General features: G+C 62.3%; 113 protein-coding genes, 1 tRNA gene, 1 other RNA gene, 3 pseudogenes and 1 riboswitch (2 of these 119 cut by a window edge). Of the genes and pseudogenes, 47 read left to right on the forward strand and 71 right to left on the reverse strand.

The window, feature by feature from the left end; genetic code table 11:
* The 3 genes in view from ATN00_RS18980 to ATN00_RS18990 are tightly spaced (at most 4 nt apart) and all read left to right on the forward strand, a layout consistent with a single transcriptional unit that may run on beyond the window.
* Positions 1 to 260 carry the final stretch of a phage portal protein gene (locus tag ATN00_RS18980; RefSeq protein WP_062067778.1) on the forward strand. 937 nt of this gene lie to the left of the window's left edge, so the window shows 260 of its 1197 coding nt (coding positions 938-1197); its start codon lies off the left edge, out of view; it ends in the stop codon at positions 258 to 260.
* Complete coding sequence (locus tag ATN00_RS18985; protein WP_062067781.1) at positions 253 to 519, forward strand: head-tail connector protein; 267 nt, start codon at positions 253 to 255, stop codon at positions 517 to 519. The genes ATN00_RS18980 and ATN00_RS18985 overlap by 8 nt, the downstream gene beginning before the upstream one ends.
* Before the next feature lie 4 nt (positions 520 to 523).
* Positions 524 to 838 carry a phage head closure protein gene (locus ATN00_RS18990; protein WP_082635265.1) on the forward strand — a complete coding sequence of 105 codons (315 nt, stop codon included), beginning with the start codon at positions 524 to 526 and terminating at the stop codon, positions 836 to 838.
* A 158-nt stretch (positions 839 to 996) separates the two neighbouring features.
* Here ATN00_RS18990 and ATN00_RS18995 read toward each other — a convergent pair.
* The 5 genes from ATN00_RS18995 to ATN00_RS19015 form a co-directional block, all read right to left on the reverse strand.
* A tRNA-Arg gene (locus tag ATN00_RS18995) sits at positions 997 to 1073 on the reverse strand.
* Between the two features lie 169 nt (positions 1074 to 1242).
* Complete coding sequence (locus ATN00_RS19000) at positions 1243 to 1719, reverse strand: DUF1178 family protein (protein WP_062067787.1); 477 nt, start codon at positions 1717 to 1719, stop codon at positions 1243 to 1245.
* Positions 1716 to 2546, reverse strand: a complete 831-nt coding sequence (locus tag ATN00_RS19005) for a carbon-nitrogen hydrolase family protein (protein ID WP_062067790.1) — start codon at positions 2544 to 2546, stop codon at positions 1716 to 1718. Before ATN00_RS19005 ends, ATN00_RS19000 begins: the two co-directional genes overlap by 4 nt.
* Positions 2547 to 2551: 5 nt before the next feature.
* Positions 2552 to 2809: a glutaredoxin 3 gene (grxC, locus tag ATN00_RS19010; protein WP_062067793.1), complete on the reverse strand. Its 258-nt coding sequence runs from the start codon at positions 2807 to 2809 to the stop codon at positions 2552 to 2554.
* A 52-nt stretch (positions 2810 to 2861) separates the two neighbouring features.
* Positions 2862 to 3608: a ComF family protein gene (locus ATN00_RS19015; RefSeq protein WP_062067796.1), complete on the reverse strand. Its 747-nt coding sequence runs from the start codon at positions 3606 to 3608 to the stop codon at positions 2862 to 2864.
* A gap of 41 nt (positions 3609 to 3649) precedes the next feature.
* Here ATN00_RS19015 and ATN00_RS19020 point away from each other — a divergent pair, with 41 nt between their 5' ends.
* Positions 3650 to 4501: a class I SAM-dependent methyltransferase gene (locus tag ATN00_RS19020; protein WP_062067798.1), complete on the forward strand. Its 852-nt coding sequence runs from the start codon at positions 3650 to 3652 to the stop codon at positions 4499 to 4501.
* A gap of 7 nt (positions 4502 to 4508) precedes the next feature.
* On the opposite strand, the gene ATN00_RS19025 is transcribed toward ATN00_RS19020, so the two are convergent.
* Entirely contained in the window at positions 4509 to 5387 is an 879-nt protein-coding gene (locus ATN00_RS19025; RefSeq protein WP_062067801.1) for a metallophosphoesterase family protein, read from the reverse strand.
* Positions 5388 to 5457: 70 nt separating this feature from the next.
* Between ATN00_RS19025 and ATN00_RS19030 the strand changes: the two genes are divergently transcribed.
* Positions 5458 to 6354, forward strand: a complete 897-nt coding sequence (locus tag ATN00_RS19030; RefSeq protein ID WP_062067804.1) for a diacylglycerol/lipid kinase family protein — start codon at positions 5458 to 5460, stop codon at positions 6352 to 6354.
* A gap of 286 nt (positions 6355 to 6640) precedes the next feature.
* Here ATN00_RS19030 and glmU read toward each other — a convergent pair whose 3' ends face one another.
* Positions 6641 to 7948 carry a bifunctional UDP-N-acetylglucosamine diphosphorylase/glucosamine-1-phosphate N-acetyltransferase GlmU gene (gene glmU, locus ATN00_RS19035; RefSeq protein WP_231746484.1) on the reverse strand — a complete coding sequence of 436 codons (1308 nt, stop codon included), beginning with the start codon at positions 7946 to 7948 and terminating at the stop codon, positions 6641 to 6643.
* Positions 7949 to 8097: 149 nt separating this feature from the next.
* Between glmU and ATN00_RS19040 the strand changes: the two genes are divergently transcribed.
* A complete protein-coding gene (locus tag ATN00_RS19040; protein ID WP_197413628.1) occupies positions 8098 to 8766 on the forward strand; it encodes an HAD family hydrolase in 669 nt (222 codons plus the stop codon).
* 84 nt (positions 8767 to 8850) lie between these two features.
* Here the strand turns inward: ATN00_RS19040 and lpdA are convergent, their stop codons facing one another.
* The 8 genes from lpdA to ATN00_RS19080 form a co-directional block, all read right to left on the reverse strand.
* Positions 8851 to 10251, reverse strand: coding sequence for a dihydrolipoyl dehydrogenase (gene lpdA / locus ATN00_RS19045; protein WP_062067813.1), 1401 nt, complete (start codon positions 10249 to 10251; stop codon positions 8851 to 8853).
* A gap of 26 nt (positions 10252 to 10277) precedes the next feature.
* Positions 10278 to 11528 (reverse strand): 2-oxoglutarate dehydrogenase complex dihydrolipoyllysine-residue succinyltransferase, encoded by a 1251-nt coding sequence (gene odhB / locus ATN00_RS19050; RefSeq protein ID WP_062067816.1) that lies wholly within the window; start codon positions 11526 to 11528, stop codon positions 10278 to 10280.
* Between the two features lie 8 nt (positions 11529 to 11536).
* Positions 11537 to 14332 (reverse strand): 2-oxoglutarate dehydrogenase E1 component, encoded by a 2796-nt coding sequence (locus tag ATN00_RS19055; protein ID WP_062067819.1) that lies wholly within the window; start codon positions 14330 to 14332, stop codon positions 11537 to 11539.
* Between the two features lie 79 nt (positions 14333 to 14411).
* Positions 14412 to 15296, reverse strand: coding sequence for a succinate--CoA ligase subunit alpha (gene sucD / locus ATN00_RS19060; RefSeq protein WP_062067822.1), 885 nt, complete (start codon positions 15294 to 15296; stop codon positions 14412 to 14414).
* Between the two features lie 99 nt (positions 15297 to 15395).
* Positions 15396 to 16358, reverse strand: coding sequence for a malate dehydrogenase (mdh, locus tag ATN00_RS19065; RefSeq protein ID WP_062067825.1), 963 nt, complete (start codon positions 16356 to 16358; stop codon positions 15396 to 15398).
* Between the two features lie 276 nt (positions 16359 to 16634).
* Complete coding sequence (gene zapE, locus ATN00_RS19070) at positions 16635 to 17747, reverse strand: cell division protein ZapE (protein ID WP_062067828.1); 1113 nt, start codon at positions 17745 to 17747, stop codon at positions 16635 to 16637.
* Entirely contained in the window at positions 17744 to 18208 is a 465-nt protein-coding gene (locus tag ATN00_RS19075) for a PaaI family thioesterase (RefSeq protein WP_062067831.1), read from the reverse strand. Before ATN00_RS19075 ends, zapE begins: the two co-directional genes overlap by 4 nt.
* Before the next feature lie 4 nt (positions 18209 to 18212).
* Positions 18213 to 19001: a succinate dehydrogenase iron-sulfur subunit gene (locus tag ATN00_RS19080; RefSeq protein ID WP_062067834.1), complete on the reverse strand. Its 789-nt coding sequence runs from the start codon at positions 18999 to 19001 to the stop codon at positions 18213 to 18215.
* A gap of 168 nt (positions 19002 to 19169) precedes the next feature.
* Here ATN00_RS19080 and ATN00_RS19085 point away from each other — a divergent pair, with 168 nt between their 5' ends.
* From ATN00_RS19085 to ATN00_RS19095, 3 genes are read left to right on the forward strand one after another with little or no spacing between them, the layout of a single operon-like run.
* A complete protein-coding gene (locus tag ATN00_RS19085) occupies positions 19170 to 20312 on the forward strand; it encodes a CDP-glycerol glycerophosphotransferase family protein (RefSeq protein ID WP_062067837.1) in 1143 nt (380 codons plus the stop codon).
* Positions 20309 to 21415: a CDP-alcohol phosphatidyltransferase family protein gene (locus ATN00_RS19090; RefSeq protein WP_062067840.1), complete on the forward strand. Its 1107-nt coding sequence runs from the start codon at positions 20309 to 20311 to the stop codon at positions 21413 to 21415. The genes ATN00_RS19085 and ATN00_RS19090 overlap by 4 nt, the downstream gene beginning before the upstream one ends.
* Positions 21412 to 21840 (forward strand): HIT family protein, encoded by a 429-nt coding sequence (locus ATN00_RS19095; protein WP_062067843.1) that lies wholly within the window; start codon positions 21412 to 21414, stop codon positions 21838 to 21840. The genes ATN00_RS19090 and ATN00_RS19095 overlap by 4 nt, the downstream gene beginning before the upstream one ends.
* A gap of 177 nt (positions 21841 to 22017) precedes the next feature.
* On the opposite strand, the gene ATN00_RS19100 is transcribed toward ATN00_RS19095, so the two are convergent.
* A complete protein-coding gene (locus tag ATN00_RS19100) occupies positions 22018 to 22782 on the reverse strand; it encodes a phosphocholine cytidylyltransferase family protein (RefSeq protein WP_062067845.1) in 765 nt (254 codons plus the stop codon).
* 138 nt (positions 22783 to 22920) lie between these two features.
* A complete protein-coding gene (locus ATN00_RS19105; protein ID WP_062067848.1) occupies positions 22921 to 24069 on the reverse strand; it encodes an oxidoreductase in 1149 nt (382 codons plus the stop codon).
* A gap of 80 nt (positions 24070 to 24149) precedes the next feature.
* On the opposite strand from ATN00_RS19105, the gene ATN00_RS19110 reads away from it, so the two are divergent.
* Together ATN00_RS19110 and ATN00_RS19115 are read left to right on the forward strand one after the other, a co-directional pair.
* Positions 24150 to 24545 (forward strand): winged helix-turn-helix transcriptional regulator, encoded by a 396-nt coding sequence (locus ATN00_RS19110; RefSeq protein WP_062067851.1) that lies wholly within the window; start codon positions 24150 to 24152, stop codon positions 24543 to 24545.
* Between the two features lie 126 nt (positions 24546 to 24671).
* Positions 24672 to 26012, forward strand: a complete 1341-nt coding sequence (locus tag ATN00_RS19115; RefSeq protein ID WP_373886207.1) for a lipopolysaccharide biosynthesis protein — start codon at positions 24672 to 24674, stop codon at positions 26010 to 26012.
* Between the two features lie 5 nt (positions 26013 to 26017).
* Here the strand turns inward: ATN00_RS19115 and ATN00_RS19120 are convergent, their stop codons facing one another.
* Both ATN00_RS19120 and ATN00_RS19125 read right to left on the reverse strand, forming a co-directional pair.
* Positions 26018 to 26815, reverse strand: a complete 798-nt coding sequence (locus ATN00_RS19120; RefSeq protein WP_062067857.1) for a nucleotidyltransferase family protein — start codon at positions 26813 to 26815, stop codon at positions 26018 to 26020.
* 41 nt (positions 26816 to 26856) lie between these two features.
* A complete protein-coding gene (locus ATN00_RS19125) occupies positions 26857 to 28392 on the reverse strand; it encodes a M23 family metallopeptidase (protein ID WP_062067859.1) in 1536 nt (511 codons plus the stop codon).
* Positions 28393 to 28630: 238 nt separating this feature from the next.
* Between ATN00_RS19125 and ATN00_RS19130 the strand changes: the two genes are divergently transcribed.
* The 4 genes from ATN00_RS19130 to ATN00_RS19145 all read left to right on the forward strand — a co-directional run bounded on the left by ATN00_RS19130 (position 28631) and on the right by ATN00_RS19145 (position 32788).
* Positions 28631 to 31315, forward strand: coding sequence for a helicase-related protein (locus tag ATN00_RS19130; RefSeq protein WP_197413629.1), 2685 nt, complete (start codon positions 28631 to 28633; stop codon positions 31313 to 31315).
* Positions 31308 to 31604, forward strand: a complete 297-nt coding sequence (locus tag ATN00_RS19135) for an RNA-binding S4 domain-containing protein (RefSeq protein WP_062067864.1) — start codon at positions 31308 to 31310, stop codon at positions 31602 to 31604. The genes ATN00_RS19130 and ATN00_RS19135 overlap by 8 nt, the downstream gene beginning before the upstream one ends.
* Positions 31605 to 31687: 83 nt before the next feature.
* Positions 31688 to 32026, forward strand: a complete 339-nt coding sequence (fdxA, locus tag ATN00_RS19140; protein WP_062067867.1) for a ferredoxin FdxA — start codon at positions 31688 to 31690, stop codon at positions 32024 to 32026.
* Between the two features lie 234 nt (positions 32027 to 32260).
* Positions 32261 to 32788, forward strand: coding sequence for a CarD family transcriptional regulator (locus tag ATN00_RS19145; RefSeq protein WP_062067870.1), 528 nt, complete (start codon positions 32261 to 32263; stop codon positions 32786 to 32788).
* Between the two features lie 418 nt (positions 32789 to 33206).
* On the opposite strand, the gene ATN00_RS19150 is transcribed toward ATN00_RS19145, so the two are convergent.
* Positions 33207 to 33449, reverse strand: a complete 243-nt coding sequence (locus ATN00_RS19150) for a hypothetical protein (RefSeq protein ID WP_062067873.1) — start codon at positions 33447 to 33449, stop codon at positions 33207 to 33209.
* Positions 33450 to 33550: 101 nt separating this feature from the next.
* Positions 33551 to 34969: an OprO/OprP family phosphate-selective porin gene (locus ATN00_RS19155; RefSeq protein WP_062067876.1), complete on the reverse strand. Its 1419-nt coding sequence runs from the start codon at positions 34967 to 34969 to the stop codon at positions 33551 to 33553.
* 161 nt (positions 34970 to 35130) lie between these two features.
* Between ATN00_RS19155 and ATN00_RS19160 the strand changes: the two genes are divergently transcribed.
* Both ATN00_RS19160 and ATN00_RS19165 read left to right on the forward strand, forming a co-directional pair.
* Complete coding sequence (locus ATN00_RS19160) at positions 35131 to 36636, forward strand: ABC transporter substrate-binding protein (RefSeq protein ID WP_062067879.1); 1506 nt, start codon at positions 35131 to 35133, stop codon at positions 36634 to 36636.
* 18 nt (positions 36637 to 36654) lie between these two features.
* Positions 36655 to 37077 carry a DUF4112 domain-containing protein gene (locus tag ATN00_RS19165; RefSeq protein ID WP_062067882.1) on the forward strand — a complete coding sequence of 141 codons (423 nt, stop codon included), beginning with the start codon at positions 36655 to 36657 and terminating at the stop codon, positions 37075 to 37077.
* Between the two features lie 2 nt (positions 37078 to 37079).
* On the opposite strand, the gene ATN00_RS19170 is transcribed toward ATN00_RS19165, so the two are convergent.
* From ATN00_RS19170 to ATN00_RS19200, 7 genes are all read right to left on the reverse strand, one after another.
* Positions 37080 to 37898: a ribonuclease T2 family protein gene (locus tag ATN00_RS19170; RefSeq protein ID WP_062067885.1), complete on the reverse strand. Its 819-nt coding sequence runs from the start codon at positions 37896 to 37898 to the stop codon at positions 37080 to 37082.
* On the reverse strand, positions 37891 to 38745 hold the full coding sequence (gene nadC / locus ATN00_RS19175) for a carboxylating nicotinate-nucleotide diphosphorylase (RefSeq protein WP_062067887.1): 855 nt from the start codon (positions 38743 to 38745) through the stop codon (positions 37891 to 37893). Before nadC ends, ATN00_RS19170 begins: the two co-directional genes overlap by 8 nt.
* The gene (locus tag ATN00_RS19180; protein WP_062067889.1) at positions 38742 to 40889 is read right to left on the reverse strand and encodes a prolyl oligopeptidase family serine peptidase; all 2148 of its coding nucleotides are present in this window, start codon (positions 40887 to 40889) and stop codon (positions 38742 to 38744) included. Before ATN00_RS19180 ends, nadC begins: the two co-directional genes overlap by 4 nt.
* A gap of 50 nt (positions 40890 to 40939) precedes the next feature.
* A complete protein-coding gene (cls, locus tag ATN00_RS19185; protein WP_062067891.1) occupies positions 40940 to 42355 on the reverse strand; it encodes a cardiolipin synthase in 1416 nt (471 codons plus the stop codon).
* Positions 42356 to 42375: 20 nt separating this feature from the next.
* On the reverse strand, positions 42376 to 43362 hold the full coding sequence (nadA, locus tag ATN00_RS19190; RefSeq protein WP_062067892.1) for a quinolinate synthase NadA: 987 nt from the start codon (positions 43360 to 43362) through the stop codon (positions 42376 to 42378).
* Positions 43363 to 43558: 196 nt separating this feature from the next.
* Positions 43559 to 44278 carry a DUF4230 domain-containing protein gene (locus ATN00_RS19195; protein ID WP_062067893.1) on the reverse strand — a complete coding sequence of 240 codons (720 nt, stop codon included), beginning with the start codon at positions 44276 to 44278 and terminating at the stop codon, positions 43559 to 43561.
* A complete protein-coding gene (locus tag ATN00_RS19200) occupies positions 44263 to 45141 on the reverse strand; it encodes an MBL fold metallo-hydrolase (protein WP_062067894.1) in 879 nt (292 codons plus the stop codon). Before ATN00_RS19200 ends, ATN00_RS19195 begins: the two co-directional genes overlap by 16 nt.
* An 86-nt stretch (positions 45142 to 45227) precedes the next feature.
* Here ATN00_RS19200 and ATN00_RS19205 point away from each other — a divergent pair, with 86 nt between their 5' ends.
* The gene (locus ATN00_RS19205) at positions 45228 to 46124 is read left to right on the forward strand and encodes a tyrosine recombinase XerC (protein ID WP_062067896.1); all 897 of its coding nucleotides are present in this window, start codon (positions 45228 to 45230) and stop codon (positions 46122 to 46124) included.
* 13 nt (positions 46125 to 46137) lie between these two features.
* Here the strand turns inward: ATN00_RS19205 and ATN00_RS19210 are convergent, their stop codons facing one another.
* From ATN00_RS19210 to rsmI, 4 genes are read right to left on the reverse strand one after another with little or no spacing between them, the layout of a single operon-like run.
* On the reverse strand, positions 46138 to 46737 hold the full coding sequence (locus tag ATN00_RS19210) for a DedA family protein (RefSeq protein ID WP_062067898.1): 600 nt from the start codon (positions 46735 to 46737) through the stop codon (positions 46138 to 46140).
* A 19-nt stretch (positions 46738 to 46756) separates the two neighbouring features.
* Positions 46757 to 47731, reverse strand: coding sequence for a glutathione synthase (gene gshB, locus ATN00_RS19215; protein WP_062067900.1), 975 nt, complete (start codon positions 47729 to 47731; stop codon positions 46757 to 46759).
* 37 nt (positions 47732 to 47768) lie between these two features.
* The gene (locus ATN00_RS19220; RefSeq protein WP_021244292.1) at positions 47769 to 48122 is read right to left on the reverse strand and encodes a YraN family protein; all 354 of its coding nucleotides are present in this window, start codon (positions 48120 to 48122) and stop codon (positions 47769 to 47771) included.
* A complete protein-coding gene (rsmI, locus tag ATN00_RS19225) occupies positions 48119 to 48952 on the reverse strand; it encodes a 16S rRNA (cytidine(1402)-2'-O)-methyltransferase (protein ID WP_062067902.1) in 834 nt (277 codons plus the stop codon). The genes ATN00_RS19220 and rsmI overlap by 4 nt, the downstream gene beginning before the upstream one ends.
* 11 nt (positions 48953 to 48963) lie before the next feature.
* Between rsmI and ATN00_RS19230 the strand changes: the two genes are divergently transcribed.
* The gene (locus ATN00_RS19230; RefSeq protein WP_062067904.1) at positions 48964 to 50163 is read left to right on the forward strand and encodes a penicillin-binding protein activator; all 1200 of its coding nucleotides are present in this window, start codon (positions 48964 to 48966) and stop codon (positions 50161 to 50163) included.
* 5 nt (positions 50164 to 50168) lie between these two features.
* Here ATN00_RS19230 and ATN00_RS19235 read toward each other — a convergent pair whose 3' ends face one another.
* Positions 50169 to 50942, reverse strand: coding sequence for an ABC transporter ATP-binding protein (locus ATN00_RS19235; RefSeq protein ID WP_062067907.1), 774 nt, complete (start codon positions 50940 to 50942; stop codon positions 50169 to 50171).
* Positions 50936 to 51934: a FecCD family ABC transporter permease gene (locus ATN00_RS19240; protein ID WP_062067909.1), complete on the reverse strand. Its 999-nt coding sequence runs from the start codon at positions 51932 to 51934 to the stop codon at positions 50936 to 50938. The genes ATN00_RS19235 and ATN00_RS19240 overlap by 7 nt, the downstream gene beginning before the upstream one ends.
* A gap of 38 nt (positions 51935 to 51972) precedes the next feature.
* Between ATN00_RS19240 and ATN00_RS19245 the strand changes: the two genes are divergently transcribed.
* Positions 51973 to 52791 carry an ABC transporter substrate-binding protein gene (locus ATN00_RS19245; RefSeq protein WP_062067911.1) on the forward strand — a complete coding sequence of 273 codons (819 nt, stop codon included), beginning with the start codon at positions 51973 to 51975 and terminating at the stop codon, positions 52789 to 52791.
* A gap of 36 nt (positions 52792 to 52827) precedes the next feature.
* Here ATN00_RS19245 and ATN00_RS19250 read toward each other — a convergent pair whose 3' ends face one another.
* The 6 genes from ATN00_RS19250 to dnaK form a co-directional block, all read right to left on the reverse strand.
* Positions 52828 to 54681: a TonB-dependent receptor plug domain-containing protein gene (locus ATN00_RS19250; protein ID WP_062067913.1), complete on the reverse strand. Its 1854-nt coding sequence runs from the start codon at positions 54679 to 54681 to the stop codon at positions 52828 to 52830.
* Between the two features lie 177 nt (positions 54682 to 54858).
* Positions 54859 to 55091: riboswitch (cobalamin riboswitch) on the reverse strand.
* A gap of 209 nt (positions 55092 to 55300) precedes the next feature.
* Complete coding sequence (locus ATN00_RS19255; RefSeq protein WP_062069010.1) at positions 55301 to 55819, reverse strand: tetratricopeptide repeat protein; 519 nt, start codon at positions 55817 to 55819, stop codon at positions 55301 to 55303.
* 77 nt (positions 55820 to 55896) lie between these two features.
* A complete protein-coding gene (locus tag ATN00_RS19260) occupies positions 55897 to 57072 on the reverse strand; it encodes an RsmB/NOP family class I SAM-dependent RNA methyltransferase (protein ID WP_062067915.1) in 1176 nt (391 codons plus the stop codon).
* 12 nt (positions 57073 to 57084) lie between these two features.
* Positions 57085 to 58542: an IMP dehydrogenase gene (guaB, locus tag ATN00_RS19265; RefSeq protein ID WP_062067917.1), complete on the reverse strand. Its 1458-nt coding sequence runs from the start codon at positions 58540 to 58542 to the stop codon at positions 57085 to 57087.
* Positions 58543 to 58920: 378 nt separating this feature from the next.
* Complete coding sequence (gene dnaJ / locus ATN00_RS19270; protein WP_062069012.1) at positions 58921 to 60060, reverse strand: molecular chaperone DnaJ; 1140 nt, start codon at positions 60058 to 60060, stop codon at positions 58921 to 58923.
* Between the two features lie 104 nt (positions 60061 to 60164).
* Entirely contained in the window at positions 60165 to 62066 is a 1902-nt protein-coding gene (gene dnaK, locus ATN00_RS19275) for a molecular chaperone DnaK (protein WP_062067919.1), read from the reverse strand.
* Positions 62067 to 62241: 175 nt separating this feature from the next.
* Between dnaK and ATN00_RS19280 the strand changes: the two genes are divergently transcribed.
* Both ATN00_RS19280 and ATN00_RS19285 read left to right on the forward strand, forming a co-directional pair.
* Entirely contained in the window at positions 62242 to 62712 is a 471-nt protein-coding gene (locus tag ATN00_RS19280; protein ID WP_062067921.1) for a copper chaperone PCu(A)C, read from the forward strand.
* The gene (locus ATN00_RS19285) at positions 62709 to 63173 is read left to right on the forward strand and encodes a hypothetical protein (RefSeq protein WP_062067923.1); all 465 of its coding nucleotides are present in this window, start codon (positions 62709 to 62711) and stop codon (positions 63171 to 63173) included. Before ATN00_RS19280 ends, ATN00_RS19285 begins: the two co-directional genes overlap by 4 nt.
* A gap of 127 nt (positions 63174 to 63300) precedes the next feature.
* Here the strand turns inward: ATN00_RS19285 and rplS are convergent, their stop codons facing one another.
* The 6 genes from rplS to ffh are packed head-to-tail and all read right to left on the reverse strand — an operon-like array spanning position 63301 to position 67171.
* Positions 63301 to 63669: a 50S ribosomal protein L19 gene (gene rplS, locus ATN00_RS19290; RefSeq protein ID WP_062067925.1), complete on the reverse strand. Its 369-nt coding sequence runs from the start codon at positions 63667 to 63669 to the stop codon at positions 63301 to 63303.
* Positions 63670 to 63674: 5 nt separating this feature from the next.
* Entirely contained in the window at positions 63675 to 64412 is a 738-nt protein-coding gene (gene trmD / locus ATN00_RS19295; RefSeq protein WP_062067927.1) for a tRNA (guanosine(37)-N1)-methyltransferase TrmD, read from the reverse strand.
* Positions 64409 to 64678, reverse strand: coding sequence for a hypothetical protein (locus ATN00_RS19300; protein WP_062067929.1), 270 nt, complete (start codon positions 64676 to 64678; stop codon positions 64409 to 64411). Before ATN00_RS19300 ends, trmD begins: the two co-directional genes overlap by 4 nt.
* An 11-nt stretch (positions 64679 to 64689) precedes the next feature.
* A complete protein-coding gene (gene rimM, locus ATN00_RS19305) occupies positions 64690 to 65169 on the reverse strand; it encodes a ribosome maturation factor RimM (RefSeq protein WP_062067931.1) in 480 nt (159 codons plus the stop codon).
* A gap of 5 nt (positions 65170 to 65174) precedes the next feature.
* Positions 65175 to 65648 carry a 30S ribosomal protein S16 gene (gene rpsP / locus ATN00_RS19310; protein WP_062067933.1) on the reverse strand — a complete coding sequence of 158 codons (474 nt, stop codon included), beginning with the start codon at positions 65646 to 65648 and terminating at the stop codon, positions 65175 to 65177.
* Positions 65649 to 65695: 47 nt separating this feature from the next.
* Positions 65696 to 67171, reverse strand: coding sequence for a signal recognition particle protein (gene ffh / locus ATN00_RS19315; protein ID WP_062067935.1), 1476 nt, complete (start codon positions 67169 to 67171; stop codon positions 65696 to 65698).
* A 298-nt stretch (positions 67172 to 67469) separates the two neighbouring features.
* On the opposite strand from ffh, the gene dapF reads away from it, so the two are divergent.
* The 4 genes from dapF to ispZ are packed head-to-tail and all read left to right on the forward strand — an operon-like array spanning position 67470 to position 71214.
* The gene (dapF, locus tag ATN00_RS19320) at positions 67470 to 68273 is read left to right on the forward strand and encodes a diaminopimelate epimerase (protein ID WP_197413757.1); all 804 of its coding nucleotides are present in this window, start codon (positions 67470 to 67472) and stop codon (positions 68271 to 68273) included.
* Positions 68274 to 69599, forward strand: a complete 1326-nt coding sequence (gene mtaB, locus ATN00_RS19325; RefSeq protein WP_062067939.1) for a tRNA (N(6)-L-threonylcarbamoyladenosine(37)-C(2))-methylthiotransferase MtaB — start codon at positions 68274 to 68276, stop codon at positions 69597 to 69599. It abuts the gene before it with no gap.
* Positions 69592 to 70530 carry a signal recognition particle-docking protein FtsY gene (gene ftsY, locus ATN00_RS19330; protein WP_062067941.1) on the forward strand — a complete coding sequence of 313 codons (939 nt, stop codon included), beginning with the start codon at positions 69592 to 69594 and terminating at the stop codon, positions 70528 to 70530. The genes mtaB and ftsY overlap by 8 nt, the downstream gene beginning before the upstream one ends.
* Before the next feature lie 24 nt (positions 70531 to 70554).
* A complete protein-coding gene (gene ispZ / locus ATN00_RS19335; RefSeq protein WP_062067943.1) occupies positions 70555 to 71214 on the forward strand; it encodes a septation protein IspZ in 660 nt (219 codons plus the stop codon).
* A gap of 33 nt (positions 71215 to 71247) precedes the next feature.
* On the opposite strand, the gene ATN00_RS19340 is transcribed toward ispZ, so the two are convergent.
* Positions 71248 to 71805 (reverse strand): urate hydroxylase PuuD, encoded by a 558-nt coding sequence (locus ATN00_RS19340; RefSeq protein ID WP_062067945.1) that lies wholly within the window; start codon positions 71803 to 71805, stop codon positions 71248 to 71250.
* 216 nt (positions 71806 to 72021) lie between these two features.
* Between ATN00_RS19340 and ATN00_RS19345 the strand changes: the two genes are divergently transcribed.
* Together ATN00_RS19345 and ATN00_RS19350 are read left to right on the forward strand one after the other, a co-directional pair.
* Positions 72022 to 72636, forward strand: coding sequence for a superoxide dismutase (locus ATN00_RS19345; protein ID WP_062067947.1), 615 nt, complete (start codon positions 72022 to 72024; stop codon positions 72634 to 72636).
* Between the two features lie 128 nt (positions 72637 to 72764).
* A complete protein-coding gene (locus tag ATN00_RS19350) occupies positions 72765 to 73205 on the forward strand; it encodes a hemerythrin domain-containing protein (protein WP_062067949.1) in 441 nt (146 codons plus the stop codon).
* Positions 73206 to 73209: 4 nt separating this feature from the next.
* Here ATN00_RS19350 and ATN00_RS19355 read toward each other — a convergent pair whose 3' ends face one another.
* The 11 genes from ATN00_RS19355 to mscL form a co-directional block, all read right to left on the reverse strand.
* A complete protein-coding gene (locus ATN00_RS19355; RefSeq protein WP_062067951.1) occupies positions 73210 to 73545 on the reverse strand; it encodes an NADH-quinone oxidoreductase subunit NuoE family protein in 336 nt (111 codons plus the stop codon).
* On the reverse strand, positions 73518 to 74066 hold the full coding sequence (locus tag ATN00_RS19360) for a J domain-containing protein (RefSeq protein WP_062067953.1): 549 nt from the start codon (positions 74064 to 74066) through the stop codon (positions 73518 to 73520). The genes ATN00_RS19355 and ATN00_RS19360 overlap by 28 nt, the downstream gene beginning before the upstream one ends.
* A gap of 50 nt (positions 74067 to 74116) precedes the next feature.
* Positions 74117 to 74515: RNase P RNA component class A (rnpB, locus tag ATN00_RS19365), an RNA gene on the reverse strand.
* A 29-nt stretch (positions 74516 to 74544) separates the two neighbouring features.
* Complete coding sequence (locus ATN00_RS19370) at positions 74545 to 75243, reverse strand: N-acetylmuramoyl-L-alanine amidase (RefSeq protein ID WP_062067955.1); 699 nt, start codon at positions 75241 to 75243, stop codon at positions 74545 to 74547.
* A 138-nt stretch (positions 75244 to 75381) separates the two neighbouring features.
* A complete protein-coding gene (locus tag ATN00_RS19375; RefSeq protein ID WP_062069014.1) occupies positions 75382 to 76233 on the reverse strand; it encodes a CheR family methyltransferase in 852 nt (283 codons plus the stop codon).
* Positions 76234 to 76259: 26 nt separating this feature from the next.
* On the reverse strand, positions 76260 to 77357 hold the full coding sequence (gene cheB / locus ATN00_RS19380; protein WP_062067957.1) for a chemotaxis-specific protein-glutamate methyltransferase CheB: 1098 nt from the start codon (positions 77355 to 77357) through the stop codon (positions 76260 to 76262).
* Between the two features lie 141 nt (positions 77358 to 77498).
* Complete coding sequence (locus ATN00_RS19385; protein WP_062067959.1) at positions 77499 to 77864, reverse strand: response regulator; 366 nt, start codon at positions 77862 to 77864, stop codon at positions 77499 to 77501.
* An 82-nt stretch (positions 77865 to 77946) separates the two neighbouring features.
* On the reverse strand, positions 77947 to 78384 hold the full coding sequence (locus tag ATN00_RS19390) for a chemotaxis protein CheW (protein ID WP_062067961.1): 438 nt from the start codon (positions 78382 to 78384) through the stop codon (positions 77947 to 77949).
* Positions 78384 to 80756, reverse strand: coding sequence for a chemotaxis protein CheA (locus ATN00_RS19395; protein ID WP_062067967.1), 2373 nt, complete (start codon positions 80754 to 80756; stop codon positions 78384 to 78386). The genes ATN00_RS19390 and ATN00_RS19395 overlap by 1 nt, the downstream gene beginning before the upstream one ends.
* A 128-nt stretch (positions 80757 to 80884) precedes the next feature.
* Positions 80885 to 81160: a hypothetical protein gene (locus ATN00_RS19400; RefSeq protein WP_062067969.1), complete on the reverse strand. Its 276-nt coding sequence runs from the start codon at positions 81158 to 81160 to the stop codon at positions 80885 to 80887.
* Between the two features lie 146 nt (positions 81161 to 81306).
* The gene (mscL, locus tag ATN00_RS19405; RefSeq protein ID WP_062067971.1) at positions 81307 to 81735 is read right to left on the reverse strand and encodes a large conductance mechanosensitive channel protein MscL; all 429 of its coding nucleotides are present in this window, start codon (positions 81733 to 81735) and stop codon (positions 81307 to 81309) included.
* Positions 81736 to 81837: 102 nt separating this feature from the next.
* Between mscL and ATN00_RS19410 the strand changes: the two genes are divergently transcribed.
* The 4 genes from ATN00_RS19410 to ATN00_RS19425 are packed head-to-tail and all read left to right on the forward strand — an operon-like array spanning position 81838 to position 84455.
* On the forward strand, positions 81838 to 82440 hold the full coding sequence (locus tag ATN00_RS19410) for a LemA family protein (RefSeq protein WP_062067973.1): 603 nt from the start codon (positions 81838 to 81840) through the stop codon (positions 82438 to 82440).
* A gap of 7 nt (positions 82441 to 82447) precedes the next feature.
* Complete coding sequence (locus ATN00_RS19415) at positions 82448 to 83239, forward strand: TPM domain-containing protein (protein ID WP_062067975.1); 792 nt, start codon at positions 82448 to 82450, stop codon at positions 83237 to 83239.
* The gene (locus tag ATN00_RS19420) at positions 83239 to 83916 is read left to right on the forward strand and encodes a TPM domain-containing protein (RefSeq protein ID WP_062069023.1); all 678 of its coding nucleotides are present in this window, start codon (positions 83239 to 83241) and stop codon (positions 83914 to 83916) included. Before ATN00_RS19415 ends, ATN00_RS19420 begins: the two co-directional genes overlap by 1 nt.
* Entirely contained in the window at positions 83913 to 84455 is a 543-nt protein-coding gene (locus tag ATN00_RS19425; protein ID WP_062067977.1) for an NUDIX hydrolase, read from the forward strand. The genes ATN00_RS19420 and ATN00_RS19425 overlap by 4 nt, the downstream gene beginning before the upstream one ends.
* Positions 84456 to 84485: 30 nt before the next feature.
* On the opposite strand, the gene ATN00_RS19430 is transcribed toward ATN00_RS19425, so the two are convergent.
* Positions 84486 to 84938, reverse strand: a complete 453-nt coding sequence (locus tag ATN00_RS19430; RefSeq protein ID WP_062067979.1) for a DUF6456 domain-containing protein — start codon at positions 84936 to 84938, stop codon at positions 84486 to 84488.
* 93 nt (positions 84939 to 85031) lie between these two features.
* Between ATN00_RS19430 and ATN00_RS19435 the strand changes: the two genes are divergently transcribed.
* The 3 genes from ATN00_RS19435 to modA are packed head-to-tail and all read left to right on the forward strand — an operon-like array spanning position 85032 to position 87658.
* Positions 85032 to 85595, forward strand: coding sequence for a helix-turn-helix domain-containing protein (locus ATN00_RS19435; RefSeq protein WP_062067981.1), 564 nt, complete (start codon positions 85032 to 85034; stop codon positions 85593 to 85595).
* Positions 85596 to 85654: 59 nt separating this feature from the next.
* Positions 85655 to 86839 (forward strand): glycosyltransferase, encoded by a 1185-nt coding sequence (locus ATN00_RS19440; RefSeq protein WP_062067983.1) that lies wholly within the window; start codon positions 85655 to 85657, stop codon positions 86837 to 86839.
* 39 nt (positions 86840 to 86878) lie between these two features.
* Positions 86879 to 87658 (forward strand): molybdate ABC transporter substrate-binding protein, encoded by a 780-nt coding sequence (modA, locus tag ATN00_RS19445; RefSeq protein ID WP_062067985.1) that lies wholly within the window; start codon positions 86879 to 86881, stop codon positions 87656 to 87658.
* A gap of 6 nt (positions 87659 to 87664) precedes the next feature.
* Here the strand turns inward: modA and ATN00_RS19450 are convergent, their stop codons facing one another.
* Positions 87665 to 88411 (reverse strand): HAD-IIB family hydrolase, encoded by a 747-nt coding sequence (locus ATN00_RS19450; protein ID WP_062067987.1) that lies wholly within the window; start codon positions 88409 to 88411, stop codon positions 87665 to 87667.
* 129 nt (positions 88412 to 88540) lie between these two features.
* Between ATN00_RS19450 and modB the strand changes: the two genes are divergently transcribed.
* Positions 88541 to 89248, forward strand: coding sequence for a molybdate ABC transporter permease subunit (gene modB, locus ATN00_RS19455; protein WP_062067989.1), 708 nt, complete (start codon positions 88541 to 88543; stop codon positions 89246 to 89248).
* Positions 89238 to 89849 carry an ATP-binding cassette domain-containing protein gene (locus ATN00_RS19460; protein WP_062067991.1) on the forward strand — a complete coding sequence of 204 codons (612 nt, stop codon included), beginning with the start codon at positions 89238 to 89240 and terminating at the stop codon, positions 89847 to 89849. The genes modB and ATN00_RS19460 overlap by 11 nt, the downstream gene beginning before the upstream one ends.
* 266 nt (positions 89850 to 90115) lie before the next feature.
* Here ATN00_RS19460 and ATN00_RS19465 read toward each other — a convergent pair.
* Positions 90116 to 90983 (reverse strand): annotated as a pseudogene (locus ATN00_RS19465) (IS701 family transposase); the annotation flags it as partial.
* 102 nt (positions 90984 to 91085) lie between these two features.
* Here ATN00_RS19465 and ATN00_RS19470 point away from each other — a divergent pair.
* The 5 genes and pseudogenes from ATN00_RS19470 to ATN00_RS19490 form a co-directional block, all read left to right on the forward strand.
* Positions 91086 to 91871, forward strand: a pseudogene (locus ATN00_RS19470) (IS5 family transposase); the annotation flags it as partial.
* Between the two features lie 797 nt (positions 91872 to 92668).
* The gene (locus tag ATN00_RS19475) at positions 92669 to 93331 is read left to right on the forward strand and encodes a PI-PLC domain-containing protein (RefSeq protein ID WP_062067993.1); all 663 of its coding nucleotides are present in this window, start codon (positions 92669 to 92671) and stop codon (positions 93329 to 93331) included.
* The gene (locus tag ATN00_RS19480; protein WP_062067994.1) at positions 93331 to 93957 is read left to right on the forward strand and encodes an HAD family hydrolase; all 627 of its coding nucleotides are present in this window, start codon (positions 93331 to 93333) and stop codon (positions 93955 to 93957) included. The genes ATN00_RS19475 and ATN00_RS19480 overlap by 1 nt, the downstream gene beginning before the upstream one ends.
* A 1-nt stretch (position 93958) precedes the next feature.
* On the forward strand, positions 93959 to 95488 hold the full coding sequence (locus ATN00_RS19485) for a glycosyltransferase family 2 protein (protein ID WP_062067995.1): 1530 nt from the start codon (positions 93959 to 93961) through the stop codon (positions 95486 to 95488).
* Between the two features lie 4 nt (positions 95489 to 95492).
* Entirely contained in the window at positions 95493 to 96185 is a 693-nt protein-coding gene (locus tag ATN00_RS19490) for a glycosyltransferase family protein (RefSeq protein ID WP_062067996.1), read from the forward strand.
* A 169-nt stretch (positions 96186 to 96354) separates the two neighbouring features.
* Here ATN00_RS19490 and ATN00_RS23030 read toward each other — a convergent pair.
* The 5 genes and pseudogenes from ATN00_RS23030 to tnpA all read right to left on the reverse strand — a co-directional run.
* A pseudogene (locus ATN00_RS23030) lies at positions 96355 to 96549 on the reverse strand (IS5/IS1182 family transposase); the annotation flags it as partial.
* 101 nt (positions 96550 to 96650) lie between these two features.
* Positions 96651 to 96869, reverse strand: coding sequence for a hypothetical protein (locus ATN00_RS19495; RefSeq protein WP_062067998.1), 219 nt, complete (start codon positions 96867 to 96869; stop codon positions 96651 to 96653).
* Entirely contained in the window at positions 96869 to 98512 is a 1644-nt protein-coding gene (gene tnpC, locus ATN00_RS19500; protein WP_062068000.1) for an IS66 family transposase, read from the reverse strand. Before tnpC ends, ATN00_RS19495 begins: the two co-directional genes overlap by 1 nt.
* 73 nt (positions 98513 to 98585) lie before the next feature.
* A complete protein-coding gene (tnpB, locus tag ATN00_RS19505) occupies positions 98586 to 98927 on the reverse strand; it encodes an IS66 family insertion sequence element accessory protein TnpB (RefSeq protein ID WP_062068002.1) in 342 nt (113 codons plus the stop codon).
* Positions 98924 to 99289 carry an IS66-like element accessory protein TnpA gene (gene tnpA, locus ATN00_RS19510; protein ID WP_062068004.1) on the reverse strand — a complete coding sequence of 122 codons (366 nt, stop codon included), beginning with the start codon at positions 99287 to 99289 and terminating at the stop codon, positions 98924 to 98926. The genes tnpB and tnpA overlap by 4 nt, the downstream gene beginning before the upstream one ends.
* 77 nt (positions 99290 to 99366) lie before the next feature.
* Here tnpA and ATN00_RS19520 point away from each other — a divergent pair.
* Positions 99367 to 100544 (forward strand): IS3 family transposase gene (locus ATN00_RS19520; protein ID WP_156415315.1). Its coding sequence is split into 2 segments (ribosomal slippage): positions 99367 to 99625 and positions 99625 to 100544, totalling 1179 coding nucleotides; the frame shifts between segments, so codons are not numbered across the junction.
* Between the two features lie 108 nt (positions 100545 to 100652).
* On the opposite strand, the gene ATN00_RS19525 is transcribed toward ATN00_RS19520, so the two are convergent.
* Together ATN00_RS19525 and ATN00_RS19530 are read right to left on the reverse strand one after the other, a co-directional pair.
* Positions 100653 to 101651 carry a WavE lipopolysaccharide synthesis family protein gene (locus ATN00_RS19525; protein WP_062068010.1) on the reverse strand — a complete coding sequence of 333 codons (999 nt, stop codon included), beginning with the start codon at positions 101649 to 101651 and terminating at the stop codon, positions 100653 to 100655.
* A complete protein-coding gene (locus ATN00_RS19530; protein WP_062068012.1) occupies positions 101648 to 103036 on the reverse strand; it encodes a glycosyltransferase in 1389 nt (462 codons plus the stop codon). The genes ATN00_RS19525 and ATN00_RS19530 overlap by 4 nt, the downstream gene beginning before the upstream one ends.
* A 237-nt stretch (positions 103037 to 103273) precedes the next feature.
* On the opposite strand from ATN00_RS19530, the gene ATN00_RS19535 reads away from it, so the two are divergent.
* From ATN00_RS19535 to ATN00_RS23490, 4 genes are read left to right on the forward strand one after another with little or no spacing between them, the layout of a single operon-like run.
* The gene (locus ATN00_RS19535) at positions 103274 to 104464 is read left to right on the forward strand and encodes a KpsE/RkpR family capsule polysaccharide export protein (protein ID WP_335338079.1); all 1191 of its coding nucleotides are present in this window, start codon (positions 103274 to 103276) and stop codon (positions 104462 to 104464) included.
* A gap of 7 nt (positions 104465 to 104471) precedes the next feature.
* On the forward strand, positions 104472 to 105272 hold the full coding sequence (locus ATN00_RS19540) for an ABC transporter permease (protein ID WP_062068013.1): 801 nt from the start codon (positions 104472 to 104474) through the stop codon (positions 105270 to 105272).
* Positions 105269 to 105931, forward strand: a complete 663-nt coding sequence (locus tag ATN00_RS23035) for an ABC transporter ATP-binding protein (protein ID WP_082635266.1) — start codon at positions 105269 to 105271, stop codon at positions 105929 to 105931. Before ATN00_RS19540 ends, ATN00_RS23035 begins: the two co-directional genes overlap by 4 nt.
* A 29-nt stretch (positions 105932 to 105960) precedes the next feature.
* Positions 105961 to 107970: a hypothetical protein gene (locus tag ATN00_RS23490; RefSeq protein WP_156415316.1), complete on the forward strand. Its 2010-nt coding sequence runs from the start codon at positions 105961 to 105963 to the stop codon at positions 107968 to 107970.
* Between the two features lie 167 nt (positions 107971 to 108137).
* On the opposite strand, the gene ATN00_RS19550 is transcribed toward ATN00_RS23490, so the two are convergent.
* The 3 genes from ATN00_RS19550 to ATN00_RS19565 form a co-directional block, all read right to left on the reverse strand.
* A protein-coding gene (locus ATN00_RS19550; RefSeq protein ID WP_156415317.1) for an IS3 family transposase occupies positions 108138 to 109309 on the reverse strand; the annotation gives its coding sequence in 2 pieces (ribosomal slippage) (positions 108138 to 109057 and positions 109057 to 109309; 1173 coding nt in all).
* 133 nt (positions 109310 to 109442) lie between these two features.
* The gene (locus ATN00_RS19560) at positions 109443 to 110696 is read right to left on the reverse strand and encodes a glycosyltransferase family 4 protein (RefSeq protein ID WP_197413630.1); all 1254 of its coding nucleotides are present in this window, start codon (positions 110694 to 110696) and stop codon (positions 109443 to 109445) included.
* 23 nt (positions 110697 to 110719) lie between these two features.
* On the reverse strand, positions 110720 to 110879 hold the 3' end of the coding sequence (locus tag ATN00_RS19565) for a polysaccharide biosynthesis/export family protein (RefSeq protein WP_082635267.1). 1046 nt of this gene lie beyond the right edge of the window; 160 of the gene's 1206 nt are visible here — the last part of the coding sequence; its start codon lies beyond the right edge, outside the window; the stop codon is at positions 110720 to 110722.

Genomic DNA, 110879 nt, shown 5'->3' on the forward strand with positions numbered 1-110879 from the left:
CATGGGCGCGGAAGATCGAGGCGGAGTTCGCCCGGTCTGTGTTCCCCAGCAATGGCCCCTATGAGCTGGAGCTGGATCTGTCAGGCTTCCTGCGGGGCGATCCGGCAACCCGCTGGCAGGCCCATGAAATCGCGCTGCGCAACAATGTGCTGGACGCCAACGAGGTCCGGCAGATTGAGGGCTGGAATCCTCGCAAGGCGGAACCTGCGGGCGTCCGTAGTCCTCCCCCTGCGAACCAGGGAGAACAGTCCCATGTCTGATCTTGTCACCCTTGCAGAAGCCAAGCTGCATCTGCGCGTGATCCACGACCATGAGGATACCGCTATCGGCATGATGATCGCCGCTGCCTCAGAGGCGGTGCGCGATATAGTTGGGGAGATCGACCCCAACGACATTCCCGTGCGCGTCAAGCTGGCCGTGCTGACCCGCGTGGCGGTCATGTATGACAACCGGGAAAGCATCGAGGCGGGCGCGGGTGAACTGCCGATGCTGACCCCGTTGCGGGCGCTGGAGGTATAGCCCCATGCGTCCCGGCACTATGGACCGCCGCATCACGCTGCAACGCTACACTGAGACGCGGAACGCCTATAACGAGGTGGTCATGACGTGGGCCGATCTGGCGACCGTCTATGCCGAGGTGCGCCAGCAAGGCGGGCGTGAGTTCCTGGCAGCGGCGCAGGAGACAGCGAGCAAGCGCGTCGTGTTCTTCATCCGCTGGTATCCCGGCCTGACTACGGCTGATCGCATTTTTTATGACGGCAGGCTGCACAACATTGTCGAGGTGCGCGAAATCGGACGGCGTGATGGCGTCGAGTTGCACACGGTCGCGGCTGCCTAATCGCTAATTCTCATGTTGCATCCATGTTGCATGGAGTCGCCGGGAACCTCATGGAAACGGCGGAAAAGCAAGGAAAATGACGCAACAGCGATGCAACATGAAATTGCGCCCTCCCCGTTCGGGGGAAATCGCAACATACTGAATTTAATGTAGAAAAATGGTGCACCCGGCGAGATTCGAACTCACGGCCCTCAGATTAGGAATCTGATGCTCTATCCTGCTGAGCTACGGATGCACCGAGCGAAAGCCTGAAGTTTTCGCGCTCCGGCGATACCTGCGCCGATCCTGCTCGTCAACAAGGTCAGGGAGATACGGAAACTGCGGCACATTCTGCGCCACACACCGGCGAGCACCCGTGCTCTTGTCCTATAAGGCCATTGGGCCTGCCTCAAACATAGCGGCGATCAATTCTGCGCTTTGGGAGGAACTATCGGAAATGGCAGGGGTGCGACTTCCACGCCTTCGGAAATCAGGGCGCGGGCTTCCTCGGGCGCTACTTCGCCATGAATATTTGCGTGGTCCCGTTCACCATAATGCATGGCGCGCGCCTGCTCGGCGAAGGTGCGTCCGACCCAGGTCGATCCTTCGAGCGCCTTGGCCTGCGCGTCTGCCATCGCCTGCATCAGCACGCGCATCCGGCTTTCATCCGCATTGCCCATGGGAATGGACGGCCCTTCGGCTGTGGTAGCCGGCGCGGCAGGGCGGCGGTTTCCCTTAGATGCAACGGCTGGCGCCATCAACGCCTTGGTAACGCGCGCGTCGCCACACATGGGACAGGCAAGCAGTCCTCGCGCCTTCTGGTCCTCATAGTCCGTGCTAGAGCCGAACCAGGCCTCGAATATATGGCCCTGGCCTTCGCATTTAAGGTCGAACACGATCACGCGATTACTACGTCCCTGGATATCTCACGGCGATTGGCGATGGCGGGCACCCGCCCGCGCACCTCCTCTATGCGAGCCATGTCGATGTCGGCAAGAGCGAGACCGGCCTTTTCACCCATGTCCAGCAGGACTTCGCCCCACGGGTCCACGATCAGACTGTGCCCATAGGTTTCGCGGCCATCGGTGTGGCGTCCGGTCTGGGCGGGCGCGATGACGAAGCATCCTGCCTCGATCGCGCGGGCGCGTAGCAATATATGCCAGTGGGCCTGTCCGGTCGGCACGGTGAAGGCGGCAGGCATCAGCAAGATGGTCGCCCCTGCATTGGTCAGCGCCCGATAGAGATCGGGAAAGCGCATGTCATAGCAGATGGAAAGGCCCATGCGCGCCCATGGCGTATCCACGGCCACAACCTGCTCGCCAGGTCCGTAGACGGAGGATTCCCGCCAGCTTTCCCCAGTCGCCAAATCCACATCAAACAGATGGATCTTGTCATAGCGCGCCCGGATTTCGCCCCGGTCGTCGATCACGAAGCTGCGATTGGCCCAGCGCCCGTCCTCCCGTTCACCCTTGAAGGCGAGCGAGCCAACATGCACCCAAAGTCCCCACTTCACCGCCGCGTCGCGAATGGCAGCCAGAACCGGATCATCCGCTTCGGTCCGCAAGGTTTCGGCCGCCCGCTGCCTGTTCCGGTCAAGATAGCCCGCCATTTCCGGCGTGAAGACCATGTCTGCGCCCTCGCCCTTCGCGCGCGCGGCCATATCGGTGATCGCGGCGGCGTTGGCGGTGGGATCAATCCCGCTGGTCATCTGGAAGAGCGCGGCGCGCATGGCGATTACAGGCCCAGCAACGGGTCAAGCTTGCCCTGCCGGTTGAGCGCGGCCATGTCGTCGCTGCCCCCGATATGCCTGCCATCGATGAATATCTGCGGCACGGTCATGCCGCCGTTGGAGCGCTCCAGCATCTCCTGCCGCTTCGGGCCGCCCATGGTGATGTCATATTCCTCGAACGCCACGCCCTTGCCTTCCAGCAAAGCCTTGGCGCGCGCGCAATAACCGCAAAATGCCTTGGTGTAGATTTCAACTTTCGCCATTGGTTCTCGATACTCCTTGGCTGGAGGAGATGGGGACTCCAGGGCGCCTTTGTCAATCGAACGGTTCCGCGTCCGGCAACACCCGCGCCCAGCACAGCAAATGCACGGCCGCCACACCCCCGCGCCTCAGCGCCCGCGCACAGGCCGCTGCCGTCGCCCCGCTCGTATGCACATCGTCGATCAGCAGGACCGTTCGCCCCGATAGGTCATGGCCCGGAGCCAGCGCGAAAGCGCCGCGCACCGCCTTGGCGCGATGGCGGGGATTCATGCCACGCAGGGGCTGGGTTCGCTTTGCGCGTAGCAGCGCATGTTTTTCGACGGTCAGTCCCGTCGCCCTGCCCAGATGATCGGCGATCAGGGCCGCCTGATTGAATCCCCGCCACCACAGCCGCCAGCGGTGCAGCGGAACCGGCACGATCAGCGGCTGCTCCTCGGTCCGGACGTGTCGCGCCATATGTCCCGCGATCAGCCGGGCAAGGCCGATCCGCCGCCCATATTTGAGCCGCAGCGCCACCGCTCGCGCCACATCGCCATAAGCCAGCACCGCCCGCGCGCTGTCGAAGGGCGGCGGCTCAGACAGACAGGAGGCGCATTCTCCACCCTCCCCTATCTCATGCTCGAAAGGCACGCCGCAGCGCGCGCAGCAGGGATCGCCCAGAAAATGCATGCCGCTCCAGCAGGCGAGGCAGAAGGACTGATCGCGCTCCACGACCACACCGCATCCGGGACAGCGCGGCGGCAACGCATAGTCCAGTGCCGAAGCAGTCATGATCTTGAGATGCGGGAGAAGCGACATGATCTACCTTGTTCCCGCTCCGCGTCCGATGCACAAGACCCACCATGACCAATCCCGACATCTTCGACCGGCGCCTGCGCGCCTTGCGGCGTGACCGGATGATGGGCGGTTTTGCGGACCATGATTTCCTCTATGGTGCAATGCTGGAGGAATTGCTGGACCGACTGGCCGACGTGCGGCGCGATTTGCCCGAAGCGCTGGTCGTGGGCTGTCCAGATGACAGCGCGAAAGCAGCGCTGGAAAGGATGGGCAAACGGGTTGCCTGCATCGATCCCGGCTTCCTGGCGGCGCGGCAAGCCGGCGGCGGTGTGCAGGGGGATGAGGACGCTCTCCCCTTTGCCGACGACAGTTTCGACCTGATCCTTGCCTGCGGAACGCTCGATAGCGTCAACGATCTTCCTGGCGCGCTGATTCTTATGCGCCGCATATTACGGCCGGATGGACTTTTGCTGGCCGCCTTTGCGGGCGCGGGCACCCTTCCCCGGCTGCGCGCAGCGCTGATGACCGGGGAAGGTGATCGGCCCGGCCAGCATATTCATCCACAGGTCGATGTCCGGTCAGCGGGCGACCTTCTGGGAAGAGCCGGATTTGCCATGCCGGTGGCGGATGGCGACATGCTGACCGTGCGCTATGGCGATATGCTCCGGTTGATGCATGACTTGCGGGGCATGGGCGCGGGCAATGCGCTAGGATCGCACCCTCCGGCCTTGCGGCGAGATGTGCTGGCGGCAGCGATGGCGCATTTCGCCGAGGCTGCCGATCCAGATGGCAGAACTGCCGAACAGATCGGCGTGATCTACCTCAGCGGCTGGAAGCCCGATGCCAGCCAGGCGAAGCCTGCCCGGCGGGGCAGCGCCACGATTTCCCTCGCCGAAGCATTGAAACGGAAGAACTGACTGCCCGTCAAATCCCATCATCGCGCGCGGTCTGGGCGCCCACTACAGGCGGATCGGCCACATCCCATGACTGCCAGCCGCCAAACCGGCAGGCATATTCGACATGGCTGGCCCGACGAAAGGCCGCTCCGTCCCAAACCACAACTTGCAATTCGATCCGGTCATGACGATGGACGTGCAGCCAATTGAAGCTCTGCGGCTCCGCATTGCGAAGGCGGGTGGAAGTCGCCGTTCCCGCCTGAATGATGAGGGCACTGCCCGCGTCCTCCACCATTTTTTGCGCCGCACGCGCGTAAGTGCGGTGGAAATGCCCGGCGAGCGCGATATGAATGCCTGCCTCGCGCGCGGCCTGCACGGCATGCTCATGGCGCCCGACGGCCTCGCTCCATTCCCCGCCCTTGCCGATGGGCATGGCGAACAGCGGATGATGCGTGACGAGAATACGGGTCTTTTCAGGCGGCACAGAGGCAAAGCGAGCGCGCAGCAATGCCATCTGCTCATGATTGAGCCGCCCGTCCTTGATGGTCAGCGACCGCGCCGTGTTAAGGCCGAGGATCGCCACCGCTTCATCCTCATAGAAGGGACAAAGATCATTCGAAATATAGCGTTTGTAGCGATGCAGGGGCCACAGGAACCGACGCACCGCATCATAGAGCGGAACGTCATGATTGCCCGGAATAAGGAGCAACGGCAAACCCGCGGCGCGCAGCCGGTTAATCCATTTTGACGCCTGCCGGAATTGCGCGATCTTCGCCCTTTGGGTGAAGTCACCGCTGATAACGACCAGATCGGGCCGCCTTTCCAGCAGCCAGGCTTCGGCAGCCGTCGCAATTGTGTCGTCATGCGCGCCGAAATGCAGGTCGGAAAGATGGGCGATACGGGCCATTCTTCTTTAACGAGCCGAAAGACAAGGAGTTGCGCCGGGAGCCGATCCGGGACTGGCGAGTTTTTATGGCATGGAAACGAAACCCCTCCCGCACGACGCCGTGCTTATCGTCAATGCCCAGTCCCGCCGGGGCGAAGCGCATTTCAAGGAGGCAAAGGAAAGGCTGGAGCAAAGCGGCGTCCGTCTCACCGCCGCCCATGCCGTGAAGAACCCGAATCATATAGCCCAAGCCGTGCGCGCCGCGGTGGCATCCGGCGCGCCGATGGTGATCGTGGGCGGCGGCGACGGGTCGCTGTCGGGCACGGTGGATGAACTGGTCGGCAAGGATTGCGTGTTCGCCGTCCTCCCGCTGGGCACCGCGAACAGCTTCGCGCGCACGCTGGGCCTGCCGCTGGAGCTGAAAGGCGCAGTCGACGCCATCGCCCATGGACGGCGACGGCGGATCGACCTGGGCATGATCGACAGCGATTATTTCGTCAACGCGGCCTCCATGGGGCTATCCCCCATGATCGGGGACACTGTGCCACATAAGCTGAAGCGTTATCTGGGCCGCGTCGGTTATCTCCTCTGGGCGGTCAAATGCTCTTTCGGCTTCCGGGCGTTCCGGCTCGTGATCGACGATGGCGTCAGGGAACGGCGCATGTGGTCGACTGAGGTCCGCATCCTGAACGGTCCTTTTCATGGCGGAGTCGAACTGTCCGACGAAGCTGCCGTGGATACCGGCGAAATCGTGGTTCAGGCGATTGTCGGGCGCAGCCATATGCGCCTTGCGTGGGACTGGTATGCGAAATTCTTCCGCCTTCGCGACCGCAACGTCCATACGGAAGAGTTTCGCGGCCAATCTTTCCGCCTGTCGACACAGCCGCCGCAACGCATCTCCATCGACGGGGAAGTGCTGGCCCGAACACCCGCCACGGCGAAGATCGCAGGCGGCGCGATAGAGGTCGCGGTTCCCGCAGAGGACTGATGCAAGAGCAAGATGCGATAGGAAGACAGCGGACCGCGTTGTCTGGCTGCGGACACACAAATCCTTTCGTCCTGAGTAGCCCCTGAGCTTGTCAAAGTGGCGTATCGAAGGACAGCGGCATGCGAGAAGCCCTTCGATACGGGTCTTCGACTTGACCAAGAGGCCAAGTTTATCCTGAGCTACTGCTGCAAGCAGTCAGTCGAAGGGCTCAACCCCTACTCAGGGCTAACGGAGTGGAAAAGTCCGCAATTGGCCGATAGCGGTCAGCCTCCCTTCACAACACAAACTAAGCCGTCCCCTTCGCCTTGGCCGCCTTGCGTTCCTGCATCTTCTTGCGGAAGCGGGTGGCCCATCCGGGCTTGCCATCCTGCGCGGGGCGAACGAGGCAGAGCGCGTCGGCATCCACGTTGCGCGTGACCGTGCTACCCGCGCCCACGATTGCGCCCTCCCCGATCTTCACCGGCGCGACCAGCGCGCTGTTGGAGCCGATGAACGCGCCCGCGCCGATTTCCGTCCGATATTTGAAGAAGCCGTCATAATTGCAGGTGATGGTGCCCGCCCCGATATTGGCGCCCGCCCCCACGCTGGCATCGCCGATATAGGACAGATGATTGGCCTTCGCGCCCTCGCCCAGTTCCGCCTTCTTGATCTCGACGAAATTGCCGACCTTGGCCTTCGATCCGATCTTCGCGCCGGGACGCAGACGGGCATAGGGGCCGATCTCCGCGCCGCTTTCCACCTGCGCGCCTTCCAGGTGGGAAAAGGCGTGGATGACCACATCGTCCGCCACCCGCACGCCAGGGCCAAAGACGACATTAGGCTCCACCACCACGTCCCGGCCCAGCACGGTGTCATGCGCGAAGAACACCGTGTCCGGCGCGATCATCGTGACGCCTTCGCGCATCGCCTCAGTTCGGCGGCGCGCCTGCCAGATGACCTCCACTCCGGCGAGTTCGATCCGGCTGTTGACGCCCGCGACTTCCCAGGCATCCGTCTCGATCACGGCGCTCTGCGCGCCGGGCAACATGACGATGTCCGGCAGATAATATTCGCCGGCCGCATTGTCGTTGCCGATCCGGTCAAGCAGCACGAACAGGTCAGTGGACCGAACCGCCATCAACCCGCTGTTGCACAGGGTAACGGCGCGCTCGTCCGCGCTGGCGTCCTTATATTCGACCATCCTTTCGATGATGCCCTGCCCATCGGCAATGATCCGGCCATAAGCGGCGGTATCATCGGGCCGGAAACCCAGCACCACCGCGCGCGGCTCATCCCCGCGCGTCAGCCGGTCCAGCATCGCGCGCATGGTTTCGGCCCGCACCAACGGCACATCGCCGTAAAGGATCAGCACATCGCCCGCGAAACCCGCGAGCGCCTCATGCGCCTGCGCGACGGCGTGGCCGGTGCCAAGCTGCCGGTCCTGCACGGCGATGACGACGCCTTTGCCCTCGACCGCTTTCTCCACCTGATCGCGTCCAGCGCCTACAACCACGACCTGCCGTTCCGGCTGCAATTCCGCCACGCTTGCCAGCAGGTGCAGCAGCATCGGACGGCCCGCCACGGGATGCAGCACCTTATGCAGCGATGACTTCATGCGCGTGCCCTGCCCCGCGGCAAGGATGATGACGGCAAGGGGGCGGCTGGCGGTCACGGTGAGGCGACTCCTGTTATCGGACGGTTGGCTGGCGTCCCTCTGCCATGTTTGGCTTGCCTTTGCCACCGCTGCGAAGGCATGGGCGCGTCATGACACGCATAGCTTTCGACATCGTCGGCTTCGACCTGGACGGCACATTGATCGATACCAGTGGGGATCTGGCCGCCGCAGTCAACTACGCCATCGGGCTGCTGGGCCGCGTGCCCTTTCCAGTGGAAGCGATCCGCCCGTTCGTAGGCAAGGGCGCGAAAGTCATGCTGGAACGCGCCTTGGCTGCGTCGGGCGGTTATGAGGAAGCCGAACTAAGCGAAAGCCTGCCCATATTGCTTGATTATTATGAGCAGAATCTGGCGATCCATTCCGTGCCCTATCCCGGCCTGATCGCGGCGCTGGATCGACTGGCGGAGATGAACGTAAAGCTCGCCATCTGCACCAATAAGGCGGAGCGCTTCACCATCCCGCTGATGCATCAGCTTGGGCTGTCCGATCGCTTCGCCAGCATCGTGGGCGGCGACACGGTGGGCGTCGCCAAGCCTGATCCTGCCCCGATCCGCGAGATGATCGCGCGGGCGGGTGGCGGGCGCGCCATCTTTCTGGGCGACACGATCAATGACATTGCAGGCGCGCGCAATGCGGGCATCCCATCCATCGCCGTCAGCTTCGGTTTCCTCGACGGCCCGGTGGAAAATCTGGAGGCCGATGCGGTGATCCACCATTTCGACGAACTGGCGTCCATGCTGGAGCAATGGCCGAACTGAGCAGCCGGAATTCAGCATCATTCGGACATGAAAAAGGCCGCCCCCGACGGAGCGGCCTTTTTTCATTCTTCCGAGACCAAAGCCTCACATATGTATCGGCTTACCCGTCACAGCCATCGCCGCTTCCTTGATCGCCTCGCTATGCGTCGGATGCGCGTGGCAGGTATAGGCGATGTCTTCGCTCGATGCGCCGAACTCCATGGCCTGCGCGGCCTGCGCGATCATGGTGCCCGCGACGCTGGCGATGATCCACACACCCAGCACCTTGTCGGTTTCCGCGTCGGCAATGACCTTCACGAAACCGTCCGGCTCATGATTGGTCTTGGCCCGGCTATTCGCCAGCATGGGGAATTTGCCGACCTTCACCGCGCCGCGTTCCTTGGCCGCTTCCTCGGTCAGGCCCACGCCCGCGATTTCCGGGCTGGTGTAGACGACCGACGGGATCACGTCATGGTTCACAATGCCGGTCAGACCCGCGATATTCTCCGCGACGGCGATGCCTTCGTCCTCGGCCTTGTGCGCTAACATCGGACCGGGGATCACATCGCCAATGGCCCAGACGCCAGGAACCTTGGTCGCGAAATCATGATCGGTTTCGATCTGGTTCCGGCCATTCAGCTCCAACCCGATCTTGTCGAGCCCCAGTCCTTCTGTGTTCGGACGACGGCCGATCGACACCAGCACGCAATCCGCCTCAATCGTTTCCGCTTCGCCGCCAGCGGCTGGTTCGACGGTCAGTTCGACCTTCTTGCCCTTGACCTTGGCGCCGGTGACCTTGGTGCCGAGCTTATAGTCGAAACCCTGCTTCTTGAAGATCTTGCTGGCTTCCTTGCGAACTTCGCCGTCCATGCCGGGCAGTATCTGATCGAGAAATTCGACCACCGTGACCTTCGCGCCCAGACGCCGCCACACGCTGCCCAGTTCAAGGCCGATGACGCCGCCGCCAATGACGACGAGGTGATCGGGCACCTTCTCCAGTTCCAGCGCGCCGGTGGAATCGACGATCAGGCCCTTCTTATTGTCGACCTCGACGCCCGGAAGCGGCGTCACCGACGATCCGGTAGCGATGACGATATTCTTCGCCGTCACTTTCTTGCCCGCAACCTCGACCGTGTTCGCCCCGGTGAAGCTGGCAAGGCCCTTGAGCCAATCGACCTTGTTCTTCTTGAACAGGAATTCGATGCCGCCAGTCAGGCCCTTGACCGCATCCTTGCGTTGGCCCTGCATGGTATCCAGGTCCAGGCTCATCTTATCGATCTTGACGCCTAGCTTCGCAAGCGCGCCGCCGGCCGCTTCCTCATACAATTCCGAAGCGTGCAGCAACGCCTTGGACGGGATGCAGCCGACATTGAGGCAGGTGCCGCCCAGCGTCTCCCGGCTTTCGGCGCAGGCGGTCTTGAGCCCAAGCTGCGCCGCGCGAATCGCCGCGACATAGCCGCCCGGCCCCGCGCCGATCACCAGAACGTCATAATCGAATTCAGCCATCGTCTTTGGTCCTCTGGCGTGATGTCTTACAGGTCGATCAGCAGGCGGGTCGGGTCCTCGATCGCGTTCTTCACCGCAACGAGGAAAGTGACCGCCTCACGGCCATCGATCAAGCGATGGTCATAGCTGAGCGCCAGATACATCATCGGACGCACGACGACCTGACCATTGCGAACGACGGGGCGGTCCTCGATCCGGTGGAGGCCCAGCACCGCCGACTGTGGCGGGTTGATGATCGGAGTCGACATCAGCGAACCGAACACGCCGCCATTGGAGATGGTGAAGGTGCCGCCCTTCATATCTTCCATGGTCAGCGCGCCTTCCTTGGCGCGCTTGCCGAAGTCGCCGATGGTCTTTTCGATCTGCGCCACGCTCATGCTTTCGGCGTTGCGGATGACCGGCACGACGAGACCATTGGGCGCGGACACGGCGACCGAGATGTCGGCGAAATCGTTATAAACGATCTCGTCGCCTTCGATCTGCCCGTTGACGCCCGGCACGTCCTTGAGCGCCATGCAGACCGCCTTGGTGAAGAAGCCCATGAAGCCAAGACGGACGCCATGCTTCTTTTCGAATAGATCCTTATACTTACCGCGCGCCTCGATGACGGCGGACATGTCGACATCGTTGAATGTGGTGAGCAACGCGGCGTTGTTCTGCGCTTCCTTGAGGCGCTTGGCGACCGTCTGGCGCAGGCGGGTCATCTTCACCCGCTCTTGTTTGCGGCTGGGACCGGCTGCGGGCGCATCGGTGGCAGGCGCGGAGGCGGCAGGCGTGAACGCCCCAGCCTTGGCGGTTCCTGCCGTGACCGCGGCCAAAACATCATCCTTGGTCAGGCGACCATCCTTGCCGGTGCCCTTGATCTTGCTGGGGTCAAGCCCATGTTCCAGCACCAGACGGCGCACGGCAGGCGAAAGCGTCAGATTGCCGCCATCGCCTTCCTCATCCGCCGGCGCTGAAGCAACCGATGCGGGAGCGGCGGCTTGCGCCTTGGCGGCAGGCTCCGGGGCAGAGGGTGCAGGTGCAGCGGCAGCCGTCGCGCCCTCATTGATAGTAGCGAGCAGCGCGCCAACCTCAACTGTGTCGCCTTCCTTGGCGATGATGTCGCCCAGCGTTCCGCCAACCGGCGCGGGCACGTCGACCGCGACCTTGTCGGTTTCCAGGCTGACGATCGGCTCATCCGCCTTCACGGCTTCACCGGGCTTCTTAAGCCACTGGCCTACAGTGGCTTCGGTAACGGATTCGCCCAGGGTCGGGACTTTGACTTCGGTTGCCATGAGCTTCTTCAGCCTTTCTTCTGGCGGCGGATTTCTTCACGAACGCTGTGGCCCAGCGCATCAGCGACGAGCGCGCCCTGTTCGGCGACGTGACGCTTGGCAAGGCCTGTGGCGGGCGATGCCGACGCCTTGCGACCGGCATAGCGAGCGCGCATCGGCGCTCTGCCGGCATTGGCAAGCGCTTCCTCAATATAGGGTTCGACGAAGAACCAGCCGCCATTGTTGCGGGGTTCCTCCTGACACCAGATCACTTCCTCCAGGTTCGGCATGCGCTTGGCACGCATGGCGAGCGCTTCGGTCGGGAAGGGATAGAGTTGCTCGATCCGGACGATCTGGGTGTTCTTGTCCCCCGCCGCGTCGCGCGCCTCGATCAGGTCATAGGCGACCTTGCCCGAACAGAGCACCAGACGCTTGGTGTCCTTGTCAGCCGCCGGATTAGTGTCCGAGAGGATACGCATGAAATGCGTTTCACCCTGGAAATCCTCTGCCTTGCTCACCGCCAACTTGTGCCGCAGCAGCGACTTGGGCGTCATCAGGATGAGAGGCTTGCGGAAAGGACGCAGCATCTGGCGGCGCAGGATGTGGAAATAGTTCGCCGGGGTGGTGCAGTTGGCGACCTGAATATTCCCCTCCGCGCAAAGCTGGAGATAACGCTCCAACCGCGCCGAGCTATGCTCTGGCCCCTGACCTTCATAGCCGTGCGGCAACAGGCAGACGAGACCATTCGCGCGCAACCACTTGCTTTCCGACGAAGCGATATACTGGTCGAAGATGATCTGCGCGCCATTGGCGAAATCGCCGAACTGCGCTTCCCACATAACCAGGCTCTTCGGGTCCGCGAGCGCATAGCCATATTCGAAGCCCAGCACGCCATATTCTGAAAGCGGGCTGTCCAGCACCTCGAAGCGGCCGTGGGGCACGGTCGACAGCGGGATATACTTGTCTTCCGTGTCCTGATCGACCCAGACCGAGTGACGCTGGCTGAAAGTGCCGCGGCCCGAATCCTGCCCCGACAGACGCACGCCATAGCCTTCCGACAGCAGCGAACCAAAAGCCAGTGCCTCACCGGTCGCCCAGTCGAAATTCGCGCCAGTCTTGAACATTTCAGCTTTGGCATCGATCACGCGGCGCAGCGTCTTGTGGACGTTGACGTCGGCGGGAATGGTGGTCAACGTCTTGCCAAGGCTGTCGAACAGCTTCTGGCTGATCGCGCTTTCCACATTCTGCCGAGTGGTTTCGGCATCGGCGGGTTTGTGCAGGCCCGACCAGCGTCCGGTGAACCAGTCGGCCTTGTTGGGCTTGTAGCTCTTGGCCGCCTCGAACTCTTCTTCCAGATGATTGACGAAATCGCCCGTCGCCTTGTTGACGAAGTCGTCATCGACAACGCCTTCAGCCTTGAGGCGCGCCGAATAGACATCGCTCACTGGCGGATGCTGGCGGATCTTCGCGTACATCAGCGGCTGCGTGAAGCTCGGCTCGTCGCCTTCATTATGACCGAAGCGGCGATAGCACCACATGTCGATCACGATATCGCGGTGGAAGGTCTGACGATATTCGATGGCCAGCTTGCACGCGAAGGTGACGGCTTCGGGATCGTCGCCATTGACGTGCAGGATCGGCGCCTGAACCCCCTTCGCAACGTCGCTCGGATAAGGTGAGGAGCGCGCGAACTGGGGTGAGGTGGTGAAGCCGACCTGATTGTTCACGACGAAATGGATGCAACCGCCGGTATTATAGCCACGGATGCCTGAAAAGCCGAAACATTCCCAGACGATGCCCTGACCTGCGAAAGCCGCATCTCCGTGAATCAGCACCGGCAGAACCTGCTCATGCTTTTCCAGATCGTCGCGGAACACCTGCTGCGCGCGCACCTTGCCCAACACGATCGGATCGACCGTTTCCAGGTGTGATGGGTTCGGCACCAGGCTCATATGCACCTTGATGCCGTCGAACTCACGGTCGGTGGACGTGCCGAGGTGATATTTCACGTCCCCCGAACCGCCAACATCCTCGGGGTTCGCGGTGCCACCCGAAAATTCGTGAAAAATGACGCGAAAGCCCTTGGCCATTACATTGGCCAGCACGTTCAGGCGGCCGCGATGCGCCATGCCGAACACGATCTCGCGCACGCTGGAAGCGCCGCCATATTTGATGATGGCTTCCAGCGCCGGAATCATGGATTCGCCGCCGTCCAGGCCGAAACGCTTGGTGCCGACATATTTGCGGCCCAGGAATTTCTCATATTGCTCGGCCTGGATGACCTTGGACAGGATCGCCCGCTTACCCTCCGGGGTGAAGTGGATTTCCTTGTCCTTGCCCTCCATGCGATCCTGAAGGAACACGCGTTCCTCCACATCGGCGATGTGCATATATTCCAGGCCGACATTGCCGCAGTAATTCTGCCGCAGGATGGCCACGATCTCCTCGACCGTGGCATAGTCGAGGCCCAGCGTGCCACCGAGGAATATCTTCTTCTTGAGATCGTTCAGCCCATGATATTCCGGCGTCAAATCCGCTGGAATCTGACGCTGGGAAAGCCCCAGGGGATCGAGATTGGCCGCCAGATGCCCGCGCACGCGATAGGTGCGGATCAGCATCTGGGCGCGAATCGCATCTTCCGCCGCCTCAGCGACTTCTGCTTCACCCGTTACCTTGCCCACGGACTTCGCGGCGGCTTTGATCGCCACCTGCATCTGCGTGGGGTCCAGCGCCCCGGTCAGATCGTCGGTATCGATCGGCGGCCAGTTGGTGCGTGCCCAGCTCGGCCCGCGCTCTACCTCGAAATCCTGATTCTCGTAACCCATCGTCTTCGTCCCATCCTGGCCGCGCGCATCGCGGAACGGGAAAGGCAGCCGGGGTGCAGCCCGGCCGCCTGTCTTCCGGTCAGCCCTTCAGCACGTCCAGCAGAGTCGTGCCGAGTTCGGAGGGGCTGGCAGCAACCTTGATGCCAGCGGCTTCCATCGCCGCAATCTTGCTTTCCGCATCGCCCTTGCCGCCCGACACGATCGCGCCGGCATGGCCCATGCGGCGGCCCGGAGGCGCCGTGCGGCCCGCGATGAAGCCAGCCATCGGCTTCTTGCGACCCTTCTTCGCTTCGTCGATCAGGAACTGGGCAGCCTGCTCCTCCGCGTCTCCGCCGATTTCGCCGATCATGATAATCGATTCGGTCGCGTCGTCGGCCAGGAACAGTTCCAGCACGTCGATGAAGTTGGTGCCATTGACCGGATCGCCACCAATGCCGACAGCGGTCGTCTGGCCAAGGCCCGCGTTCGAGGTCTGGAACACCGCCTCATAGGTCAGCGTGCCGGAGCGCGAGACGACGCCAACGCTGCCCTGCTTGAAGATGCTGCCCGGCATGATACCGATCTTGCATTCATTGGGGGTCAGCACGCCGGGGCAGTTCGGCCCGATCAGGCGCGACTTGCTGCCCGACAAAGCGCGCTTCACGCGCACCATGTCCAGCACGGGAATACCCTCGGTGATGCAGACGATCAGCGGGATTTCCGCGTCGATCGCCTCCAGGATCGAATCGGCCGCGAATGGCGGCGGCACGTAGATGACCGATGCGTCCGCGCCGGTCCTGGCCTTCGCTTCGGCGACGGTGTCAAACATGGGCAGGCCGATATGGGTCGTGCCGCCCTTGCCCGGCGTAACGCCCGCAACCATCTGCGTACCATAGGCCAGCGCCTGTTCGGTGTGGAAGGTGCCGGTGGCACCGGTCATACCCTGGGTGATGACCTTGGTGTTCTTGTTCACCAGAATGGACATGAAAGCCCCTTCATCGTCTCAATGGCGTGGCATTTGGGGTTGGCGGCCCGCTTCAGGATGCCGACTTGCCTGAAACGGACCGGTGCAGTTGTTGGGCTGTCAGGCCAGCGAGGAGTCAATACCCTTGCAGGCTTCCAGCAGCTCCTTGACGGCGTCAACCGACACCTGAAGGTTGGCCTTGGCCTCCGCGTCCAGATCGATCTCGATGACCTGCTCGACACCATCCTTGCCGATGATGACGGGCACGCCGACATAGAGATTGTCGACGCCATATTGGCCGGTCAGGTTCGCCGCGCAGGGCAACAGGCGCTTCTGGTCGAACAGATAGGCTTCGGCCATCGCGATGCCGCTGGTCGCGGGTGCATAGAAGGCGGAGCCGGTCTTGAGCAGGCCGACAATTTCGCCGCCGCCCGAACGGGTGCGCTGGACGATGGCGTCGATGCGCTCCTTGGTGGAGCGGCCCATCTTGATGAGGTCGGGGATCGGGATGCCCGCGACGGTCGAATATTCGACGACCGGGACCATGGTGTCGCCATGGCCGCCCAGGACGAAGCTGTTCACTTCCTTCACCGACACCTGGAACTCTTCGGCCAGGAAGTGGCCGAAGCGCGCGGAGTCGAGGACGCCCGCCATGCCGACAACCTTGTTATGCGGCAGGCCGGAAAATTCGCGCAGCGCCCACACCATCGCGTCGAGCGGGTTGGTGATGCAGATGACGAAGGCGTTCGGCGCATTGTTCTTGATGCCCTCGCCCACAGCCTTCATGACCTTGAGGTTGATGCCCAGCAGATCGTCGCGGCTCATGCCCGGCTTGCGAGCGACGCCGGCGGTGACGATGATGACGTCGGCGTCCTTGATGTCGGCATAATCGTTGGTGCCGGTGATCTTAGCATCGAAGCCTTCGACGGGACCGCATTGCGACAGATCCAGCGCCTTGCCCTGCGGCACGCCTTCGACCACGTCGAACAGGACGATGTCGCCCAGCCCTTTGAGGGCCGCCAGATGCGCGAGCGTGCCGCCGATATTGCCAGCGCCGATGAGCGCGATCTTCTTACGGGCCATATGCAATCATCCTCCAAGCTCGAAATATTGGAATTGCTCGCCCGCTTAGGCCGATATGACAAAGGTTTCAACCTGCCAAAAGATGGCCGCGTAATTTATCTTTGCAATTCATTCGCAATTGCATTATAGGTCCGCCCGCCTTTGTCGCTCACGCGCTCCTACCCTGGTGCCTGATCCCTTCCCACAAAGGCTGCCTGCCGGATGCCTCTCCATTTTGGGAGGCATCCGGGCTATTTTCATGACAACAGGCAAAAAAGCCACGCAACGCAGCTTCGGTTATTTGGAACCGTGGCCCAGCGCCAGATAATCATCCGACTGCATTTCCATAAGGCGGGAGACGGTTCGCTCGAACTCAAAGGCGCCATCCCCTTCAGGATAGAGGCACGCAGGTTCAGCGTCTGCCGAGGCAAGCAGCTTCACCTTATATTCGTAAAGCGAGTCGATCAGCGTCACGAAGCGCGCGGCTTCGTTGCGATTTTCCGGGCCGAGAACGGGGATGCCGACGATGATGACCGTGTGATATTTGCGAGCGATGGCCAGATAATCGGGCGCGCCGCGCGCCTCTGCACAGAGTCGCTTGAAGGAGAAAACCGCAACCCCTTTCAGGCTTTTGGGCACATGGAGCGTGCGACCGCCCTGCACCGGAATATCTTCGGACGGCACATGGTCCCGATCCTCCGGCGGATAATCGGTCAGGCGGAAAAACGCTTGGCTGAGCGCCGCCGTCGCCTCCGGCCCATTGGGGGAATGCCACAATGTCGCATCGCCCAGACGGTCGAGCCGATAGTCGGTCGGCCCGTTCAGCGTCATGACGTCCAGCCGTTCCTTGATCAGATCGATGAAGGGCAGGAAAAGCTGACGGTTAAGGCCATTCTTGTAGAGATCGTCCGGCGCGCGGTTGGATGTGGTGACGATCGTGACGCGCCTGTCGAGCAATCCGGTAAACAGCCGCGACATGATCGCGGCGTCAGCCATATTGTTCACGACCATCTCATCGAAACAAAGCAGCCGCGCTTCCTCCGCCAGCGAATCGACGACCGGCGGGATCGGATCACCCGTTTCGGACTTGCGCGCTTCGGCGAGCCGCGCATGGACATCCAGCATGAATTCGTGGAAATGGGCGCGCTTCTTGCGCTGCACATGCGCGGCATCGAAGAACAGGTCCATCAGCATCGACTTGCCGCGCCCGACCCCACCCCACATATAGAGACCGCGCGGCGGTTCCGGCGGCTTACGCAACAATTTCCAGAGCGTCGACCCGCGCGGCGGCGTCGCTTCCAATTCGGCCTGCAACCGGGTCAACCGTTCGGCCGCAGCGCGCTGATCGGAATCCGGCCGCAATTCGCCCGCGGCGATCAGGGCGTCGTACCGGGTGATTACCTCGGTCACCGGTTCTGGCCGACCTTTCGGATCGTGGCCATGAAGGTTGCGATAACGCCGAAATCCTGCTCCACCGTGCCGCGCAAAAAGGCCATGCGGCCGGTTTCGCGCACCAGTTCGACCACGGCGTCCATGTTGCGCCCCGCCTCGCCCGGCGCGAGGAACTGGATCGACAGGTCGATCGTGACGGCAAAGCCAGATTCGTTGATGCCGCATCCGCGCGCGCCGGCGAAGATGGCAATGTCGATGAAGCCCGCCGTCGCACCGCCATGCATTTTGCCGGTGACGCTCGTCAGTATCTCATCCGGCAGCACACGGACACGGGCAACGCGCCCCGGCTCCTCCTCACGCACGCGGACTGGATTGTAGAGCGTGTTGAAACGCCCGTTCTGCCGCGGCCCCCAGATCATCCACCCCGCATTGTTCGGATCGGGCAGATAATCGAAGGCGATTTCCCGTTCGTCCGTCACCCGATCAAAGCTGCCGTTCGACCATCATTTTCTTGGTTTCGGCAATCGCCTTGGCCGGACTGAGACCTTTGGGGCAGACGTTCGCGCAGTTCATAATGGTATGGCAGCGATAAAGGCGGAAGGGATCTTCCAGTTCGTCCAGACGCTCGCCAGTATATTCGTCGCGGCTGTCCGCCAGCCAGCGATAGGCCTGAAGCAGGATCGCCGGGCCAAGGAACTTGTCGCTGTTCCACCAGTAGCTGGGGCAGCTGGTCGAGCAGCAGGCGCACAGGATGCACTCGTAAAGGCCGTCCAGCTTCTCGCGGTCGGCGGGCGACTGGAGCCGTTCCTTGCCGCTGGGTGCGGGGCTGACGGTTTGCAGCCACGGCTTGATCGAGTTGTACTGGGCATAGAAATGGGTGAAGTCAGGGACGAGATCCTTGATGACATCCATGTGCGGCAGCGGCGTGATCCGCACTTCCTTGCCCGCGCATTCATCGATGGCGGTGGTGCAGGCCAGACCGTTCCTGCCGTTCATGTTCATCGAACAGGAACCGCAAATGCCTTCGCGGCACGAACGGCGGAAGGTCAGCGACGAATCATATTCGTTCTTGATCTTGAGCAGCGCGTCCAGAACCATCGGGCCACAGTTGTCGAGATCGATCTCAAACGTGTCATAATGCGGGTTCTCGCCCGAATCCGGATCGTAGCGATAGACTTTGAAGCTCTTGACGTTGGTCGCGCCGTCCGGCGCCCGATGCACTACGCCCTTGCCAGTGATCTTGCTGTTCTTGGGCAACGCAAATTCGGCCATCGCTGTATCAGTCCTACTATCCCGGTTCCCGCCCCTCAACAATATAGGGACCGCTTAGTCAAGCCGCCTGATCCGATAGAATGTCGCGCAGGGCCGGATCGCACATGTATCTGGCCTTCCCCGACCGAGCGTGCCAAGAAGGCCCACCCCCCTGAGAACGGGCATTGCATGCATATTCTTTTCCTGTTCATCGGTGAACCTCATCAACTGTTTCACGCTTTGCCGATCGCTGCCGAAATGGCAGACATGGGCGTGATACCGCAGGTCGCGGTCGCCAGCCCGGCGCATATGCGGATGGTAGAGACAGTCGCCAATGCCTATCCGGGCTTTGTTCCATCTGTGACGCTGCTGGGCAAGCGCGGGCCCGCTCAATGGCTTCGCCGCCTCCATGTCAGCCGCCATCCCCGCCTGCCCACGCTGCTGGGAGCGCTTCCCTGGTTGCGTCGGTTCGACGCCATCGTCGTGCCGGAGCGGACCACGACCGCCATTCGCCACCTCCTGCCGCGCAGAACACGACTGATCTTCACGCCTCATGGCGCAGGCGACCGGGCCATCACCTTCGATCAGCGGGATCGCCATTTCGACTTTGCTCTTGTTGCTGGAGAAAAGAGTGAAGAGCGGATGCTGGGCGCCGGCACGATCCGGGCCGGACATTATGCCGTCAATGGCTATGTGAAGCTGGATCTCATGACGCGGATGCAGAAAACGCGCGCGTCGTTGTTCGACAATGATCGGCCCACGGTTCTTTACGCGCCGCATTTCCGCCGGTCGCTGTCGTCATGGGACAGGTTCGGGCGGGACGTCATCCAATGGTTCGCCGCGCAGGATCGCTATAATCTGGTGGTCGCGCCGCATGTCCGGCTGTTCGCCGATGCTTCCCAGAGCGAGATCGAGGCGGTGATGCGGCTGGCGGTGCCGGGCAAAATCCTGATCGACCTGCAATCCGACCGGCTGTTCGACATGAGCTATACCGCAGGCGCCGACATTTATCTGGGCGATGTCAGCAGTCAGGTCTACGAATTCCTTGCGACGCCGCGCCCCTGCCTGTTCCTGAACGCGCATGGGGTCGAATGGCGGGGCGATCCCGATTATCTTTTCTGGACTTTAGGCGATGTGCTTAACGACCTGACGGGATTGCCCGGCGCGCTCGATCATGCGGAAGAACGGCACCCGCTATATGCCGAGGCGCAGAGGCAGAGGCTGGCCGAATCCGTCGGCGGCGATCCAGCCGGCGCGGCCCGGCGCGGAGCCGAGGCGATCCTGCGCTTCCTTGCAAAGACCGGTCCAGGCGATAAGAGCAGCGGATCATGAACGACACGCCTTCCCTTCCCGCCCTTGCGCTGATCGGCGACAATTCCACGCATCTATGGGGCATGACCAATGCGGAGCGCCTGCGCCGTCTCGCGCGGGCGGAAGGATTGCCCGACGATACGCCGCAGACCGGAGCGCGGCTCTACGTCAATCTCGACTATGTGTTCGATCCAGTGTGGCTGCGCCATATCCTGACGCGGCCCGGAACGGTGGTGACGGACGGCGGCGCTCTGGTGATGGCGCATCTGACGGCAGGCGTCACGCCGGACGATCTGGAGCGCCATCGCGGCGAACTGGCGTTCATCGATTATCGCGACAATCCGCAAATCTACAACCGGCAGCTTCGTAAGCTGGATTGCCCCTTCATCCAACGGCTGACCCCAACGACCCGGCGGCAGATCGAACGGAAGAGCTATTTCGGCGCTTACAAGGGCGTCACCGACCTGCTGACCAAATATCTCTGGCCGGAACTGGCGTTGTGGCTGACGCGGCTGGCGGCGTCCGTGGGCATGACGCCGAACATAGTGACGGCCATCGGCGCGGCGCTGTGCGTGCTCGCCACCTACCTGTTTTCGCAAGGGCTTTATTGGAGCGGGATGCTGGCGGGGTTCGTGTTCATGGTGCTGGATACCGTGGACGGGAAGCTGGCGCGCTGCACAATCACCTCATCCAAATGGGGCAATGTGTTCGATCATGGCGTCGATCTGATTCACCCGCCCTTCTGGTGGTATTTCTGGGGCATCGGGCTGTCCGCCTGGGGGTTGGCGCTGTCTTCGCAAGCCTTTGCGTTGGTGATGGCGGCAGTGATTGCGGGCTATGTCTTGCAGCGACTGATCGAAGGGATGTTCCTAAAGGATTTCGGCATGGACATCCATGTCTGGCAGCCCTTCGACAGCCGGTTCCGGCTGATTACCGCGCGGCGCAATCCGAACATGGTGATCCTGTTCGTGGCGCTGCTGTTCGGGCGGCCGGATGTCGGGCTGATCGCGCTGGCGTGGTGGACGGTGATTTCGCTGGTTGTGCATGCGGCGCGGCTGGCGCAGGCTTATGGTGTGAAGCGGTCGGGGCGGGCGATTGTGAGCTGGATGGAAGCGAAATCATGAATGAAACCATCAAGGGATTCGGTTTTCCGCAGACGCTTGTAGGAGATTTCCAACATTGGGTCGTGCTGCTCCGGCCCGCGCAGCCCACGCTGGGATCGCTGGTGCTGGCGGCGAAGAGCGAGGCGACCGCCTTTGGCGATCTGCCCGCGGAAGCCCATGCCGAACTCGCCGTGGTGACGAAGGCGATTGAAAGCGCGCTCCGCCAGGCCGTGAGCTATGCGAAGATCAATTACCTCATGCTGATGATGGTGGACCCGCATGTGCATTTCCACGTCATCCCCCGCTATGAGGGCGCGCGCGGCCATGCGGGCGTCGATGTCCCCGACGCCGGGTGGCCGGGGCAGCCGGATCTGGGCAGCGCGGTCAAATTGACGGCGGAGCAGCGGGATGCGCTGGCGCAATGGCTGAAAGGCCATTTCGACTGAAACGAATCGACATTCAGAAGATGGTGGAGCGAGCCGAAGGCCAGCGAAGCTAAAGGGGGGGATTTCCATGAACCGGCGCGCAGCGACCCGCAGGGTCATGAACACCGGAAGCGGGGAAAGACGCCATTTGCAGCCCACCAGAACCGAAAGCCGATCCGTCCTGAAGCCGACACAGGCTTATTTCGCGTAACGCCCTTCCGCCACCCAGCGGGCGGTCAGGGCATTGGCGGCTTCCACATCCTGCGGGAAATCAACTTCCTGCCAGTCCAGCCCCTCGATCGAAACGGTGCCGACGCGGTTACCCTTCGCGATGATGTCGATGGCGCGCAGATACCAGCGTTCCACGCCTTCGGGCGTCCGCATCATCTGGTCGATCTGATTGCGGAAGATCGCCGGGCCTTCGCCGGTAAAGGCCAGCATCCCGATGGATTCGGCGTTGGTGTCAGGCGGCAGCAACCGCTTACCGATGGCGTGAAGCTGGCCGCTTTCGTCGCGGTTCACCTTCATGTCGTCATCGTCATAGTCGGACTTCACGTCGACGGTGACGGTGATCGCGTCCTGCGCGCCGCCGACCAGTCGGCCCACAATCTCATCCGATATGATAGTGTCGCCGTTGAGGATGATGAAGTCGCGGTCCATTTCCTCTCGCGCGATCCAGCAGGTGCCCAGATTGTCCGCGACCTGGAAAAAGGGATTGAACAGCGTCCGCACCCGCGCGCCGGTGTCCCGGTAAAGTTGAAGCGCGTGATCCTCCACCCGTTCCGTGCGGAAGCCCGTGACGACCACAATATCGCTGACCCCGTTCGCCACCAGCGCCGCCACCTGCCAGCTGATGAGGGTGCGGCCATTGAAGTCGATCATGCATTTGGGAATGTCGCGGGTCAACGGAAGGAGACGCGAACCCTGCCCCGCCGACAGGATGATGGCTTTGGTGATGCTCATGGGGCGCTGCTGTAGAACATCGGGCGGGGATGTGGGAACGGGTTTTTTTGAAGAACCGATGGGAAATCGGCCGGGCACCTTATGACCCCGCCCGCCGCAAGCGAGCGCTCTGGCCGCTGCGATCGGCAAAGGCCGGATTCAGACCAGATTCCTGACGGTTGCCGGATCGAACGGCAGGAAACTCTCTCCGCGCTCGGCCTTCCGCGCCCATTGCGGATCGGCGATGAGCGCGCGCCCCACGCCGATCAGATCAAATTCGCCGGCGGTCATGCGCCGCCGCACCCCGGCCAGATTGTCGATGCCCGCGCTGCCCCCCGCAGCATAGGAACCATAGAGGTCGCGATCCAGACCGACACCGCCGACGGCCATGGCAGGCAGCCCCGTAAGCTGCCTGGCCCATCCCGCGAGCGTCAGGTCGCTTCCATCGAAGGCCGGCATATCAAATTTGCGCGTGCTCGCGTCGAAGATGTCGACACCCGCATCGACCAGAGGGCGCAGCATCGTCTCCAATTCTCCCGGCGTCCGGGCAAGCAGCGCCTGATAATCCTGCTGTTTCCATTGCGAGAAACGAAACATGATCGGGACATCGCCGCCCACCGCGCCGCGGATGGCGGACACCACCGCCGCCGCGAAGGCGCTGCGCCCGGCCAGATCGCCGCCCCAGCGGTCATTACGGCGATTGGTTTCCGCCCACAAAAATGAGTCGATCAGATAGCCATGCGCGCCATGAATGGCGATGCCGTCGAACCCCGTAAGGACCGCATTGCGCGCGGCATCCGCAAATGCGGCAATCACGTCGGCGATCTCCCCATCCGTCATCGCCTTTCGCTCCGGGAGAACGCGGGCGACATAATCGTCAGGGACGGTCGACCTGCGTCCCGCCGGTCCCCAAAGGCCCGACGGCCTGCTCGAAGGCACCTGCGGATAAGGCCCGGTGCCGTCCTCGCGGATCGGCCCCATGTGCCAGAGTTGCGGGAATATCCTGCCTCCCGCGCCATGCACCGCGTCGACCACCGCCCGCCAGCCCGCGAGCGCGGCGTCGCCATATAGGAAGGGAACGTCCCTTTCCTTCATGCTGCCGCCACCCAGCGCGGAGCCGTGCTGGATGCCGACGCCTTCGGTCACGATCAGCCCTACGCCGGCTTCCGCACGGCGTCGGTAATAGGCGATGACCGCGTCGTTCGGCACGCCGCCGGGAGAACGGTTCCGGGTCATCGGCGCCATCACGATTCGATTGTCCAGCCGAACCTTGCCGATCGAAAATGGGCTGAAAAGAATGTCCTGCATATGATGCTCCTTCCTGACCGACTGTATGGCAGTCAGGTTCCCCATGGAAAGAAGGCACGAGAATGTAGTATAGGCACCCAATGGATACTAAGAATCCAACCGAACGATATGACGTTATGCGAGCGGACTGTCCCGCACGGCAGATCCTGGACAGGATCGCAGACAAGTGGACGGTGCTGGTCATTCTCGCGCTGGCAACAGGTCCGCTGCGTTTCGGGCGTCTTAAAGCAAAAGTGGAAGGCGTGAGTCAAAAGATGTTGACCCAGACCCTTCGCGGGCTGGAACGCGATGGAATGGTGGATCGCGCCGCTTATCCTACGGTTCCCGTTACTGTGGAATATGCGCTTACACCGCTCGGACACAGCTTGGTTGATGCTGTCGTTGGGTTGCGGCGATGGAGCCATGCACATATCGACAAGATCGATCAGGCTCGCCGTCGTTACGACACGGGCAAAAGCGAGAATGCAAATTTATAAGCGGAAATATGCCTTCCACCGCTTCGCGAACGCCACGCCATCCCCATTTGCCGATTGCCGCCAGAGTCCCTAGATAGGCGCGCGTCAGATAGCGACGCTCCAGCGAAAGGCCGGGCACGGGTGAAGATGAAAAGCGGATCGGGCGGGGCCGGCGACGGCTTTGCGCGCATCCTGGCGAATACCGGCTGGCTGCTGGGCGGCAAGGGCGTGGGCGCGGTGCTAAGCCTGGCCTATCTCGCCATCGTCACGCGCACATTGGGGGTTGCCGATTTCGGGCGCTTCGCACTGGTGCTGAGCGCCGCCAACGTCATCAAGACACTGGTCAGTTTCGATAGCTGGCAAATCGTCGTGCGTTACGGCCAGCCGCATCTGGCGGCGGGAAATGGCGACGCGCTCAATCGCGTGCTGCGCTTCTGCATCCTGATCGACCTTGCTTCCGCGCTGGCCGGAGGGGTGGTCGCGGGCGCCATCATCATCCTGTTCGGCCATCTGATGGACCTGTCGGCGCAGATGGGATGGCAGGCCTGGCTGTTCTGCATGATGATGATGATCACTATCCGTTCCAGCCCGACCGGCATATTGCGCCTGTTCGACCGTTTCGATTCGGCGGCTTTCGCGGAAACCATGATCCCGGTCGGGCGGATGATCGGGGCAGGCGTTGCGCTGGCGCTGATGCCGGGCATTACGGGTTTCCTGATCGCCTGGGCGGCGGCGGAGCTGCTATGCGCGGCGGCCTATTGGATATTGGCGCTGCGCGAGGGGGGGGAGCGGATCGGACGCTGGCGCGCGGGCCGGGCGCTGGACGCGCGGCATGAAAATCCCGGCATCGTCGGATTCCTGACCGCAACCAACCTGCAAACCACGCTGTCGTCGGTAGGGCAGCAGGTGGCGGTGCTGATCGTCGGCCTGTTCGTGGGGCCGACCGGCGCGGGCCTCTATCGCCTCGCCAACCAGCTTGCCAATTCACTGACGAAGATTTCCAGCCTGTTGTCGCGCAGCATCTTCGTGGAGCTGACGCGCACGCATAGCAGCCATGGCGCGGATGCGCTGCGGACCCTGTTCCGGCGGACCAATCGGCTGGCGCTGATCGCGGGGGCGGTCATCATCGCGCTGATCCTGACGATCGGCCATCCGCTGCTGGGCCTGATCGCGGGCAAGGCATTTCTGCCTGCCTATCCGCTGCTGCTGCTGCTGGGCGTGGCGGCCTGCATCGACCTAGTGGGGGTGAGCTATCGTCCGCTGCTGATGGCGACGGACCGGGCCAGCCTGTCGCTGCGGATCACCTTCATCGCGACGGCCTTGCTGCTGGGGCTGCAGGCGGCGCTGCTGCCGATCTATGGCACCATCGGCGCGGCCGCCGCGAATATCGTCGCCGCCAGCGCCGGATTCCTGATGATGGGGCTGGCGAGCCGCCGGGCGGTGGAGGTGCATGCCGCCGCCGAACAGATGCGCGAAGGCGGCGGCTGACCCTTTCAGGCCGGGCTGGCGAGGATGGATTCGATCAGCGCCACATCCTCCGCCTTGTCCGCGTCGATGCAGGCCTCGGCCTTGTCCATGGCGACGAGGCGCGCGACGAGGCCGAAGCGGCGGCCTATGCGCGCCATGCCGCCGCGCAGGGTCAGCAGGCGGAGCGCCGCGCCGATCAGGGCGAAGGGACCGAAGGCGGCAAGGATCTTCCAGCCCTTTTTCCGGTCCTGCTCCACATCCTGCCACAGCGCGATGATAGGGCGCGCCTTCGCGCTGCCGAACCAGAAGATATTCGCGCCCGACCACCAGCCGTCCCGGAACTTGAGCCATGTGCGGCGCGAGGCAGGATAGCGGGCGAGCAGCGTGGCGCGCTCCACCATGGCGACGGCGATGTCCGCGCCGGTCGCCTGCGCGATGAACTGGTCGAGCATGGCGCTGTCCAGCAGCACATGATCGGCGGTGGTCAGCAGCAGCGGGAACGGCAGGTCCGCCCGGTCCATCAGCGCCAGCAGCGAGGAGGCTATACCCGCGCCGCTCGTCTCAAACGCGACCTTGGGATGATCGGCGAGCCAGGCGGTGGCAGGGGTGCCGGTATAGAGGCCGGGCGACTGGGTCAGGATGAGGACGCGGCCGATGGCCGGATGCGCCACCAGCGCGCGGGCGGGATAGTCGATCATCGGGATGCCCGCGACGGGGACGAGGGGCTTGGCGGCGACGCCTGCCGCCTGCGCCAGCGGATCGGGAACGGGACGCGATCCGGCGAGCAGGATGGCGGTGACGGTCGAGGCAGCCGGATCGGTCATGCCGGTGCGTTAGCGCAGACGCGGCGCGCGCGCCAAGCCGCTTATTTCCCGGTAGCGGCGGGAGCCAAAGGCGCTTTTTGCGCGAAACTTTCGCGCAGGCCGGGGTGCAGCGCCTTCAATTGCGCCAGGCGGGCGCGGAAATTGGCGAGATCGCGGCCCGCCAGCTGGGATGTGGTGGTGAAGGTGACGGACAGCGGATTGACCGTGCGGCCATTGCGATAGAGTTCATAGTGCAGATGCGGCCCGGTCGACAGGCCCGTCGATCCGACATAGCCGATCACTTGCCCGCGCCGCACGCGCTGGCCCGACACGGCGGCGATGCGGCTCATATGCCCATAGCCGGTGGCAAGACCGCCGCCATGCTCCAGCCGCACATAATTGCCATGCCCGCCATGCCGCCCGGCAAAGGATACCCGGCCGTCCGTCACCGCATAGATGGGCGAACCGTAACGCGCGGCGAAATCCACGCCCGCATGCATCCGCGTATAGCCCAGGATCGGATGGCGGCGCTGGCCGTAGCCGGAGGAGATGCGACCAGCCACCGGCTGCGTGAGCACGCCGCGACGTTCTCCCACGCCCGACGCTTCGAACCATTCGGTGCGGCCGCCTGTCGTCCATTTGAGCATGTCGATGGGTTTGCCCCGCGACCGGCGCAATCCCGCATAGAGCAGGTCGCCTACTTCCACATCGCCGGTTTCGGCGCGGCGATATTCGGTGACGATGTCGTAGCGGTCCCCCGGACGGATCGAGCCGAGGTCCACCTGCTGCGCGATGACGCGCAGGAATGCCTGCGCCGCCTTGGGCGGTGCGCCTGCCGCGCGGGCGCTGTTGTACACGCTGTCGCCCACCACCCCCTGGATGCGGAGCGGCGTGTCGTCGACACGGATCGGGATGCGCTTCACCTGAAGCGCACCGCCGACGCGGTTGATCTCCACCCCAAGGTCGAGACGCGCGCGGAAAGCGAGATGGTCGAGCGGACGGGGCCGGTCGCGGCTGGCGCGGCGGCCCAGCACGATGTCGAGCCGCGTGCCCGCCTTCGCGCCGCCGCTCATGTCACCGCCGACCAGCGCATTGACGATCGCCACGTCGCCCGCGCTGACGCCCGCGCGGGACAAGGCGCGGGGCAGCGTGTCGCTGCTGCCGATCTGGGCGTTGAGTTCAATCTGGGGACGTTCGGGCGTCTGGCGCAGCGGCTGGACCGCATCGGTCGATCCCATGCGATGCCCGCTGTCCGCGCCCATCGCGAGCGGCGTTATCATCTGGCTACGCACTTCGTCGAACTGCGCCTGTTCCAGCAGCGGTTCGGGCGCGCCGGGCACGGGCTGAAAACCGGGAGAGAGATAGAGCGCGGTGGCGCACAGGCCGAAACAGGTGGCAAGGCCGCGGAACCATGTGAGGCTGCCGACGCGCTGGCCAAGGTCGGGGACAAGATCCACATCCTCGGCCCAGTCCTTGAGCCGGGCGCGCCAGTCGAGCGGGCGGTCCACGGTGCGTGACGGATGTTTCAGGGAATCGGCGAGCCATAGGGAAGCGGTCGCTCCCCCCTGCTGCGTTCCGAACTGGTTTTCCTGAAACAAGCCGCGTCCCCCCCGGGACAGTTCATCGCATCGCCACAAGGCAACGACCCCCGCGCCGCGCCGAGGCCGCACTGTTGTGAACGCATAGGGTTAAAGTCAATTTAAGACGCCGAAATGACGGTCCCGCATGCGGTGAGCCGTGCGTCAGGCCAGACAGGCGATTGGAAACAGGGCCGAAGTTTTAGCGGCGGAAGCAAAGTCCCTTGCCCTGTCCCCTTTCATGCCCGACATAACCCCCATGGCCCAATTCGCCCGATCGCCCATAACTGCCGTGCTTGGGCCCACCAATACCGGCAAGACGCATCTGGCCGTCGAACGCATGTGCGGCCATTCCAGCGGCATGATGGGCTTTCCGCTGCGCCTGCTGGCGCGCGAAGTCTACGACCGGGTAGTCGCGATCAAGGGCGCGCCGCAGGTCGCTCTCATCACCGGCGAGGAAAAGATCGTGCCGCCGGGCGCGCGCTATTTCCTCTGCACGGCGGAATCCATGCCGATCGGCGCAGGCCGGCAGGCCGGAGGCGCAGACAAGACCGCAGGCCGGCAGGCCGGAAGCCCCGGCGACGGACTGGACGATTATGCCTTCGTCGCGCTGGACGAGGCGCAACTGGGCGCGGACCCGGAGCGCGGGCATGTCTTCACCGATCGGCTGCTGCGCGCTCGGGGGCGGGAGGAGACGATGATCCTCGGCTCCGCCAGCATCGCCCGGGTGGTCAAGGCGCTGGTGCCCGATGTGGAGATCATCGGGCGGCCGCGCTTTTCGACGCTCAGCTATGCGGGCGCGAAAAAGCTGTCCCGCCTGCCCAAACGGTCCGCCATCGTCGCCTTTTCCGCCGAGGAGGTCTATGCCGTGGCGGAAATGCTGCGGCGTTTTCGCGGCGGCGCGGCGGTGGTGATGGGCGCGCTTTCGCCCCGCACCCGCAACGCGCAGGTGCAGATGTTCCTGAACGGCGAGGTCGATTATCTGGTCGCGACCGACGCCATCGGCATGGGCCTCAATCTGGACGTGGCGCATGTCGCCTTCGCCTCGCTCCGCAAGTTCGACGGGCGGCGGACACGGCGGCTGACCGTCAGCGAAATGGCGCAGATCGCCGGGCGCGCGGGGCGGCATCACCAGGACGGCACCTTCGGCAGCCTGGGCAGCGAGGATGGCGACGCCGCCTTCACGCCGGAGGAGATCGAGGCGATAGAGGCGCACCGCTTTCCCCGCGTGGAGCAGCTTTTCTGGCGCGACGGCACGCCCCGGCTGGACAGTCTGGCAACGCTGATCGCCGATCTGGAGGAACGGCCCGACCGGCCCGAGCTGCGCGCCGCGCCCGAAGCGGTGGATCTGGCGGTGCTGAAAAAACTGGCCGATGACCCATTGGTTATCGAACGAGTGAAGGGCAAGCGCGCCGTGGCGCGGCTGTGGGATGCCTGCGGCCTGCCCGATTTCCAGAAGCTGGGCGCGGAACATCACGCCCGCACGGTGAACCGCATCTGGCGCTTCCTGTCCGAAGGTCAGGGACACATCCCCCGCGACTGGTTCGCCCAAGCCGTGGCGCGACTCGATTCGGTGCAGGGCGATATCGACACGCTTTCGGGGCGGATCGCGGCGGCGCGGACATGGTCCTATATCGCGCACCGGCCCGACTGGCTGGCGCATCCCGCCGAAATGGCCGAGCGCACGCGCGCGCTGGAGGAGAAGCTGTCCGACGCGCTGCACGCGGCCCTGACGCAGCGTTTCGTGGACCGGCGCACCGCCGTCCTGCTGCGCGACATCGGGCAGAATGTGGACAGCCTGCCCGTCACCGTGGAGCAGGATGGGACGGTCTGCGTCGATGGCGAGACGATCGGGCGACTTGACGGATTTCGTTTCTCGGTCGATCCCGCTACGCGTCATCAGGACAGGAAGATGCTGCTGGCGGCCGCCGAGCGCCGCCTTGGGAGGATATTGCGAGTGAAGGCTGAAGAATTGTTGGGCGCGGCGGATACGGATTTCGCGCTCATGGACGCGGCAGGGGACATGCCCGGCATAAGCTGGCAGGGCAATCCGGTCGCGGCACTGCTGGCCGGGCCGACGCTGCTGACACCTGAAATACGGCTGGATCGCGCGCTTTCAGCCCTGGGGCAAGATGTGCAGAAGCAGATCGCAGCCCGCCTTGCCACATGGTTCGAAGGTCAGAAGGAAAAGCATCTGTTGCCGCTCGTGAAGATGACGGCGAGCGCGTCCGAAGCCGAAATCCCCGCCGTGGTGCGCGCCGTGTTCGCCCAGCTTGCCGATGCGGGCGGCGTGATCGCGCGGACCGAACTCGATTCGGCGCTCGCGCATCTGGACAAGGAACAGCGCCATCTTCTGCGGAAGGCGGGGATCGATATCGGCGTGCTCGACATTTATCATCCCGGCTTGCTGAAGCCGGGCGGGGCGCGCTGGCGTGCGGCCCTGCTGGCGGCGCGATTGGGCAAGCCCTGCCTGCCCCTGCCGCAGCCGGGCCTGACGCTGATCCCGGCGGGGGAGCGGGACGCGCAGATGGGCGCGCGGATCGCGGGATTCCGGGGTTTTGGCGAACAGATGCTGCGGATCGACATGGCCGAGCGCATGGCCCGCGCCGCCCATGAAGCCATCGCCAAGGGCGAAGCCTTTACCGCGCAAAGCCCACAGATCGTGTCGCTGGGGCTGGCAGAAGCATCCTTCCTGCAACTAATGAAGCTGGCGGGCTTCCGCGCGGTGGAAGCGCCGGAGGAAGGCGGCCCGAACTGGGCATTCCGGGGACGGCAGAAAACGCGCCCGCCGCAGCAACGGACCAGTCGCGATGGCGATGGTCGCGGCCGAGGCAAGCGGGATGCGCCCCAGCGGCGCGAAGGATCGACCGCCAGCGCCGGGCCGAAACCCGCCGCCGCCAACGCCTTTGCCGGGCTGGCCGAACTGTTGGGGCGCAATGGCTGACGCCGGACATGGCCTGACGCATGGCCCTGCCCTGCGAATCGACAAGTTCCTGTGGTTCACCCGACTCGCCAAGAGCCGCTCTATCGCGCAAAAAGTCGCTGAGGACGGGCATATCCGCGTCAATGGTCGGCGCATCGAACGGTCCCATACGCCGGTGCGGCCGGGCGATCTCATCACCTTTCCGCATCCCGGCGGCGTGCGCGTGGTGCGGGTGATCCAGCTTCCCGGACGGCGCGGCCCCGCGTCCGAAGCGCAGTGCTGCTATGAAGAACTGAAGCTGGGGCATTGACGCCACAACAATATCCTCATTGACCTTCGCGAAAGCCGCGCATAGCAGGGGCACGATTTCCGCCACTCAAGAGTGCCCTGCCAATGACCTATGTCGTGACCGACAACTGCATCCGCTGCAAATATATGGATTGCGTCGAGGTCTGCCCCGTGGACTGTTTCTACGAGGGGGAGAACATGCTGGTCATCAATCCCAATGAGTGCATCGACTGCGGCGTGTGCGAACCGGAATGCCCGGCCGAAGCGATCCTGCCGGATACGGAAAACGGCCTTGAAAAATGGCTGGAGCTGAACACGAAATTCTCCGCCGAATGGCCCAACATCACGGTAAAGGGCGAAGCGCCCGCCGATGCGGACGACATGCGCGGCGTGGAAAACAAGCTGGAGCAGTTTTTCTCGCCCGAACCCGGCTCGGGCGACTGATCGCACAGCGCCGTCCGGCAAGCGATTTGTGCCATGGCTACCGGATATTGTGTCCGGGGGTGGCAATTTTATTACGAATCTGCTAAATAGCTTTCTGACGGCGGGCTTGGTCGCGCCCGTTCAGGAGAAATAGTCTCATGTTCTAATGGCGGCGCCGCGGTCTTCCCGGCATGTTTCGACTTGCATGTGCTTCGCGACGGCCCGTCTCCCCCGGTTGAATTGGAAAGGTTTCAAATGGCTGCCAAGGCGCTGTCCTTTGACGTCGGTGATTATGTCGTCTACCCCAAGCATGGCGTTGGCCGTGTGGTCGAACTGCAAAAAGAGCAGATCGCCGGCATGGAGCTGGAACTCTATGTGCTGCGTTTCGAAAAGGAGCGCATGACGCTCCGCGTGCCCACCAACAAGGCCGAAGGCGTCGGAATGCGTAAGCTTTCCTCCAACAAGACGCTGGAGGAAGCGATGGAAACGCTGAAGGGCAAGCCCAAAGTGAAGCGCACCATGTGGTCGCGCCGCGCGCAGGAATATGAAGCCAAGATCAATTCGGGCGACCTGGTGTCGATCGCCGAAGTGACCCGCGACCTGTTCCGCGCCGACGACCAGCCCGAACAAAGCTATTCCGAGCGCCAGATCTTCGAGGCCGCCTCCAGCCGCCTCGCCCGCGAACTGGCGGCGATGGAGGAAACCGACGAGCCGAGCGCGCTCAAGAAGATCCTGCGAATCCTCAACGAAGCAGCGCCGCGGCATGTAAAAGCCGAAGGCTGACGAATTTTCGGCCGAGCCGACAACGGCAGGCCGGATTCAGGAAAGGGCGTCCCGCGGGGCGCCCTTTTTTTTTGGCAATCATATCCTTTGCATTTTTGTGGCGATCATATCGGTTGCAAATGCTCCGACGGGATAGCCGATTTGGCTGGGGGGCGAACGGCCCGCTTTCTTCATCCCCATCCGTCCCGACTAGCCCCTGAGCCTGTCGAAAGGGCGTATCGAAAGACAGAGTGCACCTGCCCCCTTCGATCCGGGCCTTCGGCTTCGCTCAGCCCCGCTCAGGGCGAACGAATATCTATGTTGCGGCAAATGTCTGCCACCGGCCGTAACCCGCCATGAGGTGCAGGCTGCTTAGATAAAACCGTATTTTATTCCGTCACTGTGGCGGGCGGAGCAGGTCGGCGCCCCATATTCCGCCTCAATGCTGATCCTGCACGGATTGCGCCGCATCCTTGGCGGCGGCGCCGACATCGGACGCGGCCTGTCCGACTTTCTGCGCGGCATCCTCGACCGCGCTGTCCTTGCGCGCTTCACCGTTCATGAGGAACAAGGCGGCGACCACGACCACCACGACGAGAAGCAGAACGGCCAACATTGCTGTGCCACCGCTCCGCTTTTCCACTATCGTCACGCGGGGCGCTTCTTCCTGTCCTTCGGCCATCGGTCATCCTCCTTCTTCCGATATTCGCCGATCAATGCGCGAAGAAGGAGACTTGTTCCTCTATTCGTGTCGGTCCGCGGCCTCAATGGCCGCGGTTCGCTCTAGAAATCCAGTTCCGCGCGCCAGCCCAGAACATTGACGCCATAGTTCGACCGGCTGCCCGCCAGGATCGCGGCGTCGGTATAATTGATATGCGCGTAGTTGAGGTTGAAGCGCAGATATTCGACGGGGGTCCATACCAGCGCGGCGATATAGGCTTTTTGCGTCCCGCCCACGATGTCGCGATCATTCATGTCGAGATAATCGTAACGCAGCGTCACCTGCCACGCGCCCAACCCGCCATTGCCGTTCCCGACCGGATTGGCGGGCTTCACGCCGCCGAATATGCCGTTCTTATAGCTGCGGGTTTCGCCGGTCAGAACATAGCCGATTTCCCCATAGCCGCCGAAGAAAGTCGGGTCGGCAAGACCCGGCCGCCGGACACGCAGCCAATGCCCTTCGCCCGCCCACCAGAGCGGACCGTGGCTTCCCGCCAGTTCCACACCATAGTGATTCTCGCCCGTCGCGGCGATGTCCCCGCTATTGAGGAAATAGCTGTTAACCGTGTGGAGGAAGGGTCGCTGGCGGTATCGCTGCGGATTTTCGGCGAGGCGCTGCAGGTCGCGCCAGTGGCCCGACAGACCGAAATGCAGCTGGGTATCGCCGAATTTGGGCGCGAGCACGATGCGCCCGTCAATCCCATAGCTGTTATTTTCATCCCCGCCATTGGGCCCGTCGGACGAATTGGCAAGCGCGTCGATATTGTCGGAGAAAATGCCGGCCTGCGCCAGGACGATGCCGGAGCGATATTGGACGGCGAGGCCCAGCCGCCGTTCAAACCCGAAAGCATCGGTGAAGGCGGCGCGCTCCATGACCGATCCGGTGGTGTCGCCCACCAGTTCGTCAAGCGACTGGAACTGGTTCTGATTGCCCAGCGTGACCAGCCATTTGCCACGCTCATAGCTGATATAGGTGTCGACGGCATCGACCTTGTTATCGGAAAGCTCCACCTCCAGCTTGTAGCCGAAACCGCCACCCAACTGCCCTTCCCCGCCCAGACGCAGGCGGCGCAGCTCGTTGGAATAGCCTGTCGCCCGGTCCATGACGCTGTCGGGCGCGCGGAGCAGACCGGCATCATATTGAATGCGGCCCTTGACCTTGAAACTGGCGCCGCCTTTGCTGAAAACCGGGCTGCCTTTCCAGCCGACCGTCGTATCGGAATCGGTTTGGGCGGGCGCGGCCTGCGCCATTTGCGCGGGGGTCTGCCCCGCCGGCGTCGGCGCGGCCTGCCCTTGCTGCGCCGCGGCGGGCACGGCGCTGTCGAGCCGCGATTCCAGTTGCTGCACCTGCGCCTTGAGCGCAGCGATCTGCGCCCGCAATTCCTGCGCCTCTGTCGCGCTGATGGTCTGCGCCGCCAGTGGATATGGCGCGGCGACCAATGCCAAAGCCGTCCCGATGCGAAGTGAAATCCTGCCGTTCATCTCAGTCCCTTTGTGGATCGCCGATGCGGATATGAAGTTTTTGTTTCATCTTCGTGCACTATATGTGTCAGTTATGTGACGATTGCGGCTGGAATGCTTTTGCATTTCTCCTCACCATCATGGTTGCGCCTGCACGAGGGGCGGCTACAGTTTCTCCGCTCATGCATTTCCTTCCGCCTCTTTCCCGCCATGCCCGATCCGCCCGGATCGCTAGCGTCCTGTGCGCGACCATTTGCGCGGCCATTCTGGTCACCAGCTGTTCGGACCATAGCAGCGGCCCTGTGGCGGTGAGCGTAATCGGCGTTCGGGACGATTTCGCGAAACCGCTGGAGCGATTGCCCGATCCGGGCGCGAAACTGATGCTGGAAGCGACCGCGCAAGGGTTGGTGGCCTTCGATGGGGGGGGAGAGATACTGCCCGCCCTGGCCCAGCGGTGGATCGTGCAGGACGATGGCAGAAGCTATATCTTCCGCCTGCGCCGCGCCTTCTGGCCCAATGGCGAGCGCGTGACGGCCAAGGATGTCGCGCAGCTTTTGTCGGCGCGCATCGACAGCCTGCGGCGGCTGGACCCGGACGGGCCGCTCGATGCTGTAGAGGCGGTGGTGCCGATGACGGGCGAGGTGGTCGAGATACGCCTGACCATGCCCCGGCCCTTCGTGTTGCAGATGCTCGCCCAACCACAAATGGCGATCCTGTCGAGCGCGGGCGGCACCGGCCCCTATCGCGGCGGGAAGTGGGGCAAGGCGCTGCTCCTGAAGCCGGTCGACAAAAGCGAGGATGCCGAGGATGCCGAGAGCGCCCTTCCCGCCTGGCAGAATCGCATCCTGCGGGCCGAACGGGCGGCTTTGGCGATCGTGCGTTTTCGTGAAGCCATGGCGGATCTGGTTCTGGGCGGGCGCTATACCGACCTGCCGCTGCTGGTGCCTTCCGGCGTGGACCGGGACGCGGTGCGCGTCGATCCGGTGCAGGGGCTGCTGGGCCTTGCCATCACGGGCAAAGGAGCTTTGCTGGACGATGACAGCATCCGCCGCGCCATCAATATGAGCATCGACCGCAGCCAGTTGCCGACGATGTTCCCGTTGGGCGGCTGGGCGACGAGCGAGCAATTGCTTCCCGCCCAGCTCGAATTGCCCGCCCCGTCCGCCGCGCCCGACTGGTCCGCGCTTTCGATCGAGGAACGCCGGGCGCGGGGACGGGCGGCGGTCGATCGCTGGCGCGGCGCACATGGCGCGCCGCCGCGACTGCGGATCGCCCTGCCCGATGGACCGGGATCGACGATGCTGTTCGCGCTGGTGGAGCAGAGCCTGCGCGCCATCGGCCTTTCAGCGCAAAGGGTCGAGGTGAAACAGGATGCGGACCTGCGCCTGATCGACGAAGTGGCGGCCTATGACAGCGCGCTCTGGTATCTGGGCCGCGTCGGCTGCGCCCGGGGCATCCAGTGCAGCAAGGACGCCGAAGCCATGTTGCGCTCGGCCCGCATCGGCTCCACGGCGGAAGAGCGCGCGGACCGGATCGCGCAGGCCGTGGCGCTGACGCAGGCCCATGATGGCTATGTTCCGCTGGGCGCGCCGGTGCGCTGGTCGCTGGCGGCACGGCGGCTGACCGGGTTCATGCCATCGCCCCGCGCGCGCCACCCGTTGAATCATCTGTTCCGCGCCACCAATTAGGAGGCTGGAGGATGTTTGATGGCCATTTCCCAGGATCAGTTTGACCGCATCGCGCGCGACATGCCGGGCTTCGGCAGCGATCCCGCTTCGGTGCGCCGCCGGATCGAAGCGATGGAAGCCTTGCTGGAAGGATTGTTCGTCATACCGGGGACGAACCGGCGCGTCGGGCTGGACAGCCTTGTCGGCCTGATCCCGGTGGTGGGCGATTTCGCGACCGCCGCCATGGGCGCATGGATGATCTGGGAAGCCCGCAACCTGGGCATGTCGAAATGGCAATTGACGCGCATGGCCGCCAATGTCGGCGTCGATACGCTGATCGGCGCGATCCCCTTTGCGGGGGATGTCTTCGATTTCCTCTACAAGTCGAACACGAAGAATCTGCGGATCATCCGGCGGCATCTGGACCGGCACCATCCATCGACGGTCGTCATCGACGCCTAAGCCTATCTCCCGCCATCCTTGAGCGGCTGCGTGTTGGGATCGAGATTGAGGATCAGCCCAGGCTTGCGCGCCGGCGTGATCGGGGCCTGCCTGGCCGGGCTAGGCCGGGGCATCGCCGGACCGGGTTCGATACGAAGATAGGCCGCGCCTTTCGCGCCATCCTTGCCCGCAGGACAGCGGGCGAACTCCAACGCCCGGTCCATGCAAATCCATATTTCCGACAGCCAGTTGCCGCGCGTGGTCCTGACCCGGATCATGTCCGGCCGCAGCCTGCGGTTGGCGCGGACGAAGGCGTCCGTGAACTGCCCCACGGTCAGATTGTCGCGCCGCGCCAGCGCCGCCATGTCGGGAAAGCGCATCGACTGATAGAAAGCGCGGGCCAGATCGAAATAGAGTTCCGGCTTGCTCGCCATGCAGGTGCCATGCTTGGCCCATTCATGCTGAAGGAGTTGCGCCGAAGGCGTCATGCACAGATTCTGCCGGATGACCTCTCTCGGCAGCAGGTCGGCCTTGCGGCAGAATTGCGGCCATGTCCGGCCCACGCCGTCCGGCCACAGGCCGTGCAGCACGAAGCCGAAACGGCCATTGCGGCCCTTGCACTGGAAGGCACTGTCGCTGCCGCGCGCGGTCGAGCAATATTGCGGCGACCATGACAAAGCGAGCGTGTAACTGCCGATCGGCATGATCCGGCCCGCTTCGCCCGTCCCGGGCTGCACCGGCCGGGGACGCGGCATTTGCGCGGGCGGACTGCACTGAACGGCCTGCGCCAAGGCCATGCCGGGCACAAGGAGCGCAAGCAGGGCCAGCGCGACCCTAAGCATAGGCGAAGTCGAGGCCGATGTCGGCGGCCGGAGCGGACTGGGTCAGGCGGCCGACGCTGATATAGGTGACGCCTGTTTCAGCCTTGGCGCGTATGGTTTTCAGCGTGACGCCGCCCGATGCCTCAGTAGGCACGCGGCCACCCACCAAAGTCACCGCCCCCCGAAGGGTCGGCGCGTCCATATTGTCGAGCAGCAGATGCGTCGCTCCAGCAGCAAGTGCAGGCTCGATCTGGTCGACGCGGTCGACCTCCACGATGATGCGCGCAATGCCGGCGGCGGCCGCGCGGCGAACGGCTTCCTCCACCGATCCGGCGACGGCGACGTGATTATCCTTTATCATCGCCGCGTCCCAAAGGCCCATGCGGTGATTGGTCGCGCCGCCCTGTCGCGTGGCGTATTTCTCCAGCACGCGCAGGCCCGGAATGGTCTTGCGCGTGTCGAGCAGGGTCGCGCCGGTGCCCAGGATCGCGTCGACATAGGCGCGGGTCATGGTGGCGATGCCGGTCAGGTGCTGGACGGTGTTGAGCGCGGACCGCTCCGCCGTCAGCATAGCGCGCGCCTTGCCCTTCATCCGCATGATGTCGGTCCCGGCCGGCACGCGGTCACCGTCCTGCGCCAGCATCTCAATCTCCACATCGGGGTCGAGATGGCGGAAGAAAGCGGCGGCGATGGGAAGCCCGGCGAGCGTCACGGCGTCGCGGCTGTCCATCACCCCTTCGAAGATCGCATCGGCGGGGATCACGGCTTCGCTCGTCACATCGCGGGCATCGGGGCCGAGATCTTCGGCGAGAGTGGCGCGGACGAAGGCATCGAGGTCGAAGCCGGGCAGATCGAACAGGCTCATCATTTCTTCTCCCCACCGATTTCGCGTTTCAGGCCCATCTCGCGCTTCAGGAAGGCGTGCAGCAAGGCGGCGCGCACGGCATCCTCCGCATGGTCCGCGCCGACCGAATGGCCGCCTTCGCGATATTCGTGATAATAGACGGTATTTCCATAATCTTTCAGCTTCGCGGCCATCTTGCGCGCGTGGCCGGGATGGACGCGGTCGTCCTTGGTCGAAAGATAGAAGAAGGCGGGCGGATATGCCACGCCCTTGCGGACATTCTGATAGGGCGACCATTTTTGCAGGAAGGCCCAGTCTTCCGGCTTGTCGGGATCGCCATATTCGGCGACCCAGGACGCGCCCGCAGAGAGGTGGGAATAGCGTTTCATATCCTCCAGTGGCGAACCGGCGATCGCCGCGCCATAGAGATCGGGCCGCTGCGTCATCGCCGCGCCGACCAGAACGCCGCCATTGGAACGGCCGGAAATGGCGATGCGGCCCTTTGCGCTTACGCCTGTCCTGACGAGATCCTCCGCCACGGCGGCGAGATCGTCGAAGGCGTTCTGCCGCTTTTCGCGCAGAGCCGCCGCGTGCCATGCAGGGCCATATTCGCCCCCGCCCCGAATGTTGGCGAGGACATAGGCATTGCCGTCCTCTACCCAGAACAGGCCGAGCGGCCCGGCGCGATAGGGTTCGGTGGTGAGGTATGTCGGCGTCTGCGCGGCCCGGAAACCGCCATAAGCATGGATCAGCGCGGGGACCGGGCCGGCCACGCCCTTTTTACGGGCCAGGAAATAGGGGATGCGGGCGCCGTCCTTCGACACGGCGAATCGCTGTTCCACAGTGAACTGGCTGGCGTCGAAGCGAGGGGCAAGCTGCTGGACCATGCGGGCCGCGCCATCGGGACCAGCAGCCATCAGGCTGGGCGGGGTCAGCATCCCTTCGACCGAGACGAAGATAATGTCCCGCTTGTCCGCTGCGCCCGCCAGATGCACCGTCGCCTTGTCGGCCAGCGGCACGGCGCGGCTGCTCCATTGCCCGGTCGCGGGATTGCGGGTGAGCGCGAGGAGCGCGCCGGATACGTCATCCAGTTGCTTGACCCAAAGAACATGGTCCGTCGCGCGCACCTCCTCGACAACGGCATGGGCGGTGGGTTTCAGCACGACTTCGGGCGCGCCCGCCTTGCCCGCCGCCACGTCCGCGAGCGGCCATGCGACCAGCGATCCGGCGGGAATATCGCCCAGCGGGTCGTTCAGGAAAACGATCATCCGGCCTTGGATGACAGCGCGAAGTTCGGCTGTTTCGGGCGCGGGCGTCTTAATGAGCTTGCCGCTTTCCCCCTCCAGCCAGAGTTCCGCCGTGTAGAAAGTCAGCGCGCGGTTGATGAAGGTCCAGCGCCTGTCTCCGTCCGGCTCGACACGGGGCGCGAGCGTCATGTCGCCGACGGCGCCTTCCTTCACCAGCGTCGCGGCGGCGAGCGGCGTGCCGCGCTTCCACCGCTTCACGATGCGGGGATAGCCCGAAGCGGTGAGCGTGCCCGCGCCATAATCGGTGGCGACCAGCAGCGTGTCCCTGTCCGCCCATGCCACATCGCTCTTGGCTTCGGGCAGGATGAAGCCGCCCTCCACAAATTGACCAGTGGAAAGGTCAAATTCGCGCACGACATCGGCATCCGTGCCGCCGGGGCTGAGCGAGATGAGGCAGCGTTCATAATCGGGCGCGAGGCAGTCGGCATCGTGCCAGACCCAGCTTTTGCCCTCCGCCTGGCCGAGCGCGTCGACGTCGATCACGGTCGTCCAGCTGGGCTTGCCCGCCAGATAGGAGGCAAGGTCGGTCGAACGCCACAGGCCGCGCGGGTTCTTCGCGTCGCGCCACAGGTTCATGACGCGGTCGCCCAGCACCTGATCGGGGGCAGCGATCTGGCTTTCGTCGTCGAGGATCGCCCTGGCGCGGGCGCGGTCCTGTTCGAAGGATGGATCGGCGCGCAGCAGGCGATCGGTTTCGCCATTCCACTGTTCGACCTGCGCGATGGCCTTGGGGCCTTCAATATCTTCCAGCCAGATATAGGGATCGCCGGGCACGACAGGCGCGGCGGCGATCGGGGCTGGAGAGAGGGCGACCGCGAGGGTCAGGGCGCTCGAACGGAGCAGGGCCGGCAGCTTTTTCATGGGGCAAGGCGATAAGCGATCCCGCCGCCCGATGCCAGTATCGGACGCAACTAAAGCAGCGATCCCACCATGCGGGCGATATTCTCCGCGATCTTGCGCGGGAAGGGCCGGGCCTTCCATGCGGCGCGCTCAATCTCATCGCTATGGGCCAGCCATTCGCGCTGTACCGCTTCCACATGCGCCACCGATTCCGTGTCGAACAGGAGGAGGCTGGCCTCCTCGTTCAACTGGAAGGAACGCAGGTCCACATTGCTCGACCCGATCAGGGCAAGGCGGCCGTCGATGCTGACCGTCTTGGCGTGAAGCAGATAGCGGCGATAGGCGTGGATATGGATGTCCGCCGCCAGCAGCTCCGCATAATAGGAGTTTTGGGCGAGGCGAACGAGCCATTGATCCACCGCCGCCGATACGACGATGTCGATCCGCACCCCGCGCAGCGCCGCCGTCCGCATGGCGTCGACCAGATCGTCGTCGGGTATGAAATAAGGGGTGACGATAATTGCATGGCTGCGCGCCTGATGCAGTTGCCACACCAGCAGCGTCTTGAACCCCTCCAACGGATATTCCGCGCCGCTGGGCAGAAGCTGCGCCACGGCCTGTCCGGCGGGTTGCGGCACGACGACGGGCGAGGCCGACAGCTTGTGCGTTTCCAGATACCAGTCGGCGCGGATCAACGCTTCCATCTGCGCCACCACGGGGCCGGTGACGCGGGCGACCAGTTCGCGGTTGACGATGCCGGGCTTGAAGTCCTTTGCGACGATATTCTGCGAGCCGACATAGCCGATCTCGCCGTCGATCACGAACAGCTTGCGATGATTCCGCATATCCCTGCGCGTGCGTCCCCGCAGCCAGCGGAAGGGCAGAGCCTCCCGATGGGGAACGTTCGCCGCCTCCAGCATCGCCAGCGTGCCGCGCCGCCATGGGCGCGATCCGACGGGATCGAACATCACCTCCACCGCCACGCCGCGCGTGACGGCGCGGCCCAGCGCATCGGCGACGCGCTGGCCTACCGAATCATTGGCGAGGATATAGACCAGGATGCGGACATGGCTGCGCGCACCGTCGATGTCGGCGACCAGTCGGTCTATCGCGGCATCATAGTCCGCGATCAGATCGACGGCGTTGCCGGTCGTCGCGGGCATCTTGCCGAGCGAGGCCGTGAGCGCGACGATGGCGTCCCGGTCCGGCTGCGGTAGCGGCGCATAAGCGGCGAGGCGAGACCCCAGGATATGGAACCAGCCATCCAGTTCGCGGAATCTTTCCCGCCGCCATTCGGGAAAATGCGGGGAGCCGATCGTCAGGAACAGGAGTAGCCCCGGCACCGGCAGGAAGAAGATCAGCAGCAGCCAGGAACGCGTCGCGGCGGGCGAACGGCGAAAGGGAATCGCAACCAGCGCGCCGATGCGGATCACCCATTCGAGGATGTAGAAAGCGATCCCCAATTCGCTGTCGGGAAGGCCGAACATGGTGCCCCTCCCCGGCTGGCCTAACGCTGACCGAGGTCGCCCTGCCCCACCGTGCCACTCGCCATCTCAAGCATCCGGTCGAGGCTCTTTTTCGCGGCGAGGCGCAGTTCCTCGTCCATTTCGATCCGCGGTTGCAGGTCACGCAGCGCCAGATAGAGCTTTTCCATCGTGTTGAGCGCCATATAGGGGCAGATGTTGCAGTTGCAGTTGCCGTCCGCACCGGGCGCGCCGATGAAATTCTTGTGCGGCATCGCCTTTTGCATCTGATGGATGATGTGCGGTTCGGTGGCGACGATCAGCGTGTCGCCGTCCATCGACTTGGCATAGTCGAGGATGCCGCTGGTCGAACCCACATAATCGGCAAGATCGACGATGTGGCTGGGGCATTCGGGATGCGCGGCGACAGGCGCGCCGGGATGCCGGAGTTTCAGCTTTTCCAATTCGGTTTCGCTGAAGGCTTCGTGGACGATGCACACGCCCGGCCAGAGCAGCATGTCGCGACCCAGCTTGCGCTTCAGATAGCCGCCCAGATGCTTGTCGGGGCCGAAGATGATCTTCTGATCCTTCGGAATCTGCGCGAGTATCTTCTCCGCCGAGGAGGAGGTGACGATGATGTCGCTGAGCGCCTTCACCTCCGCCGAGCAATTGATGTAGCTCAAGGCAATATGATCGGGATGGGCTTCGCGGAACGCCTTGAACTGGGCGGGCGGACAGCTGTCCTCCAGCGAGCAGCCGGCGTCCATGTCGGGCAGGACCACGATTTTTTCGGGGCTGAGGATCTTGGCCGTTTCCGCCATGAAGCGCACGCCGCAAAAGGCGATGACATCCGCGTCCGTTTCCGCCGCGCGACGCGACAGTTCAAGGGAATCGCCGACGAAATCCGACAGGTCCTGAATTTCCGGCTTCTGGTAATAATGGCCGAGAATGACGGCGTTGCGTTCTTTCCGCAGCCGGTCGATTTCCGCGCGCAGATCCACGCCCTGCGGGATTCCGGTGATCGCGTTCATGTGCCTAACTCCTCGATTACCCTGTCGCGGCCCCTGGTGTGGTGGATTTGAAATATGCCTCACTATAGCGGCGAGGGATGGAGCGTATTTCAAATCCATAAACCACACCAAGATTCTATATTTGCTAGTGACCCTGATGAAGCTGAAGTTCGATCATCGCCTGCCCCATAGTGTAGCGAACTTCAGATTCGGGTCACTAGCGGGCCTGTCGCTTGTTTGCCAGCACCTCGTTGATCGGCGTGGTGACGTCCCATTGGTCTTTATGGATATTGGGCCTTTCCGGCGGGAAAGTCACGATCACCCGCGCATCGCCATAGCCCATGGCGCCCAGCGGCGCACCCAGCAGCTTGCCCAGCGCTGCCCGGCCATAATCGCGCGCCTGCGCCATGCGTTCGGGCGAGCGCGCTTCCTTTTCGGCGCGGCCCTGCGCGTGGACAGAGGTGCGGCGGCTGAGTTCCTCCGCCGCCTGCCGCGTGACGAACAGGCCGTTGGTGCGGACCAGCGTGCGGGCGGCTTCGTCGACATTGGGCCGCGCGGGCTTCACGTCCGGCGCATTGACGATGAGCGTGCGCGTCTTTTCGTTCCATTCCAGATCTTCGGGACCGATATGGCTCACGTCGATGAAATAATCGACGGAGAAGGGCATCTTCACAACCTGATCCGATTTCAACCAGCCAAATCCGCGCACATCGCGCGCCGTGCTCTGGATCGTGCCGGAAAGTTCGGAGACCTTGAGGCTGCTCGTGCCGGTGAAACGCTGGGCGATGAGCTTCGTCACGGCGGACCCGTCCTCCTCCACCGTCACGACATAATCGCGATTGTAACGCTGCCACCCCGCCAGCATCGCCGCGCCGACGATCAGCACCAGCAGCGCGAGCGCCGCGGGCGCGCCATAGCGTTTCAGCAAAGCCGCCATCGGCCATCATCCAGCGGAGCAGCCTTGCCCCGCTGGTCCAGATCGATGAGGTGCGCGAGGACCGAACGCCCCGCCGCGCCGTGCAGGCGGGAGTCTACGCCCTTATACATTTCCGCCACCATCGCCGGGATGGCCGATGCGCCATTGCGTTCGAGGAAACGGAGAATTTGCCCTTCGCGCTGCTTGCGATGGCCCATCATGCCGCGCACGAGCCGCCGGGGATTGTCCACCGCATCGCCATGGGCGGGGTAGTAGATCGCATCGTCCCGATCGAGCAGCCGCTGCATCGAGCGCATATAATCCGTCATGTCGCCATCCGGCGGGGAAATGACGCTGGTGGACCAGCCCATGACATGATCGCCGGTGAACAACGCCTTTTCCTCCAGCAGCGCGAAGCAGAGATGGTTGGAGGTATGGCCGGGCGTGGCGAGGGCCTGAAGCGTCCAACCTTCGCCCGCCACCTGATCGCCATCGGTCAATATGCGGTCGGGGCGATAGGCGGCGTCGAACGCCGCATCGGCGCGCGGGCCGTCATCTTCCATCGTCAGCGGCGCGCAGCCGATGATCGGCGCGCCGACAACCGCCGCCAGGGGAGCCGCCGCCGGGCTATGGTCGCGATGGGTGTGAGTGCACAGGATAGCGCGGATGGGACGGCCGCCGGTCGCCGCGACGATGGCCGCGATATGGTTCGCCTCGTCCGGGCCGGGATCGATCACGGCCACGTCGCTTGTCCCCACCACATAGGTCTGCGTCCCTGTATAGGTGAAGGGCGACGGGTTCGGAGCCAGCACGCGCCCTACCAGCGGGGACAGCGTCATGCGGATGCCGGTCGGCATGTCGGCCGGATCGATGGGGGCGTTCATGCTTCCCATGTGCCTATTTCGGGGACTTTTTCAAGGGCGGCGCGGAAGGGATTCCGTTTGGGCGGGGCGTGGATTAAAGTAAGGGCATGACCGCATCTTCCGCCCTCATCGAAAACTGGCGACGCCATCTGGCGCTGGATCGGCGGCGGTCGGTGCATACGGTGCGCGCTTATGTGGCGACAGCGGAGCGGCTGGTCGCCTTTCTGGAGGCGCATCGCGGCGAAGCGGTGACGCAAGCGATGCTGGCGCGGCTGGAGCAGGCGGATGTGCGCGCTTTCCTGACGGCGCGGCGGATGGACGGGATCGGCAACCTGTCCGCCGCGCGGGAATTGTCGGCGGTGCGGGGATTCCTGAAATTCGCGGGCGGCGAGGAGGGCCGCGTGCCGGCGCTCAAGGGACCAAGGGTGAAGCGCGGGCTGCCCCGGCCGATCTCCCCGGACGAGGTCGTGGCGCTGGCGGACGATATTGCCGAAACGGCGCGCGACGAATGGATCGGGGCGCGGGACTGGGCGGTGCTGATGCTGCTTTACGGCGCGGGGCTTCGCATCGGGGAGGCGGTGGGACTGAGCGGCGATGTGCTGCCCCTGGGCGATACGCTGCGCGTCACGGGCAAGCGGAACAAGACGCGGATCGTGCCGCTGCTGCCGCAGGTGCGGCAGGCGATAGAGCATTATGTCGCGCTCTGCCCCCATGCGATGGAGCGACAAGCGCCGCTGTTCCGGGGCGCGCGGGGCGGGCCGCTCTCCCCGGCCCTCATCCGGCGCGCGGTGCAGGGCGCGCGGGGGCGGCTGGGCCTGTCGGAACGGACGACGCCCCATGCGCTGCGGCACAGTTTCGCCACCCATCTGCTGGGACGCGGCGCGGATTTGCGGTCGTTGCAGGAATTGCTGGGCCATGCCAGCCTGTCCTCCACGCAGGTCTATACGCAGGTGGACGCGGCGCATCTGCTGGACGTCTATCGCAACGCCCATCCCCGCGCCTGATTCATCCTCTGATTCAGGCGCGCGGCTTCCAGGTGGCCAGCCGCCAGAGGTAGATCACCACCGCGCCGATCACGCAGGCCGTGGCGACGGGGCCGACATATTTGTCGATGTCGCGGAAATTCTGCCCCAGCAGGAAACCGGCATAGGCAAGGACGACGTTCCAGATGAACGCGCCGCCCGTCGTCCAGAGCAGGAAGCGCATATGCCCCATGCGGAACAGCCCCGCGGGCAGGGAGATCATCGTGCGGAAGGCGGGCATGAAGCGGAAGACGAAGACGACGATCTGCCCATATTTGCCGAACAGGCGGTCCAGCGCCTCCACATCCTTCCATTCCAGCGTGGCCCAGCGGCCATAACGATCCACCAGCGGCTTGAGCCTGCCGAAGCCAAGGATATGGCCGACCAGATACCAGAAATAATTGCCGACCGTGGTGCCGATCGTGCCTGCGAGCAGCAGCCATTCCATCTCCATCCGCCCCTGCCCGACGCGGATGCCGCCTATCCCCATGATGAGTTCGGAGGGCACGGGCGGAAAGACATTTTCCAGCACCATCAGCAGAAAAATGCCCCAATAGCCGCCCGCGTCGATCAGGCGCAGGACGAAATCGGTCATGCTTTCGAGCGCCGATCCATCATGCCGCCACCCGCGCGGCGAGGCGCGCGTCGATTGCGTCCCAGATCATGGCGCCGGTGTCCGTGCCGTTGAAGGCGTCGATGGACACGATGCCGGTGGGCGAGGTCACGTTGATCTCCGTCAGCCACTCCCCACCGATCACGTCGATGCCGACGAACAGCAGGCCCCGGCGCTTCAATTCCGGGCCGAGCGCGGCGCAGATTTCCTCTTCCTTCTCGGTAAGCTGCGTCTTCGCCGCCGACCCGCCGACCGCAAGGTTGGAGCGGATCTCGCCCGCACCGGGGATGCGGTTGACCGCGCCGGCGACTTCGCCGTCAACCAGCACGATACGCTTGTCGCCCTTCGCCACGCCGGGGATGAAAGCCTGAACCATGAAGGGTTCGACCCATGAGGATTTGAACAGTTCCACCAGCGCCGACAGATTCGCGCCCGACTGCCCCACATGAAAGACGGCGTTGCCCGCATTGCCGTAAAGCGGCTTCACGACGATCTCGCCATGTTCGGCAAGGAAGCTTTTCACCTCGTCCAGATCGCGGGTGATCATGGTGGGCGGCATGAAACGCGCATAATCCAGCACGAACAGCTTTTCGGGCGCGTCGCGGACGGCGGCGGGATCGTTCACCACCAGCGTTTCGGCCTGCACCCGCTCCAGCAGATGGGTGGCGGTGATGTAGCTGAGGTCGAAGGGCGGGTCTTGCCGCATCAGCACGACATCGACGTCGCGGCCAAGGTCCAGCACTTCCGGCTCGCCGAAGATGAAATGATCGCCCGCGACCTTCTGCACGCGCACGGGCCGCGCCTTCGCCAGCACGCGGCCTTCGCGATAGGTGAGGTCGGGGGCGAGATAGTGATAGAGCCTGTGTCCCCTCTCGCGCGCGGCGAGCATGATGTGGAAGGTCGAATCCCCCGCGATATTGATCCCTTCCATCGGGTCCATCTGCACGGCGACGGTGAGCGGGTTCAACTGGGTCATGATCGTCCTTCTTTCTGCGCGCGGTCGGGAAGCGCAGTCAGCCCCCGTGCCAGACATTCGCCAGATGGCGCGGCGGACGCCCCGGCGCAAGGAGCATCACGTCGATTCGCATGTCGTCTCCGGGCTTTGCAAGGTCATGGAACAGGATTTCCGCCGCCGCGGCGACGCGGGAGAGGCGGCGTTCGTCTATGGCAAGGTCGAGATCGGCGGCGGTGGCGCGGGCCTTCACCTCCACAAAGGCGATCATGCCGCCGCGCCTTGCGACAAGGTCGACTTCGCCAGCGGGAGTCCGCGCGCGGCGGGCGAGAATCTGCCAGCCCTTGAGGCGCAGCCACCATGCGGCGATGCGTTCGGCCTGCCGTCCGCGCTTTTCCGCCGCCTGTTTCCTCATCCTTTGAGTTCCATGGCGCGGGCGTAGAGGGCGCGGCGGTCGAGGCCGAGCTTCTTCGCCACTTCCCCCGCTGCCTTGGAGACGGGGAGCCGCTCCATCGCCTCCAGCAGGGCGGCGTCGGCATCCTCCGCGCTGGCGGGCGGGGCTTCGCCGGGCGGGCCGACGATGACGACGATCTCGCCCTTGGGCGGGGCGTCGGCGTAGCGGGCGGAAAGGTCCGTGAGGGTGCCGGTCGCGGTTTCCTCGAACGCCTTGCTGATTTCGCGGCTGACGGCGGCTTCGCGGTCGCCCAGCCCCTCCGCCATGGCAGCGAGGCTGTCGGACAGGCGCGGGCCGCTTTCGTAGAAAATGAGCGTGGCGCGCAGGGCGGCGACTTCGGCCAGCGCATCGGCCCGCGCCTTCGCCTTGGCGGGAAGAAAGCCCATGAACAGGAAACGGTCGGTCGGCAGACCCGAGAGCGTGAGCGCCGCGATGGCGGCGCTGGGACCGGGCAGCGTCGTGATCCGCCGCCCCGCCGCGCGCGCATCGCGCACCAGCTTATATCCGGGATCGGAGATGAGCGGCGTGCCCGCATCGGACAACAGCGCCACCGATTCGCTCGCCATCCGCTCGATCAGGCGGGCGCGCACGCCCCCCGCGCTGTGGTCGTGATAGGGCAGCATCGGTCGATCCGACCCCGCATGGCGCAGCAAACGCGCGCTGACCCGTGTATCTTCCACGGCGATCACATCGGCGCGGCGCAATATCTCCGCAGCGCGCGGCGTCAGGTCTCCAAGGTTGCCGATGGGACCGGCGACGATATAAAGACCGGGTTCAAGTTGAGTTTCCATAAGGACCCCAGATGACAGAGACGGATGCCCCCCGGCAAGCGGACATATGGACCGCCACGAAGCGCGGCGCGCGCATTCTCTTTGCGGTCAGCGCTTTGCTGGTCGCCGCCTGTCAGTCGATCGTGCCCAAGGGGGAAGGTCCGAAGCCCACCGGTCCGAAGCCCACGGGACCGGAAGTGACGCAGGGACTGCCGACCGATACGGAACGGCACCGCGTCGCCCTGCTGGTGCCGATGAGCGGGACCAATGCCGGGGTAGGCCAGTCCATCGCCAATGCGACGACGCTGGCGCTGCTGGATACCAAGGCCGACAAGGTCCGCATCACCACCTATGACACGAATCTGGGCGCGGCGGCGGCGGTCAACAAGGCGTTGGCGGACGGCAATCGGCTGATCCTTGGCCCGCTGCTGGCCGATGACGCGCGGGTCGTGGGGCCGATCGCCGCGCGGGCGGGCGTGCCGGTCATCAGCTTTTCCAACGATGTGAGCGTCGCGGGCAAGGGCGTCTACATATTGGGTTACAATCCCAACCAGTCCATCGAGCGCGTCGTCGGCTTCGCGCGGGAAAAGGGGCTGTCGAACTTCGCGGGGCTGGTTCCCAAAGGCGTCTATGGCGAGCGCGCAGGCACGGCGCTGCTGCGGGCCGTCGAGCAGGCTGGCGGCACTGTCGTATCGCTCCAGACCTTCGACCGTTCGGCCGGATCGATCACGGCGGCGGTCAAGAAATTGCAGGCTTCGTCCAGCTATGACGCGCTGCTGATCGCGGACAGCGGGCGCGTGGCGTTGCAGATCGCACCGGTCGTGCGGAAAAATGGCGGCGCCAATGCGCGGCTGCTGGGCACGGAATTGTGGAACACCGACAATGCGCTGTCGTCCAGCCCGGTGCTGCGCGGAGCGTGGTTCGCCAGCGTTTCGGACGGCCTCTATCGCCAGCTCGCGGGTAAATATCGCGCGCGGTACGGCAATGCGCCCTTCCGTCTTTCGGCGCTGGGTTATGACGCGGTGCTGCTGACGGTGCGGATCGCGCGGGAGTGGAAGGTGGGAACGCCCTTCCCCGCTGCAAGGCTACGCGATTCGAGCGGGTTCGCAGGGATCGACGGCGCGTTCCGCTTCAACCGCGACGGCGTGGCGGAACGGGCGCTGGAAGTGTCCGAAGTGGGCGCGGGAGCCTTCACCGTGGTGGACGCCGCACCGCGCGGCTTCGCGGACTGAAGCGATCAGACGCGGCTGAGCGGCAGGATCACCGGCCGCCCGGCTTCCTCCCCGATCCAGGCGTCGACGCCATAGACGCGGGCCAGATTGGCGCGGGTCAGCACGTCCAATGGCGCGCCGTCCGCCACCGCTTCGCCCCGATCCATCAGGATCAGGCGGTCGCAGTAGCGCGCCGCCATGCCAAGGTCGTGCAACACGGTCGCGACCAGCGCACCTGAACGCGCCTCGGCGCTCAGCAACTCCATCACGTCGATCTGGTGCCCCGGATCGAGCGCGGCGAGCGGTTCGTCCGCGATCAGCGCGGGGGCGCCCACCGCCAGCGCACGAGCCAGCAGGACGCGCGCGCGTTCGCCGCCCGAAAGCTCGGTTGCAATGCGGCCCTTCAGGTGCAGCACGTCGGCCCGCGCCAGCGCCGCATCCACCAGCGCCTCATCGGCAGGCGTGAGCCGCGACAAGGGCCCCAGATGCGGCAACCGGCCCAGAGCGACCAGCCGCTCAACCGCCAGCGGCCAATGCAGCGTCTGCCCCTGCGGCAGATAGGCGATATGTTGCGCGATTGCGCGGCGCGACAGGACGGCGACGTTGCGGCCATTGAGGGAAACGCTGCCCGTGCTCACCGGCACCAGGCCCAGCATCGCGCGGATCAGGGATGATTTGCCCGCGCCATTGGGACCGATGATACCGACAAGCTGACCGGGCGGCATATCCAGCGTGACGCCGCGCACGGCCGTATGACGGCCCAATCGGACGCCCATTTCCTCTGCGCGGATCGTCACCATAGCCGCCGCTCCCGCATCAGGTGAACAAGGAAGACCGGCACGCCCAGCATGGCGGTCAGCACACCCAGTTTCAGTTCATTGGTCGTCGGGATGAGCCGCACGCCGATATCCGCGAAAGTCAGCAACACGGCCCCGCCCAGCATGGATGGCAGCAGGATGGCGGAAGGCGACCGATCCGTCAGCGGGCGGATCAGATGCGGCACGATCAGGCCGACGAAACCGATCGAACCCGACACGGCGACCGCGCCGCCGACACCGATCGCGACGCCCAGCATCAAACGCAGCCTCGCCCATTTAAGGTCGACGCCCAATGCCTGCGCGCCATCCTCGCCCAATGTCAGCGCGTCGAGCGTGCGTCCGTCCGCGATCAGCAGGACCGCGCCGATGGCGATGCAGGGGAGCGCCGTCAGCACATGGACGTAACTGCGATTTTCAAGGCTCCCCATCAGCCAGCTCATAATCTCCATCGCGGCGAAAGGATTGGGCGACAGGTTGAGCGACAGGCTGATCCCCGCTCCGGCCAGCGTCGCAATGGCGATCCCGGCAAGGATCAGCGTCAGCGGACTTTCGGACGGCCCGGCGAGGAGGAAAAGACCCCCAATGGCGATCATCCCCGCCAATATCGCCAGCAGCGGGAGGGCAAGGACATGCATCTGCGCCAGCCCGAAATAGAGCGCGCACACTGCCCCGAGCGCCGCCGCATTGGATGCGCCCAGCACGGATGGCTCAGCCAGCGGATTGCGGAGATAGCCTTGCAGCGCCGCGCCCGACAGGCCCAGCATCCCGCCGACCAGCAGGCCCAGGATCATGCGCGGCAGCCGCAGGTCGATCAGGATGGCGCGGGCAATGTCGTCTCCACCGCCCATCAGCACGGCGAGCAGGCGCTCCGGCGAAATCGGCACCGCGCCCAGCGTGACCGACCCGCAGGCCGCCAGCACAAGCAACAGCAGCAGGAAGGGAAGCAGCAGCGGGTGGCGGCGGCGCGCGGTCATCCCTTGCGCCCCCGTCCCGCGCTGCTAGGGGCAAATATATGCAGTGGATGAAATTCCTGGGAGCCATTGCGGCGTTTGGCCTGATCGGCGCGGCCGCTGCCCCCGGCGTGCCGCGCAGGATCGTGTCGCTGAATGTCTGCGCCGATCAATATGTGCTGGCGCTTGCCGATCCGGGGCAGATTGCCGCCCTCAGCAGCAATGCGCGTAACGCGGAGCTGTCGGCCGCCGCCGCGCAGGCGCGCCCCTTCCGCAGCCTGCGCCGTCCATCCGAGGAGGTGATGGCGATCGCGCCGGACCTGCTGCTGGGCTTTCCGCTGGGCGACACCGTCGCGGGCGCGCCGCCCGGACGATGGAATATAGTGGGCCTGGAAACCGCGGACAGCTATCCGATGGTGATGGAGCAGATCCGGCGGACCGCCAAAGCGGTGGGACACCCGGAACGCGGCGAGGCGCTGATCGCGCGCATGAACCGCGACCTCGCCGCGCTGCCGCGGCCCCAGCGCAGCGGCGTCGCGGCCTATTATCAGCGGCGCGGCTATATGACCGGCACCGGCACGCTGGTCGATGACCTGATGCGGCGCGCGGGCCTCACCAACCTTGCCAGCAAGCTGGGAAAGCCTGCTTTGGCGCAGATTCCCCTTGAGCAGATGATCGCCGCACGCCCCGACTGGCTGATCGTCGAAAGCGGCAGCGAACAGGTGGTCGATCAGGGGACGGAGATGCTGCACCATCCGATCCTGAAAGACATCCCCCGCATCCGCGTGCCGCAGGCGTGGACGGTCTGCGGCGGCCCCGCCTATGTGCTGGCCGCGCGCAGCATCGTGGCGCAGATCAACGCCGCGCCCCGCCGCCGGTAGGGGACGGACGCTCACGCCCGCCCCTTTTCCGCGCGATCAGAAGCGGACACGCACGCCGCCATAGGCCGACCGGCCGTAGACCCCATAGCCATAGGCCGTGGCGTATTCCTGATCCGACAGATTGTCGATCCGGCCATATATCTCCAGATGCTCGCCGATCGGGAAGGATGCGCGCAGGCCGACAATGGCATAGCCGTCCAGTTGCACCCTGTTCCGGCTCGCGTCCAGGTCGAAACTGTCGCCCACCATAGTGATCGTCGCGCCGGTGCTGAGGCCGAAGGGCCACGCATAATCCGCCGACACGCTGACCGCATTGGCGGCGCGGCGCAGCAGGCGCTTGCCTTCATCCACGCTGCCAGGCGACCGGTCTCGCGCGTCGATATAGCTATATGAACCGGTGAGAATGAGCGCATCGACCGGCTTCAATGTCAGCGTCGCCTCCACACCCTTGGCGCGGGTGCGGTCGAGATTGCCATAGAGGAAGCTGTTATTGTCATAGTTGATCTGGTTGCGCGTATCGCGGCGGAAAGCGGTGACCGACAGCATCGCCCGCCCATCGTCCAGGCTCTGGTCAAAGCCGATATCGTAGCTTTTGGACCTTTCCGGCTTCAGGTCCGCGTTGCCGCTGAACATATCGTAAAGCTGATAGAGGGAAGGCGCCTTGAACCCTTCGCCATAGCTCAGGCGGAAATTGGTCGCGCCATGGTTGGGCGTATAATTGGCGTTCGCGCCAAAGGTTGTCGCGCCGCCGAACTGGCTGTGATCGTCATGACGCACGCCGCCGGTGACAGACAGCCCCGCGACCGGCTTCACGATGGCCAGGGCATAGACGCTGTCGATATTCGCCTTCGCACTGGATGTGTCGCCGAAGCCGAAGAAATCATAATCGGGCCGCTCATGCTCATAGCCGAAGACCAGCTTCGCCTGATCGACCGGCGCATAGACGCCTTCATATTCGAAGCGCAGGTTGGTGCCGCTATAGCCATAGTCGGGGTCCGTGCCGCGCACGAAATAATAGTCGCGGTCGTTGCGGAACCAGGTGACCGCCGTCCGATTGGTCAGCTTGCCGTCGAGCAGAGCGAGATTGATGCCGGCATAGCCGACATATTGGTCCGATTTGCTGATGTCAGCGCTGTCGGCGGGTGCGCCGAAGAAGCTGTCATAATCGAGATCGGCATGAATATAATAGCCGCGCAGGTCGAGGCTGAGCGTATCGGTGAAGCTGAGCTTGAGCTTCGCATTGGCGGCAATGTTCTTGTAGCCGTCCTTTTCCGTGGCGCCAAAGGAGCGCGCTGCCGAGGAAATGCCATCGGTACGGAAATAGGCCATGCCCACGCCGCCCGAAGCGATGCCGCTGGTGCCAGACACATCGGCCTTGGCGTTCAGCGTATCGCTATAACCATAATCGACCGAGGCATTGGCGGCATAGCCTTCAGCGGGCGTGCCCGTCATCACATTGACCACGCCGCCAATCGCCTGACTGCCATAGACGACAGAGTTGGAACCGCGCAGCACTTCGATCCGGCGGATATTACCGACCAGCAGATGGCCGAAATCATAGCCGTCGCCAATTCCGCTGGGATCATTGACCTTCACGCCGTCGATCAGCACCAGCGTCTGCGTTGTTTCCGCGCCGCGCAGCGACACGCCCGTCGCCGCGCCGGTCGTGCCCGAACGATTGAAACGCACACCCGGCGTCGTCATCAGCAAATCCGTCACATCGACCGCCTGCCGCGTGCGGATGGTGTCGGCGTCGATCACGCTGATCGCCTGCCCCACCTCGTCCCGCGGCTGTTCAATGCCCGATGCGGTGACGACAATATCGTCATCCTGCGCCAACGCAGGCGTGGCCGCCAGCAATGCCATGAGCGGCAATCCCGATTTCAACATTTTTTCGTCTCTTCCCTGAGCGTCCTTGCGACTTTCAGGGCCGGGGACTCCGCGCGCGCGGTCGACACGCGCGACAGGCCGACGCCGGTTCCCGCCACGCGCACCGATGCGGCCCCGGCCGCTTGGCAGCGTCGCTCAGACGGAAAACCGTGCCATGGCCTATCCCTGGACCAGGGCAAGAGCGACCGGGCGCTGGCAGGTCTCCTGGCTCGCGGGTCATAGCAGCGATGCGCCAGCCTTCCCGGACATGCGTCCAGTGGCCGGTCCCCTTCCCGCCCCTTTGCAGGAATGTGGGACCAATACGCATCGCGCTCACCGCTTACAGTTGCAGGGACAGCCGCGGAATAAGAGGGCGAACCCTCCGCACCGCATTCCCTTTTCAGCCCCGTGGGGCACCAGCGCGATCATGTCCGCCGCGCTTGAAGCGCCCCGGACGCCGCCGCCCATAGGGCAAGCCGTCCCTTATGCCAAGCGAATCAAGTGAGAGGCCAAAGGAAATGGCGGATTTGGGTGGATTGCGGACTGTCCGCTATTCCCATCTCCGTTCGCCCTGAGCGAAGGGGGAAGGTCCGCAAATGGCCGCAACCTGCCGCCCCAATATGCGGCCGCCAGAACCCGGTCAGGGCGTTTCGGTCGGCACGACTTTGGGTGCGGGCACGTCTTCCTTGGCGCTCAGCACCGCGGCGGGCGGTCCCTTTTCAATCGCGGCAACAAGCGGCCCCACGCCCGCGCAATCGGCGCGGCACAGCTTTTGCGCCTGCGCCAGATTTTCCTTCGCCTTGGCGATGGCGCCCTTTTCCACCATGGCTTCGCCCTGACCCACCAGCGCACCGACATCCGCCGGGTCCAGCAGCAACGCTTCATTGTACAGGCGGATGGCCTTGCCCTGCAGCCCCTGCGCCCGCGCCACCTGCGCCAGTTCGATATAAGCGGCGCGATTGCGCGGATCGACGGCCAGCGCGCTTTCCAGCGCATCGTTCGCGCCTTCCAGATTGCCCGCCTTGCGCGCGGTTTCGCCCGCACGCTGCCATTCAATCGAGCGCGGATCGATCTGCGCGTCGGGCCGCTGGGTCATGCCCGCGCTGGATACGGTCGTCAGCACGACGGCAAGGGCAATCGAGGCAGGGGTAAAACGCATCAATGTCTCCAGCCATGTTTCAGGCGTTGCTTTCGGCCAAGTGTCGCCATTTTGCGGGCGCTTGTCCATTGTCTCTTTCATGGCCCGCGGCGCAGCCGGGCGAAGTAGAAACCGTCCGTCCCGTCATGCCCCGGCGTCAGCAGCCAGCCCGGACCGTGCGCCCGCCCCAATGGCAAGTCGATGGCGTCCGCGATCCAGCCATCATGCCGTTGCAGGAATGTCTCCACCTGACCCCGCCCCTCCCTGTCCGTCAGCGCACAGGTGGCATAGACCAGCGCGCCGCCCGGCGCCAGCAGCGGCGCGGCGAAATCGAGGATGCGGGCCTGTTCCTGCACCAGCCTGTCGAGCCGGGCGGGAGTCAGTCGCCAGCGCGCCTCCGGGTTGCGCCGCCATGTGCCCGTGCCGGAACAGGGCGCATCGACCAACACGGCATCGGCCCGGCCATGCAGGCTTTCCAGCGCGCGCGCTTCATGTCCCTGATCGAGCAGGAGCGTCTGGATGAATGTCGCGCCTGCGCGCTCGGCGCGGGGAGACAGGCGGGCAAGGCGGGAGCGGATGGTGTCGGCGGCGATCAGCGTGCCCTTGCCCTCCATGGCGACGGCCAGCGCCAGCGTCTTTCCGCCCGCACCGGCGCACAGGTCGATGACCGTCTGGCCGGGCCGCGCCTCGCAAGCAATGGCGATAAGTTGGCTGCCCGCATCCTGCACTTCGACGAGACCACGCTGCCACGGCTCGCTCTTTTCGACTGGCGCGCCTTCGGGCAGGCGCAGCGCATCGGACACGCCGGGAACTGGCATCGCGTCGGGCAGGAGCGGCAGGGCATCCTCCAACGCGCCTCTCAGCCGGTTGACGCGCAAATCGACCGGCGCGCGGCCCAGCAACGCGTCCTGCTCGACAGGCGCGGCTAGCAAGGGGGCGATCCAAGCGGGGATGATGCCCGGCTCGGCGCCTGTTTCACCTGGCTCGATTGGCGCGGGAGCATGGACCGATCCGTCGAACAGGGCGGCGATCTCCGGGCACTCATGGGCGATGCCGATCATAGCGGCGCGGCCGCTTTCCGGGCGTTCGGCGACACGACGGATCGCGTCATAGACATGATCGCGCACCGCCCGGCGGTCACGCGATCCGGCATAGCGCCGCTCCTTGAAATAGCGGGCGATCAGCGTGTCCGCTGCGGGCCCGCCATCGCGCGCGGAGGCGATGATGGCGTCGAGCAGTTCGATGGCGGCCTGAACGCGGGCGGAAGGCGTCATGCCGCGCCGTCCTCAGCGCGTCGGATAATTGGGCGCTTCCCGCGTGATCGTCACATCATGGACGTGGCTTTCCGACAGGCCTGCATTGGTGATCTGCACGAAGCGGGCGCGCTCCTGCAAATCCTTGATCGTGCGGCTGCCGGTATAGCCCATCGCCGCTTTCACACCGCCGACAAGCTGGTGGATCACGTCCTTGGCCGGGCCTTTGAAAGGCACCTGGCCTTCAATGCCTTCAGGCACCAGCTTCATCTGGTCCTTGATGTCCGCCTGGAAATAACGGTCCGCGCTACCCCGCGCCATCGCGCCGACGCTGCCCATGCCGCGGTAACTCTTATAGGCGCGGCCCTGATAGAGGAAGGTTTCGCCTGGCGCTTCGGCCGTTCCGGCCAGCAGCGATCCCACCATGACGCAGCCCGCGCCCGCCGCCAGCGCCTTCGCCACGTCGCCCGACGTGCGAAGGCCGCCGTCGGCGATCACCGGCACGCCGTGCTTGGCGGCGGCTTCGGCGGAGTCCATGATGGCGGTGAGCTGCGGCACGCCGACGCCCGCGACGACGCGGGTGGTGCAGATGGAACCGGGACCGATGCCGACCTTCACGCAGTCCGCGCCCGCGCCGATCAGTGCGCGGGTCGCTTCGGCGGTGGCGACATTGCCCGCAACGACCTGAACATGGTTGGACATTTTTTTGACCGCCTCGACCGCGACCGCGACCTGCTTGCTGTGGCCGTGCGCGGTATCGATGACGATCAGGTCGCATTCGGCGTCGATCAAGGCTTCGGTGCGTTCGAGGCCTTTATCACCCACCGTAGTCGCCGCGGCGACGCGCAGGCGGCCCGATGCGTCCTTGGTCGCCTGCGGATAGGTGACGGCCTTCTCGATATCCTTGACGGTGATGAGGCCCACGCAATGATAGGCGTCGTCCACCACCAGCAGCTTTTCGATGCGGCGCTGATGGAGCAGGCGCATCGCCTCATCCTGGCCAACGCCCAGCTTCACCGTGGCGAGATTGTCTCTCGTCATCAGCTCACTGACCGGCTGGGACGGGTTTTCCGCGAAACGGGTGTCGCGATGGGTCAGGATACCGACCAGCTTGCCCGATGCCTCGACCACGGGGATGCCACTGATCCTGTGGTGTTCCATCAGCATCTGCGCGTCGGCCAGCGTGGCATTGGGGGTGATGGTGATGGGGTTCACCACCATGCCGCTTTCAAACCGCTTGACCGCACGGACCGCCGCCGCCTGTTCCTCGATCGAGAGGTTGCGGTGCAGCACGCCGATCCCGCCAAGCTGCGCCATGACGATCGCCATGTCCGCTTCCGTTACCGTGTCCATGGCGGACGACAGGATCGGGATGTTGAGCCTTATTTCCCGGGTGACTTGCGTGCTGGTATCGGCCTGACTGGGCAACACGTCGGATTCGCCGGGCTGAAGAAGCACGTCGTCGAAGGTGAGGCCGAGGCGGATATCCATGTGAACTGCCACTTTCTGCTGCGGGACCGGCGGCTGGTCCCTCTGGGGAATCGTGGCGGCTCATGTAACCACTTCCCCCCGAAACGACCAGTCCCCCATGCATATTTTATTGCGCGCTGCGGTAATGAAGCGCGAAGAGCGCGGTGACGTGGGCCAGTCTGCGCGAAAGGCGGTCATGCCATGCCGGGCGCGGCGGTAGGATGGTCGTCCGGTCAAAGTTGACGACCAGTCCGTTTGGAATGTGCGCTCGCTGGAACTGAGATGCATTATGCTCTGTTTCGCAGCGTCATGTCTCTATCGATCTGCAGAACAGAAAAGCCGGAAACAGGCGAAACTGTTTCCGGCTCCCTGAAGAGAATGCAGCGGGCTGGCCCGGGTTCAGTCGCCCCAAAGTTCCTTGAGCTTGCTGAAGAAGCCGGTGGACTGGGGACATTCCTCGCCCGTTTCCGTTTCACGGAAGGCTTCGAGCAGTTCGCGCTGGCGGGCGCTGAGCTTGGTCGGGGTTTCGACATCGACCTGGATGACCAGATCGCCCTGCCCGCGTCCGTTCAGCACCGGCATCCCCACGCCGCGCTGGCGGATCTGCTTGCCGGACTGGATGCCGCTCGGGATCTTGATCTCATGCCGGCTGCCGTCGAGGCCGGGCACCTCGATCGTGCCGCCCAGCGATGCCGTGGTGAAGCTGACCGGGGCGCGGCAGAACAGGGTCGTGCCGTCGCGCTCGAAGATCGGATGCCGCTTCACATGCAGGAAGATGTAGAGGTCGCCCGGAGGTGCGCCGCGCGCCCCGCACTCGCCTTCGCCCGACAGGCGGATACGGGTGCCTTCGTCGACGCCGGCGGGAATGTTGACCGACAGGGTCTTGGGTCTGTCCACGCGCCCTTCGCCCCGGCACGAGCGGCAGGGGTTTTCGATGACCTGCCCCGCGCCATGACAGGCCGGGCAGGTGCGTTCGACCACGAAAAAGCCCTGCTGCGCCCGGACCTGCCCATGACCGCCGCACGTGCCACAGGTCTTGACGCCCGTGCCCGGCTGCGCGCCGGACCCGTCGCAGGCATCGCAGGAAGCGGAGACTTCGATCTCGATTTCGCTCTGCTTGCCGTGATAGGCTTCGTCGAGCGTGATCTCCATGTCGTAACGCAGGTCGGCGCCGCGCCGCTGGGCCTGACGTCCCCCGCCGCCGCCGAAACCGGCCTGGCCGAAGATCGTCTCGAAAATATCGCCCAGATCGGAAAAACCGCCCGCGCCGCGCCCGCCATTGAAACCGCCCCCGCCGCCATTCTGGGCATTGGTGTAGGCTGCGTGGCCATAGCGGTCATAGGCCGCGCGTTTCTGCGGATCCTTCAGGCACTCATAGGCTTCGGACACGGCCTTGAACCGGGCCTCGCCGTCGGTGCATCCCCCGGTCTTGTCCGGGTGATATTTCATCGCCAGCTTGCGATAGGCGCTCTTGATGGTCGTGGCGTCCGCCGTGCGTTCCACCTCGAGCAGCGAATAATAGTCGATTTCGGTAGTCATCTCGCCCCCGGCGCGCACGTTCCCCGGCTCCGCCCCGAACGGTCGCGCTGGTCAGATACCATGCCGTCCGCGCGGGGCGAAGTCGAGAAGCGTTTCATCGGGCCTTACGCCTTGTTGTTCTCGTCCACTTCCGAAAATTCGGCGTCGACGACATCGTCATCCGCTTTCGGCGCTTCGGCATCTGGAGAAGCAGCCGCGGCCTGTTCCTTCTCATAGATCGCCTGGCCGAGCTTCATGGCGACCGTGGCGAGTTCCTGCGCCTTGGTCTTCATGTCTTCGGCGTCCCCGCCCTCTATCGCGGACTTGGTCGCGGCGATCGCGGTTTCGATTTCGGACTTGAGGGCCGCGTCCACCTTGTCGCCATGCTCGGAAAGCTGCTGTTCGGTGGTATGGACCAGGCTTTCGGCGTTGTTCTTCGCCTCGGCCGACTCGCGGCGCTTCTTGTCCTCTTCGGCGAAGCGTTCGGCGTCCTTCACCATCTGATCGATGTCGGCGTCGGACAGGCCGCCCGAAGCCTGGATGCGGATCTGCTGCTCCTTGCCGGTGCCCTTGTCCTTGGCGCTGACGTTGACGAGGCCGTTGGCGTCGATGTCGAACGTCACCTCGATCTGCGGCACGCCGCGCGGCGCGGGCGGGATGCCGACCAGGTCGAACTGACCCAGCAGCTTGTTGTCCGCCGCCATTTCACGCTCGCCCTGGAACACGCGGATCGTCACCGCCTGCTGATTGTCGTCAGCGGTGGAATAGACCTGCGACTTCTTGGCCGGGATCGTGGTGTTGCGGTCGATCATGCGGGTGAACACGCCGCCCAGCGTTTCGATACCGAGGCTCAGCGGGGTCACGTCGAGCAGCAGCACGTCCTTGACGTCGCCCTGCAGCACGCCCGCCTGAATCGCCGCGCCCATGGCGACGACTTCGTCCGGATTCACGCCGGTGTGCGGTTCCTTGCCGAAAAATTCCTTCACGGCCTCGCGCACCTTGGGCATGCGGGTCATGCCGCCCACGAGAACGACTTCGCTGATCTCGGCGGCCGAAACGCCTGCATCGGCCAGCGCCTTCTTGCAGGGTTCCATGGTCCGCTTGATGAGGTCGGCCACCAGCCGTTCCAAATCGGCGCGGGTGATATTCTTCACCAGATGCTTGGGACCATTCTGGTCGGCGGTGATGAAGGGCAGGTTCACTTCGGTCGACTGGGCCGAGGACAGCTCAATCTTCGCCTTTTCGGCGGCTTCCTTCAGCCGCTGGAGCGCCAGCTTGTCCTTGGTGAGGTCGATGCCTTCTTCCTTCTTGAAGTCGGCGGCCAGATATTCCACCAGCTTGGCGTCGAAATCCTCGCCGCCCAGGAACGTGTCGCCATTGGTGGACTTCACTTCGAACACGCCATCGCCGATTTCCAGGATGGAAATGTCGAAGGTGCCGCCGCCAAGGTCATAAACCGCGATGGTCTTGCCGTCTTGCTTCTCAAGCCCGTAGGCAAGCGCGGCCGCTGTCGGCTCGTTGATGATCCGCAGCACTTCCAGGCCCGCAATCTGCCCCGCGTCCTTGGTCGCCTGACGCTGGGCGTCATTGAAATAGGCCGGAACGGTGATAACCGCCTGCGTGACCGTCTCGCCCAGATAGCTCTCGGCGGTTTCCTTCATCTTCTGGAGCGTGAAGGCGGAGATTTGCGAGGGGCTGTAATCCTTGCCACCCGCATTGACCCATGCGTCGCCATTCGGTCCCTTCACGATCGAATAAGGGACCAGTTCCATGTCCTTCTTCGTCGTAGGATCGTCGAAGCGGCGGCCGATCAGGCGCTTCACCGCGAAAATCGTGTTATCCGGATTGGTGACGGCCTGCCGCTTGGCGGGCTGGCCGATCAGGCGTTCGCCGTCCTTGGCGAAGGCAACGATGGAGGGCGTGGTGCGCGCGCCTTCCGCATTTTCAATGACCTTGGGCTTCCCGCCATCCATCACAGCCACGCAGCTGTTGGTGGTGCCCAGGTCAATACCGATTACTTTTCCCATTTCTTCCTCTTTAACCCCAATTTCTATCAGCGGTTGACGGCCCCATACCTCACGAAAGCGCCAAGGCAAGACCGTTTGCATGCCGGATATAGGCGCGCTTTTTCTTGGCACAAGAAGCTGCCGGGATTAGCTAGATAACCGACCGAAAACGAGACAGTCCCTGAAAGGCCATTCCATGCGCGCGATTCTCCCCTTCCTTGCCCTTGCCGCGCCGCTGGTCCTGAGCGCGTGCGGCGATCCCGCGCCCACCTATATCGATCAGGCCTGGGTGCGACTCAGCCCCAACAAGGACACGCCCTCTGCGGGTTATTTCGTGGCTCATGGCGGTGCGAGCGACGTGCAATTGCGCGGCGTGCTGACCGATTATGCGCTGAAGGTGGAAATGCACGAGAGCGTCAGCGAGAACGGCGTGATGACGATGAAGCCGATTTCCAGCGTGGACATTCCGGCCAAGGGCAAGGTGGCCTTTGCACCGGGCGGCAAGCATCTGATGCTGTGGGGCGTCAACGATACCGCGATCAGCCGGGGCACGATGCAGCTTACCTTCCTTCTTTCCAATGGCGACCGCCTGCTGGTGGATGCCGTGATCCAGAAGCCGGGCGCGGCGGCTCCAGCAGCGAAAACGGACGAGCATAAGGACCATTGAGCAGTCGCAACCTGACACAGGCGGAGATTGCGCTCGCCCGGTCGATATTTGGCGACGCCATCGCTTATCACCGGGTGCGGGTGCATAACCGCAAATGGTGGCCCTTCCAGCCCCGGCGCGTGACCATGGCGCCGGACGGCGACCTGTGGTTCCATCCCGAAGGCGGCCTGTTCTGTGCGGATTTCTGCGGCGGCCCGCTGCATCTGCAAGGGCTGTTCATCCATGAGATGACCCATGTGTGGCAAGCCCAGCGCGGCGGCAAATGGTATCTGCCGCTGATGCGCCACCCCTTTTGCCGTTATGGATATGAGATCGCGCCGGGAAAGGCCTTCCACCGCTATGGGCTGGAGCAGCAGGCCGAGATCGTCCGCCATGCTTTCCTGATGCGATGCGGCGCGGCGGTGGACGGCAAGCCGGGGCTGGCGGTGTATGAGGCGCTGCTGCCGTTTGGGAATGGCTGATAGCTTGTTGGGGTGAGTTGGCGGACTGTCCGCTTATTCGTTCTCGGTACGCCAACGAAAACAGGCGGCGCTCCGGGGAGCACCGCCTGCTATTTCGTTCACGGCTCTCACGAACCGCGCGAGGGAATCAATCCTCGGTGCGGATGTCGCGGCGCTCGGCGATGCGAGCGCGCTTGCCGGTGCGGCCGCGCAGATAATAGAGCTTCGCGCGACGCACGACGCCGCGGCGGACTACCGTGATCGAATCGAGATTGGGCGAATAGAGCGGGAACACGCGCTCCACCCCTTCGCCGAACGAAATCTTGCGAACGGTGAAGTTGGAACCCATGCCCTTGTTGGAGCGGGCGATGCACACGCCTTCGTAGTTCTGGACGCGGCTGCGGTCGCCTTCGACGACCTTCACGCCGACGCGCAGCGTGTCGCCCGGACGGAAATCGGGGATATCCTTGGCGAGGGCCGCGATGTTTTCGGCCTCGATCTGCTGGATCAAGTTCATGTAACTCAGTCCTTATCTTCGCGTTGCGCGCCAGAGGGCGACTGGTCCCGAACACCGATATGGCGTTCCCAAAGGTCCGGCCGCCTTAGCCGTGTGTCATCTTCCGCCCTTTGTTTCCGCCAGGCGGCGATCTTCGCATGATCCCCCGATCGCAACACTTGCGGGATCGTGCGCCCTTCCCACTCAGCGGGCCGGGTATAGTGCGGATATTCAAGAAGGCCGCTTTCGAAGCTTTCCTCATCCCCGCTGGAAGCCGCGCCCATTACACCGGGAAGCAGCCGAACGCAAGCATCCAGCAGCATCAATGCGCCCATCTCTCCGCCCGACAATATGATGTCACCCATGGAGAGTTGTTCGACCGGTCGGCCTTCGAAAATACGCTCGTCGAAACCTTCGAACCGGCCGCAGAGAATCGTCGCGCCCGGCCCCGCCGCCAGATCGCGCACCCGCGCCTGCGTGACGGGCGCGCCGCGCGGCGTCATGGCGATGACGGGAAGATCGGGGCGGCGCTCCAGCGCATGATCGACAGCGCTGGCGAGAATGTCGACGCGCAGCACCATGCCCGCTCCGCCGCCCGCAGGCGTATCGTCCACGGTGCGGTGCCTGTCGGCCGCGAAGTCGCGGATATGGATGGGATCACAGACCCACCTTCCCTCTGCCAGCGCCCGTCCGGCGAGCGAATGGCCGAGCGGGCCGGGAAATATCTCAGGATAGAGGGTCAATATCTGCGCGGTGAAGCTCATCGCGCCCTCATGCAGCAACGCAGACCCATGCCCGCAAGAGACGCGACCGCCCCCACCCCCAGAACCAACCAGCCAATAGCGCGTGCCAGATCGTCAAAGCCCTGCGGCGGGCGGACGACAGTGGGCAGAATGAAGAAGGCGGGCACAATCGCCACTACGCCAAGCAGGATCGCCAGCCGCACCGCCCAATGCCAGGGCGCGCCCCACAAAGCCCAGCCGATCGCGATCAACACCACCGGGTAGAGAATGGCCAGAAATGTCTGCATGGCCCGAAGGCTCAAGCCGCGAAGGCCGCTTCGATCACGGCTTGGCCATCGGCCAGCGTGACGGCGTGCATCGGGGCCATGAAGCGTTTGCCATTCGGGCGCTCGACCTCGATAATATCGCCCGCGCCGAAATTCTCGACCGTGACGATTGCGCCCAGCGCCTCACCGTCGCTGGAAATGCAGGGCAGGCCGATCAGGTCGACATGATAATATTCGCCCTCGTCCAGGTCCGGCAGGGCGGAACGCGCGATGGTGAGTTCGGTGCCGCGCAGGGATTCCGCGTCGCTGCGATTGCCGACCTCGGCAAAGCGCGCCACCGCGCCATTGGGACCGGGGCGCACCGACTTCAACGTCAGCGTGCGCCCTGCCACCTCGAAGCTCTTGTAGCTTTTGAGCGTGTCGACGCCCTCGCCAAAGAGCTTCAGACGGACTTCGCCCGCCACACCATGCGCGCCGATGATGACGGCCAGAGTGACGGGCTTGTCGGTCAAGAGGTTCAGCCTTCGGCCTGCTCTTCAGCGGGCGCTTCGGGAGCAGCTTCCGCAGCGGCTTCGGGGGTCGCTTCGTCCAGGGCTTCCGCGACGACTTCGACGGTTTCGGCTTCAGCGGCCGCCTTTGCGGCTTCCTCGGCTTCGGCGGCCTTGCTGGCGCGTTCCTCGGCGCGGTCCTTGGCCTTCTGGCCCGGCTCCGCCTTGTTGGGATTGTTGCGGGCAGCGCGTTCCTTCACGCCCGCGGCGTCGAGGAAGCGGGCCACGCGGTCGGTCGGCTGCGCGCCAGCGGCCACCCAGTGCTTCGCGCGCTCGACGTCGAGGATGACGCGCTTTTCGTCGCCCTTGGGCAGGACGGGGTTGTAGCTGCCGATGCGCTCGATGAACTTGCCGTCACGCGGCGCGCGGCTGTCGGCCACGACGATGCGGTAATAGGGACGCTTCTTGGAACCGCCGCGCGAAAGACGAATGGACGTTGCCATATAAACCAACCTTACCTTTCTGTAATATTATAATATATTGAAAACACTTATTTCTTCATGAAATTCTGAAAACCCGGCGGTAATTTGGGCATGTTGCCGCCAAGCCCGCCAAGGCCCGAAAGATCCGGCGCTCCGGCCCCGCCATCGGGACCGCCCGCGCCGCCCAGCATCCCGCCAAGGCCGCCACCGCCGAACATCTTGGCCAGCCCCTTGAGACCGCCCATCTTGCGAATCTTCTTCATCGCCGTTTCCATTTCCTGATGCATTTTCAGGAGACGGTTGACTTCCTGCACCGTGGTGCCGGAGCCTTTGGCGATACGAATCTTACGCTTGGCGTTGATAAGGGCGGGCCTTTCCCGCTCCTTGAGCGTCATGGAGCCGATCATGGCGTCCAGGTGCAGCAGCGTCTTATCGTTCGCGCCGCTGTTCGCCATCGCCGCCTGCGCCTTCTTGAGGCCCGGGAGCATGCCCGCCAGCGCGCCCAGACCGCCCATGCGGCGCATCTGGTTGAGCTGGCCGCGCAGGTCGTTCATGTCGAACTGACCCTTGGCCATTTTCTTGGCGAGCTTGTCGGCTTCCTCGGCGTCGATTGTCTCGGCCGCCTTTTCGACCAGCGACACCACGTCGCCCATGCCAAGGATGCGCTGCGCCACGCGCTGCGGATGGAAAGGCTCAATGGCGTCGAGCTTTTCGCCGGTGCCCGCGAACTTGATCGGGCGGCCGGTGACGGCGCGCATCGACAGCGCCGCGCCGCCGCGCGCATCGCCGTCCATGCGGGTGAGGACCACGCCGGTCAACGGCACCTGCGCGGTGAAGCTCTGCGCGACGTTGACGGCGTCCTGACCCGTCAGCGAATCGACCACCAACAGGATTTCGGCCGGATCGCTCGCATCGGCGACCGCCTTCATCTCGTCCATCAGCGCCTGATCGACGTGCAGGCGGCCAGCGGTGTCGAGCATCACCACATCGAAGCCCTGAAGCTTCGCGGACTGGAGCGCGCGCTGGGCGATTTCGACCGGCTGCTGGCCGGGCACGATGGGCAGGGTCGCCACATCGGCCTGCTGCCCCAGCACGGCCAACTGCTCCTGCGCGGCGGGGCGCTGGACGTCGAGCGACGCCATCAGCACCTTCTTGCGCTCCTTGTCCTTCAAGCGCTTGGCGATCTTGGCGGTGGAGGTGGTCTTGCCCGACCCCTGAAGGCCGACCATCATGATGACGGCGGGCGGGGTCACGTCGATCAGCAGCTCGGAGGTTTCGGACCCCAGCACGGCGGTCAGCGCGTCACTGACGATCTTCACCACCTGCTGGCCCGGCGTCACCGAGCGCAGGACATTCTGGCCGACGGCCTGTTCGGTCACATCGTCGACGAACTGACGCACGACCGGCAAGGCGACATCGGCTTCGAGCAACGCGATTCGCACCTCGCGCATCGCGGCGCGGACGTCGTCCTCCGTGAGCGCGCCGCGCCCCCGAAGCTTGTCGAATACGCCGCCCAGACGATCGCTTAGCGAATCGAACATCATCACCTCAATGGGGCCGAGTGGCCCGAAAAACCGTGCATACCCATCAAACGACAAAATCGCCGGCGGGCGAAACCTCGCCGGCCAGCGTCCATATAAAGCGCCACCTGCGCCCATGGATATATCAGGGTATCAGACAGCAGAGCCGCCCGATTGCGAGCGCGCCTTTAGCGCAGCCCCGGCCAAAGCGCAACCCGCCCGCCACATTGCGACGGCAGCAGCCGCGGCAATCCCGATAAGATAAGGCTGGCCCAATAGGGAAGGCTGGTATTCCCGCCCTATCCCCACTAGATGCACGCCCATCATGGGACGCTTTTCGAAGATGCATGGCCTCGGCAACGACTTCGTGGTGATCGATGCGCGGGATGGCGCGGTCGAGATGACGGCGTCGCGCGCCCGCGCCATTGCCGATCGCCATGCGGGCATCGGCTGTGACCAGTTGATCCTGATCGGCGCGTCCGAGCGCGCCGACGTGTCGATGCGGATTTTCAACGCGGACGGCAGCGAGGTGGAAGCCTGCGGCAACGCGACGCGCTGCGTGCCGCTGTTCGTGGGCCGCGACGTGCGGATCGAAACGAAGGCGGGCCTGCTCGACGCGAAGGGCGTGGAAGGTGGCGCAAGCGTCGACATGGGCGCGCCGCGCTTCGACTGGGATGCCATCCCGCTGGCTTATGCCATGGACACGCTGACCATGCCCGCCAGCTGGGAAGACCTGCCCGCGCCCGCCGCCGTCAATGTCGGCAATCCCCACGTCATCTTTTTCTGCGACGATCTGGATGTGGTCGATATTCCGCGCCTGGGTTCGATCATCGAGAATGATCCCCTCTTTCCTCAGCGCGTGAACGTCAATTTCGCGGAAGTCGCGGGCGACAATCATCTGCGCCTCATGGTCTGGGAGCGCGGTGCGGGCCTGACGCGGGCCTGCGGCACGGGCGCCTGCGCCACCGCCGTCGCGGCGATTCGGAGCAAGCTCATGGCTGGTCCCGTGACGGTCAGCCTGCCCGGCGGCGACCTTGCGATCGACTGGACGCCGGGCGGCACCATTCGCATGACCGGCCCGGCCACTCATGTCTTTAACGGCGAGGCTGACTGGACCCGCTTCTAGATGCCCAGTCCTTCCCGAAACGCGCCTGAAATCATCACGCTGGGCTGCCGCCTCAACATCGCGGAGAGCGAGGCGATCCGCGAAATGGCGCAGGGTCAGGATGACCTGATCGTCGTCAATAGCTGCGCCGTCACCGCCGAGGCCGTGCGGCAGGCGCGGCAAGCCATACGCAGAGCGCGGCGCGAGCGGCCCGAAGCGCGGATCATGGTGACGGGCTGCGCGGCGCAGACCGAGCCTGCGACCTTCGCCGCCATGCCCGAAGTGGACGCCGTGCTGGGCAATCGGGAGAAGATGGAAGCCGGTTCCTATCGCCCGTTCGTGTCGGGCGGTGGGGCACGGGTGCGCGACGGTTTCCCCCCTGCGCTCGACACGAACGGCGCTGGCGCCGCGCTCCATGTCTCCGACATCATGGCCGTGCGCGACACCGCGCCGCATATGGCAAGCGCCTTTGCCGAACACGCCCGCGCCTTCCTGGAGGTGCAGAATGGCTGCGACCATCGCTGCACCTTCTGCATTATCCCCTATGGTCGGGGAAACAGCCGCTCCGTCCCGGCAGGCGCGGTGATCGACAAGGCGAAGCAACTGGTGGACGCGGGCTATCGGGAAATCGTCCTTACCGGCGTGGACGTCACCAGCTATGGCCCTGACCTGCCCGGCAGCCCCTCGCTCGGCCTGCTCATCGAACGCATATTGAAGGGCGTGCCGGATCTGCCCCGCCTGCGCCTGTCCTCGCTCGACAGCGTGGAAATCGATGAGCGGCTGTTCGACATCCTCGCTCATGAACCACGTATGATGCCGCATTTGCATCTGTCGCTGCAATCGGGTGACGACATGATCCTCAAGCGCATGAAGCGCCGCCACACCCGCGCCGATTCCATCCACATCGTCCAGCGCCTGAAAAGCGCCCGCCCGGAGATCAGCATCGGCGCGGACATCATCGCGGGTTTCCCGACCGAGGACGAGGCGATGTTCGAAAACAGCCTGCGTCTCGTGTCGGAGTGCCGCATCGTCCACGGCCATATCTTCCCATACTCGCCCCGCACAGGCACCCCCGCTGCCCGAATGCCGCAGGTGGATCGCTTGCGCGTCAAGGCCCGCGCCGCCCGCCTGCGCGAGGCTTGCGCGGAGGAACGCGGCCGCTGGCTTCAAAGCCTGGTCGGCACGACCCAGGCCGTGCTGGTCGAGCGCAACGGCGTCAACGGCCATGCCGAAAATTTCGCGCCCGTCCGCTTCGCGACGCCGCACCCCTCCTCCTCCATCGTCCGGGCCATCATCACGGGGCTTGAGAAGGACGCGCTGATCGCGCAAGAGGCGCTTGATGACTGAATCCGGCAATAGCTGGCGCGACCGCCTGTTCGGCGGCCTCAAGCGCACATCCGACAAACTCGGCGACAATCTCACCGGCCTTTTCACCAAGGCCGCGTTGGACGAGCAGACGCTGGACGAGATCGAGGAAGCGCTGATCGTCAGCGACCTTGGCCCCGCCATGGCCGCCCGCGTGCGCGAGCGCCTGTCCGAAGGGCGCTACAACCGCGAACTGACCGAGGAATATCTGCGCGAGATCATCGCGGAGGAGATCGAGAAGGTGCTGGCCCCGGTCGCCCGTCCGCTGGAGATCGAAGCCTTCCCGCGCCCACAGGTGATCCTCGTCATCGGCGTCAACGGTTCGGGCAAGACCACCACCATCGCCAAGCTGGCCAACCTGCTCCTGGAGCAGGATTATGGCGTGATGCTGGCGGCGGGCGACACCTTCCGCGCGGCGGCGATCGGACAACTCAAAGTCTGGGCCGACCGGCTCGGCATCCCCATCGTGGCGGGCAAGGAAGGCGGCGACGCGGCCGGCATCGTCTTTGATGCGGTTCGCCAGGCCACCGCGACCGGCATCGACGTGCTGATCGTGGACACGGCGGGACGCCTTCAGAACAAGACCGAGCTGATGGACGAGCTGGCGAAGATCCGCCGCGTGCTCGGCCGGTTGAACCCGGCGGCGCCGCATGACGTTGTGCTGGTGCTGGACGCCACCACGGGACAGAATGCATTGAGTCAGATCGAGGTGTTCAAGGAGGTGGCGCAGGTCACCGGCCTCGTCATGACCAAGCTGGACGGCACCGCGCGCGGCGGCGTGCTGGTCGCGGCGGCGGACAAATATCACCTGCCCATCCATGCCATCGGCGTCGGCGAGAAGATCGAGGATCTGCGCCCCTTCGACGCCGTGGATATGGCGAAAGCGATTGCGGGAACGGCCTATGCGCGCTGAGAGGATGACGGAAGGTTCTTCCATATGACTGAAACCAATTCCACGCCCAAACCTGCCCACAATGGCACGCTCAGCCTGATGCTCGATTTCGGGCCGCTACTGGTCTTTTTCCTGACCTATAAAGGGGCGGGCTGGTTTTGGGGCGCGGGCAACCCGATCACCGCGATGACCTTCAGCACGGCCGCCTTCATGGCCGCAATCGTGATTGCTGTCATCCTGTCGAAGGTGAAGCTGGGCCGCGTGTCGCCGATGCTGTGGCTGTCGGCGCTGCTGATCCTCTTTTTCGGTGGTCTCACCATTTATTTCCACGACCAGAGTTTCATCCAGATCAAGCCGACCATCATCTACGCTTTTTTCGCGCTGATGCTGTTCGCGGGACTGGTGCGCGGCAAGGCGCTGCTCAAATATCTGTTGCAGGCGGCCTATGACGGCCTGACCGAGGAAGGCTGGCTCAAGCTGTCGCGCAACTGGGCGCTGTTCTTCGTCGGCATGGCCGTGGCGAATGAAGTCATGCGCCGTTCGATGAGCTTCGACGCATGGCTGGCGGTCAAGGTGTGGGGCGTCACCATCGTGTCGATCGTCTTCGCCGCAGCCAATATCCCGATGCTGATGCGCCACGGCCTCGACATCGGGGACAAGCTGGACAGCGAAGATATCGGCGAAACCACGCCGCCGCAGGGATGATGGCGAGCGCCGTCCGGCGCCCGCCACGCCGGTTCAGGTGAAGTTGACCATGCAATAGAGCATCGCCAGCGACAGCAGGGTATTGGTCCGGCTGGCGATCATCGCCGTGGCCGCGGCCTTTGCCTTCGCCGCATCTTCAGCGGGAACGATGCCCAGCGCCTTCTTCTGGTTCGGCCAGATCACGAACCAGACATTGGCCGCCATGATGAGCGCCAGCCACATGCCGATGCCGATCAACAGGAAAGGCCCCTGCAACGTCAGCGCCTGCACGAGATATCCCGCCAGCCAGGCGACGATCAGGCCGGTCAGCACCGTGAACGCAGCCGCCCAGCGGAAGAAGAACAGGGCCGACGGCGCGATATGTTTCGACACGCCCGGCTTCAGTTCGGCCGGAATGCTCGGCATGGTCGGGATCTGCACGAAGTTGAAATAATAGAGCAGCCCGATCCAAGTGATGCCGAAGAACAGGTGCAGCCAGCGGAATATGCTGTTGGCGTCCACCAGTCCGGCATGGGCGCCGAACATGACGACGATCGCGAGCAACAGACCCGCCGCGAGCACGAGATGCAGATTTCCGAAGAATTTTGCCATGGCCCTACCCCCAGATTATCGTTCACCGCCACATTTTCCGGGCGGCCTAACCGGGAATATTAGGGTATCGTTACGCCCCTGTCACATGGATATTTCCGCAAGCCTGAAAGAAAATATCTTTTTCCCGCCGCGCGATGAGACTGCTAGTGGCTCGGGAGCCTTCCGGCCGCATCGTCGTTATGCGGTCATCCCATCATGAACCCGAGGAGTTCCGACATGGCTTTTGTTCTGCCTGACCTGCCCTATGCCAAGGATGCCTTTGGCGACATTCTTTCCGCTGAAACCTTCGATTATCACCATGGCAAGCATCACAATGCCTATGTCGTGAAAGCCAATGAGCTGGTCGCCGCCGATCCCGCGCTTCAGGGCAAATCGCTGGTCGAGCTGATCAGGTCGTCCGAGGGCGGCCTGTTCAACCAGGTCGGACAGATCTGGAACCACACCTTCTACTGGCAGTCGCTCTCACCCAGCAAGACTGCGCCCAGCGGCAAGCTGCTCGACCTCATCAACGACGCTTTCGGTTCGGTCGACGCCCTGATCGAAAAGCTGAAAGCCGAAGCCGTCGGCCACTTCGCCAGCGGCTGGGCCGCGCTGATCCTGAAGGACGGCAAGCTGGAAGTGACCAGCTACCATGACGCCGACACCCCGGTCGCGCATGAAGGTCATGCGCCGCTGCTGATCCTCGATGTGTGGGAACATGCCTATTATATCGACTATCGCAACGCCCGGCCCAACTATGCCGACCGCGTGCTCAAGGAAGCGATCAACTGGGACTTCGCCGCCCAGAATCTTGACGGCAACGGCGTGAACCGCGCCGACCAGCCGGCCTGACAAGAATTGCGCCCGCCGCCAGGACCGCGGCGGGCGTTTTTCCTGATTTTTCCGATCCATAAGGCCGACCGCGAACCTTTTCTTAACCGGTTTTGGGGACTATGTTCCGTCAAATATGGGAACATGGAATGGATTTCGCCGAACTACGTCGGCAGCATGATGAAATCAGCGAAACGGCAAAGCGGATCGCAGTCATCATCACCCAGAGCAGTCAACCCGTCGGCGTCAGCCAGCTTCGCTGGCAGCTTGCGCGGCAATTAATGACTCATCTCGCGCTGGAAGACCGCTTTCTTTACCCCGCCATGCAGCGCTGCCCGGACAGGAAAGCGCGTGAAACCGCCTCGAACCTCCAGGCCGAAACCGGGCAGTTGGCGGAAAGCTTTTCCCACTACATGTCCTCATGGAACGAGGATCGGATGATCCGGGAATGGCCAGCTTTCTGCACGGAAACACGGGCGGTTCTCGACGCGCTGGCAGACCGGGTGACACGGGAAAACCGGATGCTTTATCCGCTCGCTGAACAGATGGCGCAGCAGGACCATCCCGTTTCGGCCCTCCGCGCCGGTTGATTGCTTAGTCAGCAGGCGAGGCCAGGTCGAGATCGCGGGCCAGGTCATCCAGATCCGCGCCGGGCCGCACCAGCAGCCATTCGCGGCTATCCGCGCCGTTGACCACGGTTACCGCGCCCTTGGGGCAAATGCCCAGACAATTGACCTCGACGATGCCGGCAGCCGCCTTGCGACCCTTTTTGAGCTTCAGGCGGCGGCGCAGCGCCTTGGCCAGCCGTTCATCCCCATTGGGGCCGAAGCCGCCGTCCAGCTTCTTCGAGCATTTGCGGCAGACCAGAACCGCGTTGGACCAGTTCGACCGGACGTGATCTTTCAATCCGCCCGCTCCCGCGGCTTCCATGTCCGCCGCTCTTCAGCCGCGCGCAGCACTTCATAGGCGGCCTGGATGGTCTGGAAACGGATGGCGGCCTGTGCGTCGCCGGGTTTCACATCGGGGTGGTTTTCCTTGGCAAGGCGACGCCAGCTTTTCTTCACTGCCTCGAAATCGACGTCATCCTCAAGCTCCAACGCCTTGAGGGCATTAAGCTCGTCGCGCGAACGGCTGCCATCTCCGGGGCCGCCCCAGCCATGATAGGCGCTCGACTGATAGCCGTTCGCCTCCCGCTGCTCGTCCCGTTCGCGCTGTTCCCGCTCCTCCTGATCGAGGCCCTGAAAATAGTCCCAATTGCGGTTATATTCCCCGGCATGATCCGCGCAGAAGTACCAGCGTTCGCGGCTGTTGGGCGATTTGGGCGCAGGGCAATCGCCGGGCCGGTCGCAACCGTGCCGGTCGCACAACCGCACCGCCTGCGCCTCACGCGTCGCGCCATAACTGCGCCAGCGGGGAAAGCCCCAGTCATTCGATCGCCCGTTTCGTGCCATATCACCAAATTAGGAAAGCGGAGCGACAAACGCCACCCCGGAGAAATCAAAATGCCAGAGGGCCTGTAAGCCGGGTTCTGTCCACCCCTTGCGGGGATAGGCGACCATTCCTCTAGGGGACGGATTGCTCCGCCCCTCAAGCAACCAACCCGGGCGGTCTCGGCCGAAACAGGCCTAGCAGTCGAGCTGCGCGCCGCCCCTATTCGGTCTTGCTCCCGGTGGGGTTTACCGTGCCGTCTTCCGTTGCCGGAGACGCGGTGCGCTCTTACCGCACCCTTTCAATTTCGCCTGCCCGAAGGCTTAGTCTCAAAGACTGGGCGACCTGCTTTCTGTTGCACTGTCCCTTGGATCACTCCAGCCGGCCGTTAGCCGGCACCGTCATTTCGTGGAGCCCGGACTTTCCTCGCCGTGAAAGTACCTCTCCACGCCGCGGTCGCCCGGCCCTCTGGCACGGCGGCCTATACAGGCACAGCATGCCTCAGTCATCCCCCATCGGTTTGGGCAGCAATAAGGCCAGCAGGATAGCGCGGCATTCCCCGTCGACGATCCCGTCGATCAGTTCCGGCCGGAAGCGCCGCTGAAAGGCGACCACGGCTGCCTGCGGCTCGGCAATGTCATAGCCGAACCGCTCCAGCGCCAGCATGAAACCGCCGTCCGACCAATGCGGGTCCATCAGGTTCTTCGTCGGGCGCGGCAGGGCCAGGCGCAGGCGGGCGAGCTGCCCCCAGGGGAAAAGCTCGCCGGGGTCCTGCTTGCGCGCGGGGGCGATGTCGCTGTGACCGACGATATTGCCGCGCGTGATCTTCCGCCGCTGCACGATGTCGTGGATCAGCGGGATCAGCGCGCTCATCTGCGTCTCCGGGAAAGGGCGGTATCCCCATTCATGGCCGGGATTGACGATCTCTATCCCGATGCTGGCGGAATTCACGTCGTCGATGCCGCGCCAATGGGATCGGCCCGCATGCCATGCGCGCTTTTCCTCATCCACCATATGAATGATCTGCCCGTCCTCGGTCACGACATAATGCGCCGAAACCTTCGATTCCGGGTTGGCGAGCCAGTTGATCGCGCTCGCCGCGTCCGGCATCCCGGTATAGTGCAGCACCAGCAGGGATATGGGCAGGCTGCGCTCGTCGAAATTGGGCGAGGGCGTTTCGATCATCGGAATATCTGTCATCGGGAAAGGCCAGTCACCACAAGCTCTCGATCATCGCGCCCTTTCCGGCTCACTTTTCATGAAGCGGCTTCTGTCGGGACAATGGCGTAGAGCCGCCCGTCAATCAAGCATGGTGAAGCGGAAAGCCCGCCTTGACGATCATATCCCCTGCCGCATCGGCCCGCCCGCGCAGGCCGACAGGGACACCGGACGGCGATAAGCGCCCCTGAATTGGGGATGCGCGACGAAGGGGTCGCCATGCCCCATCGCCGTTTCCCCCGCGCCCAGCAACAGGACGGAATGATCGTGACTGTGCCGTGTGAGCAGATCGAACATTCGTTGCCGACGGTCGTGCGCGAAATACAGCATCACATTACGGCACAGCAGAAGATCATAGGCGCCGGTGGGCGCAAGGGGGGCGAGCAGATTATCCCGCCGGAAATCGATCATCCCGCGCAATCGGGCATGGGCGCGCCAGCCGCCCGCGACCGGTTCGAACCATTGGATGAGGTCATTGACGGCCAGTCCCCTCTGAACATCCATTTGGGGGAATATCCCGGCCCGCGCGCGCTCGATCGCGGTTGCGGAAATATCGGTGGCCAATATCTCCACGCGCCAATCGCCCCAGCGTTCCGCGTCGTTGCAAAGCTGGATGGCGAGCGAATAGGCCTCTTGCCCGGTGGAGCAGCCCGCGCTCCAGATACGCAAGCGACGGTCCTGCCGGCGCGCATGGATGTCCGGCAATATCTGCCCCCGGATCATCTCGAAAATCTGGAGGTCGCGGAAAAAACTGCTTTCATTGTTCAGCAGCGCATCGACGACTTCCGCCTCCAGGCGCGGATCGCGGTGACGCGCCAGATGCGCCGCGAGCGTCTCCACATCCTTGAAGCCATGGACGCGCAGCATCGGCTTGAGCGCGGTTTCCGCCCGCCATCCCCGCTGGGGCGATAGACGCTGTCCCGTCCGGTCCTCCAGCAAATCGGACAACAGGCGGATGCCGCCATCCTGCATGGACGATCCCGAAGGCACGGCGGCCGTCAAGAGCGTATCTTCCCCTGCCGCGCGACAAAAGCCATGATCGTTCGCGGCTCAAGCAGCGCGCAGCTTAGTCCCGCAGAGGCGACCGCCCCGGGCATTCCCCATACGACGCTGCTGGCTTCGTCCTGCGCGACGATCCAGCCGCCAGCGGCCACGATTTCCCTTGCTCCCGCCGTCCCGTCGCGCCCCATGCCGGTGAGGACGATGCCTGCGCCGCCCGCGCCATAGATTTGCGCGATGCTGGAAAACATGGGGTCCACACCCGGCAGATTGCCCGATGGTGTGCGTTCGGGCGTGAGCTGGACGCATATCCGCCGCCTCAGATCGCGCCGCAGCCGCAGATTGGCGTCACCCGGAGCCACATAGACCGTATCGGGTTCCAGCACGTCGCCCTGCTCTGCAACCTTGACCTTGAGGCTGGTCATGAGCGCCAGTTGCTGCGCGAAATAAAGCGTGAAGCTTGCAGGAAGGTGCTGGGTCAGCAAAATCGGCACGCCCAAAGGCTCGGAAAGACCCGCGAACAGCAGGTTCAGCGCATGGATGCCGCCCGTCGACGCGCCAATCCCCAGGCAAGCCAGCGGAAGGGCGGCCGAAGCCACAGCCATTGGCGGCGGGGGCCGTTGCGGCTCCGTTTCCCGTTCCGGCAGAGCCAGCAAATTGCCATGCAGCAGCCGTTTGAGCCGTTCAATCAACGCCTGCGGGAATTGCTCGCCGAAGCTGCCGCTGTGCGGTTTGGACAGGATATCGCTTGCGCCAAGGGCAAGGGCCTGGACAGCAACGGCGCTTCCCGCCTCGCAATTGCCCGAGAGGATCGCCACCCTGGCGCGCGGACACGCCTGAAGAATGGCAGGCAGCGCCGCCAGTCCGCTCTGACCGGGCAATTCTATGTCCAGCAACACCAGATCGACCGGGAACTCCGCAAGATAATGCAGGGCCTGTTCGGCATTATTGATCTTCTGCACGACGGTGAAGGCCGGATCGCTGTTCAATATCCGTTCGATGACGGTGCGGACGACCACCGAATCGTCGACCACCAGCACGCGCGCGACCGGAACGGCGGCGGCTGTGTTATGGAGGATCGGAACAATGGCATTCATGGACGAAGAAACTTTCCGAACGGGAACAACAAGAGATCGGACGCTGGCAGACGATCCTGCTGCGCTGCGTTATATCCGATGCATGTCTCTCCAGTCTTTATCATGCCGTTTTCGCGGAAGCGGCTCCCGTTTTGCGCCGCTTCAGATCACACCGACGATGGCCAGCTTGCTTTCCAGCGTTTCGCGATCGAAAGGCTTCATAACATATTCGTCGGCCCCCGCCTCGACCGCCGCCTTTATGTGACCGATGCCATTTTCGGTCGTGCAGAATATGACCTTGGGCCGCGTATCGATCCGAGCGCTGGACAAGGCCCTGAGGAATTCCATGCCGCTCATCACCGGCATGTTCCAATCCAGCAAGACCACGTCCGGGGCCGATTCTTCGCACTGGATCAACGCATCCTGCCCGTCCACCGCCTCGCGAACCGACAGGTCGAGCGATTCCAGTATATGGCGTGCGACTTTACGTATGACCTTGGAGTCGTCGACCACCAGGCAGCTTTTCATGATGCGTCCCTTGCGTTTTTTCTTGTTGAGGGTGCGGATTTAACGTCGAAAGCCAAGCAAATGGTAAACATCTCTCATTCCCTCAGGCCGCCTGGCCCACGATCCCGCTCTCCAGAAAGGCGGAGGGCGAAACCAGTAGCCAAGGCAATTCCGCATGTTCCACGAGCGCGCGGGCATAGGGCTTCCAGACCGGGTCGAGCTGACCGCGCAGAGGCAGCGCCCCGCCGGGCGCCCGGCAGATGTCCGACACCTCATCGACCATCAGCGCATAGCTGTGCCCGCCGATGGCGGCGATGATGGCCAGTCCCCGTTTGTCGGCAGGCGTGGGCGCGCCATATATCAGCGCGGCAACGTCGATAACGGTCAGGACGCGGCTACGCAGGGCCGACAGTCCGGCGACATGGCCGCCAAGGCCGGGCACCGGCGAAATGTCGATCAGCCTGACCACGGCCTCCACTTCCTCCGCCGCGATCGCCACCCGCGTTCCCGCCAGGGTGGCGAAGAGATGAAGCTGTTTCATTATCCCGCTCCCGCGATAGCCGCCATCAGGGCGGGTTGATCGTAACGGTAGATGCTGGCGTCCTGCGGTCCCGAAGGCTGCTGGGCGGCGCGCAACTGGACGGCCCGGCATCCTAGAATGTCGGCGGCCTGCATGGCGTCGGAGGTGGTGCAAAGCACGATGTCCCGCGGATCGAGGGCCTCGCCATCGGGCAAGCCGATCAGGACGTCATGCCCCGCATGGCGAAGCAGCGGCGCTAATATCTCACGCGCCCAGCCATCCTGGGCATCCGCCAATACGCAACGGCCCGGACGGCTGTGCCCCAACGGCTCTTCCGGCAGCGACGCAAATAGGGCAAAGGGATTGACGACTTCCAGATGCTCGCCGTCAACCACGCTCACGCCGCTCAGATTGCCTTGCATGGTGATCATGTCGGGCACGATCGGCATCTGAACAATGTCGAGCACCGCCGCGACCGCATAATAAGCCTCCCGAACGCCATCGCGCAGCCGGAGGGCCGACACGGCCTCTCGCGCAAAACCATGTCGGCCGTTGATGACAGGGACAAGCCTGTCGCTCAGCCGCACGAAGGCATGATCGCCTGACTGACCGAAAAGATGGGTTTCCAGTTCCTCCACCCTTTCGATCAGAGACAGCTGAAGCAGGCGACGTTCCCCCGAAAGCTCCTCGAACCGCAGGGCCGCGATCATCTCTACATCATTCTTAGCGTCCGCCCTGTCCTCAGCCTTCGCTTCGATGGGATTTTCGGCGATTTCCGGCAGCGAAGCGTTCCGGGCAAGACCCGCGGCGTCCAGCAACAGCATGGGCTTCCCATTGTCGGGCAATGTCATCCCGGCATAAATGCCGCTCGCCATCACGATGGGGGATGCCGGACGGATAACCAGTTCCTCATGATTCTCAACCGCCGACACGCCCAGCGCGAAGGGCAAGCCGCTCGCCGAACGAACAACCATGATGGTGCGCGGCCCCGACTGGGCGGGAATGTCGAGGCCCAGCACGTCCTCCAGATCGATCATGGAATGGCGGACATTGCGGATCGTGACGATCTTGGCGCCGCCCACCGCGCCGATGCGGAGCATCTCATTATTGTCGTGGAGGATTTCGACGACCGCTGCGCGCGGAATCGCGAAATGAAGACCGCCCGCGCGCAGGACCAGGCCAGGAATGATCGTCAGGGTCAGCGGCAAGCGCAGGGTGATACGCAATCCTCGGCCCGGCTGATTGTCCAGCCCGATCGCGCCGCCGATACGTTCGATATTGGCCCGAACCACGTCCATGCCCACGCCGCGCCCGGATACGGCAGTCACCGCGCGAGCGGTCGAAAGACCGGGCTGGAAAATGAGATCGATCCTTTCCGCCTCACTCATGCGAGCAGCGGCTTGCGGCGTCAGGCAACCGGCGGCAATGGCCTTCTCGACAAGGCGCGCAGTGTCAATGCCTGCACCGTCATCGCTGATTTCAATGACGATCTGATTGCCGGACTGGCGCGCTTCCAGCCGAAGCTGGCCGGTTTCCGGTTTGCCCAACGCCCGGCGGCGCTCGGGTGTTTCTATCCCATGGTCGATGCTGTTGCGGACGATATGGATGAGCGGATCGACCGCCATCTCGACCATTTCGCGATCCATCTCCACATCCCCGCCTTCCAGGGTGAGTGCGATCTGTTTGCCCAGTTCCCGGCCAAGGTCGCGGACAGTGCGAGGAATGGCCGCAAATAGCCGGTCGATCCGTTGCATCCGCGTGCGGGAAATCGCGTCGCGCATATCGGCGACGCAGCTGGACAGGCGTTCGAATGCGCCTTCCAGCGCCGGGTCGCCGGCCCTGTCGCGCAACTGGCGGGCCAGTTCGTTGCGGGCCAGCACCATGTCCGACACACCATTCATCAACTGGTCGATCAAGGCCAATGGCAAGCGGATGGTGCGGGGCGCGGCCTGGGCTGACCTCTGCCGGTGGGCTGTGGCGGGCGCATCAGGTTGACCGGGCACGTCAAGCGGGACGCATTCGACCTCCTGCATGGCAAGGGCCGCGACGAGATGTTCGTCATCCTCCTGCGCGAGCGGCGCGCCAACCGCAACGGCGTGCGTAAGTTGGGCAATGCGGTCCATGATGCTCAGGACGGCGTTGACTGTCGCGGCATCCGGGCAGCGTTCCCCGGAGCGGATGTCCGACAACACATCCTCGGCCGCGTGGCTGAGGCGCTCGAAACGCGGCAGATGCAGAAAGCCGCAGCTGCCCTTCACTGTATGGAAGAATCGAAAAATGGCGTCCAGCCGTTCACGATCGGATGGGTCCGCCTCCCACGCGACGACCTCTCCCGCAAGAGCCTCCAGGGATTCTTGCGTTTCCGATATGAATTCCTGAAGGAGTTCGTCCATTCTCACGCCCCATATATGCGTGCGTTACCATGGCGATGCGTGGTTAAGAGGGTCTTAAGAGCCATGAAAAAGGGCGCCGCGTTTTTGACGCGACGCCCCCGATACGGCTATCACCGCGAAAGGAAGAACTACTTCTTTTCGCTTTTTTCGACCGCGTCGGCCGCTGCATCACCTGCTTCGCGGGTGGCTGCAGCCTTGTTCTCCAGAGCATCGGCGGCATTTTCCGCTGCGTTTTCGGCGGTGCCGGAAAGATTATCCGCCATCGACTCCATATTCGCTGCCTGGTTGTCGAGTGCGTCCGCCTGATTCTCGTAAGCGTTCTCGACCTTGTTTTCCTGCTTGGAATCGCAAGCTGCAAGCGCGACCATGCTGGCAAGGCCAAGGACTGTAACGATGGTTTTCACGGCGTGTTCTCCTGTTGCGCCCCCTTGGGCTGACGTCATTCGGCACGGGAGGAGACTGACGCCAAGCCGTCCCCAACCCTGACCGCGTTCAACAGGCCGGGCGGCGGATGGTTCCCCTTCCGCACTCGGTTCATCGCATTCCTGGTCTATTTTCTAAGGGAATCCCGGATTTCGCGCAGCAGTTGAACCTCTTCCGACGGTCCCGCGGCTGCTTCTTCCGGCTTGGTCAGCACGCGGTTGACGACTTTCATCAGCAGGAAAATGATGAAGGCCAAAATCAGGAAATTGACGAAAACGGTCAGAAATTCGCCCCAGCCGAACATGGCGACGCCCGCCGCCTTCAGGTCGGCATAGCTTTCCGGATTGCCCTTAAAGCCAGCGGGAAGATCCCCCAGCCGGATGAAATAGCCGGAAAAATCCGCGCCGCCGAAAATATAGCCGACCACCGGCATGATAAGGTCGTCCGTCAGCGATTTGGTGATGGTCGCGAACGCGCCGCCGATGATGACGCCGATCGCCAGATCCATCACATTGCCGCGATTGATGAACGCCTTGAACTCGGAAATAAGACCCATGATGAAACCCTTGTTCTCCCTTCGATAAACCAAACATGCGCCGTTGCACGCGATCCGACAACAGCCTATTTCAACAGGCGAAACATGAGCAGAGGATGTTCGATGCACCACTTCTCCCGCCTCAAAGCCTTTTTCCTGCCCATCGTCGGCGCGCTTGCGCTATCGGCCTGCGGGATCAACAGCGTGCCCGCCGCCGAGGAAGTCGCAAAGGCCAAATGGGCCGATGTGCAGGCGCAATATCAGCGCCGGTCCAATCTGGTCGGCAATCTGGTCGCCACGGTGAAGGCCGCGGGCAAACAGGAACAGGATACACTGGTCAAGGTGACGGAGGCCCGCGCCAAGGCGACCTCCGTTCAGGTCAATGCCGACGATCTGTCCGACCCCGCCAAGGTCGCCCAGTTCCAGCAGGCGCAAGCGCAACTGAGCCAGGGCCTCGGCCGCTTGCTCGCTTCGGTGGAGGCTTATCCCGACCTCAAGACCAACCAGAATTTCCTCGACCTGCAATCGCAGCTTGAAGGGACGGAAAACCGCATCGCCGTTTCCATCCGCGATTATAACGAAGCCGTGCGCGCCTATAATACGCGCATCCGCACCTTTCCCGACGCGATCGGCGCGAAGATCATCCATGGCGCCAAGCCCATGACGCCGTTCCAGGCGACCACGCCCGGCGCGGAAGAAGCGCCCAAGGTCGATTTCGGCAACTGACAGGCCGATGCTGCGCCGTCTTCTCCTGATCCTGATGCTGCTGGCGTTCGCGCCGGCGACACAGGCGCAGACCTTCCCCAAGCTGACCGGGCGAGTAGTGGACGACGCAGGGCTGTTGCCCCCGGCGCAGGAACAGGCGCTCGATCAGCGGCTCGCCGCGCTGGAGCAGCAGAGCGGGCGGCAGGTCGTGGTCGCGACCATCCCCGACCTGCAAGGCTATGACATTTCCGACTATGGCTATCGGCTGGGCCGGGAATGGGGGATCGGCGACAAGGAAAAGAATGACGGTGCGCTGCTGATCGTCGCCCCCAATGAACGCCGAGTGCGAATAGAGGTCGGCTATGGGCTGGAGGGCATAATGACCGATGCCCTGTCATCCCAGATTATCCGCAACGCCATCACGCCGCGGTTCAAGGCAGGCGACATGGCGGGCGGGATCGCGGCGGGCGCGGAGGAGATCGGCACGCTGCTGGCTCTGCCTCCACAAGAGGCAAAGGCGCGCGCGCAGGCCGCCGCCGCACAGGAACGGCAAGGCGGTGGAGGCGGCGGCACGGTGATGGTGATTTTCTGGGTCATCGTGCTCGGCTTCATCTTCGTCGCCATGATTGCCGGCCGGGGGCGCGGCGGGCGCCGCTATCGGGGCGGCGCGGGACCAGTCATTCTGTGGGGACCATCCGATTCCGGCTGGCATGACAGCGGCTCCGGCTGGGGCAGCGGAGGTGGCTGGGGCGGCGGCGGAGGCGGATTTTCCGGCGGAGGCGGCAGCTTTGGCGGCGGCGGCGCATCGGGGGGATGGTGATGCCCCTTCACCTCGGCGAGGCCGACCATGATCGCGTCACCGCAGCCGTGGCGGCGGCGGAGAAGGAAACCGACGGCGAAATCGTCACCATCGTCGCGCGCCGCTCCGACGCCTATCATGATGCGGGGCTGCACTGGGCCATCGGTGCGACCTTCCTCGGCCTCTCGCTGGCGGCCGCCTTTCCCGCCCATTTGCGCGCGCTCGGTTCACGACTGCTGGGGAGTTGGGATCATGAACTGCCCGACTGGCAGATGCTGACGGTGCTGCTGGCCCTCCTCATCCTGATATTCCTGATTGTCCGCTATGCACTGGCGTGGATGCCCTTGCGGATGGCCCTGACGCCCGCGGCGACCAAGACGCGCCGCGTCCACCGGCGGGCCATGGCGCTTTTCCGCGCCGTGGCTCAGGGCCGGACGCGGGGAAGGACGGGTGTGCTCATCTATCTTTCGCTGGACGAACATCGCGCGGAAATCGTCGCCGACAGCGCCATCAATGAGAAGGTGGAGGCCGACATATGGGGCTGCGCCATGGCCGCGTTGATCGATGCGGTGCGCGACGGACGGCCCGGAGAGGGCATGGCGGCGGCAGTGGAGCAGGTCGGCGCGGTCCTTGCCGCCCATTTCCCGAAGAGTCAGGACAATCCCAATGAATTGCCCGACAGGCTGATCGAATTATGAGCGAACAGGATATGGCGACGGCCGAAGAGGTGATGTGGGCCGGACGCTTCATCACTGCCAAGAAGCGGGGGCGATGGGAATATGTCAGCCGCGCCCGCAACATCCGCGCCGCCGTGATCCTTGCAATCGACGAGGATATAGATGGCCGCCATGTGGTTCTGGTCGACCAGTTCCGCGTGCCGCTGGGCAGGCGATGCATCGAATTGCCCGCCGGACTGGTCGGCGACGAATCTGCGGACGAGGACGCCGCCGACGCCGCCGCCCGCGAACTGGAGGAAGAAACCGGCTATCGCGCGGGACGGATGGAACCGCTGGGGGAATTTTACAGTTCGCCCGGCATGGTGTCGGAAAGCTTCACCCTGTTCCACGCCCACGACCTGCACAAGACGGGCGATGGCGGGGGCGTGGACGGGGAAGATATCCATGTCCACCGCGTGCCCCTCGCCGGACTGGCCGCGCAGGTCGATGCATGGCGCGCGGAAGGCTATGCGATGGACGTGAAACTGTTGCTGCTATTGGGCGCGGGGATGGTCGCCTAAACACTACCGCGATGCACATCCGACAGCCAATCACCCCGAAACACGATACCAGTCGGCCACACGGTCCAGCGCCAGCGTCAGGACGAGCTTGCCTGCGCGGCTGGGCCAACCCAGGGCGCGTTCCGCCGCGGTAATGCCTTCTCCCGCGCAGGCGACCCGCCACAATATGTCGGACAGCCCCGGCCCCGCCGCGCGGATCGCGCCGTCGAACCGTTCCCGCGCCGAAAGCTGGGCAAGGGACGGATCGGGCCGTTCCCGCCTCCCGCCCGCACGCGGCGCTGCGTCCCAGCGCATGGTCACGCGCGGTCCCAGCCCCGCTTTCTCCCAATCGGCGCGCAACATGTCCCCCGCGAGATAATGCCGCTCCTTCAAATGGCCCCGCGCATGAAGCCAGCCAAGCGGCGATTCGCCCAGATGCACCATGACCCGCTGCGGGCGGCCTGCGGGATCTTCTATCGTCTGTTCTACATGAAGCGCGGCCATGTCTGTCCTCCTTTGCCGATGGGCAAGGAACGCTTGCCATGACGGATAGAATGTAGGAAAGAGAAAAACCAAATAGGTGAATATGGGAACCAGATGATTACGCGTATCCGTGCCGTCCGCAGGGCAAAGGGCCTGACGCTGGAGCAAGTGGGGGCTCTTTGCGATCCGCCGACAACAGCGCAGACCATCGGGCGGCTGGAAACCGGCACCCGCACCGTTTCCGTGAAATGGCTGAACCGGATCGCCAGGGCGCTGGACGTGAGCAGCGCCGAACTGGTCGCTCTGCCGGGGCAAAGCGTGGCCCCGGTCGCCGCGCTGCTCGGGCCGGAGGGCGCGCGCGCGCCCACCCGCTCCATGGCGCTCCCTCCGCCACTGGCGACGGAAGGGCTGGTCGGCGTCCATGTGAGCGCCAGCATCGGTGACTATCGCAGCGGCGACGCGATCTGGTGCCGCCGGATCGCGCCGGACGCTTTTGCCAGCGCGCTCAATCGCGACATCCTGTTGCCGCGCCCAGCGGGCCGTTTTCTTTTCGGGCGGCTGATCGGGCGCGAGGGCGACCGGCTGCACCTTCTCCCGCTCGGCGCCAATGCCCGGCAACTGGTGCTCACCGACCCGCCCTGGGGCGCGGTAGCGGTGCAACTTGTCCGACAGCTATAGGCAAGCGCGCATTTTCTCCCTAACCATCCCGTAACCATGGGCGTGCTAGGAAGAAGGTCATGACGCTGAACATCCTCATGCTGTCCACCCTTTTCCCGGACATGAGCCGGCCCAATTTCGGCGTTTTCGTCGAACGGCAGGCACGCGAACTGGCGAGCCGGGCGGAAGCCCATGTCACGGTCATCGCGCCCATCGGGATGCCACCATGGCCGCTGTCCAACGCCGCGCGCTATGCGCCGCTGCGCGCCCTGCCGCGCAAGGAACGGTGGAAGGACATGACCGTCTATCGCCCCACCTTTCCCATCATCCCGAAATTCGGCGGGCGGACGAACGTCTACAGCATGACCCGCGCCATATTGCCGCTCGTCAGGCGGCTGCATGAAGAAAAGCCCTTCGACGTCATCGACGCCAGCTTCTTCTTTCCCGACGGGCCGGTGGCGCAAAGACTGTCGCGGGCGCTGGGCATCCCCTATTCGGTCAAGGCGCGCGGGGCGGACATCCATTATTGGGGCGCCCGTTCCGGCACGCGCAAAATGGTGAAGCGCGCGGCGGATCGTGCGGCCGGACTGCTGGCCGTATCGGCCGCCATGAAGCGGTCGATGGCGAGAATGGGGATCGAGGACGACAAGATCCGGGTGCATTATACCGGCGTCGATCTCGACCGCTTCGAACTGGCCGATCGTGACGCGGCCAAGACGGCGTTGGGATTTGAGGGGCCGGTCGCCCTGTGCGTTGGCGCGCTGATCCCGCGCAAGGGGCAGGAATTGCTGGTGCGCGCCCTGCCCCATCTGCCCGATGTCACATTACTGATGGCAGGGCAGGGGCAATATCGGCGCACATTGGAGAAACTGGCCGAGGAGCTGGGCGTGGACCGGCGGATCGGCTATCTTGGCTCAGTCCCGCATGATCGCCTGCCCCGTATCTATGCCGCCGCCGATGTGATGGCGCTGGTTTCGGCCTCCGAGGGCCTGGCCAATGCATGGGTCGAGGCATTGGCCTGCGGCACGCCCATCGTCATCAGCGATGTCGGCGGCGCGCGGGAACTGGTGGACCGGCCCGAAGCCGGACGCATCGTGGAGCGTGACCCCGAAGCGATCGCGGCGGGGATACAGGCGTTGCTCGACAATCCCCCCGATCGCGAAACTGTGCGCGAAACCGCATTGCGCTTCACCTGGGGCACCAATGGCGATGTTTTGCTGGAGCATTTGCAGGCCGTCGCGCATGGCGAGACGCCCCCCGCCTGACGGGCTTGCCTGCGCGTGGCGGGCGGAGCAAAAGAAGCCATGACCCGGAAACTTCTCTTCGCCGCCGCGTGGATGGCATGGCTGTTCGCTGCGCTCCTTCCCTCGGCCATGGCGGCGTCACCGAACAGAGGCCCGCTGGTTCTGGCGGCCGCCAGCCTTCAGGAATCCATGAACGCCGCCGCCGATGCATGGGCGGCCCAGGGACATGCGCGGCCCGTCCTGTCTTTCGCCGGATCTTCGGTGCTGGCACGGCAGATCAAGGCCGGAGCGCCCGCCGACCTGTTCGTGTCGGCTGACGAGGACTGGATGGACGATGTCGAACGGGCAGGTTTCCTGTGGCAAGGAACGCGCGCCGATCTGGCGGGCAACCGGCTGGTGCTGGTCGCGCCCGCCGGTCAGCCGGTCCGACTCCGGATCGGGCGCGGCATGGCGATAGCCCGAGCCTTGGGCGATTCGCGACTGGCGATGGCTAATCCCGACAGCGTGCCGGCCGGCAAATATGGCAAGGCCGCGCTGACGGCGCTCGGCGTCTGGCCCAGCGTTTCGGCGAAGGTCGCGCGCGCCGACAATGTGCGCGGCGCCCTGGCGCTGGTCGAAAGGGGCGCGGCGCGGCTGGGCATTGTCTACGAAACCGACGCCCGCGCCTCGAAACAGGTGCGCGTCGTCGGGACTTTTCCCGCGGGCAGCCATGCGCCGATCCGCTACCCGCTGGCGCGCCTGAAAGCCAGCACGCACAAGGATGCGGAAGGGTTTCGCCGTTTCCTGCTGTCGGGCACAGGACGGGCGATCTTTGCCCGCCATGGCTTCACGGCTCCCTGAATCGCCTTATTTCTGGCAGGCGATGATCGTATCGATCACCGCCAGCGTTTCCTGCGGATCGCGCACCCGGATCGTGTCGAGGCCCAGTGCCTTGGCCGGATAATCATTGCCGCCAGGGAAGATCGCATCGCCGATGAACAGCATCGCATCCAGCTTTATGCCGCTCGCATCGCGCAGCTTCTTGAGGCCATAGCCCTTGTCCACTCCTTCGCGCGTGATGTCGATGGAGGTGGCCCCGCCCATATTGATGGAAAGGCCCGGCAACCGCCGGCGCAGGTCCGCCTGGATGATCTTGCGCTTGGCAAAATCGGGGTCCCACCCTTCCTTGGCGTGGATCGGGGCCTGCTGGCCCAGCGCGGAAAAGGTGATCTGGCTGCCGCGATCCTCAATCCGTTCGCCCCATGTCTGTTCGGGCACGAAACCCGTGGCTTCCAGCGCGGCATCGAAAGCCGTCAGGATTGCCTGTTTCTGGGCATCGTCGAACAGTTCGGCATAGACCGGCGACCATTGACCGTTGCGATGCGTGTAGAGTTTGGTGCCCGTGGTCGGCATCAGCCACAGGCGCGACAGATCGGCATGGGCCGGAAGGCGGCTTGCGACCTGCTTGTCGAATTGCGGCCAGTCGCCCCCCGAAATCACCGCGACATGGGCCACGGCCAGCAATCCGGCCAGCGCCTGCCCCATCGCCTCTTCCAACGGCTGCTTGCTTTCGGCCAAGGTGCCGTCAAGGTCGAACGCAATCAATTGCTTCATTTCAGGGAGGCTCCGATAAAGGCCGTGAAGAAAATTGCCTTTTTGCTTATGACAGGCCGCAATGCCGATAGGGCGGCGACACGCTGTCGGCAATCCTTTCGCCTATTTCCTTAAAGGTTTTCGCGGTTCGTGACAGATTGGAACATCAGTCCTGAAGAGTGGACGGTCATCGGCCTGTCGCTGAAGGTCAGCTTGGCGGCGGTGATAGCTATGCTGCCCATTTCCTTCGCCTTTGCTTGGATATTGGCGCGGTGGCGTTTTCCGGGCAAATTGCTGCTGGACACAGCCGTGCACCTGCCGCTGGTCGTCCCTCCGGTGGTCACGGGGTGGATGCTGCTGCTTCTTTTCGGGGCCAATGGTCCGATAGGGCGCTGGCTGCTCGACTGGTTCGGCGTGACTTTGCTGTTCCGCTGGACGGGCGCCGCGCTGGCGGCGGGGATCATGGCCCTGCCGCTGATGACGCGCGCCATGCGCCTGTCCATCGAAGCCGTCGACCGCAGGCTTGAGGACGCTGCCCGGACATTGGGCGCCGGACGATTCAGGGTGTTCCGCACCATTGCCCTGCCCCTTTCCCTGCCCGGCATATTGGCAGGGGCGGTGCTGGGTTTCGCCCGCGCGATCGGTGAATTCGGTGCAACCATCACCTTCGTATCCGACATACCCGGCGAAACGCGGACGCTGCCCATCGCCATTTATTCCGCGCTGCAAATGCCGGGCGCGGAAGCCGCCGTCAGCCGCCTTGCGATCATATCGGTCCTTCTGTCGCTGGGCGCATTGCTCATTTCCGAACTGCTGGCCCGCAAGACCGGGAGGGGTGTCCACAGCCATGTCCTTTGACATCGACGTGACCGTCCAGCATGGCAGGCGACGGATCGCGCTGAGCCACCGGGCACAGGCGCGGATCGTGGCGCTGATCGGCCCGTCGGGCATCGGCAAGACGAGCATCCTCAACATGGTAGCGGGATTGTTGAAGCCCGATCAGGGACGCATCATCGTCGCGGGGGAAACGCTTTTCGACAGCGAGCGTCGCCTCAACCGGCCGTCGGCGCAGCGGCGGCTTGGCTATGTCTTTCAGGATCGCCGCCTCTTTCCGCATCTCCGGGTGCGCGATAATCTGCTCTATGGACACAGACCTCCTTCCTCGCTCTCGCTGGACGAGCTTGCCCCTTTTCTGGGGATTGCACATCTTCTGGACCGCTGGCCCGGCACGCTGTCGGGCGGTGAAGCGCAACGCGTGGCGATGGGCCGCGCGCTCATGTCCGATCCGCGCGCGCTGTTGATGGACGAGCCGCTTTCATCCGTGGACCCGCGCCGCAAGGCGGAGATACTCGACATGATCCGCCATATTCCTGACATCAGCCAGGTGCCGATCCTTTATGTCACGCACGACCTTGACGAAGCGCATCGCCTGGAAGCGGAAATCGTCATGATCGAGTGACGACCTATCCGCTTGACCAAGCCATGCGAAAGATAACCGAGCGCCCTTGCCGCCCCATTCCCGGGATCGCGCCATGGAAAAATCGGTGGACATGCCCAGAGGGCCGCTTTAGCATTACAGTTGCATTTTTGACCTGATGTGCGCGCGGCGTGCGGCAGCTTGATGCGCTCGTCTCCAGCATGACCAAGCGATGATGTATGCTGGCTGGATATGACTCTGGGCCAGCTTGTTGGCGATCCGGCGGACTTCCTGGATCGGCCAGCGGATCAGATCCTGATGGTCGGCATCTTCAGTCTTTTTGGGGGCCTCGCGTAGTTTGCGCGATACCGGATCACCGCCATCATGGCGAAGGCGAGCATCACGAGCGAGACGTGGCGATGCCAGCCATGCCATGATCGCGTGTCGTGGTGATCAAGGCCGAGTTCGTTCTTGGCGGTTTCGAAGCTGTCTTCGATTGCTCAGCGATGACCTTCGACGGAAACAAGCGCCTGGATGCCTGTCCCGGCGAGGCACCAGGTTGTGAAGAAAGCGAGATCGCCGTCGCTGATATTGCGGCGGATCAGAAGGCCACAGGTCCAAAGTCCAGATTTCGTCTCATCATATTCATCAGTTTCTAGATCGGCGAGTCCGCAGTAAGCCCAGTCATAAAACCGCGCGCCCTTGGTTCCCTCGCCAGCAGACAGACGCTGCCATGCATCGGGCGCAAGATCACGAGCAATCTCTCCGCTTTACCCGCGACCACGGGCTTGCCTACCTATGAGCCGAAGTAATGATCGGATTTGACCCCGAGAACATAGCCTTTACGGGCTCGGCGTAGCGCATCTTCGATGTCGCCAACGCCGTATACCGCATCAGCCGCCACCCAGGAAAAAGGCACATCCGCTGCCAGCGCGCGCGCTATCATGTCGACAACCAAAGCCGGCTTGGTGGCGGACGCGATGGTCTCAGGAACGCGTGTGGCAGCCAGCCTGGCTGGATCGCCAGTCCAACTCTTAGACAAATAGAGCGCGCGATCGATAAAGGCATGGCCCTGTGCCAATACATAGACGGCGAACACCCCAATCTGACAGTTCGTGATCTTGCCGCTGAGCCGGTATATTGGCGCGCGACACCGCAGGATGCCTTGTCCTGCTTAGTGCCTGATCCGAAATTAAAGTGATTGGTATCAGCTGGTTAGACTGACGGCATGGCCTGTCGTTGATTCATGGGTTTTGCGAAAACTACCAAAGATCACCGATGTGGACCGATACCACTCGTGCGCTTCATGCGCGACGCGGGCTGATTTTGCCAAGTGATTTGACGGATGCCGAGTGGGCGGTGCTTGAACCACTGTTGCCACCGGCGTCACATGTGGCGCGGCCGCGCAAATGGCCGATGCGACGGATTGTCGAAGCGATACTGTTCCTGCTGCGTGGTGGCCTACCATGGCGGATGCTGCCTCCCTGTTTTCCGCCGGCCTCGACAGTGCGGCGCTGGCTTTACCTCTGGCGCGAAACCGGCCGGTGGCTGACGATGAACCATGTTTTGCTTATGGCATGCCGCGAGATGACGGGCCGGGAGGCATCGCCATCGGCGGGTGTGATCGACAGCCAGAGCGTCAAAACCGCGGAAAGCGGAGGCCTTTGCGGCTATGATGCTAGCAAGAAGGTCAAGGGACGAAAGCGTCATATCCTGACCGACACCGAGGGAAATCTGGTGCACGCGGTGATCCACACCGCTGATATTCAGGACCGCGACGGTGCGCCGATGGTGCTGCGCGAAATCATCCGGCGCTTTCCGTGGCTGCGGCACGTCTTCGCCGATGGCGGCTATGCTGGCGACAAACTCCGGGAGGCTTTGCGGCGAATGGGGAAATGGACCGTTGAAATCATTAAGCGGTCAGACACCGCCAAAGGCTTTGAGGCGCTGCCCCGCCGGTGGGTTGTCGAACGCACGCTGGCTTGGCTCAATCGAAACCGACGTCTCGCCAAGGACTTCGAACAAACCATCGCATCGGCAACGGCATGGCTTTTCATCGCATCCAAGGACGTCGGCGAGTTTCTCCAAGCTACAGACTGCATTCCGGGATCGCGCGTGAGCGCGACATCAGAATCTTGGTCACCGGCAGGAAAAACTGGCTGTGCGGCGATACTGTCGCCGGCGCTAGGGCAAGCCATGCCTACCGAAAAATTTTTTGTCGCCACTATCTTTTCGAGTTTCGCCAGGAAGAAGCGCTCACTCCATAGTCCGAGCGACTTTGCCTCCGTCGGGCGTAAAAAACGTCTGACATCTTCGGCGGCGGCCTCCCAGGCTATAGCACCTATCGTGTTTCGCCGCGTGCCCTTCAACCACGCAACGTCGTTGTGCCCCGCCCATGGGCCTGCCTGGATCAGCGCGGCCTGAAGATGCATCAGATTGACAGATACTCCGTTCGAGACATACCATGAGAAGTCATATCGGCTGATCCGCGGAGCGCGAGCGCACCGCGAATGAGTTTGTCCTGGTGCGGCGCGCCTCGACATCGAGCGCCCAGACGGCATCGCTTGCCTCGCTTGCAGCGCCGCGGCGAGAAGAGATATGGTGAAGCCGATCTCGGGTTCGAGGGCGAGGCCACCTTCCAAGGCAAAGGCATGACGGAGCGAAATGTCTCCCGTCCAGCTGTGCAAACGATAGTGGCTGGTGACCTTGCTGGCGCCAAAAAGGGCGTGCTTGCTGAAGACTATGTTCTTGCCGCCCCTGGAACTTGTGTATATGCCTCCGCACCGTCGTTCCGATCATGTTCTGAGACGGGGGCGGCTGAGACGCTAGTTGGCTGAAATTCGAATTTGCGAAGGGTTTTAATGCTCTTTCTTGCACATCGTGGATTATGGACTGCGCTGGATGCGCGCAACAGTCGGTCTGGTCTGAAAGCGGCGTTCGAACTGGGTTTCGGTGTTGAAACCGACATTCGGGATTTCGACGGGCGATTGGTGATCAGTCATGACATGGCTACTCCAGATTCGCTTCCGCTGTCCGTCATGCTTGCTGACTATGATGCTGCTGGAAGGCCGGGTCAGTTGGCTCTAAACGTCAAGGCAGACGGTCTTACTGCAGCCTTGATCGAGGAGTTGGACACTTTTGCGGGCATGCGTCAAAACGCGTTCGTATTTGATATGTCTGTTCCAGACACCATTCAATATATCGGCAAGGGATTACAGGTTTTTACTAGGCATAGTGAATATGAACCCACGCCGCCGCTTGAAATGCAGTCCCAAGGGGTATGGATGGACTGCTTTGTAAATGCGTGGGTCGATCCCGATGCGATTATGGAGCGCATGAGAAGAGGTCAAAAGGTCGCTATTGTCTCCCCGGAGCTCCATAAGCGCGATATCTATCATAGATTTTGGAAAATTTTGAAGGGTCGGATTAAAAAATCCGATCTTTGTGCTGATATATTGAATGATAATTTGATGCTATGCACCGATTTCCCAAGGGAAGCTGCAGAATTTTTCAAGGATTTGTGATGACCATTAAAGCAATATTGTTCGATATGGACGGTGTTCTCATCGAAGCTAAAGATTGGCATTATGAGGCTCTGAATCAGGCTCTGGATTTGTTCGGGATGCCGATAGATCGTCATGCCCACCTCGCCACTTTCGACGGGCTTCCAACGAAAAGAAAATTGGAAATTCTTGGGATAGCCCACGGGCTACCTGCTCAGCTTCATGGCTTCATAAACGAGATGAAGCAAAACTTTACTGAAACGCTAGTTTATTCAAGCTGCCGCCCTACATTTCATCACCAATATGCGCTTAGCAAATTAAAGGCTGATGGATATAAGATTGCAGTATGCTCCAACTCGGTTAGGGCTACTGTCTCATTGATGATGAAATTGTCTAAGCTGGATCGTTATTTGGATTTTCAACTTTCGAATGAGGATGTTGAAAAGGCGAAGCCGGCCCCGGATATCTATTTGGAGGCTATGCGTCGCCTTGATTTGGCTCCCCACGAATGCTTGATTGTTGAAGATAATGACCATGGATTCCAGGCCGCTCAAGCCAGCGGTGGACATGTCATGCGCGTCGGAACAACAGAAGACGTCACGTTCGATCGGATCAACGCAGCAATAACCAGCATTCAAGGAAATTAATGTGAATATTCTTGTCCCCGTCGCTGGTGCCACGCCCTATTTTTCAAGCGAGGAGTTCCCTTTCCCCAAACCGCTTATTGAAATTGCCAACCGACCGATGATCGCCTGGGCAGTTGAAAATCTGCAAGCATTGGAAGGTGAAAACAAGTTCATCTTCGTCACCATGCAAGACGAAGCCGTTAAATACTCATATGAGCATGTGTTGCGCCTTCTGGCAGGAGATAATGTTGAGGTTGTAAAGCTCTCGGCTCGGACGGCGGGCGCTTTGTGCAGCTGCCTTATGGCTATCGAGCATATCTCTCCAGACGAGCCACTGGTAATCGCGAATTACGATCAAGTTATTGATGGCGAATTCCACGATCTGATTTCTCGCTTCAAGGAACTTGGTGCAGACGCCGGTGTGCTGACTTTCGATGCTACCCATCCACGTTGGTCTTACGTGAAGACGAGCGGCGCCGAGGTCGTTGAAGCTGCCGAGAAGCGGGTAATTTCACGTCAAGCGATAGCCGGAATGTATTGGTTCGCTAGAGGCGCCGACTTTATCGCTGCTGCGCTGGAAACAATTCGCGTCAATGATAGCGTGGATGAGCAGTTTTTCGTCGCACCAGTGCTGAACCAGTTGGTGCTTGCCGGGAAGCGGGTGGCTGCTATCCCGATGCGCGACAATTCAAAAATGCATAGCTTCTTCCTGCCTGCTCGTATTCAGGTCTTCGAGCAAGAGCTTCAGGTTGAAGGCGTTGCCGCCAAGGCGAGGGACGAGGGGGGCTTAAATTTGGTCAATGTTGTGATCCCGGCCGCTGGCGAAGGCTCGCGCTTTGCCAAGGCCGGCTACACCGCACCAAAACCGTTCATTGATGTGGTCGGCAAGCCGATGCTTGCCCATGTGATCGAAAATGTCGCTGTACGGAACGCTAAATTCACGCTGCTCCTCCGCGAAGACCATCTGGCGCAATATGCTGGAACCATTAGCGGTGGAAGAGATGTTGATCTTACCATTATGCCGGTAGCTCAGCTTACCGAAGGGACAGCATGTACCTTACTTTTGGCGCGAAAGCATTTCGACACCGCAGCGCCGCTTCTGGTGGCAAACTCAGACCAGTTGGTTGAGTTTGATTGCCAGGATTTTGTTGATGATGCCCGTAAGCGGGGCCTTGATGGATCAATCCTTGTTTTTCGGGATATCGAACGCAATCCGAAATGGTCATTCGCTGCGCTCGACGAGAATGGCCATGTGACAGAAGTGGCTGAAAAAAAGGCGATATCTGATTTGGCGACCGTTGGGATTTATCTGTTCATGAACGGAACGGAATTCGTCAGAGCCGCTGTTGACATGATTGCTCATAATGATCGCGTCAATAATGAGTTCTATACGTGCCCGGTTTATAACTACTTGATCAAGAATGGTGCCAAAATCGGTGTCTACGAAGTGCCTTCGGCTGCAATGTCCGGATTGGGCACGCCAGAGGATCTGGATAGCTATTTGATGCGTACTGTGGGCGATAACGCTCGGTCACTACACGCACCAGCTTGATCTCATGGAAATAGTCATCCCCTTGGCCGGTCCAGACTTTGAACGGCCTGATGGCTTTACGAAGGCTGAAATAACCATTGATGGCACGCCGCTGCTGGTGCGCGCGCTGACATCGCGTTCATGGTGGCGGCGCGGGGAAGTTTCAGCCTCTGACTCGATCTTTGTGCTTAAAGATACTGAATGCAGCCGGGCATTTGCTGCCCGAAGCTTGCTCAAATGGTTCCCCGGTGCCCGTACAATATATCTTTCCCATCCAACTGCCGGGGCGGCATTTTCAGCTATGGCCGGTGTAGCCGTCTGCGACCCCACCAAACTTCTTTGTGTCGACCTTGCTGATATCCTTTACGATGAGGCGTACGAGCCTGAAAGCATCTTCTCTGCCGACCCAAATCTTGGAGGCATGGTTCCAGTATTTCGGGCTGATAACCCGATATATAGCTACGTTGAGTTGGGCAGTGATGGGAAAGTAATAAGAACAGCCGAGAAGAGCATGATTTCTTCCGATGCATCGGCGGGCACTTATTTTTTTCGGGATGCATCAGTTTATTCAATGGCGGTGGGTCATGCTATCCGTAACCGACAAGAACAGACATATCGCGATATTTATTTCATATGCCCATTATTTAACGGTGTGATCTTCGCTGGTCATGATGTCCGAACGTTCGATGTGAATAATGTCATAGACATAAAAATTTAATGATGCCGTGTAGATGGCTGTCAAAAATTAAGCAATTGGATACATCGAAGAACCGACGGATTTCGGCATGATGGCATTGCGAGCGGGCGGTGGCGCGCGGAATGGACTTCTTCGCCCCTGATTTGCTGATTTCGGTTTGATTGTCCCGGCTTTTGCGTCGGTTTTGGTGTCATTCGGGCGCAGTCCCCCCCTCGAGCCAGGCAAGCCGCTGGAAGTTGTAGGCCAAGTTGGCCAAGCCGATCTTGATGCGGGCACGGGCAATGCCGATGGTGCACACGATCAAGCCCATGCGATGCTTCTGCCCGGCAAAGACGTGCTCGACCGCTGAACGAATGGCGGATCGCTTTGCATTGGCGCGGGTGACGTGACCCCCTGATTTTCCTCCAAGTTGGATTAGAGTCCGGCCCTGACAGAAGGACGGACGAGATGAAGAGAAGTATCCATCCGGTGAAGGCCGCGGCAGTGCTATATATCGTGGTCGGCGATGAGCGTTGTGAGGTTTTCGACGCCGTATTCGGTAAATGCCATCGCGCCGTCCGGACGATCAAGGCTGTACACCCAGATCAGCCCGTCTTCCGGGTCCATGCCCGACGCGAGTTCAGCAATCAGATCTTCTTCGACGCTTAGATGACGCGCTACGAGTGCGATCGTGCTGACCGAATGGACCTTGTTAACGTGCGCCATCAAGCTGCGATTCTGGCTCGCCCAGATTCCCAGTTCCAGGGCAGTAGTTCGTCGATCCGGTGGGCAGGATGTCCGGCGATGCGCGCGAGGACATCGGCCAGCCACGCCTGCGGATCGACATCGTTGAGCCGGGCCGTCTGGATCAGCGTGTAGAGCACGGCCGCGCGCTGTCCGCCGCGGTCGGAACCGCAGAACAGCCATGCCTTGCGGCCAAGCGGCACACAGCGCAGCGCCCGCTCGGCAGCGTTGTTCGTGATGCAGATCCGGCCATCATCGAGGAACCGGGTGAAGGCACCCCAGCGCCGGAGCATATAGTTGATGGCCTTGGCCATATCATGGCTGCGCGACAGCTTCGCGAGCTGCGCGGTGAGCCAGGCGTGCAGGCCCGCCATCAGCGGCGCGCTGCGTTCCTGCCGGAGTGCAACACGCTCGCCTGGCGTTTTGCCGTTGATGCCGCGCTCGATCTCGAACAGGGCATCGAGGCGCTGCACGGCTTCTAGCGCGATCGGGTAGATCATGCCGTTGCGTCCGCCGCGGCTTCTCCTGCGCGCGGCTCCCTCGACATCGGCCAGCTCGAAGAATTTGCGCCGTGCATGCGCGAAGCAGCCCGCCTCGATCACGGGTGCTGGCTGACGACCGGGAGCGTAAAGCTCGTTGTAGCCGCCATAGGCATCGGCCTGCAGGATCCCTGCCCAGGACGCCAGATGCTCCCGTGGATGCTCACCGCGCCGATCGCGGGAATAGTGGAACAAGGCTGCTGGCGGATCGGAGCCGGCGAAGGGCCGGTCATCGCGCACATAAACCCACAGGCGCGCCGTATCGGTCTTGCCCTTCGCCATGACCGGCACGGTCGTATCGTCGCCATGGATCCGGGCTGCATCCAGCACATGGGCTTCGATCCGCCGGTAGAGCGGCATGAGTGCGAAGGCGGCGGCACCGACCTGATCGGCCAGGGTCGAGGTGCTGAGCGCTACGCCTTCGCGGGCGAAGCGCTCGGCCTGCCGGTTGAGGGGCTGGTGCTGACCGTACTTCTCAAAAAGTAGCATGGCGAGGAAGCTGGGCCCGGCCCATCCGCGCGGCACGACATGGAACGGCGCCGGGGGCTGCGTAATCGTCTCGCAATCCCGGCAGGAGAACTTCTCACGCACCGTCCGGATCACCTTCCACTGGCGCGGGATCACTTCCAGCGTCTCGGTGATATCCTCTCCCAGCTTTGACAGACGCGCGCTGCCGCAGGACGGGCACGAACAGGGCGCGGGGATGACGACGCGTTCGCGGGGCAGATGTTCGGGGAACGGCTTGCGGCTCGGGCGCTTGCGGTCGAACGCGGCAACCTCGCTCGTCTTCGCCGGAGCGGCTTCGGCAGCGCAATCATTCTCGCAGGCATCGGCCTCGAGATCTTCGAGCTGCAATTCCAACTGGTCGAGCAGACGTCGGCTGCGTTCGGCGCTGGCGCCATATTGCTCGCGACGCAGCCTGGCGATCTGCAGCTTGAGGTGCGCGATCAGCGCCTCGATCGCGCTCTCGCGGGCCCTGGCCTTGGCAAGGCGTGCCTCGGCATCATCGGCGCGTGAGAGCGCGGCGGCCAGCAGCGCCTTGAGCGCTTCGACGTCGTCCGGCAGGGGCGATGCGGCCGTGTCCATAAGGGGCATGGAATCACAGATCGGCCTTCGGTCAAAGCCCAAAATGCGCCAGCCAACGAAGAAAATGCAGCCCCTATCCGGCGCTCTGCGGACGCCATGAATATTGCGGGTTACGCCAGTCGATCCCCTCCAGCAGGCAGGACAATTGGGCATTGGTCAGCGAGACGATGCCCTCTCTCGCCGAGGGCCAGACGAAGCGACCCTTCTCGAGCCGTTTGGCATAAAGCGACATGCCGATGCCGTCGTGCCAGATGATCTTGACCAGCGATCCCGTCCGCCCTCGGAACACGAACAGGTCGCCGCCATGTGGATCGCGCTTCAGGCCCTGCTGAACCTGCAAGGCCAACCCCTGCATGCCCTTGCGCATGTCCGTGTGGCCCATCGCGATCCAGACCCTCGCGCCCGATGGGATCATCGCAGCGCCTTCAAGGTCGCCGAAACCAGTGCGGCAGGCGCATTCGACGAAATGCGCACGCACCGACCATTGCCAAGATCGACCGTGACCGCGGCACACGGATCGTGATCGGCAGGCTGCTCATCATCGGCGAGCACGGCCTGGGCGAAATTTATCTCCGGTACCGGCAAGGACGCAGCCGCCGACTGTTCGCGCAACTTGCGACGCCATGTGTAGATCAGGCTGGTCGAAACGTCGCGCCGCCGCGATACATCGGCAACGCAGGCGCCCGGCGCAAAGGCCTCGGCGAGGATCTCAATCCGCTCCTCCTCGCTCCAACGCCGACGACGCTCCGGCCCCGTCATCACCGTGATCTGACCCATGCTCCGCTCCTAAGCTCGCTCATACGAGCGTTCTTAAGACCGGTCGTTCACTCGCCGGACAAGGCGGGCCTCACCGGATGGGTACGAAGAGAACGAGGTTTTCAGAAGAGCAGATCATCGGGGTGCTGAAGGAAGCCGAGGCGGGCGCGAAGACCGCCGATCTGGCCCGGCGGCACGGGGTTTCCGAAGCGACGATCTACAACTGGAAGTCGAAGTATGGCGGGATGGAAGTGTCCGACGCCCGCCGACTGAAGGAACTCGAGAGCGAGAACGCGAAGCTCAAGCGGCTGCTGGCCGATGCGATGCTGGACAAGGCTGCGCTGAAGGGTCTTCTGGCAAAAAAGTTCTGACGCCCGCCGCGAAGCGGGAAGCTGTCGCTCATCTCCAGGCCTGCCACGGGATGAGCGAGCGGCGGGCGTGCCGTGTCATCGATGCCGATCGCATGAGCGTGCGTTACCGTTCCGCACGGGACGATGATGCTGGTCTGCGCGAGAAGCTGCGCGAGTTGGCCAACCAGCGTCGCCGGTTCGGCTATCGTCGTCTGCATATCCTGCTGCGCCGGGAGGGGATCATGATCAACCGCAAGAAGACCCAGAGGCTCTACCGTGAGGAAGGGCTGGCGGTCAGGCGAAGACGTAGCCGCAGGCGTGCTGTCGGCACGAGAGCACCTGCTCCGGTTCTGGCGCTTCCGAACCAGCGCTGGAGCCTGGACTTCGTTCACGACCAGATGGCTTCGGGAAGACGGTTCCGCGTGCTCAACGTAGTCGATGACGTGACCAGGGAGTGCCTGGCAGCCGTGCCGGACACATCGATCTCGGGTCGCCGGGTAGTGCGCGAGCTGACCGAGCTGATCGAACGGCGTGGCAAGCCCGGCATGATCGTCAGCGACAATGGCACGGAACTCACCAGCAATGCGGTACTGGCATGGTGCGGCGAGATCGGCGTTGAGTGGCATTACATCGCGCCGGGAAGGCCGATGCAGAACGGATACGTCGAGAGCTTCAACGGTCGCATGCGTGACGAGCTTCTCAACGAAACACTGTTCATGAGCATGACCCATGCTCGGTTTGAGATCGCTGCTTGGGTAGAAGACTACAACCGGGAGAGGCCGCACTCATCGCTTGGCTACGCAACCCCGGCGGCATTCGCCGCCGAACTGGATAGGCAATGGCCTGCTTCGCTACGCCCTACGGGCTCCGCTACGCAGCCCATTGCTTCAACCGCGCTCATGCGCAAAACAACCGCCCGGCTCTAATCCCAGCTGGAGGAAAGCTCGGGGTCACGTCACCTGCGCCGTCATAGCGGCGCATTCGCTGTTGGGCAAAAGCGAACAGCATGGCGATCAGCAGCCCCGCAATGATCCTCAAGACGCAAAGAAGCGCGTCACCCGCTCCTTGAACTTCTGAGGCTTGCGAAACGGATAGGTGACTGCGCGTATGAACATCGGCGGCTTTTTCTTGAGTTCCGGCTGCCCGCTAGAGGGCACCCCGCCCTGAACCTTCTCATACAACAGCTTTTCATCTGGATTCCGGCGCATCCACTCGAACGAGAAATGATGGTCAGTGTGGTATTTCGGGAAATGGATCGGGAATAGCCGGTCCGGCACTGAGATGATGTGTGTAGAGAAATAGAACTCGCTAAGTGCAATCACTTCCTTGCACATATCAGCATAGTGCCGAATATCCACTGGCACTTTCTTCGCTACCGCACTGGTCATGACATACTGTTCTGGCGCAAGCTTTGACAGATCAGCAAGGCGAAATCGGTTCGGCTGTGAATGATCGAGAAAGTGATAAGCCTCCTCATCGCTTTGCAGCGAGATATCCCATAGTGCCAGGATATCTTCCCGCAACCCGAAGCTCGCATGGTCGGACGGATGGAACGGTAACGGATGATTTGGAAGCCGCTCCAAGATCTGCGACGTATTGCGGGACGACAGGTTGTTCGTGACGATCGGGCGCGAAAAGATATTGCGCTTGTCCGTCTTTAGCGGTTTGGCTTTCTCAAAAACTTCAATGAATTCAATGCCCTGCAACACCATGTCGGTCCGGATTTTCAGGGCATATTTCCGCGTCGCAGCTTTCAATCCAGCAACGGTGCTGACAATCTGCCGGTTCACGTTGTTCGGCACAAAACTAGGCCAGGTTCCTTGTGGGCCGGGATCCTTGCTCTGGACGATCTTGTCGAACCCAAAGTCGTCAACCTTCTGATTTGCCCAAGTAGAAAGGATCACCTCTGCGTCGGGAAGCAACTTACGAACGTTTTGATACAGGGCAAAGGTGATGCCGAGTCCGCTGACAGGGTCATGTGTCCAATCGACGGGCCCTTGCATGATAACGCTGATATCGTTGCTATCGATCATGCCTGTTCCCCCGGATGCGCCTTGCGGAAGTGTTGCTTGATACCGCCTCCGATCAACCGGCTATAGAGTTTGGCCGGAAATTTCGCGAATAGTTCGGTCATGAGATTGCGCCAAGACTGAGCCTCTATGCCGTGAGAGATGCCGAGTTCGTGAGAAATTATCTGATCGATCTTATAGAGCAGCACGAGTTGATAGAAGTCCTGATTTTTGTCAAATTGAGCAAGCGTATGGTCGACCGATGCCTTGAGACACGCTTGCTTGTGCCCAGCTGACACGTCGTGCCAAGTCTGGGTAGTCTGACCGCCTCGTTCGCGGCGATAGTGATAGAGAGTCAGATTACAAAAAGCCGGATTCTTGGCGTGCTGCATCAACGACAGGGAAAATGGCAAATCCTCATAGAGCGTGAGGTTACACATTGCCTTGAGCGCCGCATTACGGACATTGGCGGAAAAGAAGTTCATCCAGATCGTGTGATTGAGGTCAGCTAACTCCTTGGCGTCTTCATCTTTAGTCGGCTTCGGCATCAACACTTCCACCTCTGGCTCCGGCGACGGATACGTCCAGCCCCAGAAGTGGCGGTTTAGGTCGTTATAGAGGTCATACCCAAACTGCACGAGATCGCTCTTGAGATTGAGCGCAGTCATGAGCACGTACTCGACCGCATCGTCGTTCAGCCAATCGTCGCCATCGATAATAAGAAAATAATCGCCTGTGGCATGCTCAAGGCCGACACGGCGCGCGCCGTTGGCGCCAAGATCCACATTGTGCAGATGGATACGTGAATCGAATTTTGCCATGCTCTCGATGCGTGAAGCAGTGCCATCCTTTGAACCGTCATCGACCACGACCACCTCGATGTTAGGATAGGTCTGGTTTAGGCAAGAGATCAGCGCGTGGCAGATATGATTCTCAATATCCTTTGCAATGACGATGATGCTGACCTTTTTGTTTTGCCCCATCTTAAGTACTTCGGGCCGGACGGATTGTGCATAAGGAAGATGGGCCAGCGCATTTCGATAGGGGATTATGTGCGAAACGATCTCAGACTCATATTCGCTGGTAATTTCGATGATCTCGCCGGTATCGATGCGGATAACCTCTCCCTCTGCGACATGAACGCCGTTGATGGTGACCGTCCCCTTCGCAACTCCAAGAAACTCGGTGCCGCGGCGGTTAAAGCGAGCGGTGATTCTCTGCCCGGGCTTCAGGGTCTGTCGCAGGGTTTTTGCGTCGGGTTTCAGATAATGGTATCCAAATGTTCTCTGCGCTAACGCAATTAGATAGCTTTCCACTTGGGATGGCATACGCAACAGGCCGCCATGTTCATTGTCGTTTTCTGAAGCGATCTCGCCCCCCGACGAATTTCGAATCTGCAAATCAGCCACCTTCGGAAAAGTTCGAGAGGGGAGTTATGCCATGGGTTTCCGCACTGCAACCTCAAATGGCTGACGCGGCTCGCCCTAACTGTGCCACCGAGCGCCATACGATGCCGGTCAAAGGGAGGCATGCACCGCACAGTTCAATCAGACAGTTCATGCTAGACGGCGATGGATGGGAAGGCTACGGTCTAAACCCACCCCAAACCCTGGATCATACCGGCTTGTGTTAAGGTTGAACCCTTTATGGATATCGCTCGCGTCAGCACCGAAACGGACGCAAAAGGATTTGAGAGTGGCCAGCATGGCAAGAGCCATCGTACCCGCGCTCCCGCAATGATCGTAAACAAGATCAAGAACTTGCGTCCAGTATTCTTGACTACGGTGGTTATCCCGACGCTGCTGGCGGCGCTATATTTCGGGCTGCTTGCATCAGACGTCTACATTTCCGAGTCTCGGTTCATCGTCCGAAGCCCCGACAAGCCCGCTCCGACTGGATTTGGCGTATTGCTGAAGGGGGCGAGCCTGGCAGGTGCAGGAGAAGAAATATACGCCGCCCAAGATTACGTAGCGTCGCGAGATGCACTCCAAGCCCTGAATAAGGATGGCGCATTCACGCGCGCTTATGGCACGACAGCGGTGTCCTTTTTCGACCGCTTCAACGCCGGTGGCTTTCATCCCACCTTTGAAGATCTATACAAATATTATGAAAAGAAAGTGTCGGTTGCACATGACACTACCTCCTCCATCGTCACGCTGACGGTGCGTGCCTTCACCCCCCGGGATGCACAGCACTTCAATGAGCAATTGCTCGAGATGGCAGAAGCAACAGTGAACAAGCTCAATGACCGGGGGCGGCAAGATCTAATCCGCTTTGCCAGCCGAGAAGTTGATGACGCAAAGGCGAAGTCACAGGCCGCAGCACTAGCGCTTTCGGCATACAGAAACCAGGCTGGCGTTGTTGATCCGGAAAAGCAAGCTACAGTGCAGATCCAGATGATCTCCAAGCTTCAAGACGAACTCATTGCCACTCGCACGCAACTGCTTGAATTGAGAGCGTTTGCTCCCCAAAACCCTCAGGTTGAAGTGTTGGTTACGCGAGCCAGGGGACTCAGCGGGGAAATCGATGAGCAACTGGGTCTGGTCGCCGGCAGCCAGAAATCTCTTTCATCTCGTGCTGCTCAATATCAGCGTCTGGCGCTGGAAAGCCAATTTGCCGACAAGCAATTGGCCAGTGCAATGACATCCCTCGAGGAAGCACGGAATGAAGCCCGCCGCAAGCAGGCCTATGTTGAACGCATCGTTCAGCCCAACCTGCCGGACGATGCTCTGGAGCCCCGTCGGCTTCGCGGTATAATTTCGACCTTCATTCTCGGGATCGTCGCATGGGGCGTCATAAGTATGCTGATAGCCGGTGTGCTGGAGCACAAGGACTAATCGACAGGTGACGAGCATATCACAACTCGCTACCTTCGGAAGAAGCGCGGCCATTCAGGGAAGAGTTATTTATGCCTTGCTGATGCGTGAGGTGCTGACCCGATACGGCAGGCACAATATAGGCTTTCTCTGGCTATTTGTAGAGCCCATGCTCTTCACGACCGGAGTCACTATCCTCTGGTCCCTTTTTAAGGCAAACCATGGTTCCTCGTTGCCGATCGTCGCTTTCGCCCTGACTGGCTATTCAAGTGTGCTACTGTGGCGGAACATGCCCAATCGATGCATTGGCGCCATCGAGCCCAACCTTGCCTTGATGTACCATCGCAATGTTCGCCCAATCGATATCTTCGCAGCCCGCTTGCTGCTCGAGGCAGGAGGCGCAACTATTTCCTTCATTACCCTCTGTCTTTTCTACATCTACATCGGTTGGTTGGAACCGCCAGCCGACGTACTTACGGTTGTGGAAGGATGGTTGTTGATTGCTTGGTTTGGCGCCAGCTTGGCAATGTTCCTAGGAGCACTGGGCGAAAAGACGGAGTTAGTCGAACGGTTCTGGCACCCGGTTTCATATCTGATGTTTCCTTTGTCCGGTGCTGCATTCATGGTCGATGCCCTCCCAAGCGCCGCGCAAAAATATATCCTCTATGTGCCGATGGTGAACGGCGTTGAACTTATCCGAAAGGGCTATTTCGGTGATCAGGTGCGCGTGCATTATGATCTGACATATCTTCTGGGATGCTGCATTGTGCTGACGTTGCTGGCGCTGTCGCAGGTCACCGCAATTAGTCGGGAGATAACCCCCGAATGATCAATGTCGAACATGTCAATAAGGTCTACCCGACCCGCGCAGGCCCTCGGCTTGTGTTAGATGATATTTCCTTTTCGCTTCGCCGCGGTGAGAAATTGGGCATCCTTGGCCGAAACGGCGCTGGCAAGTCGACACTGATCCGATTGGTAAGTGGGGCAGAACGCCCAACCTCTGGTATTATTTCCAGATCCATGTCCGTATCATGGCCGCTTGCTTTTGGAGGAGCCTTTCAAACCTCCCTAACCGGACTTGATAATGTGCGGTTCATAAGTCGAATCTATCGACAAGATTACAGACAAAATATCGACTTCGTCGCAGATTTCACAGAACTTGGCTTGTATTTAAAGGAGCCGGTGCGGTCATACTCGCAGGGAATGCGTGCCCGTCTCGCCTTCGCTATTTCAATGATAATTGAGTTCGATTGCTATCTGATTGATGAGATCAGCGCAGTTGGCGATGCAAAATTTCATGAAAAATGCGAATCTGAACTGTTTCATAAACGGGGCGATCGGGCAATGTTAATCATCTCTCACGATCCTAATTACGTCCGACATCACTGTCAGAAATTTGCTGTCCTGCACGACGGAAAAATGAGTTTTTTTAGCAATTTCGATGAGGCCCATGACAAGCATCTGCATAATCTGCACATGGCTTTCTAGAAGGTCTCCTGTGACTTGGAATAATCTGGATGCATAATCAATTTTCTGTTGATTATTATCAGCATTATTATGAGAAAAACGGACTCACTTATTGGTCTGGACGTTCAGCGCCATCCTTCGTGAACGTCTCATCTACCTGTTTGATCGATCACAATAGCGCATTGCGCGAAAGACCAGATCGCCACGGCAAATATGATGCAGTGTATTTCACAGAGGAAAATCTGGGAAATCTACCTCAATGGCGCTTAATCCTTGATGAACTTCTGAGACTTTTACGACCGGAACGCAAAACTCTCCTAATTCTCAAAGTTACGCCAGTTCGAATGGCAAGAGCTGAATTTTTCAGCATGCTCAAATGTCGCTACGATATTTCCTTAACACAGAAAGAACCTCCTGCCGGCCTGCGAGATGTCGATCTGATTGTTCTGGAATGTTTCAGGAAAGACACCCATCCACGGCTAGATACGCTGGGTTTTGGCATAATTTCAGATGGCAACCGGCCTCATCGTGTATCTCAGTTCATCAGCAGTATATTGCAGATAAAAGGTATCCATAAAGTAGATTGGCGAATAGGTTTGTGCGGACCTCACACACTGCTGGAGAGCATGCCCGATAATATTTCCAATCAAATTTTTGGCAAACTGGTCTTCGTTGAAGAGCCATCCGAATGGCGTTCCGCAGGATGGATAACAAGGAAAAAAAACTTACTTGTTAATATTTTGCATTCCGAGAATATTATTATTGTTCATGATAGATATATTGTTCCATGCGATTTTCTAGAAAAATTTTACGAATTTGGCGCAGATTTCGATTTCATTTCACCAGGGCAGACACGAGATGGTTTGAGATTTCCAGATTGGACGGCGACGTCCGCAGAATGGGATTCAAGCAGAACGTACCTTTTACCTTATAATGCATGCAGCCGATCTTCCTATGTCAATGGTGGGGCTATTATTGCCAAGCGGAACGTTCTTGTCCGAAGCGGATGGAATGAGCTGTTATTCTGGGATCAGTGCGAGGACATCGAATTAACCCGGAGATTAGAGGATCTAGGTATTATAGCCCGCAGTGCGCCCAGTCTACGGCTCGAGGTGATCGACGCCAGACCGAGCTATGAGCGGGCGTTCGAACGAACCAGGCATGACGGCTCTCCGATGCCTGCCGATAAGCAGGTGCTTCAAGGCCTGCCGGTCCGATTGCCTGAAAAGACTCTGCTGCAGGTAGAAGATAGCGGAATCATAGCCTGGCCTTCCCTGTGGCGCACCTCAAAGGACGGCCTCGTCGCTATGGAGCCTCAAGTGGATTTGGCTCTTTGTAATGTCACCGGTAATCCTGCTCACATTCGTTTAGCATGCAAACTGACCTCGAATGCCAACGGCCCGTTGCAAATCCACATCAATGGTGTTTTTGTCCCGGCTTCATATGACGGCGCAGTGTTGACCCTGCCGGTCGATCACCTGCCGAAAGCCGCTGGAGGGCAACTCGTCATCAGCTTTAATGCTGTCGACCAACTCATCATCAGTTCAATCGAACTCGGAAAGGCCGTCGAGAAGGTAAGTTATCCCGTGATCATGGCTCGCGACAACCCCCTCGCAGAAGGCCTGCTTGGCAAAGGATGGTGGGGGCTAGAGGCGTGGGGAGCGTGGTCTGAGCGAATTGCCAGTACCCTGTATCTACCTCTTCCCTGTGACGAAAACAAGGATATCAGACTATCACTCGGGATCAAGACGCTTCCCAATCTCGATCAGCCCAAGAAGGCGGTGGGAATATCCTGCAATGGAATTTCAATCGGTTACTTTTCCGTGATCAGTGACGGGAAGGGGCGAACATATAAGATACGCATCCCATCTTCCGTTGCACGACAGTCCTCTCCCATGACAATCGAACTGTCGATGTTAAGCGCATCCTCCCCATCGCAGAGCAGCCATTCCGATGATCAGAGGAAGATTGGGGTTGGGTTGACGAAAGTTGACATACGCCCCGTATCACGAGGGCTCTGTACCTTCCTCCCAGCATCTCTAAGTAAGATTTGCAGATAAAACTCCACATTCCGATTTTTTGGAAGTGTGCGGGAGGTTCTGCAAAATCTATTGAGGATCTGAGTGGCCATGGCAGGCTGGTGATGTTCAACGTCACCAACTCCAATGGAGTCCCACCATGACCAAGAATGGGAATGACGTGACCCCGAGCTTTCCTCCAGCTGGGATTAGAGCCGGGCGGTTGTTTTGCGCATGAGCGCGGTTGAAGCAATGGGCTGCGTAGCGGAGCCCGTAGGGCGTAGCGAAGCAGGCCATTGCCTATCCAGTTCGGCGGCGAATGCCGCCGGGGTTGCGTAGCCAAGCGATGAGTGCGGCCTCTCCCGGTTGTAGTCTTCTACCCAAGCAGCGATCTCAAACCGAGCATGGGTCATGCTCATGAACAGTGTTTCGTTGAGAAGCTCGTCACGCATGCGACCGTTGAAGCTCTCGACGTATCCGTTCTGCATCGGCCTTCCCGGCGCGATGTAATGCCACTCAACGCCGATCTCGCCGCACCATGCCAGTACCGCATTGCTGGTGAGTTCCGTGCCATTGTCGCTGACGATCATGCCGGGCTTGCCACGCCGTTCGATCAGCTCGGTCAGCTCGCGCACTACCCGGCGACCCGAGATCGATGTGTCCGGCACGGCTGCCAGGCACTCCCTGGTCACGTCATCGACTACGTTGAGCACGCGGAACCGTCTTCCCGAAGCCATCTGGTCGTGAACGAAGTCCAGGCTCCAGCGCTGGTTCGGAAGCGCCAGAACCGGAGCAGGTGCTCTCGTGCCGACAGCACGCCTGCGGCTACGTCTTCGCCTGACCGCCAGCCCTTCCTCACGGTAGAGCCTCTGGGTCTTCTTGCGGTTGATCATGATCCCCTCCCGGCGCAGCAGGATATGCAGACGACGATAGCCGAACCGGCGACGCTGGTTGGCCAACTCGCGCAGCTTCTCGCGCAGACCAGCATCATCGTCCCGTGCGGAACGGTAACGCACGCTCATGCGATCGGCATCGATGACACGGCACGCCCGCCGCTCGCTCATCCCGTGGCAGGCCTGGAGATGAGCGACAGCTTCCCGCTTCGCGGCGGGCGTCAGAACTTTTTTGCCAGAAGACCCTTCAGCGCAGCCTTGTCCAGCATCGCATCGGCCAGCAGCCGCTTGAGCTTCGCGTTCTCGCTCTCGAGTTCCTTCAGTCGGCGGGCGTCGGACACTTCCATCCCGCCATACTTCGACTTCCAGTTGTAGATCGTCGCTTCGGAAACCCCGTGCCGCCGGGCCAGATCGGCGGTCTTCGCGCCCGCCTCGGCTTCCTTCAGCACCCCGATGATCTGCTCTTCTGAAAACCTCGTTCTCTTCATCTCGTCCGTCCTTCTGTCAGGGCCGGACTCTAATCCAACTTGGAGGAAAATCAGGGGGTCACGTCAGATCAGGACAATGATGCAAGATGCGCCTATTAACAACTGCTTTCGATAACGCACCATGCTTTAACAATCAAACTATGCCACGCAAAAGATGTTGCGCGGAATCTGCCCAACAAGCCTCAGGAGGCCTGATCTTAATCAGACCCGCCTCGATCTCGCCCGCCCAGCTTTCAATGCAGCGCCGTAAATCGTGAGAGCTAGCATTCTGCGGGAAAAAATATACGCCTGATTCTTCGTGACTTCTAAACACTGGAATGTCGCGCGCAAGCACAGGCTTTTGGTGCCCCAAGGCCTCAATCAGCGGCAACCCAAAGCCTTCCGCATAGGACGCGATGATCACTCCCTCACAAGCCTGATAGATTTTTTCAAGCTCGACATCTTCAACATCGTCGAACCACAAAAGCCTCTTGCCAAATTCGGCGTGGCCGACAATGTAGTCACGCAGATTTTCCACGTGCCATCCCATTCGTCCGACCAATATCAGTGGCTGAACAGCTCCATCTGCCCAGAGCTCTTCGAATGCTGCAATAACAAGTTCATGGCCCTTACGAGGCTCGAGTGTTCCGACCATCAGAAAGAAAGGATGGGCAAGATCAAACCTTACACCCACATCGACGATCACGGAAGGATCGACTATCGTTTGCAAGATATTATATCCCATAGGCAAAACCTTAGTCTTGTAACCTTGGGATAGACCATATCTTGCATTCAGCGTACACCTAAGCTGTTGCTCGGTTTGTTCCGAATTACAAAAAAAACCGTCTGCTATTCCTGCGATTATGTCTAGCCACGCTTTGTAGCGGAGCACCGTGTTTCGAGAAAACCATTCAGGATACTCAAGCGGCAGTAGATCATGCACCAGAAACCATAGAGTGCCGCCATCACGACGGAATTGCATCAATTGACGCCCATAGCGACGGACAGCATCCAACGAAAAGTCCAGCCCGACGAAGACATCGCCAGGGCGCGCTTCAATTTCTGAACAATCTACAGCCGACTCATGATAAGGCCAAGCAATGCCGTGATATGGAGAGTGCCGGTTAGCGGCTACAAACTGAACGTCCCATCCGGAAAAACGATCATCGGCTAACGCTAGCGCCAAAGCCCGAACAACCCGCTGAATGCCGGTGCCGGCATCATCCTTGCTGATTACCGCCAAATCAACTAAGAGGCGACGCGTATGCTCTTGGCTGTGTACAGCCTTTTGCTGACTACGACGACGCTGGCGACGAATCCAGAACCTATCAAATGCGCGACCGGCAACCGCTTGCTTGACCCGAAAGGGCAGCAAATCCCAAAATACCCTCAAGCGTCGGTAATCCATCTTCTTTGGCCTTCAGGCCAAGCCTACATTGCGGTCGCCGTGGTGGCTACCGGCAAGACGGTCGAATAGATCACATTCACAAATTTCTGAATGTCAGCCAAAGGCGCATTTGAGACGTAGAGCAAGTCCCTATTGCGAATGGGGAAGCTTTGGGCGACAAAGAAGGTCGCTGGGTCCTTCATG

It is taken from the genome of Sphingobium baderi (genome assembly GCF_001456115.1).
Classification (GTDB): Bacteria; Pseudomonadota; Alphaproteobacteria; order Sphingomonadales; family Sphingomonadaceae; genus Sphingobium; species Sphingobium baderi_A.

Bases quoted from the DNA above. Each gene is read 5' to 3' on its own strand.
- ATN00_RS18985 (WP_062067781.1), top strand. From the start codon at position 253: ATGTCTGATCTTGTCACCCTTGCAGAAGCCAAGCTGCATCTGCGCGTG.
- ATN00_RS18990 (WP_082635265.1), top strand. From the start codon at position 524: ATGCGTCCCGGCACTATGGACCGCCGCATCACGCTGCAACGCTACACT.
- ATN00_RS19005 (WP_062067790.1), bottom strand. From the start codon at position 2,546: ATGCGCGCCGCGCTCTTCCAGATGACCAGCGGGATTGATCCCACCGCC.
- grxC (WP_062067793.1), bottom strand. From the start codon at position 2,809: ATGGCGAAAGTTGAAATCTACACCAAGGCATTTTGCGGTTATTGCGCG.
- ATN00_RS19020 (WP_062067798.1), top strand. From the start codon at position 3,650: ATGACCAATCCCGACATCTTCGACCGGCGCCTGCGCGCCTTGCGGCGT.
- ATN00_RS19025 (WP_062067801.1), bottom strand. From the start codon at position 5,387: ATGGCCCGTATCGCCCATCTTTCCGACCTGCATTTCGGCGCGCATGAC.
- ATN00_RS19030 (WP_062067804.1), top strand. From the start codon at position 5,458: ATGGAAACGAAACCCCTCCCGCACGACGCCGTGCTTATCGTCAATGCC.
- glmU (WP_231746484.1), bottom strand. From the start codon at position 7,948: ATGAAGTCATCGCTGCATAAGGTGCTGCATCCCGTGGCGGGCCGTCCG.
- ATN00_RS19040 (WP_197413628.1), top strand. From the start codon at position 8,098: ATGACACGCATAGCTTTCGACATCGTCGGCTTCGACCTGGACGGCACA.
- lpdA (WP_062067813.1), bottom strand. From the start codon at position 10,251: ATGGCTGAATTCGATTATGACGTTCTGGTGATCGGCGCGGGGCCGGGC.
- odhB (WP_062067816.1), bottom strand. From the start codon at position 11,528: ATGGCAACCGAAGTCAAAGTCCCGACCCTGGGCGAATCCGTTACCGAA.
- ATN00_RS19055 (WP_062067819.1), bottom strand. From the start codon at position 14,332: ATGGGTTACGAGAATCAGGATTTCGAGGTAGAGCGCGGGCCGAGCTGG.
- sucD (WP_062067822.1), bottom strand. From the start codon at position 15,296: ATGTCCATTCTGGTGAACAAGAACACCAAGGTCATCACCCAGGGTATG.
- mdh (WP_062067825.1), bottom strand. From the start codon at position 16,358: ATGGCCCGTAAGAAGATCGCGCTCATCGGCGCTGGCAATATCGGCGGC.
- ATN00_RS19080 (WP_062067834.1), bottom strand. From the start codon at position 19,001: ATGGCCGAATTTGCGTTGCCCAAGAACAGCAAGATCACTGGCAAGGGC.
- ATN00_RS19085 (WP_062067837.1), top strand. From the start codon at position 19,170: ATGCATATTCTTTTCCTGTTCATCGGTGAACCTCATCAACTGTTTCAC.
- ATN00_RS19090 (WP_062067840.1), top strand. From the start codon at position 20,309: ATGAACGACACGCCTTCCCTTCCCGCCCTTGCGCTGATCGGCGACAAT.
- ATN00_RS19095 (WP_062067843.1), top strand. From the start codon at position 21,412: ATGAATGAAACCATCAAGGGATTCGGTTTTCCGCAGACGCTTGTAGGA.
- ATN00_RS19100 (WP_062067845.1), bottom strand. From the start codon at position 22,782: ATGAGCATCACCAAAGCCATCATCCTGTCGGCGGGGCAGGGTTCGCGT.
- ATN00_RS19105 (WP_062067848.1), bottom strand. From the start codon at position 24,069: ATGCAGGACATTCTTTTCAGCCCATTTTCGATCGGCAAGGTTCGGCTG.
- ATN00_RS19110 (WP_062067851.1), top strand. From the start codon at position 24,150: ATGGATACTAAGAATCCAACCGAACGATATGACGTTATGCGAGCGGAC.
- ATN00_RS19115 (WP_373886207.1), top strand. From the start codon at position 24,672: ATGAAAAGCGGATCGGGCGGGGCCGGCGACGGCTTTGCGCGCATCCTG.
- ATN00_RS19120 (WP_062067857.1), bottom strand. From the start codon at position 26,815: ATGACCGATCCGGCTGCCTCGACCGTCACCGCCATCCTGCTCGCCGGA.
- ATN00_RS19130 (WP_197413629.1), top strand. From the start codon at position 28,631: ATGGCCCAATTCGCCCGATCGCCCATAACTGCCGTGCTTGGGCCCACC.
- ATN00_RS19135 (WP_062067864.1), top strand. From the start codon at position 31,308: ATGGCTGACGCCGGACATGGCCTGACGCATGGCCCTGCCCTGCGAATC.
- fdxA (WP_062067867.1), top strand. From the start codon at position 31,688: ATGACCTATGTCGTGACCGACAACTGCATCCGCTGCAAATATATGGAT.
- ATN00_RS19145 (WP_062067870.1), top strand. From the start codon at position 32,261: ATGGCTGCCAAGGCGCTGTCCTTTGACGTCGGTGATTATGTCGTCTAC.
- ATN00_RS19150 (WP_062067873.1), bottom strand. From the start codon at position 33,449: ATGGCCGAAGGACAGGAAGAAGCGCCCCGCGTGACGATAGTGGAAAAG.
- ATN00_RS19155 (WP_062067876.1), bottom strand. From the start codon at position 34,969: ATGAACGGCAGGATTTCACTTCGCATCGGGACGGCTTTGGCATTGGTC.
- ATN00_RS19160 (WP_062067879.1), top strand. From the start codon at position 35,131: ATGCATTTCCTTCCGCCTCTTTCCCGCCATGCCCGATCCGCCCGGATC.
- ATN00_RS19165 (WP_062067882.1), top strand. From the start codon at position 36,655: ATGGCCATTTCCCAGGATCAGTTTGACCGCATCGCGCGCGACATGCCG.
- ATN00_RS19170 (WP_062067885.1), bottom strand. From the start codon at position 37,898: ATGCTTAGGGTCGCGCTGGCCCTGCTTGCGCTCCTTGTGCCCGGCATG.
- nadC (WP_062067887.1), bottom strand. From the start codon at position 38,745: ATGATGAGCCTGTTCGATCTGCCCGGCTTCGACCTCGATGCCTTCGTC.
- ATN00_RS19180 (WP_062067889.1), bottom strand. From the start codon at position 40,889: ATGAAAAAGCTGCCGGCCCTGCTCCGTTCGAGCGCCCTGACCCTCGCG.
- cls (WP_062067891.1), bottom strand. From the start codon at position 42,355: ATGTTCGGCCTTCCCGACAGCGAATTGGGGATCGCTTTCTACATCCTC.
- nadA (WP_062067892.1), bottom strand. From the start codon at position 43,362: ATGAACGCGATCACCGGAATCCCGCAGGGCGTGGATCTGCGCGCGGAA.
- ATN00_RS19195 (WP_062067893.1), bottom strand. From the start codon at position 44,278: ATGGCGGCTTTGCTGAAACGCTATGGCGCGCCCGCGGCGCTCGCGCTG.
- ATN00_RS19200 (WP_062067894.1), bottom strand. From the start codon at position 45,141: ATGAACGCCCCCATCGATCCGGCCGACATGCCGACCGGCATCCGCATG.
- ATN00_RS19205 (WP_062067896.1), top strand. From the start codon at position 45,228: ATGACCGCATCTTCCGCCCTCATCGAAAACTGGCGACGCCATCTGGCG.
- ATN00_RS19210 (WP_062067898.1), bottom strand. From the start codon at position 46,737: ATGACCGATTTCGTCCTGCGCCTGATCGACGCGGGCGGCTATTGGGGC.
- gshB (WP_062067900.1), bottom strand. From the start codon at position 47,731: ATGACCCAGTTGAACCCGCTCACCGTCGCCGTGCAGATGGACCCGATG.
- ATN00_RS19220 (WP_021244292.1), bottom strand. From the start codon at position 48,122: ATGAGGAAACAGGCGGCGGAAAAGCGCGGACGGCAGGCCGAACGCATC.
- rsmI (WP_062067902.1), bottom strand. From the start codon at position 48,952: ATGGAAACTCAACTTGAACCCGGTCTTTATATCGTCGCCGGTCCCATC.
- ATN00_RS19230 (WP_062067904.1), top strand. From the start codon at position 48,964: ATGACAGAGACGGATGCCCCCCGGCAAGCGGACATATGGACCGCCACG.
- ATN00_RS19235 (WP_062067907.1), bottom strand. From the start codon at position 50,942: ATGGTGACGATCCGCGCAGAGGAAATGGGCGTCCGATTGGGCCGTCAT.
- ATN00_RS19240 (WP_062067909.1), bottom strand. From the start codon at position 51,934: ATGACCGCGCGCCGCCGCCACCCGCTGCTGCTTCCCTTCCTGCTGCTG.
- ATN00_RS19245 (WP_062067911.1), top strand. From the start codon at position 51,973: ATGCAGTGGATGAAATTCCTGGGAGCCATTGCGGCGTTTGGCCTGATC.
- ATN00_RS19250 (WP_062067913.1), bottom strand. From the start codon at position 54,681: ATGTTGAAATCGGGATTGCCGCTCATGGCATTGCTGGCGGCCACGCCT.
- ATN00_RS19255 (WP_062069010.1), bottom strand. From the start codon at position 55,819: ATGCGTTTTACCCCTGCCTCGATTGCCCTTGCCGTCGTGCTGACGACC.
- ATN00_RS19260 (WP_062067915.1), bottom strand. From the start codon at position 57,072: ATGACGCCTTCCGCCCGCGTTCAGGCCGCCATCGAACTGCTCGACGCC.
- guaB (WP_062067917.1), bottom strand. From the start codon at position 58,542: ATGGATATCCGCCTCGGCCTCACCTTCGACGACGTGCTTCTTCAGCCC.
- dnaJ (WP_062069012.1), bottom strand. From the start codon at position 60,060: ATGACTACCGAAATCGACTATTATTCGCTGCTCGAGGTGGAACGCACG.
- dnaK (WP_062067919.1), bottom strand. From the start codon at position 62,066: ATGGGAAAAGTAATCGGTATTGACCTGGGCACCACCAACAGCTGCGTG.
- ATN00_RS19280 (WP_062067921.1), top strand. From the start codon at position 62,242: ATGCGCGCGATTCTCCCCTTCCTTGCCCTTGCCGCGCCGCTGGTCCTG.
- rplS (WP_062067925.1), bottom strand. From the start codon at position 63,669: ATGAACTTGATCCAGCAGATCGAGGCCGAAAACATCGCGGCCCTCGCC.
- trmD (WP_062067927.1), bottom strand. From the start codon at position 64,412: ATGAGCTTCACCGCGCAGATATTGACCCTCTATCCTGAGATATTTCCC.
- ATN00_RS19300 (WP_062067929.1), bottom strand. From the start codon at position 64,678: ATGCAGACATTTCTGGCCATTCTCTACCCGGTGGTGTTGATCGCGATC.
- rpsP (WP_062067933.1), bottom strand. From the start codon at position 65,648: ATGGCAACGTCCATTCGTCTTTCGCGCGGCGGTTCCAAGAAGCGTCCC.
- ffh (WP_062067935.1), bottom strand. From the start codon at position 67,171: ATGATGTTCGATTCGCTAAGCGATCGTCTGGGCGGCGTATTCGACAAG.
- mtaB (WP_062067939.1), top strand. From the start codon at position 68,274: ATGCCCAGTCCTTCCCGAAACGCGCCTGAAATCATCACGCTGGGCTGC.
- ftsY (WP_062067941.1), top strand. From the start codon at position 69,592: ATGACTGAATCCGGCAATAGCTGGCGCGACCGCCTGTTCGGCGGCCTC.
- ispZ (WP_062067943.1), top strand. From the start codon at position 70,555: ATGACTGAAACCAATTCCACGCCCAAACCTGCCCACAATGGCACGCTC.
- ATN00_RS19340 (WP_062067945.1), bottom strand. From the start codon at position 71,805: ATGGCAAAATTCTTCGGAAATCTGCATCTCGTGCTCGCGGCGGGTCTG.
- ATN00_RS19345 (WP_062067947.1), top strand. From the start codon at position 72,022: ATGGCTTTTGTTCTGCCTGACCTGCCCTATGCCAAGGATGCCTTTGGC.
- ATN00_RS19350 (WP_062067949.1), top strand. From the start codon at position 72,765: ATGGATTTCGCCGAACTACGTCGGCAGCATGATGAAATCAGCGAAACG.
- ATN00_RS19355 (WP_062067951.1), bottom strand. From the start codon at position 73,545: ATGGAAGCCGCGGGAGCGGGCGGATTGAAAGATCACGTCCGGTCGAAC.
- ATN00_RS19360 (WP_062067953.1), bottom strand. From the start codon at position 74,066: ATGGCACGAAACGGGCGATCGAATGACTGGGGCTTTCCCCGCTGGCGC.
- ATN00_RS19370 (WP_062067955.1), bottom strand. From the start codon at position 75,243: ATGACAGATATTCCGATGATCGAAACGCCCTCGCCCAATTTCGACGAG.
- ATN00_RS19375 (WP_062069014.1), bottom strand. From the start codon at position 76,233: ATGCAGGATGGCGGCATCCGCCTGTTGTCCGATTTGCTGGAGGACCGG.
- cheB (WP_062067957.1), bottom strand. From the start codon at position 77,357: ATGAATGCCATTGTTCCGATCCTCCATAACACAGCCGCCGCCGTTCCG.
- ATN00_RS19385 (WP_062067959.1), bottom strand. From the start codon at position 77,864: ATGAAAAGCTGCCTGGTGGTCGACGACTCCAAGGTCATACGTAAAGTC.
- ATN00_RS19390 (WP_062067961.1), bottom strand. From the start codon at position 78,384: ATGAAACAGCTTCATCTCTTCGCCACCCTGGCGGGAACGCGGGTGGCG.
- ATN00_RS19395 (WP_062067967.1), bottom strand. From the start codon at position 80,756: ATGGACGAACTCCTTCAGGAATTCATATCGGAAACGCAAGAATCCCTG.
- mscL (WP_062067971.1), bottom strand. From the start codon at position 81,735: ATGGGTCTTATTTCCGAGTTCAAGGCGTTCATCAATCGCGGCAATGTG.
- ATN00_RS19410 (WP_062067973.1), top strand. From the start codon at position 81,838: ATGCACCACTTCTCCCGCCTCAAAGCCTTTTTCCTGCCCATCGTCGGC.
- ATN00_RS19415 (WP_062067975.1), top strand. From the start codon at position 82,448: ATGCTGCGCCGTCTTCTCCTGATCCTGATGCTGCTGGCGTTCGCGCCG.
- ATN00_RS19420 (WP_062069023.1), top strand. From the start codon at position 83,239: ATGCCCCTTCACCTCGGCGAGGCCGACCATGATCGCGTCACCGCAGCC.
- ATN00_RS19425 (WP_062067977.1), top strand. From the start codon at position 83,913: ATGAGCGAACAGGATATGGCGACGGCCGAAGAGGTGATGTGGGCCGGA.
- ATN00_RS19430 (WP_062067979.1), bottom strand. From the start codon at position 84,938: ATGGCCGCGCTTCATGTAGAACAGACGATAGAAGATCCCGCAGGCCGC.
- ATN00_RS19435 (WP_062067981.1), top strand. From the start codon at position 85,032: ATGATTACGCGTATCCGTGCCGTCCGCAGGGCAAAGGGCCTGACGCTG.
- ATN00_RS19440 (WP_062067983.1), top strand. From the start codon at position 85,655: ATGACGCTGAACATCCTCATGCTGTCCACCCTTTTCCCGGACATGAGC.
- modA (WP_062067985.1), top strand. From the start codon at position 86,879: ATGACCCGGAAACTTCTCTTCGCCGCCGCGTGGATGGCATGGCTGTTC.
- ATN00_RS19450 (WP_062067987.1), bottom strand. From the start codon at position 88,411: ATGAAGCAATTGATTGCGTTCGACCTTGACGGCACCTTGGCCGAAAGC.
- ATN00_RS19460 (WP_062067991.1), top strand. From the start codon at position 89,238: ATGTCCTTTGACATCGACGTGACCGTCCAGCATGGCAGGCGACGGATC.
- ATN00_RS19475 (WP_062067993.1), top strand. From the start codon at position 92,669: ATGCTCTTTCTTGCACATCGTGGATTATGGACTGCGCTGGATGCGCGC.
- ATN00_RS19480 (WP_062067994.1), top strand. From the start codon at position 93,331: ATGACCATTAAAGCAATATTGTTCGATATGGACGGTGTTCTCATCGAA.
- ATN00_RS19490 (WP_062067996.1), top strand. From the start codon at position 95,493: ATGGAAATAGTCATCCCCTTGGCCGGTCCAGACTTTGAACGGCCTGAT.
- ATN00_RS19495 (WP_062067998.1), bottom strand. From the start codon at position 96,869: ATGGCGCACGTTAACAAGGTCCATTCGGTCAGCACGATCGCACTCGTA.
- tnpC (WP_062068000.1), bottom strand. From the start codon at position 98,512: ATGGACACGGCCGCATCGCCCCTGCCGGACGACGTCGAAGCGCTCAAG.
- tnpB (WP_062068002.1), bottom strand. From the start codon at position 98,927: ATGATCCCATCGGGCGCGAGGGTCTGGATCGCGATGGGCCACACGGAC.
- tnpA (WP_062068004.1), bottom strand. From the start codon at position 99,289: ATGGGTCAGATCACGGTGATGACGGGGCCGGAGCGTCGTCGGCGTTGG.
- ATN00_RS19525 (WP_062068010.1), bottom strand. From the start codon at position 101,651: ATGATCGATAGCAACGATATCAGCGTTATCATGCAAGGGCCCGTCGAT.
- ATN00_RS19535 (WP_335338079.1), top strand. From the start codon at position 103,274: ATGGATATCGCTCGCGTCAGCACCGAAACGGACGCAAAAGGATTTGAG.
- ATN00_RS23035 (WP_082635266.1), top strand. From the start codon at position 105,269: ATGATCAATGTCGAACATGTCAATAAGGTCTACCCGACCCGCGCAGGC.
- ATN00_RS23490 (WP_156415316.1), top strand. From the start codon at position 105,961: ATGCATAATCAATTTTCTGTTGATTATTATCAGCATTATTATGAGAAA.
- ATN00_RS19560 (WP_197413630.1), bottom strand. From the start codon at position 110,696: ATGGATTACCGACGCTTGAGGGTATTTTGGGATTTGCTGCCCTTTCGG.